We start from the raw sequence: 115343 nt of genomic DNA, 5'->3' as shown, positions 1-115343 counted from the left end.
TGGCGGCAGTTATAATAACACACTTGTTGAAATGATACGGTATGGATTGAAGGATGAAAAATGTACAATATTCATTCAAGAAGATATAGGCTATTCTTCAGAGGCGAAAGAAGCAATCGCCTTTGCCATTTTAGCAAACGAAACGTATCATCGTAATCCGAGTAATGTGCCGAGTGCAACAGGTGCAAAGAAATCTGTAGTTTTAGGGAATGTAACGTACCCTTCAATATGAAGAAAATGAGGAGAACGTATATGAAGTATATGATTGGAATAGATGGCGGGGGAACGAAGACAGAAGCAATTGCATTTGATAAAGACGGAAATGAACTTGTAAGAGCTACTAGTGGATTTGGAAACATATTAATAGATTTTGAAGAAGCTCTTGTGCATATTATGGAAGCGATTGATCATTGCCAGATAAGTGTAGTGAAAGAGCATTGTGTTTGTATTTGTTTAGGATTAGCAGGTATAAGCGGAGCAAATATAAATGAATTAACATTACGTCTAAAAAAGAAGTATGGAATACAAATTGAAGTTTTTAATGACGCAATGATAGCACATGCAGCCGCTTTAGAAGGAAAGGATGGAATTTTAACGATTGGTGGCACAGGTGCGATTTGTCTAGGGAGAAAAGGAGAAGTACATGAGTATAGCGGTGGATGGGGACATATTTTAGGAGATGAAGGAAGCGGATATTGGATTGCATTACAAGCTTTAAAGAGAATGGTAAATCAATTGGATCAAGGAGTTACACTTTGTCCATTAAGCTTAAGAATTCAAGATGAGTTTCAACTTTTGACATCGTCTCATATAAAAAGTCTAGTTTATAGATCTGCAAAAGATAAAGTTGCAGCAATCACACCATTAGTTATTCGGGAAGCTAGAAATGGGAATGATGCTGCACATGAAATTATGATGCAAGCTGGAAAGGAATTAGCAAGGATTACAATAGATGTTTATAACAAGATGCAGTTTGATTTATCAGCTTCCATTGCAGTAAGTGGCAGCATATTGCGTTTCGTTCCTGAAATATATGATGAATTTAAGAAATGCTGTGAGAAAAGCATAGGAAAAGTTACATTTATATCACAATCACAATCAGCAGTGAAAGGAACATATTATTTAATGAAAAATATATATTTTAAAAAATAGCTGTATGAGAATTTTTGTATGATTTGTAAATATATGATGTTAAAATGTATAAAGGGATGCGGATAGAAACGTACAATATACATTGTTCTTGAATATTGTATAAGTACTCCTACGTAGAAAGTGAATGATTATATGATTAATAGTATGCAATTTTTGTATTTGGTGGCTTCTTATTTATTTGGAAACATATTGACTGCTTATATAGTAACGAAATGGAGACATAACGTTGATATTCGGGATGAAGGAAGTGGTAATCCTGGTGCAAGAAACATGGGCCGTGTGTATGGAAAAGGGTATTTCGTCGCTACATTTTTAGGTGATGCGATCAAAGGGGCAATCGTAGTTTCTATTGCAAAATACCTTTTTGAAGATTCTACATTTGTAATGCTAACATTGTTGGCTGTAATAATTGGACATATTTATCCAGTTTTATTTAAAGGTAAGGGCGGTAAAGGTATTTCAACATTTATCGGAGGACTAATCGCATTTGATTATTTGATAGCGCTTACCCTCGTTGCAGTTTTCATTATATTTTATTTAATCTTTAAAGGATTTACGAAGCCAGGACTAATTACAATTGCTTGTTTACCACTTTGCATGATTTTGTATTCTTACTCAATTGTTACGACTATTTTAAGTGCACTCATCATTGTACTTATTTTATATGTAAATCGCGAATGAAATAAACATTTAATAAGTGGGGTTAATCTCCACTTATCATTTTTTATTAAATAGATAAAGGAGATAGGGCATGGGGTTAATTTATAAAGTTGCTGATCAAGTTTGGGAATTTGAAAGTATACATAAATTGAATTATAAAACATTTGTAGAAGAAATTCCGCAACATGAAGAAACGAAAGATCGTGTTCGTATAGATCGTTTTCATGAAGAAAATACATATTTAATTTGTTTAGATGACGATAAGTTAGTAGGTATGGTTGCGTTGCGAGGAAAACGACCATTCTCGTTAGATTATAAAATTTCAAATCTAGATTTTTATTTGCAAGAACATGGAGAAAACGTATATGAAATTCGTTTACTTTCAGTAGAAAGTGAATATCGAAATGGAAGAGCGTTATTAGGTTTAATTCGCTTTTTACATCGTTATTTGCTTCTAAATGGATATGAATTGGCACTCATTTCTGCAACAACACGTGAACTACCTTTATATGAGCAAATGGGATTCAAATCTTTCCATTCGTTAGTTGGTACAGAAGCAGCAGCATTCCAGCCTATGTATGTTACCCCTGCTATGTTTGAAGCGTCGAGTGTTGGGGGAATTATGACGAAAGAGTATACGTTTTTACCCGGCCCAGTAGATATTGAAGAGAATGTTCGAAAGGCATTTTCTACTAAGCCTATTTCACACCGTTCTAAGTCATTTCAAGTGACGATGGATAATGTAAAGAAACGATTACTTCAAATGACAAAAGCAAAACGTGTGCAAATCATGTTAGGAACAGGGACATTAGCGAATGATGCCATTGCTTTACAGTTACGTTCTTTAAAAGGAAAGGGGCTCGTATTAACAAATGGGGAATTTGGTAATAGATTAGTCGGGCATGCAACACGTGCAGAGTTACATTTTGATACGTATAAAAAAGAAATGGGAGAACCGTTTATTTATACAGAATTGGAAAAAATAATGGGAGCTGGACATTATGAATGGCTTTGGTTTGTTCACCACGAAACATCAACTGGAATGTTAAATGATTTAGACGAGCTAAATGTTTTATGTGAAAAGTATAAAGTGAAACTATGTGTAGATTGTATTAGCTCAATTGGAGCGATACCGATAGATTTAAAGGATGTATATTTTGCGAGTGGCGTGAGCGGAAAGGCAATTAAATCGTTTACTGGATTATCTTTCGTTTTTCATAATCATAATGTGAAAGTAAACGAGACATTACCAGCCTATATGGATATTGGTATGTACGAAGAAAATGAAAGTATTCCGTATTCCCATTCATGGAATTTAATTTATGCATTGCAAGAAGCGTTGAAGAGATTTGAAGATGAAAAAGCATTTGTAAAAATTAAAGAGACATATGATTATATGGAAGAAGCTATGACTAGTATAGGCCTAAAACTTGTTTCACCTAAAGAACATGCCGCACCAATTATACTTACGATTCAATTAAATGAAGGTCTTTCTTCTAAAGCGGTCGGTGATGCGTTAGCATTACAAGGATATATTGTCCATTATGAATCAGCGTACTTACAAAAGAATAACTGGATCCAAATCGCATGCCTAAATCATTATAAAGAACGTGATATGAAGAGGATGTTAAATTGTTTGCAGATGTATGTATTACAGAGTGGGGTACATATATAAAGACTTTTTCATTTCGTATAAAGGAGCTGCGACTTACGAAAACTTAGGAATAGAACATTGGAAGAGGTGTTAGTATGATAACTAAAAAACTACCATTGCATATAGACGATATTAAAAAAGCTCAAACTATTTTGGACAGAAATGTTCGTAAAACTCCATTAGTAAAATCATTTTATTTGACTAGTAAAACAGGTGGAGAAATTCACTTGAAATTAGAAAATATGCAATTAACAGGTTCGTTTAAATTCCGTGGTGCGTTTAATAAAATGTCACAGCTGACAGATCAAGAAAAAGAGAGAGGAGTAATTGCTTGTTCTGCTGGTAATCATGCGCAAGGAATTGCTTTATCTGCTCATTTACTCGGTATTAAAAGTAAAATTGTAATGCCGATTTCTGCCCCTCAAGCGAAAGTTGATGCAACGAGAGGATATGGATCTGAAGTGGTTTTACATGGTGAAACCTTTGATGATGCGAAGGCAAAATGTGAGGAGATTATTAGAGAAACAGGTGAAACATACTTACATCCATATGACGATGTAGAAGTAATGGCTGGTCAAGGTACAATAGGATTAGATATTCTTGATGATATGTGGGATGTTGATACGGTCATTGTACCAATTGGTGGAGGAGGAATTATTTCTGGAATTGCTGTTGCATTAAAATCTTTTAATCCGTCGATTCATATAATTGGTGTCCAAGCAGAAAATGTTCATGGGATGAAGGCATCTTATGACAAAGGTACAATTATAGAACATTATGAGGCACCTACGATAGCAGATGGTTGCGCGGTAAAAATACCAGGCAATTTAACTTTTGAAGTTGTAAAAGAATTAGTAGATGATATTGTAACAGTATCAGAAAAAGAGCTGGAATTAGCGATGAAAGACTTATTACAACGCGGGAAAGCTGTTGTAGAAGGTGCAGGCGCATTAGCTACTGCTGCTCTACTTGCAGGGAAAGTGGATACATATATTAAAGAGAAAAAAGTAGTAGCAGTTATATCTGGTGGGAACGTAGACTTACAGCGCATTTCGAGTGTTTGTGAGCAATTTTTTGTGGCGAATGAAGTGAAATGAAATAGTACATTTAAACATTGTGTAATAAAAGAGGAGCTAAGTAACATTATATTAGCTCCTCTTTCATTATGCTTGTGCGGGAGTAAATAATGACTCCATTTTTACTTTGCTCTTTTCTCGAATTTCGGCGTCTGCATGGCGCATCACGTATTTATGAGCTACAGCGATCGCCAAAACATCATCTAATAAGCCAATCCCAATAATAGCAGCTATATCTGGAATAAAGTCGATTGTTAATACGTAATAGGATAGAGCGGCTAATATGATGAATTTCGCTTTAGTAGGTAACCTTTTTTTCTCATTGTGTAATATAAAATAATACTTTCATATACGCTAGATTTACCGAGATCTGCTGAGCTTTTCTTGAATTTTTTCCAAAGTTTCTGTTTCTCCATATAAACACTCCTTTTACAAAAAAATAGATTTTTTAAAAGGATAGACAAAGAAGTGGGAGACTAATCAATTTTATAGTTTTTCTTAATGTATATTTCAATAAAAATAGGGAATTACCTGTTCAAAATAATAGAATGTTGGTTATGTAACAACTCACAGTGTATATGTTCGTTCCAAGTAAAGGTACTACGTAGATAACGTTTTGTGGTAATGCGTATTAAAGTTAATTTTTCACATTAATCTCTGCATTCGTACAATGTTGAATTACTTCTAAATAATCTATTGATGAGAAATTTAGTAATTCTTGAATAGCCCCTTTCCTCGCTGGTGATTCATAGGCTTCTAATGTGATTCTGTTATTAATCGATTAGCTGCTTCATCTAGCATTTCAGGTGTTACTTTGTTTTGAATTATTTTTTCCTCTCTTTTCTCCCATCTTCTTGAAAGTAGTCACTTCGGTGATGTTTTTTTATTTTCTCAGATGAAGCCGATGAGTTTGAGTTTTAGAATTTTATCGTGGTATTATTTATGTAACGAGGGGATGTTGTAAGAAAAAATACAATTTTTTGGGGGAATGAGAATGGGAATTTATAACTATGAAGCGAAAGAGGATTTGCAAGTAGGAGAAGTTTGTTTAGAACGAGATATTTATGAAATTGTAAATTTTTACAAGAAAGGGTCAATAGTTTTATGTGATTCAGTATCTCGGTTCAGTGCGAATTCAGACAGAATGTTTAAAGTGATAAATAGGATAGAAACATATATGCATAAAAATGAAGACTATACATATCAGGTTTCGGATAGGCCAAAGTTGATTTATGTAGTTGAACAGGTAAGATAAGGAAAGCATTCATAACGGATGCTTTTTTCTTTGCTATATAGAAAGTACACATTAAACGTAAATTTGAACGAAATGTATGTAAATGATTTAGTTTTTATTAAACATTTATTAAGTGGTATGGGGGAAGAAAAATGAAGATAATAGAACTACCAATTAATTTCGAATTTAACGAGCAAAAACAATGTATTTATCCAAGTTTAATAATAGTAAACGATGAATTAACTTTAGTAGATACAGGGTATATGAATTTTTTACCTTTAATTGAAGAGGCAATTTTAAAACATGGATACAAGATGAAAAACTTAAAAAATATAATTATTACTCATTATGATGACGATCATATAGGATCTTTATATGATTTTAAAGTGAAATATCCTCAAGTTAATATTATTGCTAGTGAAATTGAATCTAACTACATTAATGGTGATATAGAATCAGAGAGATTAGTTCAAGCAGAAGAAATGTTAGAACGTATGCCAAATGAAGAAAAAGAATTTGGTAAATGGTTTATACAACAGTTAAAAAATATAAGACATATTTTCGTCGATGAAAAAGTACATGATGGACAAATAATTTTGAATGGTGAATGTCAAATAGTAGCGACCCCAGGACATACTTCGGGACATATTTCATTATATTTTCCGGACTTACACAGTGTAATTACAGGAGATGCAGCCGTTCAAGATAATGGTGAATTAGTAATAGCTAATCCGAATTTTTGTTTAGATATAGAAAAAGCGGAAGAGTCTTTAAAGAGGATTAAAGACCTTAAAGCTGTAAAGTATTATTGCTATCATGGAGGGGAATTCAATATATAAAATAATAAAAAACCGATCTTTCTTATATAGAAAAGATCGTTTTTTAATTCATAGATTCTGCAATTTGAATTAAATCCTTGATGTTATATTTTCCTTGTATATAGCGTTTGTTACCAATTGCAATTGTGTATTGAAAACCATTTTTCTGAAAAAGGAGCTCATATGCTGAATCGAAATGAGGATTGTATAATGCTTTTATATTATTTTTTAAGCTATAGAACTTAGCGCCCCTATGTACATAGAAATTTAATTTGTTTTGAACTGGTGAAACAGTGATTTTAAAAATCCCATTAATATCTTCATTGTAGTATTGGAGGTTTAAGTAATCGTTATAGATGTATCCTTGAAATTCGTGAATTTCGAACGGGAATTTTGTAGGAGTAAGTATATGTTTCTTACACTTCATTTCATATTCTTTTACGATAGTAGCTTCTTTCATAAATGGATTCGTTCCATCATAAATTTGATTAATTCGAGATATTTTATTATTCTTTGTTACTATTTCCAAAATGAAACCGATAGTAAATTCATCATTAGTGCCTTTGAAATAAGAAATAAGAATTGTAGTATCTTCTTTTGGAGATAGTACGGTTTTAATTTCATGAATAGGTTTTTCCTTTTGGAAAGTAGGTAGTTTAACTCCTTCTGTTACATATGACTGCATTAATTCTTTATCATTTTTGAGCAAAGCATGTTTGAATTCACTGATTACATCTGTTTGAGATTTTGCCGTTATAATTGTGGTGGATTGAAAATATAGTAAGTAAAATATGCAAAAGATCCTTATGAATGTAGTTGTCAATTTTATCACCCTATAACTATATTTCCGTAACATTGAAATATATATGTACAGGAGGGGAGAAGATGAGTTTATTATTTGATGTAATAGCAGATATCATTTTATTTTTCCCTCAAAATGACATGAAATTAAAACATCATATTGCCAAATTAAGCGAATTTGAGTGGTTTCGAAAGCTACACGAAGATACAAAGTATACAAAATTAATTTGGAGTAATAGAAAAATTAAGAAGTTCATTTTGAATTCTGCAAATATGAAAGCATTAATAAATTCTGAGATAAAACAAAAAGAATTTGTCCAACTAGTACATAATGAATATAAAAAAAGAAGATAAGAATTTTTTTATTTTTCATATTTGGCGAAACAAATGGTACAATGAAAGCTAATGTGAAAAATAAGGAAAAGAAGTGGTCAATTTGAAAAACTTTTTAGAATTAGGAATTAGTGAAACTTTTAATCATACATTACGTGAAAATGGAATAACAGAAGCAACACCAATTCAGGAGGAAGCAATTCCTGTTATACTGTCAGGTAAAGATATTATTGGGCAGGCGAAAACAGGAACGGGTAAAACGTTAGCATTTGTGTTACCAATTTTAGAAAAAATCGATCCAGAATGTAGCGATGTTCAGGCTTTAATTGTTGCACCAACAAGGGAACTAGCACTGCAAATTACAACTGAAATTAAAAAAATGCTTGTGCAAAGAGAAGATATTAATGTATTAGCGATTTATGGCGGTCAAGATGTAGCACAACAATTGAGAAAGTTAAAAGGTAATACACATATTGTTGTTGCGACACCAGGACGATTATTAGATCATATACGACGTGAAACAATTGATTTGAGTAATCTTACAACAATTGTATTAGATGAAGCGGATCAAATGCTTTATTTCGGTTTCTTATATGATATTGAAGATATTTTAGATGAGACACCTGGTAGTAAACAAACGATGTTATTCTCAGCAACGATGCCAAAAGATATTAAAAAATTGGCGAAGCGTTATATGGATGAACCGCAAATGGTTCAAGTACAAAGTGAAGAAGTAACGGTAAATACAATAGAGCAACGTGTCATTGAGACGACAGATCGTGCAAAGCCAGATGCACTTCGTTTTGTTATGGACCGTGATCAGCCATTTTTAGCAGTTATTTTCTGTCGTACAAAGGTTAGAGCGAGTAAGCTTTATGATAATTTAAAAGGACTAGGTTATAATTGTGCTGAACTTCATGGTGATATACCTCAAGCGAAACGTGAAAGAGTTATGAAGAGTTTCCGCGAAGCAAAAATTCAGTACTTAATCGCAACGGATGTAGCAGCTCGTGGACTTGATGTAGATGGTGTAACGCACGTATTTAACTATGATATCCCTGAAGATGTAGAAAGTTATATTCACCGCATTGGCCGGACAGGACGTGCAGGTGGATCAGGTATTGCAATTACGTTCGTTGCAGCGAAAGATGAAAAACATTTAGAAGAAATTGAAAAAACGCTTGGTGCACCAATACAAAGAGAAATAATCGAACAACCGAAGATAAAACGTGTAGATGAAAATGGAAAACCGGTACCAAGGCCGGCTCCGAAGAAATCAGGCGAGTATCGTCAAAGAGATAGCCGTGAAGGTTCAAGAAGTGATTCAAGACGTGGTTCGAGAAATGGCTCAAGAAGTGATTCAAGAAATAGTTCAAGAAATGAAAACAACCGATCATTTAATAAGCCAAGTAATAAAAAAGGTAGTACAAAGCAAGGTCAGCAAAGACGTGGCCGTTAAATAATTATAATTGTAAAGAGTCGCAAAATATTGTGGCTCTTTTTTTTTTTGTATAGAACAAGGATGATAGCAAGAAAAAAACGGAAATTTCATTCACCGTATTTAAAACTTACAAAGGAAAGTTTATAGTCCAAAACCAGTAGAACAAGGGTATTACAACCATGTCGTAATTCAAGAACAAGTGCAACTTACGTATGGACAATATTTAATCGAAAAAAATCGAGAGAAAGCAATTCGTACTAGCTCCTCTGATGATGATACGAATTATGAAAAAATCAATTGGTATAACGATATAAAAACATCTTTTGCAAACAAAGAATTGGCCGATTTGGTGAAAGAAATTTGTAACTTTGTTAGTTTTGTTCGATGGGAACTCGAGATGCACAACTGCCATCCTTATTGGGAAGTTACTTACTACGGCGATGAAGGTAATGTAGTGTGAAGTTAATAGAAGGGATAGTATGCGAAATAAGAAAAAGGACTAGCAGTCGTACCTGCTGTCCTTTAATAGGAGAAAAAGTAATCTTGTTTAGAACTACGCATAAACAGAAAATCTGCTTGTGATTAGTTTTACCCTAAATATAAGTGTCTATACAAAAAAAGGGATAAGTAAAAAATACTTATCCCCGGAAGGGAAATCCCAAGCACCAAAATGGCTCGTATTGGTCTGCAGGTTCAAAAGTAGTATATGTAAAACAAAAAATCTCATACAAAAAGCAGACAACGATTTTGGTTGTCTGCCAGTGAGCTCAATGAGTTAGCTAATTGTGATAATTTGCATCCCCATTGCGAGAAGAGTGAAGCTGCTAGTTCAAACAGCTTGTTCGTATTATTTTCGATTCCCTAAAAAATATACAGAGAAAGCAGATAAGTGAAAAATCTATCTGCTTCTGCTGTAACAAAAGAAAGAAGTATTAGCCGTGGACACGGCGGCTTGAAAATAGTATGTATTTTTATTTGGAAAATATTCAGGGGGTGAAGAAACATGGAATGTTTAATAAATGGTGTTTGCGAAATTAATCAACTAATTAGTAAAACAAAGTAGAAAAAGAATGAGCAAATATAACAATAAAAAGGTAAATGTTCAAAAGAGTGATGAGTATAAAGTAAAACAAAATAGCTATATTAAAGCTTGATTTTCATAAAAAATAAAGCACACATATAAGTGTGCTCTTATGAACGCTTTAGATTTGTGTGACTACATAGTCACCATACAATAAAATATGCTTGTTTGATATAAATGTGTGTCAAATCTATAACATATATTTTGGGGTGTATAAGGAATATTAAATGTTAATTAGCCAAGCATATTGTTTTTATTAACGAATTTGTGCAACTGTTAAAGCGGCAGAACGAATATCTACTGTACCAATTACTTCAACGGGTACAATTTGAATTAAATCACCAGGGTTTAAGTTTATTAGAATGACACCGCTGGATACATCTACTTCACCAGTGCCAATGATATTAGAACGGACTGCGGTTCCTGATCCTGCAATAATATTAGTTGATGAGTTTAGTGTTAAGAAAAAGCGCGCTGCTTCCGGGGCTACTGGAACATTATCGAGGCTGATTGTTAATGTATAACTGATTTGATAAATACCAGCTACTTGAATTCTAATACCAGTTCCTGTACTAATTGTATCATTGATTACAGGGACAGTAATGTTTGGATTTGGGCCCGTACTAGGTAGTAGTAGTGGCGTGAATAGTGTGGCAAATTGAGGTGAAGTAGCATTAAAAGCAAAACCGAGAGCTGGTAGTGTACTGGGGGCTTGTGCTCTACAATTAAAGTTCGTGAGCTTACGACTAGATGATCGCATATTTTCACTCCTTTCTTTCATTTAGATTGCGTGAGTAACAACCTCACGTTTTGGACAAGCACAATACAATATATGAAAATTTATAGTGAATAGTGCAGAAGTGTACTGTTATGGGTAACACTAATTGCCTATTGTACAAAGGAGATACTACGCTTACAGAAATAGTTTGTAACCTAAAGTTGAAAAAATAGTATGAATAGAGTTGAAAATGCTATTTAGAAATGAAAGGAAACATAATAAAAAGGAACATACATATAAGCATGCTCTTTGACAAGAAAGGTAGATTTTTATGAGTGGATTCCTCCATACAATAATATATGCTTGTCCGGTTAATAGTTGAGAAAGGGAGAATGCATATGGAACGAATGGAAGCGTATAACAAAATAAAGATTTCATTTTATAGCAAAGGGGAATAGATATGTGTATTTATTGGGAAAACGTAGTTAAAGAGTTCTTTAAGAGGTAAGAACTGGAACGAAATAAAAGAGCAGCTAGCAAAAGCTAACTGCTCAATACAAGGAGATACAGAGAAGACTACTTTACATGAATGTTGGCATACAGCCTACATTCAGTATTGACCGAATATTTATTTTAAATCCAATTTATTTAAAGTAAACATCCCAACAGATAAAATGGCTGCGCTTGCTACAGAACCTAGCCAGTCTCTCCAGCTTAATGTATTTAAAGATGCATCTGTTAAATCCATAATTAAGAAGATAGCAAACATTAATACACCAAATGCTAAGCATCCCCAAAATGTTTGCAAATATTTAATCATCTTATTTCGGAACTTGCTCATATAAATCACCCTTATTAATAATTTATATTTTTATAAATAAATTATTGCATGTGCAAAAATTAAAAGTATGAAATATGCAAAATTACATATTGGAACTTAACAAAAAATCCATTCATAAGTAAATAGATCGAACAGAGGGAAACCGTTTCGTATGAATCAATTGTCATTTTTTGAAGTCATCGATGAAAAGGAGATGCGTAGATTTGTGGTAAAGGAGCTGAAAAACTACAAAGTATTGTGCGTTTGAATGAAGAATCAACAAAAATAGGATCAAGCGGGGGCATCGTTCTTTTCCTCAAATGAAAGGTGACGGTAAGAAACATGAGATACATTTTAAACAAATTAAACGGAAGTTAAAAAATAAAAATTTATAAAGGAAATAGAAAGTAGGGAGTTGTATATATACGATAATAGGAAACTTTTTACTAACTAAGCATATAATTTAAATAGACCGACAGTCGGTCTGATGGGAAGGGGAACTTGAATGCGAATAGTAAAGGAATATGAGGAGCGTAGAAAAGAAATTTTAGAAACGGCTGAACGTTTATTTATTACGAAAGGTTATACGAAAACAACAGTAAATGACATTTTAAAAGAGATAGGGATAGCAAAGGGGACGTTTTATCACTATTTTAAATCGAAAGAAGAAGTAATGGATGAGATTATTATGAGGATTATTAAAGAAGATGTTGCTAAAGCGAAAGTAATCGTCTCTAATCCAAATATACCAGTATTAGAAAAGTTATTTCGAGTTTTAATGGAGCAATCTCCAAAATCAGGTGATATAAAAGATAAAATGATTGAGCAATTTCATCAACCAAATAATGCAGAAATGCATCAAAAAAGTTTAGTACAATCCATTATTCATTTATCTCCTGTATTAACAGAAATTTTAGAACAAGGAATTGAAGAAGGGATATTTTCGACTTCATATCCACAAGAAACGATTGAACTATTACTATCTTCAGCGCAAGTCATATTTGATGATGGGTTATTCCAATGGAAGCCAGAAGAAATGCTGAGGAGGGTGAAAGCTTATATTAAAATGATGGAAGTATCTGTTGGAGCGAAAGAAGGATCCTTTAATTATATGCTGGAGGTTTTAATGAAACAGAAATAATATTTTTTCTGTTTGTTTATTATAGACCGGCAGTCGGTCTAAATTAAAGGAAGGGTGTGATTATGATATCTATTAGTATAAAACCTTCGATGAAAGATTTTTATTTAATGGTGAGTGGGCAAATTATTACTATTTTAGGTTCGACACTTTTACGTTTTGCTCTGTCATTATATGTGCTAGATTTAACAGGGCGTGCTGATATATTCGCAGGATTATATGCGATAACGAGTATTCCGTTTTTGTTAGCTCCTCTTGGCGGAGCGATAGCAGATCGTTTCAATCGTCGAAATGTAATGGTTATTTTTGATTTTATAAATGCTGCGATTGTATTAAGCTTTATAGTTTTGTTATTTACTGAATCTGTATCTATTCTATTGTTTGGAACAATTATGTTTTTACTAGCAATCGTTAGTGCAATGTACGCACCAGTTGTAATGGCAAGTATTCCGCAATTAGTTCCAGAGAAAAAGTTAGAACAAGCGAACGGTATCGTAAATGGTGTGCAAGCATTATCTAATATAGTTGCTCCTGTATTAGGAGGGATATTGTACGGCATAATTGGCTTGAAAATGCTCGTAATAATAAGTTGCTTTGCTTTCTTTTTATCTGCGATTTTAGAAATGTTTATCACAATACCTTTTATAAAGAGAGTGCAAGAAAGCCATATCATACCGACAATTGTAAAGGATATGAAAAGGGGATTTATCTATGTTTTAAAACAACCATTTATTTTGAAATCTATGTTTTTAGCCGCATTACTAAATTTAATACTGACGCCGCTATTTGTTGTTGGTGCTCCAATTATTATACGAGTAACAATGGAAAGTAGCCACACGTTATATGGAATTGGAATGGGATTAATCGATTTTGCTACTATTATAGGTGCATTATCAATAGGTTTTTTTGCGAAAAAGCTACAGATGCAAACATTGTATTATTGGATGATTTTAATAGCTTTATTAGTAATACCAATGGCACTATCAGTTACACCATTTATTCTTAATTTAGGACACTATCCACCATTTATCCTCTTTATACTTTCTTCTATTTTAATTGCAATGATCATGACAATTGTATCCATCTATGTGATTACTGTAGTTCAAAAGAAAACACCAAATGAGAACTTAGGAAAAGTAATGGCAATTATAACAGCGGTATCCCAATGTATGGCACCGATTGGGCAAGTCATTTACGGTTTTATGTTTGAAGAATTCAGTATGAAAATTTATTTACCTATATTAGTTATTAGTTTCATAATGTTATTAATAGCAGTTGTGACGAAGAAAATACTATCCAATGAAGGGAACTAGCTTAATATGATTAGGAGAATGTTAAAAAGAGATTTCTCTCAAAATAAAATGATAATTACCATTTTATTTATGTTTATCATGTTATCAAGTCTTTTAATGGCTAGTGCTTCAAGTAATGTTATAAATCTATTGAACTCAATGGATCAATTGGTTAAAGTATCAAACGCACCGCACTTCGTACAAATGCATGCCGGAGAAGTAAATCAAAAGTCAATTGATTCCTTTGTAGAAAAAAATCCGTTTGTAAAAAAACAGCAAACGGCTGAGATGGTTCAAATAAATGGATCTAACATTTTTATTAAAAAGAAAAATCAAGCAGAACATAATAGTGTAATGGACATTAGTTTCGTGAAACAAAATAGTAAGTTTGATTTTTTATTAAATTTAAATAATGAAGTGGTCGATGTTAGGAAAGGGGAAATAGGTGTACCCATTTATTATATGCAAAAATATAATTTGCGTATGGGAGATAAAATATGGGTTATTAAAGATAATAATGAACTAGAATTTACGATTTCAGCATTTGTTCGTGATGTTCAAATGAACCCATCAATCGTTAGTTCAAAACGATTTGTAATAAGCAATAAGGATTTTGAAAGAATAAAAAGAAATTTTGGAGAAAGCGAATATCTTATTGAATTCCAGCTAACAGACGAATATAAAATAAATGAATTTGAAAATCTATATAAGTCATCGAACTTACCTCAAAAAGGTCCCTCTATTACGTACTCACTATTTAAAACACTCAATTCATTAACAGACGGAATAATAGCTGCAGTACTTATCATAATAAGTGCATTATTAATGTTAATTGCAATGTTATGTATTAGATTTACGATCATTACTTCGATGGAAGAAGATTATCGAGAAATTGGTGTTATGAAAGCAATTGGGATTCATAACAAAGATATTCAAAAATTATATATAACAAAATATATTGTGATTTCAGCTGGTGGATGTATATGTGGATATATACTCTCACTATTTGTTACAAAAATCTTCACTTCAAATATCACCCTTTATATGGGGGCGGCAAATAAAAGCATTTTACACAATATTGTGCCATTCATAATTACAACATTGTTATTTTTAGTCGTTATCCTGTTCTGTCGTATTATTTTGCGGAATTTTAGGGGAATTACAGCAATAGACGCTTTACAATCAAGAGATAAACTAGGAAAGAGAAAAATTAGAAACTCCTTTTCACTCAATCGATCTAAATTTAAAAATGTAAATGTATTTATTGGTATACAAGATGTTATAAAAAGATTTAAGTTATATCGTATATTAAGCATCGTATTAATAATAGCTGTGTTCATGATTGTTGTACCTGTTAACTTTTTGTATACGATTCAGTCACCGGATTTTGTAAATTATATGGGAACAGGAAAAAGTGATATTCGAATAGATTTACAGCAAACTGAAAATATAGAGAAACGTTTTAAGGGTGTTATTTCATATGTAAAAAATGATAAAGAAGTAGAAAAATATGCAACATTTGTTACGAGTACATTTAAAATGGTAAACGCTGATGGTACACATGAAAACTTACATGTAGAAGTGGGAGACTTCACTACATTTCCATTAGACTATATGCAAGGTAGGGCACCAAAAAATGAAAATGAAATTGCTCTTTCTTATATGAACGCAAATGAATTAAAAAAGAATGTAGGGGATCATATCGTTTTATTTGTTGATGGGAAAGAGAAAACACTAACGATTAGTGGTATGTATCAAGATGTAACAAATGGCGGGAAAACAGCTAAAGCTAGTTTTTCTAATAATAATGAAAATATATTATGGTATGTAGTAAATGTAGATATGAAGCCTAAAGTGGATTTGCAAGAAAAAGTGAAGGAGTATAAACAAAAATTTAGTTCTGCAAAAATAACAGATACAAATGATTATGTAAAGCAAACTTTAGGAGAGACAATTAAACAATTAAGACTCGTGACGCAAGTGGCTATTTTGATTGCGATATTGATATCAGTTTTAATTACTGCGATGTTTTTTAAACTGTTATTAGCAAAAGATTTTTCGCAAATTTTAATTATGAAAAATATCGGTTTTTCTAGTAAAGATATTCGTATACAGTATATAACACGTTCTATCTTCATTGTATTATTAGGCATTGTGATAGGGACATGTATAGCTGCTACGTTTGGTGAAATGTTAGTAAGTTGGTTAGGCTCATTTATGGGAGCAGCTCATATAAAGTTTGTCGTAAACCCTATCGTTTCTTATGTAATATGTCCAGCTATATTATGTATATGTGTGACTGCAACAACACTTTTCAGTAGTTTTACTATGAAGCAAACAAACGATGTAAAGCCAAATGGGGAGTAGGGGTGTATCACTTGAAAAAAATTTTAGAAGTAAAGGAATTAAATAAAACATATTCAATAGATGGAAATGCAAATTATTATGTGCTAAAAAATATAGATTTAGAGGTTTATGAGGGAGAATTTGTATCAGTTATGGGGCCTTCTGGTTCTGGGAAATCGACGTTATTATATAATATTAGTGGAATGGATCAAATGTCGTCAGGAAGTGTGAAATTTGGTAGTAAAGAAATATCTCGTATGAAAGAAGAAGCGTTAGCCAAGTTGCGCCTTACTGAAATAGGATTTATTTTTCAGCAGAGCAACCTTCTTAGAAACTTGAACCTATTTGATAATATCATCTTGTCAGCATATTTAGCGAAATGTGAGAGTAAGAAAATAGTAAATAAACGTGCTCTAGAGCTAATGGAGAATATGGGGATAAGTGATATAGCGTCTCATTATATAACCGAAGCATCTGGGGGGCAATTACAAAGAGTCTCTATTTGTAGAGCACTCATTAATAATCCAAATATTATTTTTGCAGATGAGCCGACTGGTGCTTTAAATTTAAAATCAACAGAAGAAGTAATGCAAATATTATTAAATATTAATCGTGGTGGAACGACCATTATGTTAGTCACTCATGATGTGAAAGTAGCAGCAAAAACAGAAAGAATTCTTTTTATGGCGGACGGAGAAATTGTTAGTGAAATACAGTTAGGTAAGCTTAGGAACGATGATTTAAAAGCGCGAGAAAAGAAGTTGTTAAACTGGTTAGCTGTACTTGGATTTTAAAGAGAAAAACTCCTATTGAATGTAGGAGTTTTTTCTTTGTCTTAAAGTTCTAAAAGATATATAATAATTTTCTGAATATTAAAATTGGAGGGGTGCAAATGAAAAATGAAACGTTGCACACGCAAGAAGATATTATTAAAATGCTGGATTCATTATTAAGACCAGCAGAACCATTTTGGAATGAATTTTATGCGAATAGAGAAAAAGATGTTCCGTTTTTTGAAAATGTTCCAGATGAGAATCTAGTTTCGTATATACAAAAAAAGCGGGTTTCAAAAGGAAAAGTACTGGAACTTGGATGTGGTCCGGGTAGAAACGCAATTTATCTAGCAAATGAAGGGTTTGATGTAACAGCAGTAGATTTATCTATAGAAGGCATTAACTGGGCAAAAGAGAGGGCGTTAGCAAAAGGAGTAGAAATTGAATTTATTTGTGATTCAATTTTCAATTTAGAGGTTCAAAATGAATTTGATTTTGTATACGATTCGGGCTGTTTGCATCATATTCCACCACATAGAAGAGTAAATTATGTGAATTTAATTAAAAACGCATTGAAATCAGGTGGTTATTTCGGATTAACGTGTTTCGCGGCAGGTGATTTAGATGAGCGAAATGGATCAGAAATAACAGATTGGGACGTATATAGAGGATGGAGTTTACAAGGAGGTCTTGCTTATTCGGAAGAAAAACTAAGAGAGATATTTAAAGGATTTGAAGTGATTGAAATTAGAAAGATGGAACAGATTGAACAACCAAATACTATGTTTGGAGAATCCTTTCTTTGGACAGCATTATTTAAGAAGAAATAAGAATGTAGATAATTGACAAACTCATCGTTTTTATAGACAATATAATAATGAGAATGTATGTTCGTTTTTGTTAACCGATGTATATTTTGCATAAATACATAACAAGGGGTTGTCTCTAAATGAGTAACACAAATCAAAAAATTACTACGTTTTTAATGTTTGAAGGAAAAGCTGAGGAAGCAATGAATTTTTACACGTCGCTATTCGATCAATCAGAAATTGTAAATATCTCTCGTTACGATGAAAACGGACCTGGTAAAGAGGGTTCTGTCATTCATGCAACGTTTACGTTAAATGGCCAAGAATTCATGTGCATTGATAGTTATGTAAAGCATGGTTTTACATTTACACCATCTATGTCTCTTTATGTAACTTGTGAAACAGAAGAAGAAATTGAAACTGTCTTTCATAAGCTAGCGGAGGATGGATCGGTACTAATGCCTTTAGGTTCTTATCCATTTAGTAAAAAATTTGGTTGGTTAAATGATAAGTATGGTGTGTCTTGGCAGTTAACACTTGCGGAATAAATTGTAATTGATTTGTTTAATGGGTGTAGTTAAGAGGTTGAAAATTTAAATAACAAATAAAAAGGTGTTCCAACCGTCAACAAGTTTGGAATGCCTTTTTATTTGTTTAAATAAATTTATATTTTTCTATTTTGAATATTTTATTTTTCTAACTACTTTTTATCTGTTAATATAAATATAGAAAAATATGTATTAATTATTGGTTAGATTAATAGAAAAAAGCATAAATAGTAAATGATCTTACACTTAAAATGTAACAAGATAGCTAGGGGGAATAGTTATAATGGATACAACTCAACAAAACAGTAATGCATGGGATAAAAAGGTTGAAGAAGGTTCTAGATATACGCAACCTGTAAGTAGCGAGGTTATTGAAAGAAGTAAATCAGGTGAATGGGAAATCACAGTTACCACAGAAAAATCAGTTCCTAGAGATTGGTTTCCAAAATCATTAGATGGATTAAAGATACTTTGCTTAGCGTCAGGTGGAGGGCAACAAGCACCTGTTCTAGCTGCTGCTGGGGCGGATGTAACAGTTACTGATATATCCAAGAAGCAATTGGAACAAGATGAAAAGGTAGCAAAACGAGATGGTTTAACTTTAAAAACAGTTCAAGGAGATATGTCAGACCTTAGTGATTTTGAGGATGAATATTTTGATATTGTTGTAAATCCTGTTTCTAATTTATTTGTAAAAGATGTACATCTTGTATGGAATGAAGTTTCAAGGGTTTTAAAGAATAAAGGTATTCTCATTTCTGGATTTACAAATCCGTTACTATGGATTTTTGATGATAATCAAGAACAAAAAGGTATTCTTGATGTAAAACATTCAATCCCTTCATCGACATTGGATTATTTACCAGAGGATGAAGTTCAAGATTACATCGATTCAAATCAAACAATAGAATATGCGCATACACTGGAAGATCAAATCCAAGGCCAAATTGAAGCGGGTTTTATTATAACAGGTTTTTATGAGGATGATTTTGGTGGAACAAGGATATTAGATAAGCATATTAAAACATTTATTGCTACAAAAGCTATAAAGTTAAAGGTTGATTAAGAATTTTGACTTGTCACACGAGACGTTAGTCGAAGAAGGTTCTTAAAATAGTATATATAAAAGGAAAAGGGTGGAACTTTCCATCCTTTTCCTTTTATATAATTAGGTTATGCTTTTTATATTAAGAATTTTGTTGGCCGAATCTTTTCCCAAGTTTAGCTAGCAGTTCAGGCTGATCCCCTTGGCTCATTACAACTTCAACAAAGGTAAGTTGATCCTTATCATTACTTATTTTAGTTAAGACTTCTTGTAACTCTATTTCATTTTCCACTTTACATGTTAGGCTTTTTTCTTCTGTTCCGAATACGTTCGCTAGTTTTGTGTAATCCCACATTTGTATGTCATTATACGGTTCGTTTTGACCATGAATTGCACGTTCAACAGTATAACCATTGTTGTTAATTAAAAATATAATTGGATTTAAATTTTGACGTAGTATAGTTGATAATTCTTGGACAGTTAATTGAAAAGAACCATCACCAATAATTAAAATGTTGCGCCGCGATAAATTAGCGAGCTGTGTACCAAGTAGAGCAGGTAACGTATAGCCGATCGATCCCCATAATGGTTGCGCTACATATGTAGTGTCGTTTGGTAAAGGGATAGCGGCACTACCAAAGAAAGGTGTTCCTTGCTCTGCAAGTAAGACGTCGTTTTCTTGTAAGAAATGGTACATTTGCTGCCAAAAGCGTTTTTGTGTAACCATTTGTAGCTTTGGATTAAACTTTTCAGTAATTAATATTGATTCTGAAATAAATGGCTTAATATCAAGCGTTTCTTCATTTCGATGTTCAATTACATCACTTAACTGTTGTAAAACATCTTTCATTACAACTGGCCCGTATTTTTTATCTGTAATTTTCACAGTGTAGGGATGTATTTCTATAACTTGTTCTTTTGTAAAACCTTGTGTGAAGCCACCTGTAATAGTATCAGTTAACTTCACACCAATACTAATAATACAATCAGATTCATCAATTCTTTTTCGCAAGTATGGAGAACTTACATCACCAGTATAAATCCCTATAAATTGAGAGTGTTTTTCTGGGAATATTCCTTTTCCCATACTTAACGTTGCGATGGGAAACCCAGTTTTTTCTACGAATTGATATAAATATTCTTTAGCGTGAAATCGATCTACTTCAAAATCCGCTAAAATTACTGGTTTTTTGGCACTGTTTATTTTTGAAGTGGCATGTAGAAGCATTTTATCCAGCGCATCTTTATTACTTACAACTGGTTTATGTAAAATCGGTTCCGTAGGTTTATTAATTGGTTTATTATACACATCAATCGGTAATTGAATATGAACAGGGCGTTTCGCACTCCAACATGCACGTAACACACGGTCAATTTCTTCAGCGGCATGCTCAGGTGTTAATTTTGATTGTGCCACCGTGATTTCTCTATACATATTGGAAAAATGATCGAACTTTCCATCACCTAACGTATGATGAACGAGTGCTCCATTTTCCATTACTGTTGTTGGTGGTGTCCCCGTAATTTTTATAACAGGTACATTTTCTGCATATGATCCAGCAATACCGTTAATGGCGCTTAATTCTCCAACACCGAAAGTGGTAATAAGAGCAGCGATTCCTTTTATACGAGCATATCCATCTGCAGCATATGCCGCATTTAATTCATTACAATTGCCAATCCACTCTACATTTTCATGTGCTATTACATCATCTAAAAAAGCCAAATTATAATCACCAGGGACACCAAAAATATGTTCAATTCCTAGTTCGCTTAGTCGGTCTAATAAATAAGTACTAACAGTATATTGCGTTTTCAAGTGAATCATCTCCTCATTGTTTTGCTGTCTTGTAATAAACGAAAGTAGCTCTAGAGTATGGATTTAAAAATTCATTACGAGAATGTGGTATAATTTACATACAGGGGGAAAGTAGATGACACAACATAAAGAAGAACAGATGAATGAAGCATTAGCCTTATTTTACTTTGCATATAAAACATTTACTGAAAAGCCAGATGAAATTATAAAAGAGTATGGTATTCAAAGAGTACATCATCGAATTTTATTTTTTATCGCACGCTTTCCAGGGATAAGTGTAAATGAGTTATTATCACTACTAGAAATAAGTAAACAAGCTCTTCACGGACCATTACGACAACTTGTGGAAAAGGGCTTAATTGAGAGTAATGAAGCTACACATGATCGCCGTGTGAAACAGTTATCTTTAACAGAAAAAGGTACCGATTTAGAGAAAAAACTGAGCGATGTACAAAGGCAACAAATGGGTGCTATTTTTTCAAAATTTGGTGAATCGTGTGAAGAAAATTGGCATCAAGTTATGAATGAAATGGCACATAGCCGATCAGGTTTTGATGCTTGGATATCGAAAAGGGAAGTTGCAATCGATCAAAAATAAAAAGAAATATATCTGTTTTTATAGTTTGAAAAAGAACAAATTTTATCCATACATTTGGCAACTATGGAGCTATCATAGAGTGAATGGATAAAAAGATACATTACTAGATACTTTATACGTGTACGCAATGGAACAATAAAATTCACATTTCCGAGAGGGGAATTATAATGATAAAACTTGTACTTATTCGTCACGGACAGAGTTTATGGAATCTTGAAAATCGCTTTACTGGATGGACAGATGTAGATTTATCAGAGAATGGATTAAGTGAAGCGAGAGAAGCAGGAGCGATATTAAAGAAAAATGGATATACTTTTGATGTAGCTTATACATCTGTATTAAAACGAGCAATTCGGACGTTATGGATTGTACTTCATGAGATGGATCTTGCCTGGGTGCCAGTACATAAATGTTGGAAGCTAAATGAAAGACATTATGGTGCATTGCAAGGGTTGAATAAAGATGAAACCGCGCAAAAATATGGTGAGGAACAAGTTCATATTTGGAGAAGAAGTATTGATGTAAGACCACCTGCTCTTACTGAGGATGATCCCAGGTATGAAATGAATGATCCAAGATATAAAGCACTGAAAAAAGGTGAGTTTCCATTGACAGAATGTTTAGTGGATACGGAGAAAAGAGTACTTGATTATTGGCATTCAGAAATTGCGCCGAAATTAAAGAATGGTAACAAAGTAATCATTTCATCACATGGTAACACAATTCGCTCGCTAGTAAAATATTTAGATAATCTTTCAAGCGATGGTGTTGTTTCACTAAATATTCCAACGAGTATACCGCTCGTGTATGAATTAGACGAAAATTTACGTCCAATTCGCCATTATTACTTAAGTATGGATGGAGAAGTACCTGAAGGGGAAATTCCGAAACATATTTCTTTTTAACATGAAAATTTGAAACACATGCTTGTCTACATATACAATGTAGATTCAAGGTAAAAGACGTGGCACCTTCTAATGTATATGCGATGTAGCTAAATTTAGAAGCTTGTCCACGTCTTTTGTCATAAAGAGAGCTGCTTGTGCATGTAATGATATCGTGAGTAGTTTTTGAATGGAGGGTGATGTCATTGGTGATCTCTAACATTCGAATCGGCTTATTTATTTTAGCAATCATTTTTCTAGTACTTGTTTTCTTTTATTGGAAAAACGAAGAGTTGTACGAGGAGAAGAAGCAACGTATTAGAAAGACTTGGTATGGGTTGTTTATAATATCAGTCACCGTGTATTTCATGATAAAAGGAATTGATTTAACCCTCTGGAAAAATCTTTTAATGTTCACTGCAATGGTTATTTTCGTTGATATTGCGTTTATTTTAACACCTAATATTTCAGAAATATGGGGAGCGAAATTTAGCGATATCGGCAAGACGGTTCAATCGATAAAACGGTCATTAATTGCTTCTAAAGCAAGGGGAGAAATATACACAACAATCATTCAAAATGTCAATCCAGCAGTGTTCGGTACGATGGAATGGCATACGGAGGAAGAATATACAAAAAGCTTAAACGTATTTTTAGATTCGTATGGGGAAAAGATTGGAGCAAAAATTGTTGTATTTGAAGCGGCAAAGGAATTAAATACAAACTTTCGTGGTATCCGTTCTCAATTTAGTACTATGATTCCGTTAGAGTACATTGAGCAATTGAATGAGCAGAGAGCAGTACAAGTAGAAAATGTCGGAATTATACCAGCAAAAATAGTGAGTGATGTTTTCATTGTTATTGACGGGAAGAAAAATAACCTGCAAGATCGAGATTTTGAAAATGTATATAATTTAACAATACATCATAGTTATTTTAGTAAATAAGGACAGAAATTTTTTCTGTCCTTTTCACTTATACATAAAGGTAAAGCGAATTTAGACAAACTTGTATAAAATCGGACAATCATTCCTACACTAGCACGTAGAGGTGATTGTAGTGATAAAAAATAATGACAATGATTTTTTTAAAGAAGATAATGAAGATACAACAGATTTCTCGTTAATAAAAGGAGATACATTACAGCAAGTAGAAGATTTAGAAGATGAATTAAAAAGAAAATGATACGTGTACACGCTGTCTACATTTGCTATATAATATAAATAAAAGGTTGTATCTTTTTGAAAAGGGGGAGAAGAGATGGCTGAAATTAGTGTAAAAAAGTCTTCATTTTTTAAAGAGAAAAAAGAAGAACCAAATACAGATTTCTCTCTTGTGAAAGGTGCATTGACGGAAAATATAAATCGGTTAGAGAAATTAATGAATAATGGTACTTCAAAATATATGAGAGCAAAAAAAGAGAAAGAAAATGCATAGTGCATTTTCTTTCTCTTTTTATATGCAATTTAAATGTTTAACAAGCAGATATTAAAGTATGAAATAGAAAGTGAAAATAATGAATCATGGTATAATGATAAAAGACTTACATATTATTTTGTTATTTTGAGAGGAGCTTAAAAATGTATTCTACTTTAGAACAATTAACAAAGCACCCTGTGTTTTATCATTTTGCAGAAATTTCAAAGATTCCTAGAGGATCAGGTAATGAAAAGGAAATTAGTGATTTTTTAGTTGGCTTTGCGAAAGAGCGTAATTTAGAAGTGATTCAAGATGAGGCATTAAATGTCATTATTAAAAAAGAAGCGACTGCTGGTTATGAAAATGTACCAGCTATTATTATTCAAGGGCATATGGATATGGTTTGTGAAAAAAACCAAGCAACCGTACATGATTTTGATAAAGATCCAATTGAATTGCGAATTATTGGGGACATGTTATATGCAAATCAAACGACTTTAGGTGCTGATAATGGTATTGCAGTTGCATATGCATTAGCTTTATTAGATTCAAAAGACATTCCGCATCCAGCACTTGAAGTAGTTATTACTACTGAAGAAGAAACGACAATGGGCGGAGCTTTCGCTGTTGATTCAAATCATTTTGAAGGAAAGATTTTTATTAATATTGATTCTGAAGAAGATCATAAATTGCTTGTAAGTAGCGCAGGTGGTGCAAAAGCTGTTGAAACGATTCCAGTAATTTGGGATGAAGCACCAGCGAATATGGATGCATACCGTCTATATGTCGGTGGTTTAAAAGGCGGACATTCTGGTATGGAAATTGATAAACAACGCGGTAATGCGAACAAAGTATTAGCAAGAGTATTACATGATTTATCAGTAAATATTCAATTTGATATAAGTGAAGTTCACGGTGGATTAAAAACGAATGCAATTCCGCGTGAAAGTGTAGCTACAATCGTATTACGTACAGAAGATGTAGAGAAAGTAGAAGAAAAATTAGAATCATGGACACGAGTATTACAAGAAGAAATGCGTGCTGTTGATCCAGATGTTCATGTTACACTTACAAAATTGGATGAGAAAGTAGAAAAAGTATTTGCTAAAGAAACAAAAAAGCAACTAATTTCATCATTATTCTTAATTCCGAACGGCATTCAAAGTATGAGCATGGATATTAAAGGTCTAGTAGAAAGCTCAACAAATTTAGGTGTTATTGAAACGTTGCAAGATGAAATTAAATTACGTAACGAAGTGAGAAGTTCTGTAAGTAGTTTAAAACAACATATTGCAGATGAGATTAAATGTATTGCGGAATTAGTTGGCGCAACATTTGAAATAGAGTCAGAGTATCCAGAATGGCCATACAATCCGAATTCAAAAATTCGTAATTTATTTGAAAAAGTACATCAAGAAAAATACAATAAAGATGTTGAAATCTTCGCTGTACACGCTGGGATTGAATGTAGTGTATTCGTTCAAAAGATGCCTGAATTAGATGCGATTTCATTCGGTCCAGATATATTCAACGTCCATACTCCAGATGAACATATTAGTATTTCTTCTGTTGTGAATAACTGGGGATTCTTCGTTGATGTAATGAAGGGTACGAAAGAATTAGCTAAGTAATAATGATGAAATGAAAAATAGCCTATAAAATTTTATAGGCTATTTTTTGTATAGAGTTTTATTAGAAATTCGTTTTTATGTAAGTATTTAATTTTTGATTTTATTTCTAAAAGAGATTGTACCAAAGATTGCTCCGGATATCGCTCCGATTAAAGTCGTGAAAATTGCACTCCATGCTGCAAATGACATTATTACACCTCCAAATAATAAATTATTGTTTCTTATTCCTTTTAATAGAAATGATAATTGCAACAACTGCTAAGAAAATAAGAGGAGACCAAGAGAAGGAAGACATATAGCATTATCCCTTCGATATTTATATAAAATAATTATCGCATATTTATAAATTGAACATGTGGAATATGTAATATTGCATATTGAATGGTAGAACTTAAAGAAGTGGAAACAGTTATTGAGTAAAAATGATAATTTATAAAGAAAGTAAGGATTTTTTCTAATTTTAAAAAGGACAAACAACCAAAATCTCCTCTATCTTATATAAGGTAGAGGAGATTTTAAAATGGTTTTTGTTTAAGAAAATAGTATCCAATATTTAGTTGCTGGTGAGATGAACGTAAATTATTTTGAGATTTTAAAGCTGCCTCCATAATAATAATTTTCTCCAAGTTTCATAACGGCTACATATGTTCCCGGATTATAAGCCTTAGTAATAGGCGTTACAAATCTACCATAATTATGTTTTAAACCCGAGTCATAAATGGTTTTATATCTATGCAAGTTTATTTCATCATTTTCATTTCCACTCAATTGATATATTTTTACAATACCGGTATCCTTACCACCAGTATATATAGTAACATCGAATGTATCTCCATGCTTTAAGTCACCAACTGCTAACTCTTCTATAAAGTCTGCATTATGATGTAATAAAAAATAGTTTTGCCACCGCCAAGTATCTAAAAATCGTGATTCTTTTTGTGTAGGTTGCGATTCAGCAGACGCAGGTGGGAGTGTACCAATTGTATTCGAAAATAAAAATCCTCCAACAGTCAATGCACCAATAATTGTTGCTTGCCTTAAAAGTTTCATCCTCTAAACCTCCTATTTACTTAAGGATTCAGAAATCGTTTTTATGAAAAACTAGCTGTGAAATCTAATGGATGATAGTATCTTCTATAATTATATTAACATTTATTGATTTATCAGACAAATTGATAAATAATAAAACTATATCGAGGGAGTTAAGGCTAATATAAGAAATAAGTTAGTTGTATAGCTAAAATATCTTTATTGTATATAATTGGGGTTTTTTATTTAAAAGCTCGATTGTTTTAATGTTGAAATTTCAATTCAAACTTTAAGGTTTAGTACATAATTTTACAATTTGACTTATGTAATTTATAACGTTATGATTTTTTTATTATAAAAGAAAGGCTTGAATATAATGATTCGTCGTTTGAGAAAGCTAAAAAATGTAGCAGTTGTAGTAAGCTTCTAAGTAAATTGCAGAAATCTACACTACTTAGAAGCGAGGAATAAAGTTATGAAGCATCCATTATTTAATCATTGGTCGGAAACAAAGTATATAAAAGATATAGTAACAAATCCACTCATTGAAGTAGGAGAGTACTCCTATTATTCAGGTTATTATGGTCATCAAAATTTTGAAGATGGCTGTGTAAGGTATTTGTGGGGGGATGCTAAGTCCCGAGCACTTTTCAATCCAATTGAACAGATGGGATGGCATCTTGATAAACTCATTATTGGGAATTATGTTTGTATTGCCAGCGGAGTAGTCATTTTAATGGGTGGTAATCACAATCATCACTCAGAATGGATTACAGTATATCCATTCGTTGAGAAAATTGAACATTCATATGAACCGAAGGGCGATACAATTATAAAAAGTGATGCCTGGATTGGAATGAATGCTATTATTATGCCTGGCGTTACAATCGGTGAAGGTGCAATCGTTGCAGCAGGATCTGTTGTAAGTAAAAATGTTCCGCCATATACAATAGTCGGTGGAAATCCTGCTAAGGAAATAAAGAAACGATTCACTGATGCTGAAATAAATATGCTAATGGAAATGCGTTGGTTTGATTGGGATAGAGAATTAGTTGAGAAGGCAATGTCTATATTATCTAGTTCATCTATTAAATTATTATATGATTTTTATAACAAAGAAGTAAAACCTAGATAGATCTGTTAGGAAAACTACGTCCGATATAGGATGTAGTTTTTTGTAGTAAAAAATTAATAGTTTTGATTATGAAAAGTTTATCCCACATTAATGGATATCCTGATAGGTAAGGGCTAATAATCAGTTGGGAAGGAATGCAACCTCGAGTGATTAAAGTTTCACTTTATATTTGGTATGAGTATAGTAAGTAGGTTTTCATGTTTTGTTCATGTGAAATATTTTTATCTATTTATCCTTTTCTATTTTAAAAATCTCCTATGGAATTTAATTGAAATCGAAAACCATTTAGAAATAACAAATACGTTGTGAGCTATTGTATAGTATAGATATGGTTCATAATAAAGGGGGAATACATATGTGGCAGCGATTTGTAGCGATTGGTGATAGTTTTACAGAGGGGATAGGGGATGAAGTTGAGGGAATCGCATTAAAAAGCTGGGTAGATCATTTTGTTCAACTGTGTGTAAACGATATAGAATATGCCAATTTTGCAAAGCGCGGGTTAGTAACGAAAGAAATTCGCTCACAGCAATTGGAAAAAGCATTAGCTTTTAAACCAGATTTGGTTAGTCTAATTGTGGGTGCAAACGATGTATTAAAAGGACGTTGGAATCTTCAAACATATAAGAACGATATGGAATTTATGATAGATAAATTAAGTAAAACAGGTGCCGATATTATGATAGCAAATCTTCCAGATTTTACAGTAAGGCTTCCTCTTGCTTCTGAAAAAAAACGAGTAATAAAAGAACAATTATTAGAGGCAAATGATGTTATACGTTCACTGAGTAGAGAGTATAAGCTTCATCATGTTGACTTTTGGAGTCATCCGTTAGTTAATGACAATACGCTTTGGTCTACAGATTTCATTCATCCAAATTCAAAAGGGTATGTAAAAGTTGCTGAATTGATCTTTAGTAGTTTGCCTGTACATGATGCTTCTAAATAAGCTTTTGAATGAACTAATCCCTTGCGCAGGGGGCTTTTCATATTTTCTGTTGCAGAACCCTTAGTATAAGGGTTCTTTTTTGTATCAAAAATCTAAAAAAGATACAATTGGAGAACTCGAACTAAATGGAACAAATGAAACTTGTATCTTGTCTATATATTGAAACCATAATAAAAGTGAGGGTAGTTTTATGTTTATTCAAATAAGTTTGAGGTGTGGAGATTGGAACAGACGTTTATTGAAAAGTTTAATCATGATGAGCTGGACGATGTTATAAAAGACTATTGGCAAGATGTATGGAATTATTCATTTATTATTACGAAAGATCCACACTTATCAGATGATATTACGCAAGATGTATTTATAAAGGTATTTAAAAATTGGAATTCATTTCGAAAGGAGTCATCTATTAAAACGTGGATATTAAAAATCACAAGAAATACGGCAATAAACTATTTGAAATCATCTTATTTTAAAAGAATATCTTTAGTAGGATTTTTTAGTGACGATAAACAAACTCTGTCGGCAGAACAAGAGTTTTTTAAGCAAGAAGAAATGAATGATGTGTGGAAAGTTGTATTAAAACTACCTAAAAAGCACCGTGAAATAATAATATTGGACGCAAAATATGAACTATCTTATGAAGAAATGGCTGAAACACTAGGAGTATCCATTGGAACTGTAAAATCTAGATTAAGTAGAGCAAGAAGTAAGGTTTCAAAATTAATAGGGGAGGGTAGTAGTGATGAACAATAAACAAAATCCTGACTGGTATAGAAAATTAAAAAAAGGCCCAATGGAACACCGTAAAAACGAAGAAGAATATATTTATAAAATAAAGCAATCTATATATGAAAGTAATGAGGGAGGCTCTCTAAAACAAACAAGAAGATTTCGTAAAAAAGCATTGCCAATTGTTGTGGTTTTAGCTTGTACATTTTTATTTTTTATTGTTCAACAACCTTGGCTTGATAATAATAAATCACCGGTACAAAGTAGTACACAAATTAAGCCTAAAACAAAAGATGAGTCTGCTCAAGATCCAACATTAAAACAATTCATGAATGAGTTATATCAAAGTACAAATGTAAAAAATAAAAATGAATTGTATAAAGCGTTAAAAGATGAAGTTCAATTTAAAGGGAAGAGTTATAAGAAGGATGAATTGAAGTTTGATGAAGATATTTTTCATGAGTTGCAAGTCGCACTTACAATGGGGGGAGAATTTGCAAATGATACAAAACATGTATATAAAGTACCAAGTGGATTGACAGAAAGTAACCAACCAAAGCAACCTCATTTTATATATGCAACTGTTACTGGAAATAAAACGAAAATTTTAGCTGAACCAAAGCGAGAATCACAAGTTTTATATGAAGTATCTAATGAAATGGTAAAAGCTTGGATTCCAGAAAAAGCGCAGAAGGATGAATATATAAAAATATCGACAATTAACGGTAATACTGGATATGTACAAAAAGAGTATGTTTTAACTGACATTAAATACTCATTTATGTTTGAAAAGAATAATGAAGGTGAATGGAAAATAATAAATATAGATTCTATTTGGTAAAAAAGGAAGGTTCACTTTAATGAACCTTCCTTTTTGTTTTTATTCTCTTTTTGAAGAGTATTCCAGGACTCTAAAATTTCTGATGTAACGAGAGCAGCAATGTTTTTTTCTGAATTACTTCCAGGAATAACGACAGAAACGGCAATCTGTGGATCTTCGGTAGGAGCATATGCAATGAATAGAGAATGATTTATCATTCTTGCTTGCTCATTCGGAAAACCTGTAATACCTGTTTTACCAGCGACGTCAAAGGGCAACTTTTTAATCTCCTCTATATTTTGACTCATTCCACCTTGTACGACACTCCAAAAGTTCATTGGGTAACGATTTGAACTTTCTAAAATTGGTTTAAACTTTTTTGTTTCTTTACCATCTTGACCAATAATAGCACTTGCCATTTGTGGTTTATATTTATCACCTTTACTTGCTAAAGTTGCTGCATATTGAGCGAGTTGAAGAGGAGTATGCACTTCATTTCCGCCCCACGAGGCATTTAATAAAGCGGAGATTCCATTTTCAAACTTATTAGAAGGATGGAATTCATACTGACCGTCTTCTTCAAAGGGTAAATCAATCCCGGTTTTAGAACGTAGGCCGAATTGTATTAAATAATCTGTCCATATATGTGCCACTTTTTCTATATTGCCATTATGTTGGTTAAATAATGGAAGAGCTACTTTTGCTGTCATAAATGTGTTAGATGAATTAATGATAGCCTGCCTCGGTGTAATCTCACCTGTTGGTGTTCCGGGTGCATTTGTAATGTTATTTTGATTATCATACTCAAAAGTACCGTTATCTAAATACGTATCTTCAGGTTGAAAAAGTTTTTCGTTTAATCCAATTAAAATAGTAAGTGGCTTTATAGTAGAGGCCATATTTACATAAGATTCACCATACTTTAATTTTTGAATTGCTTTATTTTGCGAAAGTGATTTTAAGTTATCTATTTTAGTTGATACATGAGTATGTAATATATTTGGATCAAAAACTGCTGAGTTGGCCATAGTTAAAATTGCGCCAGTTTTTGCATCACTCACTACAGCATAACCAGCTTTAGCATCAGGTAATTTCTTAATTTGCGATCGTAATGCTTCCTCTGATTTTTGTTGCAATTTAGAATCTAAAGCTAGCCTGATATCCTTACCTTTTTGTACTTTTTGAATGTTCCATAAGAACTCTTTGTTATTCATTTTAAAAATAAGAGTTTTACCCGGTTTTCCTTTTAAATCATCTTCATATTGCAACTCAATCCCACTTTTTCCAACTGGCATATGCTTTGAATTAAGGTTATTTTCTACATACCCAATTACCTGTGAACCAATTTCATGTTTAGGATAATATCGAATCCATTCATCTTTAATTATTACATTATTCGGTTTGTTTTTGTTTATGAATGCAAGTTCATTCTCAGCTATATCAGAGTATAACGGTATATCATGCATAGTCTGTTTTTTACAAGATTGTTGTAATTGAGATTTTATGCTCTCTGAAGAAATATCATGTTGAAACTTACTTGAAAATTGATCGAAAAAAGCTAATGTATTTGATGTATCTTGTTTCGATAACTTTTCATCATTAGAAGTACAATATAGAGACTTAACTTTCTTATTTGTAGCTAGTATTACACCATTTTGATCAAAGATTTTTCCTCTTTCGGCTGAAGAAGTTGCGATAGTAACTGAAATGAAGTTGATTTTAAATAAAATTAGTAAAATCAAACCTACAATAGAAAGAACCGCAAAAAATCCCCATTTTTTTATTTTTGTATGTAACATAAAATCCTCCCTTTTGTAGCCTACTTCATCTTATAGTTAATTATTTTTTTTGTAAATGTGGAACAACTTTATTATTTAGATTGTCTATTAAGTACTACAGCATGAAGAAAGGAATAATCAGTATGAAAAGTTACTAGCCAGCCTATGTGTAAATATATTATGAGTCACATTGCAAGTGACAAAAAACTAGAGAAAAAAAGGAAGGGAGATGTATTAATTACGCGGCTATACAAAAAGGAATTAATACTTACAAAGATTTAGAAAAAAAGATAAGACCCTATTTATAACCGAATAATGGTTTGTAATATATAGGGAACGTTTAAGTATTAGTGAGGAGTTTCGGAAGAATTATATGGAGGATTTATGAAAGAACAAAAAGGAAAGAAACAGAAGACATATATATCTATTCGGTTAAATATCATGTTCCTTTGCATATTTTTACTATTCTCAGCTATTATTATGCAGCTAGGGAAAGTACAAATTGTGGAGGGAGAGGCTTATAGGAACCAAGTGGAAAGTAGTCAAAATGCAACAACTAGCATTCCAGTTCCACGTGGACAAATTTTAGATCGAGAAGGGAAAACAGTCGTTAATAATAAACCTCTTCGCACAATTACGTATACAAGGGTAAAGGGGATTACGAGTGAAGCTATTTTAAAAACAGCAAAAGACTTGGCGGAAGTACTTAAAATGCCCGAACAAGACATAAATAAATTAACCGATATCGATAAAAAAGATTTTTGGATGCAGTTGAATTCGAAACGTGCGGAGACAAAGATTACTAAGAAAGATATAGAAACGTTTAAAGAAAAGGGTATAGAGGGAAAAAAGTTAGATAAAAAAATAGAAGACTTAAGGCGAGGTCGCGTTACAGAAGTAGAATTGGCAGAATTAACAGTACAAGATTTAAAGGTGTTAGCTATTAAAAGTAAAATGAGTTCGGGTTATCAACTAACACCACAAATTATTAAAAAGGATGTAACAGATGAAGAGTATGCGCGGATAAGTGAAAACCTTGCGAAATTTCCAGGAGTAGATGCGACGGTTGATTGGGAACGTAATTATGTAAACGGAAATTTATTTCGTTCCGTATTAGGAAATATTACGAGTAGTGAAGAAGGTTTGCCAAAAGAAAATTTAGATTCTTACTTAGTACGTGGATATAACCGGAATGATCGTGTCGGAAAAAGTTATATTGAACAGCGATATGAAGATATATTACATGGTACAAAAGAAGAAGTGAAAAATGTTACTGATAAAGCAGGAAACATTATAAACACCGAAATAATCTCTAAAGGAAAAAGTGGTAACAGTATAACATTAACGATTGATATGGAATTACAAAAGAAAGTGGAAGAAAGTATAGAGAAAAATTTGAGAGCTTTTAAGAGTTCTGAGCCGCTGCTCGATCGAGCTTTTGTCGTCATGACGAATCCAAATAACGGACAGATTTTATCTATGGCAGGCAAAAAGATTGTAGAAAAAGAAGGAGTACTAGAGATTGAGGATTTGGCATTAGGTAACATGACAACTTCGTATGAGCTAGGTTCTGCTGTAAAAGGTGCTACTTTATTAACGGGATATGAGACAGGAGCAATACATTCAGGAGATCAATTTTATGATGCACCGATGAAATTTAAAGGTACACAAGCCAAGAAATCATGGAATGTATCCGGATTTGGTAATATTAATGATTTACGAGCTTTACAAGTATCTTCGAATGTATACATGTTCCAGACAGCTTTAAAAATTGCGGGAGTTAATTACGTACCAAATGGCTCATTGGACATTAAACAAGAAGCATTTGATACGATGCGCTATTATTTCAAGCAATTTGGTTTAGGCGTCCCAACAGGTATCGATTTACCGAATGAAATAATTGGACAAACGAGAAAAGTAGATAGTCAACCTGGTTTTTTACTAGATTTTTCTATCGGTCAGTATGATACGTATACGCCATTGCAATTAGCTCAATATATTTCAACGATTGCGAATGGTGGTTATAGAATGCAACCTCAAATTGTACAAGAAATACGAGAACAATCAATTAAAGAAGCGGTTGGTAAAGTTATTCGTTCTATAGAGCCTGTAGTATTAAATCGGATTGATATGAAGACAGAATATATTGATCGAATAAAAGAAGGGTTTAGATGGGTATTCCAAGAAGGGGATGGAACTGGCGTAAAGCATTTCAAAAATGCTCCATATAAACCAGCAGGAAAGACAGGGACAGCCCAAACTGTGTATGGTGGAGATGATCCAATTGGTAGAAATGCAAAAGGAGAACGTATGGAATGTTACAACTTAACGTTAGTTGGATATGCTCCATATGATAATCCAGAAGTAGCATTCTCAGTAGTAGTTCCGTGGCTTCATAATGATAAAAGTGGAATTAATTTTATAATTGGAAAGGAAGTTTTAGATGCATATTTTGATTTAAAACAGCAACGTATACATGGTGAGGGTGCTAGTACAGATAGTCCTAATCAAAATTAGTAAAATTTGTGTACTTTTCTCAGGGGAAGAGACCCTATTTTATATAAAGCATTTATAAGTAAAAAGATGAGGTGTGAAATAAGGGGTAGCGTCGATCATAGTTGCTACTCTTTATTTTGTTAATAACACCGATATTAGTTATAAAATTTTTTTAGATTATGGAACAAATTTATTTTGGTGATTGTCTATTATATGTAAGTAAAAAAAGTGTTAAGAATTTGAAAGGAATGATGATTTTGAAAAACAAGAGGCTGCTAAAAATAGGAATATGCGTTGGTATATTAGGTTTAAGTCTTACAAGCCTAGAAGCTTTTACAGGAGGACCATTGCAAGTTGAAGCGAAAGAAAAGACTGGACAAGTGAAACATAAAAATCAGGCGACGCATAAAGAGTTCTCTCAACTTGAGAAAAAATTTGATGCTCGATTAGGTGTATATGCGATTGATACTGGTACAAATCAAACAATCGCTTATCGACCTAACGAAAGGTTTGCCTTTGCATCAACTTACAAGGCTTTAGCGGCAGGGGTATTACTGCAACAGAACTCTACTAAGAAATTAGATGAAGTTATTACTTATACGAAAGAAGACTTAGTGGATTATTCACCTGTTACAGAGAAACATGTAGATACTGGAATGACACTAGGAGAAATTGCGGAGGCTGCTGTTCGTTATAGTGATAATACTGCAGGGAACATTTTATTTCATAAAATAGGCGGACCGAAAGGATATGAAAAAGCGCTTAGAAAGATGGGGGATCGGGTTACTATGTCTGATCGCTTTGAAACAGAGTTAAACGAGGCTATTCCAGGAGACATTCGTGATACTAGTACAGCAAAAGCAATTGCTAGGAATCTTAAAGATTTTACGGTCGGAAATGCGCTTCCGCATCAAAAGCGTAACATTCTTACAGATTGGATGAAAGGGAATGCTACAGGAGACAAACTTATTCGGGCAGGCGTGCCAACTGATTGGGTAGTTGCAGATAAATCAGGAGCTGGAAGTTACGGGACAAGAAATGATATTGCTATCGTTTGGCCACCAAATAGATCACCTATTATCATCGCAATTTTATCTAGTAAAGATGAGAAAGAGGCTACCTATGATAATCAACTAATTAAAGAGGCGGCTGAAGTTGTAATCGATGCTATTAAATAATAATCTCTTAGTTATTTCAGTTCTTTACCATATGTTATTGGATGTATAAAATTAGAAAACGATTCTTTTTCGTATGAAAAGAATCGTTTTTGTGTTTTTATTATTAAGAGGATAAAGGTAAAATAAATATATATGACGTATCCGATGTGAAATTTCATGTACTGTACTATATTCAATAAAAATCAAAAATGTATCATATAATTCTGTTAACATAAAATAAGTGTTTTATAAAAATAAAAGGAGAGAATATGAAGAGAAATATTAATAGAATCATATTGTTTATTGGCATATTAGTAGCTTTTATTACTTTTTTATATTTACAGAACAATTTAATAGGTATAACTGAGGTTAAAATAACCTCTAGTAAAATACCCTCCTCTTTTAAAGGGTATAAAATTCTACAAATTTCAGACTTACACAATAAACAATTTGGCAATAAGCAAGGTGTATTAATTCAAAAAATTGAAAGCATAGACCCAGATATTATTGCGATTACGGGTGATTTAATTGACAGTAAATCATACGATGCAGAAGTTAGTATGCAATTAATACGAGAAATTGTAAAGAAGTATCCTGTATATTTTGTGACAGGAAACCATGAACAATGGTCTGGAAAGTATAACCGTTTAGAAAAAGAGTTGAAGAAATATGATGTCAATGTTTTAAGGAATGAACATGTAGGCATTCGAAAGGGTGAGCAAGAAATAAACTTGCTAGGTATTGATGATCCGGAGTTTGTAACTGGAAACCGTGATGAAGGAAATATTGTAAAAGATGCAATTTTAAAAGCGAAATTTGAAATGCCTCCAAATACATTTGATGTATTATTATCCCATAGGCCTGAATTTTTGACAGAATACGCTGATGAGCAACTAGATTTAGTATTATCGGGTCATGCTCATGGAGGGCAAGTTAGATTGCCATTTATTGGCGGGTTAGTTGCTCCGAATCAAGGGGTATTCCCTACATATACAGCTGGTTTATATGAAGAACAAAATACGTCTATGGTAGTAAGTAGAGGATTAGGTAATAGTATCATTCCGCAAAGGATTTTGAATAGGCCAGAACTTGTAGTCGTGCAGCTAAATTAAGCTGTACGATTTTTTTTATACAAAAATGAGTAAAGGGGCTTTCTGTATTTTGCAGGAGTAAACATTACAATTTTGTTAAAAATTTTCTACGTTACATAAAGTAACAAAATTTGACCCTCAGTGTTTGTTATAGTGTAAATAATCAAAAAACTTAAAATTTGTCGAGTGAAAAGTGTGATAAGTAATTCATGTAAAAAACTTAAAGGGGTGTACACATGCATAAAGAATACGAAATTGAAGAGTATACGGCGATTGAGGAACAAATACATTATTATTGTAAATGTTTATTAGTAACTCATCCTGATCAAATTATAAAGTATTTAGAAAAAAGATTAGAAAAATATGCAGAAACATTACAATATGCACATTTATATCCCGACACAGTTATATTACCGTTACAGCAATTAGTTATCGAATATTCTTTAGATGTTGCTAGAATTAGGAAGTATATGAATTTAAAAACGTAAAGTAAAATTTATAGTTTAAATGAAACAGAGTCGACTTTAGGAAATAAAATTCTAATGTCGACTCTGTTTCATTGTTTAATGTCGTCGAGTGAAAATACATACTAATCAATGAAGTTTGACATATAATTACGCAAGAGTAAAATAAAAGTGAGTACTCACTCATTTTAGAGAAGGGGGAAGAATACGTGAAGCAGCCTGCCATTATTTTACGGACTGTATCAAAAAGTTTTGGGAAAAAAGAAGTTTTACACAATCTTTCATTACAAGTTGAAAAAGCAGAGATATTTGGTTTAGTTGGGCCTTCAGGTTCTGGGAAAACGACTCTTATTAAATTGATTGCAGGTATTAACGAAGCAACGGAAGGTGAAGTGCTTGTTTACAACACGAACATGCCTAATTTAAATGAAATGAAAAGAATTGGTTATATGGCTCAAGCTGATGCATTATACGAAGAACTATCAGCATATGAAAATGCAGATTTTATGGCAACGATGTACGGATTAAAGGGAAAGCATAAAAAAGAAAGAATTGAAGAAGTTTTTGACCTTGTACAATTATCACAACATATGAAAAAGCAAGTGCAGCATTTTTCAGGCGGGATGAAGAAGCGTTTATCATTAGCAATAGCACTCCTTCATGAACCAGAAATATTAATTTTAGATGAGCCAACAGTGGGGATAGATCCGCTTCTTAGAAAAACAATCTGGGCAAAATTTTATGATTTGAAAAAGAAAGGCACAACGATAATTGTAACGACACACATTATGGACGAAGCTGAATTTTGTGAACGTCTAGGGTTAATTAGAGAAGGAAAGCTAGTTGCGACTGGTACAACTGAAGAATTGAAAAAGCGGGTATCATCAGGAAGGATTGAAGATGTCTTTTTGTTGGAAGAGGTGGCTGAATTATGAGAGTTACCGGTGTAATCATTCGTATTATTCGCCAATTTTTTCGAGATAAACGTTCGTTAGCGATGATGTTTGGGGCACCTATGTTATTACTTTGGTTATTGTCGCTAGTGTTTACACAAAAAGACTATGTACCGCATATTGCTGTTGTTGATATGCCCGCTCAGTTAGTAAAAGTGATGAAAAATCAGGAAGCGTCAATTTATGAATATAATATAGAAAAGGCAATGTCTGAGCTGGAAAATCAAAAGGTAGATGCAGTCATTCGTTTAGAAAATGGAAAAATGAATATTGTATTAGAAGGTAGCGATTCGTCAAAAAATCGTGCTGTACTTCAAATATTACAAAAAAGTACAGAGAAGAACGATATATCGATTATGAAACCTGAAGTGAATTATTTACATGGCTCTAAAAACTTTACAATGTTTGATGGACTTGGTCCTGTATTAATCGGTTTCTTTACCTTTTTCTTTGTATTCATTTTATCAGGGGTATCTTTCGTAAGAGAACGTTTAAGTGATACTTTAGAAAGGTTATTATCAACTCCAATTAAAAGATGGGAAATAGTTGTAGGATATATTATTGGTTTTGGGATCTTTGCATTTATACAATCCATTATTATCGTAAGTTTTTCAGTTTACATTTTAGACTTGTATGTAGCTGGCTCCATATGGCTAACGCTACTTATTACATGTATGCTTTCTTTAACGGCATTAACTTTAGGGACGTTTTTATCGGCATACGCAAATAATGAATTTCAAATGATCCAGTTTATACCGCTTGTCATTGTGCCACAAATTTTCTTTTCGGGTTTGTTTCCAATTGAATCGATGAATAAGTGGCTTCAAATGTTAGGGAAATTATTTCCACTCACATATGGCGCTGACGCAATGAGACAGGTGATGATTCGAAATCAAGGATTTACAGAGATTGCATTAGATCTTACCGTATTATTACTTTTTTCAATATTATTTGCAATAGGGAATGTATTTGCATTAAAGAAACATCGAAAAATATAATGATGATACAAAGGGGCATTATAGATGAAGAAAGATTGGCTGGAAGAATTAATTGCCGCAACTAACACGGATAAACGAAATGAACGTCAAATGCGTATATTAGAGGCGGCTGTTGATATGTTTGGAGAAAAAGGATATGCTTCAACTTCAACAAGTGAAATTGCAAAGCGTGCTGGTGTAGCGGAAGGAACAATCTTCCGCTACTATAAAACGAAAAAAGATTTATTATTAGCAGTCGTCATGCCGACATTAACAAAGTTTGCTGCACCATTTTTCGTACAAACATTCGCAAAGGAAATATTTAAATCGGAGTATGAATCATATGAAGGGCTTCTAAGAGTTGTTATTCATAATAGATTTGAATTTGCAAAAAAGCATTTTCCAATGATAAAAATATTAATTCAAGAAGTGCCATTTCAGCCAGAACTGAAAAATGAAATACAACAATTAGTAGAAACAGAGTTGCTTTGCCATTTTAAAAAGTTGATTGCAAAGTTTCAAGAAGAAGGAGCAATTATTGAAATGCCTCCAGCTTCTGTATTACGACTTACTTTATCAGCTGTGTTAGGATTACTCTTAACACGATTTTTATTATTGCCAGAAGAAAAATGGGATGATGAAGTGGAAATTGAAAATACGATTCAGTTTATATTGTACGGATTAACGCCACGAATTTAATCGATGAAGTGTGAATTACATATCTTATATTTAAGTAAAATAATAAATCGCCTTTAAAAAGGCGATTTATTTTCATGATATATTTTTGATAAATAAGTACTTGTTTACTAAAAACATTCTAAATCAGCGTGTTTCTTTGTCTCTTCTTCTAAGACCTAATAATCCTGCTAGTCCTAATAAACCGAGCCAAGCCCAATTATTATTTCTATCACGATTATCATTTAAATCATTTGTTGTATTTACATTTCGAGTTCTTACATCATTATTAACTCTGTCTAAGTTATTGTCATTCACTCGAGTTGAAATGTCAGTGTTATTAACTCTATTCATATTAGTTCCATCGTATTCAGCATGGGCAGATGTACCTAAAAACATAATAGAAAGTGCTAAAACACTTACAATAGATGATAATTTCTTCTTCATAACGATCCCTCCTTTCTTACGTGTTAATTTCTCCAGAGTATGTGTATATTATTCGTTTCACAGTATTTAAACCGTCATTATAGAGGGCGCATTTATAGAAAATAGAGTTGAATGATTGCAAATATATCATTTGCTATATTTGCAATTATAAAATTAAAGGAATCAAACTTTGCTTAAAATGTTAATATTAGTACAATTTATATTATACGGACTAGCATTAAGGAGGTAATGAAATGCGACAATTTGCAAAACCTACAATCGTTGTAAGTAAATGTTTAGAGTTTGATGCTTGTCGTTATAATGGAGAGATGATTCCGGATGTAACTATACGAAATTTGCAGCCATTTGTTACATTTATACCTGTTTGTCCAGAAGTCGAGATTGGATTGGGGACTCCTCGTGAAACGATACGAATTGTAGAAGAAAACGGTTTGAATAGACTTGTGCAACCGTCGACACGAGAAGATGTAACTGAAAAAATGGAGCAGTTTTCAAATGACTTTTTACAAACGTTATCAGATGTGGATGGCTTTATTTTAAAAAATCGTTCGCCAAGTTGTGGTATGCGTGATGTGAAAATTCATTCTAGTTTTGAAAAAGCGCCAGCAAAAGGAAAGGGACCAGGCTTATTTGGCGGAGCAGTAATAAAAAAATTTTCGCATCTTCCTATTGAAGAGGAAGGCAGATTGTCGAATTTTATTATTAGAGAGCATTTCTTTACAAGGCTATTTACAATCGCATATTACAAGATGATTAAACATAATAAAAATATGAAAGATCTTGTATCGTTTCAGTCGGATAATAAATATTTATTTATGGCATATAATCAGGTGAAACAAAAGGAATTAGGGCGTATAATTGCAAATCACAAAAATGAAAAGATTGAAGTTGTATTTGAAAATTATGAGAAGACTTTATATGAATTATTTATGCGCACACCCCGCTATACATCAAATGTAAATGTATGTGAGCATATTTTTGGATACTTTAAAACAAAGCTGAAAAAACAAGAAAAAGATCATTTTTTAAATTTAATACAAAAGTATATAGAAAAGAAAATTCCGCTTAGTAGCTTACTTGCAATTTTAAAATCATGGGCTCTTCGATTTGATGAAAAGTATTTATTAAGACAAACATATTTCGAACCATATCCTGAAGCTTTAGTAGAGATTTCAGATTCAGGTAAAGGTAGAGATTATTAAACATAAAATTACATAATTCGACAAGAAAACTCCTATGTTGTTGTAGAACAATGTAGGAATTTTTTTGTGCATTAGTACAGAATCTGTTTTAAAATTAAATTATGACAGAATTATAACAATTATCTAACTAATGTTCTTGTCTTTTCATTCGTAATGTTTGTAGTAGAAACTCGCACGCTGTCGAAACTCAATATTCGATAAGGGGTGTGTAGCGGAATGGAATTTACTCTAACTCGCGAAAAACAAATGATTAAAGAAATGGTACGTGACTTTGCTGAAAAGGAAATCGCACCGAAAGCTGTGTATTATGACAAAACTGCAGAGTTTCCATATGAAACATTTCAAAAAATGGGCGAACTAGGATTATTAGGCATCCCATTCCCAGAAGAGTATGGAGGTTCAGGTGGCGATACAGTATCGTACGCGTTAGCAGTTGAAGAAATTGGTCGTGCTTGTGGTGGGACAGGATTAAGTTACGCTGCAACAATTTCATTAGGTGCTTCTCCAATTTATTATTTCGGTACAGAAGAACAAAAACAGAAATATTTAGTTCCAATGGCATCAGGCAAAACTTTAGGTGCTTTCGGATTAACTGAGCCGAATGCTGGATCTGATGCAGGTGGCACACAAACGAAAGCTATATTAGACGGAGACGAGTATGTTATTAGTGGTGAGAAGTGTTGGATTACAAATGCAGAGTATGCAAATACAATTATTGTAACCGCTGTCAACGGTGTTGAAGAGAATGGTAGAAAACGTATTTCTGCATTTATCGTACCGACTACTAGTGAAGGGTTAACGATTTCAAGCCCTTACGATAAGATGGGCGTACGTGCTTCTAATACTTGTGAAATCGTACTTGATGGTGTACGTGTACCGAAAGAAAATATTCTTGGTGATGTAAATAAAGGATTTAAACAATTCTTATATACACTTGATGGAGGACGTATTTCAATTGCAGCATTAGCTGTTGGTATTGCGCAATCTGCATTTGAACGTGCATTGCAATATGCGAAAGAACGTCAACAATTTGGAAAGTCAATTTCTAATTTCCAAGCGATTCAATTTAAATTAGCTGATATGGCGACTGAAGTAGAGCTAGCGCGTAATTTAGTACATAAAGCAGCTTGGTTAAAAGATAACGATAAACCGTTCGGTAAAGAAGCGGCTATGGCAAAACTTTTCGCATCTGAGGCTGCTAGTCGTATTGCAAATCAAGCGGTACAAATTCACGGTGGATACGGCTATATGCGTGAATATGAAGTAGAACGACATATTCGTGATGCAAAACTATTAGAAATTGGTGAAGGAACTTCTGAAATTCAACGTCTCGTAATTGCTAGACATTTAGGATGTAGATAAAAAGGAGGAATCACTATGTTTCAAAAAATATTAATTGCTAATCGCGGGGAAATTGCAGTTCGTATTATGAAAACTTGTCAAAAACTTGGCATTCGCACTGTTGCTATTTATTCTGAGGCAGATGAAAATGCCTTGCATGTAAAAATGGCAAATGAAGCTTACTTAGTAGGTGGGCCGCGTGTCCAAGAAAGCTATTTAAACCTTGAAAAAATTATTGAAATAGCTAAGAAGACAAATGCTGAAGCAATCCATCCGGGGTATGGATTATTATCTGAGAATCCATCTTTTCCGGTTCGTTGTAAAGAAGAAGGAATCGTATTTATCGGTCCATCAGAAGAAATCATTACGAAGATGGGAAGTAAAATCGAATCACGTATTGCGATGCAAGCTGCAGATGTGCCAGTAGTTCCGGGTATTACTACAAATATTGAAACTGCTGAAGAAGCAATTGAAATTGCTAAACAAATTGGTTACCCATTAATGTTGAAGGCATCCGCAGGCGGCGGAGGCATTGGAATGCAGTTGATGGAAACTGAGCAAACGCTCACCAAAGCATTTGAAAGCAACAAAACGAGAGCACAAAACTTCTTCGGTAACGGAGAAATGTATTTAGAGCGCTATATTGCAGATGCACATCATATTGAAATTCAGCTTTTAGCAGATACACATGGTAACACAGTGTATTTATGGGAGCGTGAATGTTCAGTACAGCGCCGAAATCAAAAAGTAATTGAAGAAGCACCTTCACCATTTTTAGATGAAGGTACACGAAAAGCGATGGGTGAAGTTGCTGTACAAGCTGCCAAAGCTCTAGGATACACAAATGCTGGTACAGTTGAATTTCTAGTAGATGATCAGAAGAACTTCTATTTCTTAGAGATGAATACGAGATTACAAGTAGAGCATCCAGTTACAGAAGAAATTACTGGTTTAGATCTTGTAGAACAACAACTTCTAATTGCATGTGGTGAAAAATTATCGTTTACACAAGATGATGTAAAACGTAGTGGTCATGCCATCGAGGCACGTATTTATGCAGAAGATCCGAAAACTTTCTTCCCATCACCTGGGAAAATTACAAATTTAACGCTTCCAACAAATGTACGTATTGATCACTTTTTGGAGAATCAAGTAACGATTACACCTTTCTATGATCCAATGATTGCGAAAGTCATTGCTCATGGTGAAACGCGTGAAGAAGCAATTTCGAAATTACATGATGCTCTAGAAGAATTAAAAGTAGAAGGTATTAAAACGAACACGCCAATGCTGCTTCAAGTATTGGAAGATGATGTGTTCAAAAGTGGTATTTATACAACGGGTTTTGTAACGAAACAACTTGTTAAAAAATAAGATTTAACAATACTAAGGGGGAAAAAATGATGACGAAAGTATATGCATCGATGGCAGGAAATGTATGGAAGATTGTTGTAGGAGTAGGAGATACAGTAGAGGAAGAGCAAGATGTCGTCATTTTGGAATCTATGAAAATGGAAATTCCAATCGTTTCAGAAGAAGCTGGCACAGTTATGAAAATTAATGTGCAAGAAGGCGATTTTGTAAATGAAGGAGATGTATTACTAGAAATTGAATAGGGAGATATAGGGGGAAGCGAATTGAAACTACCTAATTTTGCTGTCATTAAAGAAGTCGGGCCACGTGATGGCTTACAAAATGAAAAAAAGATTGTTGGCACAAAAGATAAAGTAAAATGGATCCAACTACTTACAGAGGCGGGATTATCGTACGTTGAAGTTTCCTCATTCGTTCACCCTAAATGGGTCCCTGCATTAGCAGATGCAAATGATGTGTTTTCAGAGCTGAAAAGGGACCCAAATGTTACATATGCAGCGCTTGTTCCAAATCAAAATGGTTTGGAACGAGCTTTTTTGCAAAATGTAGATGAGGTGAATGTTTTTTTATCAGCAAGTGAATCTCATAATAAAAGTAATATTAATAAATCAATTAAAGAAGCATTAGTTGTAATTGAAGATATAACAAAACAGGCATTATTCGAAGGGAAAAAAGTAAGAGGCTATGTTTCTACTGTATTTGGATGTCCTTATGAAGGGGATATAAGCGTCATAGCAGTTGACGAATTATGTGATCAACTATTTTCATACGGCATTTATGAAGTGTCTCTTGGTGACACAATCGGAGTAGCAAATCCACTACAAGTAGAGCGAGTATTAGAGCATTTATTAAAGAAATATGATGCTTCGCAGTTTGCAATGCACTTCCATAATACGTACGGAATGGCTCTTGCGAATGTAGTAAAGTCTTTAGAATATGGTATTACAACATTTGATAGTTCTTGTGGTGGCCTTGGGGGATGTCCATATGCACCAGGAGCATCAGGTAATGTTGCAACTGATGACTTAGTTCATATGCTCCATAAGTTAGGGGTCCAAACGAATATTGATGAAGAGAAGTTATTGAGAGCGAGTCAATTTATTCAGAGTAAATTAAATATCCAATTACCGAGTCATGTGTATAGAGCGCTTCAACATAAAACGATAAGTAGGTGAGAAGATGCTACAATTACAAAACATTTCAGTTGATTATGTAACACCGCACGTTGTAAAGATTTCCTTAGATCGTGAAAGACAAGCAAACTCATTATCTTTAGCTTTATTAGAAGAGTTACAAAACATTTTAACTCAAATAAATGAAGAGTCAAATACTCGTGTAGTTATTCTAACAGGTGCTGGTGAAAAAGCGTTTTGTGCTGGTGCTGATTTAAAAGAACGTGCTGGCATGAATGAAGAACAAGTTCGCCATGCTGTTAGTATGATTCGCACTACTATGGAAATGGTTGAACAATTACCACAGCCAGTTATTGCTGCTATAAATGGAATCGCACTTGGTGGTGGTACGGAATTAAGTTTAGCTTGTGATTTTAGACTTGCGGCTGAATCTGCAAGTCTTGGTCTTACTGAAACTACACTTGCAATTATACCAGGAGCAGGTGGCACGCAGCGTTTGCCAAGATTAATTGGTGTTGGTAGAGCGAAAGAATTAATTTATACAGGTAGACGTATTTCAGCACAAGAAGCAAAAGAATATGGTCTAGTAGAATTTGTTGTACCACCTCATTTACTTGAAGAGAAAGCGATTGAAATAGCAGAGAAAATTGCTAGTAATGGTCCTATTGCTGTTCGATTAGCGAAAGAAGCAATTTCAAACGGTATTCAAGTTGATTTACATACCGGATTACAAATGGAAAAACAAGCGTATGAAGGTGTAATCCATACGAAAGATAGATTAGAAGGATTACAGGCATTCAAGGAAAAACGCACACCAATGTATAAGGGGGAGTAAATATGATAGATCAAAAAGAACAATCGAATACATTTGAAGAACGAGTTGAAACGATTAAACAAGGCGGCGCACCAAAATATCATGAACAAAACAAAGCGAAAGGTAAACTATTCGTTCGAGATCGCTTAGCTCTTTTATTTGATAATGGTGAATATGTAGAAGATGCATTATTTGCAAATTGTGAACAAACAGGATTACCTGCTGATGGTGTTATAACTGCAACGGGTAAAATACATGGTCGTACTGCATGCGTAATGGCAAATGATTCTACGGTAAAGGCTGGTTCATGGGGCGCACGTACAGTTGAAAAGATTTTACGTATTCAAGAAACGGCAGAAAAATTACGTGTTCCGTTATTTTATTTAGTTGACTCTGCTGGGGCGCGTATTACTGATCAAGTTGAAATGTTCCCAGGGCGCCGCGGGGCAGGAAGAATCTTCTATAATCAAGTGAAATTATCAGGTAAAGTCCCGCAAGTATGCTTATTATTTGGACCTTCTGCAGCTGGTGGTGCTTATATTCCAGCCTTTTGTGACGTTGTAATGATGGTAGAAGGAAATGCATCTATGTATTTAGGATCTCCTCGTATGGCTGAGATGGTTATCGGTGAGAAGGTAACTTTAGAAGAGATGGGCGGAGCTCGTATGCATTGCTCTGTATCAGGATGCGGAGATGTTTTATGTAAGACAGAAGAAGATGCGATTACACAAGCAAGACAATACATTTCATATTTTCCAAATAACTACTTAGAAAAGACTCCATTGGTTACACCTCAAGAACCGAAACAATTCGATAAAACGTTAGAAGAAATCATTCCAGAAAATCAAAATGCTCCTTTCAATATGAAAGATCTTATTAATAGAGTTATTGATGAAGGTTCTTTCTATGAAGTGAAAAAATTATTTGCTCAAGAACTCATTACAGGTTTAGCACGTATTGATGGTAAGCCAGTAGGTATTATTGCAAATCAACCGCGAATGAAAGGCGGCGTATTATTCCACGATTCAGCTGATAAAGCAGCGAAGTTTATTAATTTATGCGATGCATATCATATTCCGTTATTGTTCCTTGCAGATGTACCTGGATTTATGATTGGTACAAAAGTAGAACGTGCTGGTATTATTCGTCACGGTGCAAAAATGATTTCCGCAATGAGTGAAGCAACTGTACCGAAAATTTCTATCGTTGTTCGTAAAGCATATGGTGCTGGTTTATATGCGATGGCAGGTCCAGCCTTTGAGCCAGATTGCTGCCTAGCATTACCGACAGCTTCTATTGCGGTAATGGGTCCAGAAGCCGCGGTCAATGCTGTATATGCAAATAAGATTGCAGCTTTACCAGAAGAAGAGCGTGATAGCTTCATTGCTGAAAAACGCGAAGAGTATAAGAAGGATATTGATATTTACCATTTAGCATCAGAGATGGTCATTGATGGTATTGTTCATCCAAACAATTTAAGAGAAGAGTTAAAAGGACGATTCGAAATGTATATGAGTAAATATCAAGTATTTACGGATCGTAAACATCCGGTTTATCCAGTTTAAAAGCCCTATTTAGGGCTTTCTTGCTCAAAAAGTCAAGGAGGGGAAAACATTGAAACAAGCAGTTTGGTTTCCAACAGAAGAGTATAAAGAAAAAACGCGTTTATATGGTTGGATGAAATCATTGGGCTATGAAGATTATGAAACGTTTTATAAAAAGTCAATCGAAGAAACAGCTTGGTTTTGGGGAGAAGCTGAGAAAGCAGTTGGCTATCAATGGATGAAACCTTATACAGAAGTGCTAGATTTAGAAAATGGTACGCCGTTTGCACAGTGGTATAATGGCGGAACATGTAATGTTGTAGAATCGGTTTTATCACGCTGGCTTGCAGACGATGAAACAAGAACACAACCAGCACTTCAGTATGAAGGGGAAAATGGAACTTCAAAATCATTTACATATGAAGAGCTTGATAGCTGGGTAAGTCGCGTTGCAAACGGTTTGAAACATGCGGGTATTGAAAAAGGTGACCGTGTCACAATTTATATGCCGATGATTCCAGAAACAGTTGTTGCGATGCTAGCTGTAATGAAAATCGGAGCAATTATTTCACCAATATTCTCAGGATTTGCGTCTGATGCAGTCATGACACGCGTGCAAGCGGCAGGATCTAAAATGATTATTACTGCAGATGGTTTTTCACGCCGAGGTAAAGTTGTTTCATTAAAAGACGAAGTAGATAAGGCTTGTGAGCATTGTCCAACTGTTGAAAAAGTTGTTATCGTGCGTCATGCAGGAAATGATTTTACACCGCATAATTATGATTTCTCATGGAGTACGTTAGAAAAAGAAAAGCCATTTGTACATGCTGAAGAAATGCATAGTGATGATCCATTAATGCTCATTTATACATCAGGTACAACTGGAAAACCGAAAGGGACAGTACATACTCATGCTGGATTTCCCTTAAAGGCAGCTTTTGATGCGGGGTTCGGAATGAATATTAAACAAGGTGACCGCGTATTATGGGTAACAGATATGGGATGGATGATGGGACCATTTTTACTATTCGGTTCTCTTATTAATGGAGCAACGATGGTTATGTATGAAGGTGTTCCGGACTTCCCAGAGGCAGATCGTTTATGGGAGACAGTTGATAAATATAAAATTACACATCTCGGTATATCACCAACATTAATTCGTGCGTTAATGGCAAAAGGTGATGAGTATGTAAATAAACATTCGCTTAAGAGTTTAGAAGTATTCGCCTCAACAGGTGAGCCTTGGAATCCAGATCCTTGGATGTGGCTATTTGAAACGGTTGGAAAAAGTAATGTACCAATTTGTAACTATTCAGGCGGGACTGAAATTTCTGGTGGGATTTTCGGAAACGTCCTTATTAAACCAATTGCACCGATTAGCTTTAACGCTTCTTTACCAGGAATGGCAGCGGTTGTGCTCGATGATCAGGGCAATCCGATTCGTGATGAAGTTGGAGAATTATGTTTAGAGAAACCTTGGGTTGGTATGACGAAAAGTTTCTGGGAAGATGATGAGCGTTATGTGAACACATATTGGTCACGTTTTGAAAATAAGTGGGTTCATGGTGACTGGGTTGTTTATGATGGTGAACAATATATTATTACAGGACGCTCAGATGATACGCTAAACATTGCTGGAAAACGCATTGGACCTGCTGAATATGAATCTATTCTTGTGAAGCATAATGATGTCATAGAAGCTGCTGCGATTGGTGTACCAGATGATGTAAAAGGTGAAGTTTGTCATTGTTTTGTAGTATTAAGAGACAATGTAACATTCTCAGGTGAATTAAAGAAAGAATTAATGAGTTTAGTAAACTCTCATATTGGAAAAGCATTATGTCCAAAAGATATTCACATTGTAGAAGATTTACCGAAAACGCGTAATTCTAAAGTAATGCGACGTGTCATTAAAGCTGCTTATTTAGGGAAAGAATTAGGTGATTTATCGTCACTTGTGAATCCTGAGGTAGTTCCGTTTATTCAGGGGTTGCAGTCTAGTAAATTATAAAACTCGGAATGAGCTCTATTTAATTAGAGCTCATTTTTGTATTTACTAATATAAGTGAAGAGTAGAAGATAAAAAGAAGAGTGGAAATATTAAGGTAGAAAAGTGAGGAAACGGAAGATGGAAGTTAAACAATGAGGCGGTTTATATATCTAACTTTTTAAGTATTTTGTATGTCTAAAATGACTAATATAAAGGGAATTCCACTTCTCTTAAAAATTTATAAATCTAATTAAGGTTGAGTTATGTTCGTTGTAATGCAACTAGCTAAAAACTTATCATTAAATGTAATTGAGCCTTCAACGGTGAATGGCATTTTAATTGTTAGGTTCTTACTCATATAATCAAATCCAATTTCCTGTTCACATTCGCCGCAATTGATCGAAGAAGATATTAGTGTGCCAGATAAAATATTGTAAACAATGGTTAAGCAAACTGGCTGAGTTAATCCTGGTAAAACACAAGGCATTGTATTTTAACCTCCTTTTCTATTAATAGGAAATGAAATGTAGGGGGGTTCGATTTTGGGGAAGAGTTAATAAATTAGGTTAAAGTGTAGAAATAAAAAATATTGTACAACATGTTTTAAATTGTAAATTTAATATGGAAAAAAAGTTTAGGTTTTGTTTATTAATTTAGGAGGGTGAGAGAGGAAGTAGAAGTTATACTTCTATTTCCTCTGAAAAATTACTTGGACTAAGGTTGAGTTAAATTCGTTGTAACGCAACTTGCCTGGAATTTGTCATTGAATATAAGAGTACCTTCACCAGTAAATGGCACTCTAATAACTAGATTCTTACTAGTATAATCGAATTCCGTTTCTAGAGTACAACTTCCACAATCAACAGTAGAAGATATTAGTATACCCGATGAAACATTATAAACAAGCGTTAAACAAAGAGGCTGTGTTAAACCTGTAACAATACAAGACATTCTATTTACACCTCCTATGCTACTTATTAATAATAGTAAATGTAAATAGGATAACTTTTGAAACGGTAAATGCGGAAAAATTACAACAAATAGATAGAATATTTTTTGGTAATAGAAAGAAAGTTTTGAAGTAGATTTAAATAGTAATTTGATAGATCTTTCTAAAAAAATAGCTTTAACTCATATTTTCTATAGATACATACTGGCGTCAAATTATTGGAGGCCAGTTTAAAATTTTTAAATACAATTACTAAAGAGATTTTTTTGGGAATTGTACATAAATGAAGGGTTTAAATTAAAGGTAGAAACGGTAATGGATTAGTTTTTAATTAAAATAAAAAGATTTAGTACAAAAGTTTGTTTTTTCTTTTCTATGTTTTTGCCTCATACACTTTGAAGCTAGTGGACATACTATATTAATAGAAATGACTAGGGGGTGAGATTTTGGGATCTCGTTATAGTAATTCTAGAAAAAAGTGTTCATGTAAACAGTGTTCAGGCAAACAGGATGATTGTTGGGATGTTTTTGAAGAGTGTAAAAAAGAACATGAAGAGCAAAATAAGGCATGTGACTGTTGCTGTGTACAAGGAATTAGAGATGAGCTGAGAAAGTTAGTAAACAGATCAGTGCGTATTACAACAGGAACTAATAATTATGCAGGAACTGTTTCTTCAGTTACTTGTGATGTTGTAAAGCTTGCTAATAGTGCTGGCGTAGTTACAGTAATTATTTCAGTTTGTAAAATTGAAGCGATTGAACCATTGTTAACATAGGAAACATAGCATAATTAGGTTATGTTTTTTGTAAAGCCATTCTTATGAATGGCTTTATTTTCATTTCGTATAAAAGGAGAATATATTCTATATATAGAAATAAGTTTGAGGATATATAGAATGGTGTATGAAAGGAGAATGGAGTTGATTAAATTAGAATCCTTAAAAAGATCCGATTTCAAACAATTAATAAATTGGATTGATTCCGAAGAATTTTTAATACAATGGTCAGGAAATGCATTTACATATCCTTTAAATGATCAGCAATTAGAACAATATATAGAAAGTACAAATACACTTGCATTCAAAGTAATAGATGAAGAGAGCAAAGAAGTAATTGGTCATATTTCACTTGGACAAATAGACAATATAAATAAATCTGCAAGAATTGGAAAAGTACTAGTTGGTGATACGAAAATGCGAGGACGTTCTATAGGGAAACATATGATGAAAGCAGTACTTCATATTGCATTTGAAGAATTAAAACTACATAGAGTAACACTTGGTGTTTATGATTTTAATACGTCCGCCATTTCTTGTTATGAAAAAATAGGATTTGTAAAAGAAGGTTTATTAAGGGATTCAAAAAAAGTAGGGGAAACGTATTGGAATTTATGGGAAATGAGTATGTTAGAATATGAATGGAGAGCTAAAATATAATTGTTTTCTATAATTATGTTAATTAAAAGGGGATTGGGGGAAAATGATGAATAAAAAGACGAAAATCATTACAATTGCAGCTGTTTCAGGAGGAGGTAAAACTACTGTTACAGAAGGGTTAACTCATAAGTTAATGAATTCAAAAGCGCTATATTTTGATAGCTACACCTTTGATAATTGTCCTGCAGATATTTGTAAATGGATTGATGATGGAGCAAATTATAATGAATGGGTACTCACACCATTAATTAAGGATATTCAGCATCTTATACGAGATAGTAATGTAGATTATATTATTTTAGATTATCCTTTTGCATACTTAAATAGTGAAATGCGACAATTCATTGATGTAACCATATTTATCGATACACCTTTAGATATTGCGATGGCTAGAAGAATTTTGCGAGATTTTAAAGAAGATGCAATGAGTGAAATACATAATGATTTAAAGCATTATATAACATATGCTAGAAAAGCCTATTTGGAGGCGCTTCATACTGTAAAGCCAAATTCAGATATTGTTTTGGATGGAGCTTTATCTATAGATGAAATAATTAATCAAATTGAAGAAGAACTTTATCGGAGAGAAGTGATCGTTCATGGTTAAATGTATAGAGGAATATGTACAAGTTGATGATTTTAAAATGTATTCAAAAGTATTTCAAGGAAAGAAGTTGCAGCCAGTTATTATAATGGAATCAGGTTATGGTGATTATTCAAAGGCATGGGATCATATTGTTGAAGGGATGACTGAATTTGGGACTGTACTTACATATGATCGAGCTGGATTGGGGAAAAGTGGGGTTAGTTCCAAACGACGTATTAGTTCTGAAATGATAAAAGACTTAAGAAGTTGCTTAGAGCAATTGCAACTGAAACCACCTTATATTTTTGTAGGACATTCTTTTGGTGGTATAAATGCACGTTTATTTGCGAATTTTTATCCCGAAGATATGTCTGGAATCGTTTTGGTTGATTCGACACCGGAAAATTATAAAGAAGATTTTTTGCCAATCATGTCACTGGAATTTCAGGAAGCTTACTATAAACAGTTTGTATATGAAAGTTCTTATGAAGAGTTTATGTTTAGTCTAAGTGAAGCAAATAAACATTGTCAGTCAATGAGAAATATTCCACTTGCCGTATTAGTTGCTGGTAAAAAAGCCTATTATTCGCAAGAAGCACAAATGAAGTGGTTACAATTGCAAGAAGAATTATTACGCTTATCAAACAATCATACATTTGTAATCGCAGAACAAAGTGGTCACTATATTCAAAAAGATGAGCCTCATTATATTATAGATGCTGTTAAATGGATAATTGAGGTAGAGGAGAGATAAATGTGTATAATTTATTTCAATACAATTGGCAAGTAAGAGATGATTGGTTTAAGTGGTGTGAGCAACTTTCAAAGGAAGAATTACTCCGTAAGCGTATTGGTGGTGTTGGAAGTATTTTAGAAACATTATTTCATATTGTAGATGTTGAGTATAGTTGGATTAATGCCCTTCAAGAAAAAGAAGATGGTGCACCGCAGTTTAAAGAGTATCAATCTATCCAAAAAGTGAAAGCGTTATCTGATTTATATAAAAGAGAATTAGAAGATTTTTTACAAGTATGGTCAGCTAACTTAGAATGTAAAATATTAAAAGCTTCGTGGACAGATAAAACATATACATATGGTGAGATCTTAAGGCACGTAATTGTACATGAAATTCACCATATCGGTCAGCTATCTATATGGGCAAGGGAGTTAAATCTTCGGCCTGTTTCAGCAAATTTAATTGGGAGAGGACTATAAATTTAAAAAACGGCTTGCACTGTAAATGCAAGCCGTTTTATATATATAAGAAGATTTCTTAATTAAAATCCTCGGATTTTTTCTGACGTATATGTAAAAACATTAAAATTGTAATAATAAAGAAAATCAACAATGTTTGTATGATCAAATTTTTAAACTGAAGCAAAACTGTCCAAGATGTAACAGCATCTTTAAATGCTTGGAGTGCAGAGTACGAGGAGGGATCAAAGCCGTACTGTAGTAATTTTTTAGTTTCAATAAAAGTGCTGTTTTCATTATCGGCGCCTAATATTACTGAAATAAGTCTAGTATCTCCTCGTTTTGCTGTACTGACAAAACTATAATTACCATTAGTTGAAAAACTAGTTTGTAAGCCATCAACACCTTGGTGTTTAATGTTTTTATTAAGGGAATATATCATTTTATTGGTGTTGAAAACTTTCGTATCTTTGAAGGTGAACTGGTAAGAGGTTAGTTTTGTAACGTTCAGTACATCTGGAAAGTCTGTTACTAATTGTGTTGCTAGTTTAGCAACTTCAATTGCTGTTGTAGTTGAAAGTTTATTTGTATCGTTATTCATTCCAGTAGCGTTTAGAAACGGAGATGATTGTGATAACTTTAGGTGTTTTGCTTTTTCATTCATTAACTGTGTGAATTTATCTTCGTTTCCAGCGATATGTTCTGCAAGGGCAAGTGCGGAACGATTATTGCCTGTTAGTAACAATGCATGTAGTAAATCACGAACCGTCGTTTTATCTTTCGAAGTTACTTGTATAGGACTCGTTTCTGCTCGGAAAACTTCGTTACTTATTTTTACTACTTCATCTAACTGTATAGTTCCTTCATTTAGTTGTTCCAGTGTGATATATTCAGTCATTAATTTAGATAAAGTAGCCGATTGTATAGGAGTTTCTTCATTTTTTGTATAAACAACTTCACCTGAATGAGCATCTATTAAAATAGCTGATTTAGCTTGAATAATTGGGCCATTTACATAAAGATAAAAATATAAAACGATAAGTGCAGTAATAACAAAAGATAATAATAAAATTGTGAATTTTTTTAAGAATTGCATAAGCGATCCTCCTATTATGACATCGATAATAATATTGTAAAAAGGAATGCTTAATTAGGAAGAAAGAAAAGGTAAAGAATTTCTAAAGAATTATAAAGGATTATTAAATTTTGGATGTTACTGGAAAATAAAAGGTCCAATTTCTTATATCGTAAGAAATTGGACCTAAAATTAAGCTGTATTAACATTTATATGGTTGTAGTTTTACAGTGAATGTTGTTTTTTTGTCATCACTATACACTTCAATTGTTCCTTTATGCAATTCGACAATACTCTTTGCAATTGCCAATCCGAGTCCAGATCCACCAGTGTTTGTAGAGCGCGATTTCTCAACGCGATAAAAACGTTCGAAAATATGAGGTAAATCGGTACTTGGAATAGGTTGGCCGTAATTGGTTATATCGATTGCGATCATATTATTACTTTCATAAGCAGTAATATCAATATAATCACCATCGTTACCGTAAGCGATAGCATTAATAATTAGATTTTCAAATACGCGTACTAATTTGTCTCCATCAGCTAATACCATTAACTTCTTTGATGGGAAAAAGGGGCGACAATCAATATTAGCCTCTTGAAGCTGTATTCGAAATTGAACGGTTAATTGTCCGAGAAGTTCTACAATATCAATAGGGACAGAATATAAACTTAATTCTTTATTTTGAACACGTGTATATTCAAACAAATCATTCATTAATGCATTAAGACGAGTTACTTTATCGTAAATGACTTGTATATAATGCCGTAATTCTACTTCATCTCTATAATTATCATGGTGGATTAAATTCACGTATCCAACTATAGAGGTAAGAGGAGTGCGTAAATCGTGCGATACATTTGTAATAAGCTCACTTTTTGCTTGTTCTGCCTGTCTTTCTTCATCAATCGAGACTTTCAATTGTTCAACAATTTGATTAACCCCGCTTGCTAACTCTTCTAGATAATTATGGTTTACGATAGAAACTTTATGATTGAAGTTTCCATTTGCAATATAGCGAATCTCTTCTATCATTTTTTTTATACAAGTTTCATAGTAAAGCTTTCTTTCATGACGATAAAAAATGTATAGGTAGGATGAGAAAATAGAAAATAAAAATAAATAAGAGACAATCATCATCCATAGAGATTCTTTTATTCCTTTATATTTTTCATAACCAAAAATTCTAATGAATTCTTTACCAAGTTCGCTTAACGTAAGCGAACTCTCAATTACACTCGTAACGAGGCGATATATAATTAATTCAGTAATAGGAGTGAGTGTGATAGCTAATAAGAGCCAAAAAATAAGTTTCCATTTCGGGATATCTTTTAATATATCAAATGCTTCATTTCTCAATTTTGTAGCCTACTCCCCAAACAGTATGAATAAATTTTTCTCCATTCATTCCTGTTTCAAGCTTATCTCGTAAATTACTAATGTGGACCATTACAGTTTTATTTGAACCATAACCATCTTCATTCCAAACACGTTCAAATATTTCTTCAGAACTAAATACTCTTCCTGTATTACTCGCAAGTAAATATAAAATATCAAATTCAATAGATGTAAGCTTAATATATTCGCCATTTACTTTAACAGTATGATTATGTTTGTGTATTTCAGCAGAACGAATGCGAATCATACCATCTTCATTCTTTTGGGAAGTGGCATTTTGGAAAGATGATCGTCGAAGCAAAGCTTTCACTCTAGCTACTAATTCTAATGGATTAAATGGTTTAATCATATAATCATCGGCGCCTGTCATAAGTCCTAATATTTTATCCATATCTTCTGCTTTTGCACTCAGCATAAGAATAGGTACAGTATTATTTTCACGAACTTCTTGGCAAACTTCCAATCCATTTCGTTTTGGCATCATAATATCCAAAATCATAAGGTCAACTTCATATGTAGAAATCATTTGTAATGCTTCATCGCCATCATATGCTTTATAAATGTTATAGCCTTCATTTCGCAAATAAACAGCAAGTAATTCAACAATTTCTTTATCGTCATCAATAATTAATATATTTTTATTCATTATGTAGTTCCTTTCCTTACAAATCATTAATATTACTATAATATCAAACATTTATGTACTTGTAGCGATGATTCTGTATAAAATTTCATGTAACGTATTAAAAAAGGGATTACAACATTTATAACGAATACAAAACACAAGGATATTAAGATTATATATTATATTGAAAGTTAGTTTTAAGGAGGATTTACTATGTTATATAAGGAGATATATTCATTTTCTCCAACTAGAAAAATAGAAAATGATATTAAAGATTTTTTATTAAAATATAATCAGAAGCCTACATATAAACATTCAATTCGTGTAGCAAATGAGGCGAGGAAAATTGCAAAAATGTTTTATGAAGATGAAGAAAAAGCAGCGATTGCGGGATATTTACATGATATTAGTGCAATTTTTCCAAATGAAGTACGGATTGTAGTTGCTGAAGAATTTGGAATAGAGATATTAGAAGAAGAACGAAAATTCCCAATGATTATTCATCAAAAACTTTCGAGAGTAATCGCAAAAGAGATATTTAAAGTGCATGATGAAGAGACTTTAGATGCAATTTGTTGCCATACCACACTGCGTAAACATGCAACGAAGATGGATTTAGTGTTATTTGTTGCTGATAAAATAGAATGGGATCAAAATGGGACACCACCATACTTAGTAGAAGTAAAAAAGGGGTTAGAAAAATCTTTAGAACATGCAGCTTTTGCATATATTTCATATTTGTGGGATAGAAAAGATACGTTGAAAGTATTACACCCTTGGCTAGAAGATGCATATTGGCAGTTAAAAGAAATTGTAGAGTAGAAAGAATATAAAATACAGTTAAAAGAATATATGAATGAAATATTTACTGGGGTTACATTAGTACCATACATATAATAAACACTTATTTGAAGATATATTTTCAAAAGAAGATAAAGTGTTTTTAATAGCAAATGTTTATTGACTTAAAAAGGGAAATATAAAAAATCCACAGAAAATAAATATATAGTCTATTTATTCAAAAAGAGATTTAAAATATCATACAAGACAAGAAACAATACTTTTTTATTTGAAAATGAAGAAACTGACTTGTATTGTACATATCAATTTTCATTAAAATATTTCGCTGGTGATATAAAGTATAAACGACTTATTAAAGCGGCGAATCATGAAGATTTACCAGGTCTTTATCCTCGTTTAGGACGCAAAAAAAGAAATTTCTTATCCAGATGTATTTCTCATAAATGCAACAAAAGATATTATCATGTTTATGTATGATGATAGAGGAAGTGAAGTAATTTCGAAGAATAAAGAAACAATACGAAATTTATATGAGAAATATAAAGAGTGGATTCCAGATTATAAAAGAGAAAGCGTAGATAAATTATTTAAATGACAGTGAGGGAAGTGAAGTTTGTAATGAAACGTATTGCAATCGTAGCCGCTTGGGAACCTGAACTTACGTATTTGCATCAATCTTATCCAAGTGAACGCATTGAAAAAAGAGCAGCTTGGGAATTTCATTTTCATACTATAAATGATCTGGAAATTATTTCAGTTATAACTGGTGTTGGCAAGGTTAGTTGTGCTAGTTGTGTACAATTACTAATTAGTGAGTTTCAGCCTGATGAGTTATTTATGACAGGAATATGCGGAAGTCTATCAAACAAAGTAAAAAATGGTCATATTGTAGTTGCACTAAGCACAATACAACACGATGTTACTGCTGCTGGTTCAGGCGAAGATGTTTTTAACTTATATAATGGTAGAACGGCACCTATCGAAACAACAAAATCACTTGTAAGAAGAATAAAAAAGATACGATCTTATGATCCGATTCATTTTGGTACATTTTTATCTGGAGATCAACGTATCCGTAGTTCGGAAATGAGATATTTACTGCATACTGTATACGGAGCATTGGCAGTTGATCAAGAGGTCGCAGCATTTGCTTATGTATGTCAAATCAATAAGAAGCCTTTTTTATGTTTAAAAGCTGCTTCAGATCAAGCAAATGATAAAACGAAAGAGGAACAAAAAATATTTAAAATGTTAGCATGTGAACGAGCTTGCGAGCATTTAATTGCTTTTTTACATGTGTATGAGATCAATGTAGTAAATCATAGATAGTAAGAGGGGCTTAATATTGGAAGTACAAATAAAATAGCTATTTTAGGTGCGAACGGAAAAGCCGAAAAAATTCTTGTAAATGAAGCGTTAGAAAAGGGATATCAAGTAAAAATATTAACGAGAAACTCTACAAATACAGAGAAAATAAATAAAAATATAGAGACTATTATTGGGGATGCACGTAACTTTTTAACGATACAAGACTTACTTCAAGGTTGTAGTGCTGTAATTAATGCGGTAGGTCAACCGAAAAATGAATCTTACATTTTTAGTACAGTAACGAAGCATATTTTAGAAGCGATGAAGGAGTTTAAAATAAAAAGATATATTGTAATTTCCGGAGGTTCTTTAAATGTTACGGGAGATCAGAAGAGAATTGTAAATAAAATAGGAGCTACTTTGTTTAAATTGTTTTTACCAAAAATGATGCAAGATAAATATAAAGAATTACAAATTATCCAAAGTAGTAAAGTAGATTGGACAATTGTTAGATTACCATTTGTTATAGAGGGAAATGGTATTGGACGTATAAACGAGAGTTTAGTAGATATGCCAGGAATCAAAATTCAAAATAGTGATATTGCACCATTTGTTATAAAATAAATTAATAGTGACAGATATGTAGGGAAGTGCCCGTTTATTTCAAATTAAATGGTAGGATTAAAAATTAAAGAATGATGGGTAGAGTGGAGCTAGTACATTTTATGTATTTGTATGTTAAGTTTAACACGAGTAAGTGGGGGATAATTTTATATGATTCAATACAAAAGATGCAGTGAAGTAAATATAGATTTAGTGTATGAAGCTTTTAGGGATGGGTTTTCAGATTATATTATTAAGATGGAAGTTTCAAAAGAAGATTTTATAAAAAGATTTTTTGGAGCAGAAGGGAATTCGTTAGAACACTCGTTTCTTTCTTTAGACGGTGACAAGCCAGTTGGTGTAATACTTGGTGGGATAAAGGATTATGAAAATATAAAAACAATGCGCTGCGGTACATTAGCGGTTCATCCGAATTATCGTGGTGTTGGTGTGAGTCAAATGTTATTTGAACTGCATAAAGAAGAGGCGCTTCAAAATGAGTGTAAGCAACTTTTTCTTGAAGTCATTGTAGGTAATGACCGAGCGATTCGTTTTTATAATAAATTAGGCTATGAAAAAGTGTACGATCTATCTTATTATAATTTAAAAGATATGACTAAAATAATACATAAAGAATGTAAAGGAATTGAAGTAAAACAATTAGAATTCCCTGCTTTTAAAGTTGAAATTCAGAAATGGTTACACTTCCATATAAATTGGCAAAATGATATGGACTATATTGAAAAAACAAATAATTCATTTTACGGCGCATATGTCAATAATGAGTTAAAAGGTGCTATATGTATAAATGAACAAGGTAAAATTAGTTTTATTTTCATAGACAAAGAGTATAGAAATCGTAGTATTGGATCAAAATTATTACAAGTAGCAAGAGGTGAGTTGAATTTAGAAAGTTTATCAATTGGATTTCCAAATAACAATTTACTAGAAGGGTTTTTAAAGAAAACTGGATTTGAAAAGAATTCTTTAGCACAATATGAAATGTATTTATTGATATAATAAGCGGGAGAATTTATTCTTTCGCTTTTTATTTTTGTACTATATTGATATTTTACTTTGTATAATATTCTTTTTTTATGTAGAATAGATAGGATGGAGGGGATGAAATGAATAATGGATTAAAGTTTAAGATTTTTGAATTGCATTCTTTCGTTCAAAGAACTTATTCTGATATGAAAATAGCATGCGATATTGCTATTTATCAAGAAAACACTTCTAAATATTTAATTTCATTAGGTTTTTTAAATAAATCATACATGACTTATATAGAAACAAAAAGATTTTATCGTGAAAATGAAGAGCTTGTAAGTGTAGAATTTGATAATTTCTTTGATACATATGATATATTAGAACAGGAGTTAAAAAAAGTTATTTCAACTGAAGATAAGAATCCTTCATTGTTACATAGTAGATTTGATCAGTTTCAGCAGAAAGTTGAAAATATAAATGATCTAATAAAAGTAATGCAAAATGCTCGTTAATGAATGCTTTTTCTGTTTTATATAGAAATTATGCATTAAAAATATATTAGGGGTATTACATATTGAAGAGGTGACTTTTGTTGATTACAGAAGTCATCTTTTTACATTAGAAATAGATTGTATAAATTTTAGTAATTTCATATTTTAGGAAATCATAAGAGGGAAATAACATGAAAAATAAAAAAGAAATAGCTATAGTTGCATTAACAACAGGATTAGCTTTGACAAGCATAGTACCATACGAGCAAGGTTATGCGGAGGAAACGGATCAAATGCAAGTTGATATTCAAGAGGATTCGTTCCGTACAGGTGAACTTACAAAACCATCACAAAAAACGCCAGAGAACGTAGTGAAAGATGCACTTAAGGAAAAGACGGAACATGCTTTGTCTCCAAAACAAGTTAGTGGAGACAAAGGGGTAGATTACAAGGTTCTTCAAAAACGTGGTTCATATGATGGGACTACACTTGTTCGTATGCAACAAATATATGAAGGTAAAGAAGTATACGGACACCAATTGACTGCTCATGTAGATAAAAAGGGTATTATTAAAAGTGTTTCAGGGGAAAGTGCACAAAACTTAGAAAAAGAAGATTTAAAGAATCCTATTAATTTATCAAAAGAAGAAGCAAAACAATATATTTATACGAAGTACGGAAATGATATTCAATTTATTTCTGAGGCAGAAGTTAAGGAAGTTATTTTTGTTGATGAAAATCGTGGGCAAGCTACAAATGCATATCAAGTTACATTTGCAGCTGCCACACCAAACTATGTATCTGGAACTTATTTAGTGGATGCTCATAGTGGTGATATGTTGAAAAATATGGTGCAAGAGTCAGATTTAAAAGTAAATGAAGAGCGTGTTGAAGCTATTCAGGAGAGTAAAAAAAGTAATTTTAAATCATTAACCGGGACTGGAAAAGATGATTTAGGAATAACTCGTACATTCGGTATTTCTGAACAAAGTAACGGGAAATATGCGCTTGCTGATTATACAAGAGGGCAAGGAATTGAGACGTATGATGTAAATTATAGAGATATTACTTTTGAAGAAAAATATTATCCTGGTATATTAACAACTAGCACATCAACAACATTTAATGACCCAAAAGCGGTAAGTGCTCATTTCTTAGCGACAAACGTATATGATTTTTATAAAGACAAATATAAGCGTAATAGTTTTGATAATAAAGGGAAAAAAGTAGTTTCAGTTGTACATGCATGGGATTCTGGAGAAACAAGTGATCCTAAAAATTGGGGGAATGCATTTAGCGCTAATATTAACAATGTTAGTATGCTTATATATGGTGATCCAATGGTTAGATCGTTTGACATAGCGGGTCACGAATTTACACATGCGGTTACATCTAGTGAATCTAATCTTGAATTTTTTGGAGAATCTGGAGCAATTAATGAGGCGTTATCTGATATTATGGGAACGGCTATTGAGAAATATATAAATAATGGGGAATTTAATTGGACAATAGGAGAACAAAGTGGATCAGTTCTCCGTAATATGAAAAATCCATCTTCAGTCAAATTTTTTAATGGAGTACCGTATCCAGATGATTATAGCAAATACAGTGATTTAAACGGAGAGGATAATGAGGGCGTTCATTTCAACTCAAGTATTATTAATAAAGTCGCGTATTTAATTGCACAAGGTGGCACTCATAACGGTGTAACTGTAAATGGTATTGGTGAAGATAAAATGTTTGATATTTTCTATTATGCAAATACTGATGAATTGAACATGACTTCTAATTTCTCTGAATTAAGATTAGCGTGTCTTAAAGTTGCAACAAATAAATATGGGGCAAATTCCATTGAGGTTGAAACGGTCCAAAAAGCTTTTGATGCAGCAAAAATTAAAGGAACAGTGAAAGAAAACGAAAAAACTGAGGCAAACCAAGTCCCAGAGCTAACAGTACCGCCAACAATTACACTACGTGTCGGTGATAAGTTTGACCCAATGAGCAATATAAAAGCTATTGATAAAGAAGATGGTGATTTAACAAATCGAGTAGAACATAAAGGTGATGTAGACACTTCTAAACCAGGCAAATACATTGTGGATTACTCTGTCGTTGATTCTCAAGGTGGGAAAGCAACGGTAACACAGACCGTAATTGTAGAGAGGGATGGAGAAACATCAGATCTAAAACCTACATTAACAGTTCCTATTGCAACGACAATTACTGTAGGAGAATCATTCGATCCGATGGCAAAAGTAAAAGCTATTGATAAAGAAGACGGCGATCTTACTTCTAAAGTAAAAGTTGAGGGGGAAGTAGATACCTCTAAAGTCGGTACTTACATAGTAACGTATACAGTTACAAATTCTAAAGGCCATGAAGAAATTGCGAAACAAACTGTAACAGTCACAGGTAGAGAAGAAGTTAAGAATGACATACCAATACTAAAAGTACCTTCTACAACTACAATTACTAAGGGAGATGAATTCAATCCAATGGTAGGTGTATCAGCTACGGATAAAGAAGATGGTGATCTTACTTCTAAAGTAGTATATAAAGATATTGGAGATACCACTAAAGTTGGTACTTTTGAAATAATATATAGTGTCACAGATTCTGTAGGTAATAAGGTACATGCCATACAAAAAGTATTAGTGAAGGATACAGACGCTAGCAAAGCTAAAGGTAGTACTAATAACAGTAATAACGGTAATATCCAAAACAACAGTAATTCTGATAAAAAAGAATCTACATATAAAGAGCTTCCAAACACGGGGGGCAGTACAACTAATAGTACAACAATGGGCTTATGGATGGTTTTTGCAGGTATAGTGTTCACTTTAGTTCGCAAATTTAGAAAAATATAAAAGTAGATAGTACAGCTTATTCGTTTGAAGAAGGTGTAAGAGCTGCTGAAATTTGCTATGAATTTTTAAAGCAAGAGGGCCATATTCGGTGCGGTGTTCCTGATGCATTTTTCCGAGATGAGGCGTACCAAAAGATAGTTCAAATAGGTGGACCTGGCCCAAAAGATCACCCAGCAGCAAGTCATAAAATTGTCCATACCTATAAAACACTAACGAAAATGTTTGAAACTGCTGGATTTGAGGTAGTTTTACTTGAATATTGTGATGAAAATGGTCAGTTTTATTATAATGAATGGGATGCAAACGACGGTGTTATTTTCCGTTCGAAAAGGTATGATTCTAGAAATAAAGGTGATAAACTTGGTTTTCCATCGTTAATTGTTGATGCGATTAAGCGGTAAATCATTCAACAAAAACAGGAGTAATTCTATAAATTTATGAGTCGCAAATGCGGCTCTTTTTATTTGAGCGTAAGTCTATATTTTGGGAAGAAACGTGCATAAATGATATTTATTTTTCAAGATTATTTAAATTGATTTAGAAAAGATTAAAGTTTTTCTCATCACGTTTAACTTTTAATTACTACTTCGTTTATATAAAGATTTATTTTATATTTATATTCGTGTAAAATAAATTAAGAACATACATTCTATATAGGGGCAATCAATATGATAGCTGAAATCGGGAAACTAACTAATGGATATATTGTAAAATTTGAACGTCATTTTTCATATTCGATAGAAGAAGTTTGGTCAGTTTTAACAGAAAATAGTAAGTTAAAAAAATGGATGTCCAATTTGCAGATTGAAAGCCTTAAAACAAATGGTGTAATAAAGTTCGACATGATGGATGGTTCATTTATAAATATTGATATTATAGAGTGTCAACAAAACTCAGTGCTTGAATTTACTTGGGATAAAGATCGGGTCCGATTTGAAATACATAAAGAGGATAATGGAACCCTTTTACTTCTCCAAGAATATATTCACGAATTAACTGATCATACACCGAAAGATATAGCTGGTTGGCATATTTGTTTAGATCTTTTTTCTGCCGTTCTAGAAGGAGAAGAAAAAGAATTTTCTAAAGATAAATGGCAACAATGGTTTGAAATATATAAAGATAAGGTAAGGTTCTTGAAGTAAGAGGGTAATAACGTTAAAAGTTATATTAATTATGTAATTATTATATTGTAAAAATAATTGTTAAGATTAAAAATGGTTGATGAGTGGTATTGTTGTTTGTTAATCTTTTTGTTTTATTGTCTGTTTTTTTGCATTTAACAGAAATATATACTTGAATGAAGTATATATTTCTGTTAAATTTATCCTATGGATAGAACGAGTTTAATTAAAGGGCATTTAGAAATGTGTGTATTATCTATTTTGTCAAAAAAGAAAAGTTATGGTTATGAGATTATGAAAGAGCTAGAAGTACACAATTTAAAATTGAAAGGAGTAGGAAGTATTTATCCAATTTTAACTAAGTTAAAAAATCAAGATTGGGTTAATACTTATCAAGAAGTAACAGACAGTGGTAAAGTTAGAATTTATTATGAAATTAATGAAAACGGTAAAATACGTCTTGAGAAGAAAATTAATGAGTGGTTAGAATTGCAATCGGATATTCAAACATTATTAAAAAGCGGTTTGAAAGGAGACCTTCTGAAATGAGGAATAGATTGATAGGTAAAGAAAAGCAATTTTTAACAGACGTACTAAAGGAATTAAAGCAATACGATATTAGTTTAGAAGAAAGGGAAAATATAAAGCGACAAATATTAGAACATATTCAAGAATGTCGTGAACATGGTGAAGATAGTATAGATGATTTAGGTACCCCCCAATTATTTGTTCAAGATTTTTTAGAAATAAATGAAATTGATTTACAAGTTAAAATGAAACAACTTCAAAATGAAAAAGGAAAATACAACACATTTGTCTTACGTGGCATATTCATCGCATTTATTACTTACCTCATCTCGCAAACTACATTTTCAATATTTTTAACTGAATCATTTAACCAAACTAATAGTAAAGCTATATTTGATTATAATATTTTATATCGTATATCAGAGAATCAATGGTGGAACTCATTATTAATAATGAGTAGTTTTACAATCTCTGTAGTAGTATTTATTAGTTTAGTAAATTATAAAAAAAGAAAGCTATCTAAAGTATAATGAAGAAAACTATCTATAAATTATTCCAAATATGTATTCTTTGTAATGTATTAGTATTATGTATCGTTCATCCAAAAGTGTATGCTCAGCAAAATATTAAAGCTACTTTAGATAAGTATATTGAAGAATTTATAAATGAACAGAATATTCCAGGAGCTTCTGTTGCAATTGTACATAATAAAGAAGTATTCTTCACAAAAACGATGGGGGTTACTGGAGAATCTGAAAAAAAGGTAACTAGTAAAACTCCATTTGCAATCGGCTCAATAAGTAAATCTTTAACAGCTTTAGCTATAGTGAAATTAATAGAAGATAAAAAAATAAAATTAGAAGATCCAGTTCAACGATATCTCCCTTGGTTTAAACTAAAAGATTCTCAAATATCCTCAACTATAACAATCCAACATCTACTAACTCATACAAGCGGAATCAACACATATGAAGGCTTAGCATTATCAGATAAGCAATCCAAAAGTTCTACAGCATTAAAAGAAAATGTAATGGAGCTTTTAAATGTAAAAGTAACTGCTCCACCAGGTGAAAAATATCAATATAGTAATGCAAATTATATTGTGTTAGGCGCACTTATTGAAGAAGTCACAAATGAAATATATTCATCATATATGGAAAAGTATATTTTTCAGCCGTTAAATATGAATGGCGCGGCAGCAAGTAAAGAAATTGCATATGAAAAAGGCTATTTAACAGGTTATCAGTCGTGGTTTGGCATACCAAGAAAAAGTGTAGTGTCCTATGATAATGCCGGGGCACCATATGGTTATATTACCGCGAATTTGGAAGATATGATTCAATTCATTATGTTTTTGAATCGCCAAGAAAATCCTCAATTTTTAAAGCAAGAAAACATGAATCTTTATCTTTCACCACTTTATCAAACAAATTCAGAAAAAAGTTATGGTTTTGGATTAAGAACAACAAATATAAATGAAAGCGAAACGATGATTTGGCATTCAGGATCAACGCCCGATGCTCGTGCAGAAATATTTACTTTAAATAAAAGTGGCTGGAGTGGTGTGATTTTAACAAATAAAAATCATGTATTAGAAGAAACCGCACTATCAGAATTGAAAAAGGGGATTATTAGTATTTTGAATGGAGAAGAACCGGTTGATATCCCTAAAAATATACCATTAACACAAATTATTATGTTGATAGTTACACTCATACTTTTCGTAATATCAATTATGTTAATTAAAAAGTATAAACATATGAAAACTGTAAAAAAGGTAATTTGGTTATCTATAGGGGGTCTATCGCTACTATTATCTATTACATTCATCCCACTACTTACTTATAGTACAAGTTCACCATGGCGGACGATTAAAATATTTGCGCCAGACGTAGCTTTAGTTACAAGTATTATTGTAACTTTATTAGCTGTGAACGGACTAATATCAATTCGTATAGCCTTAAGAAGGAAAAAAGTATAAGGGGAAATAATTAAAGAAATATAATTCAAGTGTTATAAACGGTTGACTCTCACACAATGTCATTGTTTAAGATAAAATTGAGCTTCGAAGTAGATGTAATTTATAGGAGGAAATCATGTTTAAAATAGGAGACTTTTCAAAACTATCTTCCATTAGTATACGTATGTTGAGACACTACGATAAAGTGGAATTATTACAACCAGTAAAAGTCGATGAACAAAGTGGTTATCGATACTATGCAGCAGCACAGCTAAAGAAAGTAAATCAAATTCAAACATTAAAAGATATGGGATTTAATATTGCAACTATTAAAGAAATAATAGAATGCGATAATATAGATAGCATAAAAGAGCAATTTTTAAATCGTAGTGTTCAAATTAAAGAAGACATGTATAACCTCCAAAAACAATTACGTCTCCTCGAAGACTCAATGAAAACGATGAGAGAGGATGTTGTTGAGATGAATTATCATGTTTCAATAAAAGAAATTCCAGAAAGAACTGTAGCTAGTGTTAGAAAGATTATTCCATCGTATAATTGCGAAGGTGATTTATGGAGTATATTAATGCAAGAAATTCAAATGGAGAATATTAGTATTGACCATCCGAGTTATAGTATTGCGGTTTTCCATGATCGTGAATACAAAGAAAATGATGTAGATATAGAAATACAGCTAAGTATTCTAGGGAAGCACGAAAATACAAAAGACGTTACATTTAAAAATGTGGAATCAGCTAATGTAGCTTCTATAACAGTTAATGGAAGTTATGAACAGATGACAGCTGTAAATGAAGCTGCGGCAAAATGGATTGAGACAGAGGGTTACGAATTAGCAGGTCCAATGTTTAATATTTATCATGTGAGCCCAGCGATGGAATCGGATGCTAATAAATGGGTTACAGAAGTTTGTTATCCAGTTAAATGATTGTAAAGAAAAAAGGCATTATAATATGCCTTTTTTCTTTATAAACTTATCCGTAATTGCAATTAACCAATCATAGTTATCTTTCCTTCTATTATAGTTTTCGTATCGGACTATATAAAGCAATAAAGACTTCAATTAATTTAGTAAAAGCAGCTAAAGCAAATACAAAGACAGGATTATAAGCTGAAATAATACCTCCTACTAACGCTCCAAGTGGCATAGCTAATCGTGTAAGTACACGTGAAAACCCTAAAACTCTCCCTTGCATATTTGATGGAACTGTTTCCTGGCGAACGGTGGCTACAATTGTATTCCATGCAATATTGCAAGTCATTGCAATACCGAAAGCAATTCCGGGAGCAAGCCAATATCTACTCCAAAGCGCAAAAGTTAAACCAATTACTCCAACAAATAGGAGTAATGGAATTAGAAGACCGCGTTGCAATCTCTTTTCTAAAGGAACTGCAATCAAGCTTCCTAAGAGCCCGCCTATTCCAATTAGTGAATAATTAAAGCCACTTTGTTCCGGCGTAAGTTGCAATGTGGATAGTAAATAATACATGAACACACCTAAAACCGCACTTGCTCCAAAGTTTCCAATCATAGCTTGAAAAGATAAAGCTAAATTTAAACGGTCATTTTTGAGCCATTTACATCCATTAACCAAATCAGCTAGTACATTTTGAAGTGTATTTTTATCTTGGCATTTCTTGTTTACGGTTTTCATAGACGGTAATAATATCACAGCAATTAATGTTGCAATAAATGAAAGAACATTAATCCAAAGCATCTGAAAGCCGCCAATAAAAGAAATGAAAACCCCAGCTATCATTGGACCAAATAAACTAGCCAATTGATTAACCATTTGATAGAAAGAATTGGCCTTCGTTAAGGATGCTCCAGCAATTTGCGGAATGACTGTAACAGTTGTTACATCAAAAAGCATGGACATAACTGCTAACATAAAAGTAATTATGTATAAATGCCAGATTTGTAATAGATGTAATGAATGTAGTATTGGAACAAGACTTACTAAAATAATATTAGTAATATCCGCTACCAAAAGTAACTTTTTTCGATCATAACGATCAATTATTACACCAACTAAAGGGCCAAATAAAACGATTGGCAATACGTTAATAGCAAATAAAGAACTCATAATTACAGCTGAACCGGTTAATTGATAGGCAATCCAAGGTAACGCAAAAGTATATAGTGAATCCCCAATTCGTGAAATGAGTAAACCCAAAATAAAAATCTTGTATTCTTTAGTAAAAGTTGTCTTTACGGTAAGGCTACGTTCTTGCGTAAGTTTCACACTGTTTATACCACCTTTATTATAGAGAAATTTGAAAATAATTCGTCCAATACTTGTCATATATAGAATTCTTTAATTTTTTGGTTAATCCTACTTTTTACATGTATTTTAAGGAGGAAATAAAAATGAAGAATGTAAAAGCAGTCTGTACTGTTTTAAATAGTATGTGTGGTTGGGGAGAGATGTAGATTACACACATAAATAAACCATAAAAATGTTATGTAAACTATTTGTGCATATGGAATATATTTTCCTTATAATTTGTATTTTATAATATATAATAGAAAGTAATTAAGGGCGGTTATTTGAAAGGAGTGATGTTTTATGAACAAACAGAAGAAAATCAAGCATGAGGTAAAAATAAATTGAGTATGCGTATCATACCTCTATCAACTACGTTCGCTCAAAGCTAGGAGCAGCACATGATAAATATTAAAATTGGAAAAAATCAATACCCATTAACATTGGCTGAGGAGCATAATTTTGATTGGTTAAAGGATGTAGAAGTGTTTACTGTGTTTGATCAGCAAGATTCAGGAAATATTAGCTTTGGTATTATTGAAAATGGAAAACGTTATTTTTTGAAGTATGCAGGTGCACGCAATTTAGAATACAAAGGCAAGATAGAGGACGCGATCCAACGATTAATGAAGGCAAAAGAAGTGTATGAACAAATTCAACATCCTTTACTAGTTCCATATATTAATCCTATTCAAATGCAAAACGGATTTTGTTTAAGGTTTCATTGGATTGATGGGGAATGCATGCACAATCATTGGGACTTTACACCGTTTGAAAAGCACCATGCACCAAATTCGCCTTTTGTTAAGCTAAGACAATTATCAGTGACGGAGAGACTTAACATATTGACACAAATTTTTGAGTTTGCAGCCTATGTGGAGTCATTAGGATATGTCATGGTTGATTTTTATGACGGTAGTATTTTATATAATTTTGAGCAATCAAAACTTACGATCTGTGATATTGATTTCTTTCAAAAAAAACCTGTATTCAATAAAGTTGGGGAGGATTTTTGGGGAGCAGGTCGTTTCAAAGCACCTGAAGAATATGAACTGCATGCACAAATTACAAGCGAAACGAATGTGTATGTGTTAGCCGGAATTGCTTTTGCTTTTATTGGCGGGAAAAATGATAAAAGCTATGAGAAATGGGAGAGCACACTAGAATTATATAATATGTGTAAAAAAGCTCTACATAAAGAAAAAAATAAAAGATATCGCACTGTTCAAGCGTTTTATGAAGATTGGCTGGCATATATAGGGGAAATTGGTGGATCTTTTTCACAAAGAATCAATAGCATAAGCGTTAATAGAGGGGAAAATACAAAATGAACGAATTAGAGTACAAAAACTTTTATGATAAAGTAGGAAGAGTAAATGGATGGGATTTTAGTAAAATAAAATGTGAAACTGTAGGAGATTCATGGGACTTTTACGGGGAAGTGAAAGAAAGATGTAAACTTTCAGACACCCTACTTGATGTTGGTACAGGTGGAGGAGAAAATGTACTTAATATAGCATCTTCAGCTAAACTGTTAATTGGAATTGATAATTCTAACGGCATGATTGAAACGGCACATTCCAATTTTAAAAAATCAGGTGTACAAAATGTTGAGTTTTTTCAAATGAATTCTGAAGCGTTAACGTTTCCGCCTGCCCATTTTGATATCGCTTCTAGTTGTCACGCACCGTTTATAGCATCTGAGTTAGCAAAAGTAATGAAACAAGGTGCTTTTTTCTTAACACAACAAGTAAGCGAACATGATAAATTAAATCTTAAGGAAGCATTTGGGCGAGGACAATGCTTAGGTGAAAGAGATGGCATATTAAAAGAAAAGTATATGAGTGAACTTATTAGTGCAGGATTTGAACTCGTGCAAGTACGTGAATATGATGTGACTGATTATTACAGAACGCCTGAAGATCTTATTTTCTTATTAAAACATACGCCTATTATTCCTAATTTTGGAGAAGAGGCAGAAGATTTTACTATTTTACAAAGTTTCATTGATGTTAATAGTTCTGAAAAAGGGATTCGTACGAATTCAAAAAGATTTATGATTATTGCTGTAAAATCTTAATGTATTTTATTGTAAAAGCAGCTTTTCGTTTAAGGAAAGGCAGCTTTTTTATATAGGAACAATGCAGGGGAAACTTGAAAAAATAAAAATAAGTAAAGTGTTAATCAAAAAAATGAAATATGGAGGATAATGGTGTTGAAATGTTACTGTACTAGCAATGAAAGAAGCTAACATATTCATACTAAAGTTGTAGTTTTTATATGAAAAATCCATCCTTCCGTTTGATTTTATCTATTTATAATTGTAATACAATACGAATAGATAGTATGAAATAGGGGGACGTAAAATGATTACACATATTTCTGATATAAAACTACAAACTGTTTCCATAGAAGGGGTAAAACAAGTTTATAGGGACGTATTATCTTTTCCAATAAAAAAAGAAACAGCATCCTACATTCAATTTGAAGTAACACCATATACAACAATTAGTTTTCAAGAAGTGTATGAGCCAATTGCACCTGCGCACTTCGCCTTTGAAATTTCATATTCAAAATTTCATGAAACAGCAAAATGGCTTGAAAAGTCTGGGTTACTCATTGTGAAATGGAAAGATGGAAATATAATTGGTGAGGAGAATAATCTATTCAATTTATACTTTAAAGACGGAGATGGAAATCTTCTCGAAATTATTGCACATAGTTATGTTAAAGAAGATGTATTAATACCGCATTCACCATTAAACGTTTTATATGTAAGGGAAATCGGTCTTCCCGTTAAAAGTGTACCTGTATTTACGAAATGGTTAAAATCAAATCTAGATATGAAAACGATGGAAGATGGGGATATTTTTAACTTTGTTATAGGTGGCACTGCATACATTGTCGCAACTTGGTGGCAGCGACCATGGATTCCGATTGCGATGAAAGCTTTACCACCGAAAGTACATGTTTCTTTTGGAACACCAGATCAAGCATTTTTACAACGCATACAAAATAACTTGAAGAAAAATAGTGTTCCATATGAATGTAAACATAATGAAGTATCATTTATTCAGCAAGGATATTCATTTACGATCTTGCATACACCAAATCTCCATGCTGATATTCCAAGTAAATTAAACTTACCGCTTTCTATTTAAGGATGGAAAGTGGTAAGTTTTTTTGTATAGTCGTGAAGAAGGTTTTAGCTAGGGTTATAGTGAATGTAAAGAGAAGTATAAGATGTTATTCTAATTTATGTTAAGGGGAGAAATGAAGTGGTTTTAGGTAATCCAATTGCAAAAGGGAATACAGCGGAAATTTATCTATATGATAATAAGATTGTGAAATTATTTAAAGAATATCTTCCAGATACAGAGTCTATGAATGAAGCAAAAAAACAAAAATATGCTTATTCATGCGGGCTGCCAGTTCCAAACGTATTTGAAGTGATAAAGATACAAAATAGACAGGCAATTATTATGGAATACATAAAAGGGGATAGTATTGGTAATCTCCTGCTTAATAATTTAAATAAAGCAGAGCATTACATATGTTAAACTCAATATAAATAAGGAAGGAGAGTTTAATATGAATATTTCTAGAAAAATAGAGGTTGAGCAATTACGAAATGCGAAGAGCGAGCTGTTTGATAAAGATGTATTAAACATATTGAATGGTCAAATGATGTATGAAGAATTTAAAAATGAAAAGCTAATGGGTGATTCTGATTACGCACCATTTAATGAAGCGATGTGTGTAAACCAAGTTACTACACTAGTTTTTGATAAAGAATTTATTAAGACAAGGGCAGCAGGACATAACAGTTCAGTAGAAAGTTACACAAAAAAGGTTATAGATCCATTAAAGAAACTTTTTACGAAAGAGTATAAATGTATTGTTTTATGGTTTGGTGAAGATATGTTTTGTCAAATGAACTTACTTACAATACTTTCATACCTTGAACAGTCTCGTTATGAGGGGAAGGTATACTTAAATAGCTTCAGAGAAGATGAATTTAAAGTAAATCAAATTGAACTTGAATTAGGAAATTATTCTTCGGTATACAATGAAGTATTAGTAAATCATAAAAAGACTTTCTATAAGGTACCACCTGTAATGTATCAGGCTATAGATCTATATTTAAAAATGCTAAAAGAAGATAATGCTGTAATGAAATTTATCTCTAAAAATAAAGATTTATCAACTCAAAAATTATTAACAAAGTTGTTTCAACTATTTCCAACAATCGGATATGGTGATTCTCAGTATATAGAGGTGATTAATAAAATAAAGAAGAAAGCTACACCAAAAATATAGGTGCAGCTTTCTTCTTATAATTGCTCAAGTAATTCTAATTCTTTTTCTACAAATGCCATTAGTTCCTTAATTGTTTCGCTAGAAAAATCAAAACGAATTCCAGCAGCTTCATATACTTCTGTTAAAGATTTAGAGCTACCTAATGATAAGGCCTTTTTATAATTTTCAAGTGCTTGCTTGGGATCCTCTTTATATTGTTTATACATTTGTAATGCACCAAGTTGGGCGATCGCATATTCAATATAATAAAATGGTACTTCAAAGATATGGAGTACAGGTAACCAACTCGTTGCTATCCAGTTTTCGTAGCCATCAATATGTATGACGCTAGACTGATAATGTTTTTGAAGTTGTAAGTATTTTTCATTTCTTTCTTCAGAAGTATGACTTGGATTTTCATACAGCCAGTGTTGAAATTGATCGACAATAAGCATAATAGGTAAATATGAAATAACATCTTTAAAGAAGTTAATTTTTGCTTGTTTTAAATCTTTTTTGTCTGTATAGAAGGTATCCCAATAATTAAGCGAGAATAACTCCATTGTCATACTAGCTAGTTCAGCTGTTTCAGCTGGAATTTCTATATACTGTCGTAATTTTAATGGTTTTATAAGTTCGTTATGAATACTATGACCCATTTCATGTATAAAAGTGATAATATCATCTTGTGTATAATTTAAGTTCATAAAAATAAATGATAATTGTGAAGCTGGTAAGTACTCACAAAAGCCTCCAGATGCTTTTCCTTTGCGGCTTGTTAAATCAAGACAATCGTGTTTATACATTCGGTTTAATAGTGTTGAAAATTCAAGATCTAGTTTGTTAAAGATATGAGTGCTCTTTTCAATTAAATCATTTTCATTTGCAATTGGTTTAAGTACTTTTTGATCTGGAGTTACAGCTGATACATCCCACGGGCGAAGCGTATCCACTTGCAGTTTCTCTTTTTTCTCTAGTAATATTTTATCTTTAAGAGGCACAACATACTTACGTATGGATTCAGCTAGTTCATAGCAATCTTTCGCTGAATAATCAAAACGCTCGTATTTTTTGAACATATAATCGCGATAATTCTCTAGTTGAATATTTTTTGCTTTTTGATGGCGAATTTCAATTAATTGATTTAATATGTTTTGGAGTTCTTTTTCAACAGATAAAAATTGTTCAGAAATAATGGTTTTGGCCTTTTTACGGATGTCACGATTCGAATCTTGTAAATAGGATTGTAATTCTGTTATCGTTTTTTCTTCTCCGTCCCAAATTCCAATTAATCCTCCAGTGATTTCAAAGTACTCTGTGACTAATTTGTCTTCCTTTACTTCTAATTCAATATTTTCCTCACAAAATAACTTTTGAGCATTTTTTATTTTTGCATCCAACAAACCATATACGTTAGAATCTAATTCCATTCGAAAAGGTGACTCTAAATATTTATTATCCAATAAATTTTGGTACCGTTTTAAAAGTGGCTTTACAAATTGTTGATCATGTTCAAAAGTATCCTTTATTTTTTCATCATCCGTATTACATTGAAAGGCGATATAATGTGCTCTTAATTGTTCTTCGATTTCCCAAATCACTTTTGACTGCTCTTTTAACCAGTTTTCTAGGTCTAGCTTTGAAGAAATCATTTCATTCAATAAAGTAGAAAGAGTATTTTCTAATTCTAGAACGTTACTAATATCAATCGTATTTAAACGCTGCATGACATATCCCTCACTTTTTATTTGTTCATGAAGATATTCTATTTATTAATTGTAATTTCCTTGTTAAGAGGAGGAAATGTGAAATAATGTTAAAATTAAAAATGATAGAAAGGATGTATTTCTTTTTACTTTATAATGACTGTGAGAATGAGGGACCTTTTAAATACTTCTATAAGGGAGTGAAAGAATGTATAAGTATTTACATATTTTAAATGATATAGAAAAAATGATTCAACATGGAGAGATAAAAGAAGGACAGAAATTACCATCAATACGGTCACTCGTTGCGCAATATGAATGTAATAAGGCAACAGTTATACGTGCGCTTCATGAATTAGAAAAGCGTCACATTATATATTCTGTCCCTCAAAGTGGATACTACGTTGTTAAGAAATCTGGGAGTACTATAGAAAATAAAGAGATAATTGATTTCGCTTCTTCAGCACCAGATCCAGATGTTTTCCCATATTTAGATTTTCAGCATTGCATTAATAAGGCTATTGATACTTATAAAAATGATTTGTTCGTATACGGAACACCGAAAGGCTTACCATCTTTAATTCCAGTCATTCAAAAACAGTTGGCAAATTATCAAGTGTTCACGAAAGAAGACAATATTTTTATAACGTCAGGCGTGCAACAGGCACTTGCAATATTAACTTCTATCTCATTTCCAAATGAAAATGAAACAATATTAGTTGAACAGCCAACGTATCATTTATATATAGAATATCTAGAAATAAATAAAGTTCCAGTAATTGGTATTAAGCGTACGAATGAAGGTATTGACTTAAATGAATTGGAACGTATTTTTCGAACAGGTAAAATAAAATTCTTTTATACAATACCAAGATATCATCATCCGCTTGGAACTTCTTATTCTAAAGACGAGAAAGAAAAGATCGTGTTATTGGCTAAGAAATATAATGTATTTATAGTGGAAGATGATTATTTAGCAGATTTAGAAACAGATTCAAAAGCCGATCCATTATATAGCCTGGATCATGGTAATCATGTCATATATTTAAAGAGTTATTCGAAAATTATTTTTCCAGGTTTACGAGTTGGTGTAGCAGTTATTCCACCGATTATTTCGAGTGCTTTCCATACATATAAAAAGATTTTAGATATCGATAGCCCAATGATATCCCAAGCTGCTTTAGAAATTTATATAAAGAGTGGCATGTTCGAACGCCATAAAAATAAAATTCAATCTTCCTATAATAATAGATCTAAAAAACTAGCAGAAGCATTAGAAAGGATGCATAGTGAAAACCCGCTTCTATTCACATATAAAAAGCAAAATACAATTGGAATCCATACTTGTTTAGAAGTACATAAAACAAGTATTTCGGACATGTTGATACAAAGACTAAGTGAAATACAAATCAGTATTGATTCGATTGATAAAAATTATGTGAGAGGTTTTCCGAAACAAAGACTATTAAAGTTAAACGTATCGAATGTAAAGGAAGATAGGATTGAGGAAGGAATTCGTAAAGTAGTGGAGGAAATCAAACAAGTGGAACGTCTAAATTTTCAATTTAAAAAAAGAATAAAATGAATAAGGAGGTTTGTTGTGAGGCGTAAAATAATTCTCTTGTTTGTGTGTACCGTTGTAATAATTTGAGCTATAGTTGTGACTAATTATTATAAAAAAGAAATGCATTGTCGTTGGTAAGTATTCAAGAGGTATTATCATAGGTCAAAATAACGAACCTATATTTAATGTGAAAATTTATGAAGATTCTATTAAAGGTAAGGAACGCAGTATTTCAAATGCAGAAGGTGAATTTGAAATACTAGATGGGGTATGTGGTGAGATTGTTTTACAATTCGTTACTCCAGATGGAGAAATCTATACGAGGAAATATGATAGGAAGCATATACCAAAAGTTATAAAGCTTAATTAGAAACATAAAGGTGAATAAGATGAAACCATTACGGAAAAAGTAGCAGTTGTGGTCGGAGCAACTATATATGTAACTGGATAATTATATATTTTTTAAGAGCACTCTTAGCAAAGGGTGCTCTTTTTCATCATAAATATTTACTTAGCATCTTTTTAAAGTGATTTTTATCATAATTTACATATTGTGTAGCTGTATTTCGTATTGGATCTCCCGCGTAAAATCTTTCGTATAATTCGTGTCTTGATCCTAATGGGCTTCCAATAATATCCCAGGCTAACTTAAATAATTTTGTGCGTTGTTCGGCATCTATATTTGTTCCTTTAAAGTGCTTTTTTAATAAATCAGCTATTGGACTCTGGAAATCAATCGAGCTTGAAGGAAGTTGAATGAAGCCACCTGCTCCAATTAATTGTAAAATTTCTATTGCGCGGGGATAATATTTAGAACCAAGATTCCTTGCAGTTTCGATATATTTAAAGTTTGGTAAATAAGTTTTTGTTTCATTTGTAGTACCTTCAACTTCCGCAGCAATTAAAAGTGCGCGAATTGTTTCGATTTGCATAATTAATTCTCCAAGTTTTTCTTGAACATGCAAATAAGTGTGAGCTCCAATTGCTTCAGCAATTTCAAAAGCAATCGCAGTTATAAATTCTAGCTTTATTAGTAATCGTACTATAGCTTGATGATAAGCTAAACTACTAGAAGCTGTATCTGATTTTATAGCCCAAATTGCTTCTGGATTGTTATAAAGTAAAACACGTTCCCAAGGGACAAATACATTATCGAAGATTAATAGTGCATCCATTTCATCATACTGTGAGCTAATAGGGGAATCAACTATGCTTGAAGTTGTATTTGCATATGGTTCTCTACAAACCATATGTAATCCTGGAGAATTGGCTGCCACGATAAGAAAGTGAGCTAAATCTTTTTGAGCGTCAGTCAGTTTTGTTAATGGGTAAATTAATAAATCATTTGAATAAGGAGAAGCAGTTCCTATCATTTTCGCACCACTTAAATAAATTCCATCAGAAGTTTCCTTTGTAACTCTTAGCAACCCTAAGTCATTTGCATTTAACATTGATTCTGTTGAGCGATTTATTTGCGGATCACGTTGGACTACACTTAAAAACAAGTGATTATCCCTAGCTTTTTCGTAATAAGATGCGATTTTATCTGGAAACTGTGCATCGAACTTTTTATAAAAATCTCTTGATACGTACCAGCCAGTAAGTCTCGATCTTGCGTAATCAGATAGTCTACTCATTACACCGTCTGTAGCATAACCCCATGTTTCAAATGCAGTTCTTCTCATTAATAATTCATTATAGGAATTCGGAACTAAAAATGATTTATGAACAAAGTCTTTCGTTTTTGGGCTCACATATCCAATAGAATCTCTCTGTTTGGGATCATCAAATAACGAAAATAAATTAGAAATGGTACATAGTGTCCCCGAAAAATTGTTGTCTGTAGTTACATCTACTTTTTTTCCATAGAGCCAAACATTTCGACCATCTTGTAAGCTCTTTATATAGTGATCCTTTAAATTTTGCATATTTCCTCCTTTTAAAGACTACTCATATATTTGTACATCTTTTAATGGTGGTGAATATACATGGAATGTTATTGCTGTTGAATCTGTAGCATTATACATTTTATGCACAGTATCTTTTTTTACGGTGAAAATATTTCCCTCTGTAAACTCTTCAATCCATTCTCTATTTTTTTCGTACGTAATATTTTGTAGCGTACCATTGACTATTAATATACATCCTATAGATATTCCGTGATCATGAATAAGAGTCTTTGCTTTTCTAGGGAAATTTAATACTAAAATCTCCACAAATTCAGACTTATAGATAACATTTCTTCCGTATTCAAGGTTAAGTGGTGAAGTAATAAAAGGAGATATTTTATGAAGTGTAATATTTAATGATTGAATAGCGGATATTAGATTTGCCGTATCATAGTCACATAAGTTATGAAACGCTTTTTTTATGTTATGAATCAATTGCATGTAAAACTTCCTCCTAAGCATGTACATTAAAAGAAAAAGTAATCTAATATTATATAGAGCGTAGTGAATTACATAATATTGTATTGAAACATTAAAAAAAAGTGACTTCTTTTACTTAGGAAGATTATTTAATTTAAAAATTAAGGTAATTACTTCCATTAACATGATATGCTTGAACTATATACTTTTTTATTGGAAAGGTGATGAAATAAATGGCAGTTCTTTTAGTGGAAAATCTATTTCAAATGTCTATTGTTTTATTACTTCTATGTTCATTTTGTTTTTATAGATATTTAAAGAAAATCAAAAGGGAAAGAAAGCTTACAGGTTTTGAAATTACGATGTATATCATGACGCAACTTGCGTATTTCATTTGGGCGGCAACAACTTTTCTTAAAATGTTGTCAGAATAGTTAATGTAGGGCTAATTGTTTATTAGGTGCTGGGCAGAAATGTACGGTAAACAAAGGCAAAGGACAAAGATAGGCTTATAGAATTAGGTAAATAAATATAGTCGGTATCTAGATTGATTACAATCTCACTTATAAAGTCTTTACAAAAAGAGCAGGGAATACGGTCATAATTATGTCGAACACAAAACAAATCGATGACACCACCGTTAGAAATCCCCTCATGTTTTACATTCAAATACATCCTTTTTAATTTCGTAATTGAAACGCATTGTCCAGCTACATACTCATTTATACCATATCCATCAAATTCAATTATCATGTTATCACTGTTGGGTGCTAGCCAACGTTATAGCTTAAATTTTTGATGAATCTATTATACATTGTTTGAAATTTAGTGAGAATAAATTTTATAAAATGAGAGGGTTATAAATGGAACAAAATAAAATAGTTTTAGAAGGACCAAAATACCTTAAGTGGAAAACGTGTAAAATAAAGTCTATACAGGATGATGAAATTATCGTTAAAACAATTGCAGGTGCAATAAGCATTGGAGCAGAGTTACCTCAGTATAATGGATCCGATGTTACAGATACACATCCTATTTATCCAAGAAAAACTGGATATGAAAGTTACGGTGAAGTGATTCAAGTTGGTAATAAAGTAAAGAATTTAAACATAGGCGATAAAGTAGTTTCTTTTTATGGACATGAAACGATAGGAGTAGTTAAGGGGTATAAAGTAATTCGAGTACCTAGTTATATAAAACCTAAAGTCGCTTTATTATCTATTCTTTCGTGTGATGCTGCTAAAGGTATATTGAAATTAAATCCGCGACAAGATGAAAAGGTACTTATAACTGGAATGGGAGTTATCGGTTTACTTGCTTTTTATTTCTTAAAATACTATGTAGGTGTTAAGCATGTAGATGTTGTTGAACCTAATAAAAATAGAAGAGATTTTGCAAAGAAGTTTGGTGCGAAAAACATATATGCTTCAGAAGAACAAATAATAGAAACATATAATTACGGTTTCGAATGTTCTGCTACAAATAGCGGATTTCATACATTACAAAAAGCACTTAAAACTAATAGACAAATATGTATACTTTCTGATGGTAATATTGAAGAACTAACATTAACCGCTGATTTTTATGAGAAAGAACTGCGGATCATTGGTTCAAGTGACGGATATAATTATCAACAACATGCAGATTGGTTTTTTAGTCAAATAGAAAAAACACCATGGATAGAAGAGATTTTTCAACATGAAATACAACATACAGGACTCATTCAATGTTTTGAGGAATTAAGTCAAGGAATAATTACCCCTTTAAAAGTATTTGTCTCATATGAATAATGAACAAAATGACCAGGTACTTGTCACATAGCCCACATATGTTTAGACACTAATATGATAGCAGAGCGCGGAGTAACATGTACGGGGATTCTTTAATAGGTACAACGGGTTGTGAAAACAGAGAATGGTTTTTGCTCTTTCATTATGTACAAATAGTATATTATCTTTCTCAGTGTACATATTAAGTAAAGAGTTTAATATCAAACATAAAAGGGGGGATAATATGAATGAAAATAAGAAAAATGAAGAATTGGTTAAATTTAAGAAACAATGGTTTAATGAAGATAATCAACCAATAGCTGGAATAGAGTTAACTTTACCGCCTGATATAGGCAGCATGTTAGACTCCAAATCAGTTGATGATGAAAGTGAAGAAATTAATAATGAATAAGTTTAATCTATATGCATCCATTCGGGTGCTTTTTATTTTTTTGATAATGGAAGATGGATTATCAAATCCTTATTGAAAAAAGGTTGGTTAAAATAGATTCTTTTTCAGTATATGTAAGTTTAATTTTTACAAAAAAGTTTAATTAAAATACATTTAGAATGCTATATGAAATGGGAATGCTAGTAACATTCACCATTAAAGGATTGGGCTATTATGAATATGATTTTTGAAAGCATTATTTTAATTTTAACTGGAATTATTGCATTAAAAATGACAGGTAGTAAATCTGTTAGCCAAATGACAAGAGCTGAAATTATTATAGTAGTATCAATTGCACGTATTATTGTGGAGCCTGTATTAAGTAGGAAAGTAGGCCCATCTATATTTGCAGCTGTAATATTTGCAGGCGTCCTTCTTATCATTCATTTCTTTGAATTGAAATCAAAGAAGATGGAACAATTCCTAAATGGCAGTAGCATTATAGTAGTAGAAAATGGAGAGATTGTAAAAGAGAATTTGATGAAGGCGAAAATGTCGGAACAACAACTATATATGCAATTAAGAGAAAAAGGGATTCATGATTTAAAGAGTTTACAGCAAGTTACAGCTGAACCGAATGGGCGGATTGGTTACCAATTAATAGAGAAAGCTCAACCGATAACTTTAGAAATGTTAGAAAAAGTAATAGATCAGTACAATATAAAAAGATAATTTATCTTAAGAAAAATCAATACTACAACGGAAGTATTGGTTTTTCTATTTTTTTACACACTAATATAGGGGAAATAATAACCCAATCTTAAAATTAGATATAGGCTTATTATTATGCTATATTCAATGAACCTATAGTGAATGTGGTAAAAAATTAATTTGGCATAGGTAACCGCAGCACTAAAATTTATAAGTTTTTAATGTGATATTAAAAATAGGATTAGAACAAGGAGATAGAATCATAATGGAATTTTGGGAATCAAGTTTTATCGAGAAACAAACGATGTGGGGATTTGAACCTACAGAATCCGCAATTTTGACAAAAGATTTTTTTCTAGAAAAGAATGTTAAGGATATATTAGTTCCGGGTATTGGATATGGAAGAAACGCAAAGGTGTTTATCGATAATGGTATAAATGTAATAGGGATTGAAATTTCAAAAACAGCTATTGATTTAGCAACACAAAACGGATTGGGGGATATTCGTATATATCACGGCTCGGTAAACGAAATGCCTTTCGATACTAATCTTTACGATGGGATATTTAGTCATGCACTTCTTCATTTGTTGAATGAACAGGAAAGAGAGAAATTTATTAAAGATTGTTATAATCAGTTAAAACCTGGTGGATATATGGTTTTTACAACTGTTTCTAAAAAGGCTCCAATGTATGGCAAAGGAAAACAGTTGGATAAAGATTATTATGAGATAATGGAAGATGTAAAAATGTTCTTCTATGATTCTGAATCTATAAAACAGGATTTTAAAAAATATGGACTAGTACAAGTTTCGGAAATTGATGAACCAAATAAAAACATGGCAAATAAACCTCCAATCAACTTTTTAACGATAAAATGTAAGAAAGAACTATAACTAAAAGTTATTAAGAATGATTAAATATGTTTATATATTAATTATGCACAAATAAAGAGGACAAGCATATAATAGAAATACCTTTTAACTTTAAGTAACCTTAACTTTCGTTAATAGGGTATCTCAAAATCCCCAAAAGAGCACTTGCGGAAACAAGTGCTCTTTTATTTTTTGTTTATTTAAGATGAATAAATTTCGTTAAATCAATATGGTATTTTAAGCCATTATTTTATATAAAGTGGTAAAATAAATAGGGAAAATGTTTAGGGGGGCGGGACATTTGAAACTAAAAGAGCTGGCGAATTTGTTATTGATTAAAGAAACTATTGGCGATATGGATGTAGAAATTACGGGGTTAGAAATGGATTCTAGAAAGATAACTGATGGAGATCTATTTATATGTGTATCAGGTATCGATGGTTTTCTTGAAGATCGACATCAATTTGTTGAAGGTGCAGTGAAGAATGGTGCTGTAGCGTTAATTGTAGAAAGGGATGTAAATATTGAGATACCTAAAATAATTGTTAAAGATGCTAGATATGCTATGGCAGTTATTGCGTCACACTTCTATGGTTATCCATCTAATAAAATGAAGCTAATTGGAATTACAGGTACAAATGGAAAAACAACTACTTCCTATTTACTTGAAAAAATTTTAAGTGATTATGGATATCACACGGGGCTCATGGGGAATAACGGAGTGAAAGTTGATTCAAAATGGTATCCTACTGATATTAATACGCAAGAACCTCCAACACTTCAACGGAATTTGCAAATGATGAAAAATCAAAATGCAGATTATTGTGTTATGGAAGTAACGTCACAAGGTTTACATATGGAAAGAGTGAAAGGATGTAACTTTAAAATAGCTGTTTTCACAAATTTAACGCAAGATCATTTGGATTATCATGGAACATTTCATGAATATAAGCATGTAAAAGGTCTTCTTTTTGCAAGATTAGGAAATGATTTATCTACTACAGAGAAAAAAATTGCTGTTTTGAATGCAGACGATCCATCGGTAGAATACTTTAAAAAAATTACTTCAGCTGAGGTTATCACATATGGAATACATAATAGAGCAGATGTTCAAGCGAAGAACATAAATTTAAGCCCAAAAGGAATTCGTTTTTTAGTTTCGTCCTTTAATGGAGAAATAGAGGTTAGCCTTAATCTTGTAGGTCGTTTTAATGTTTATAATGCATTAGCAGCAATAACAGTTGCAATAGTTGAAGGTATTCCGCTTACAAACATTTGTGATAGCTTATCAAACTTAAAGTGTATTGAAGGTAGAATGGAAATCATAGATGAAAATCAAGATTTTCTTGTAATAGTGGACTATGCTCATACACCGGATGCATTAGAAAATGTTCTCTCTACAATTAGCGAGTTTTCAAAAGGTAAAGTTATTACTGTTTTCGGTTGTGGTGGAGATAGAGACGCAAAAAAACGATCTATAATGGGCGGAATTGCTGGAAGTTATAGCGATTTTGTTTTTATTACTTCTGATAATCCACGTTCGGAAGATCCGCAGGCAATAATGAAAGATATTGAAAAAGGATTTTTGCAAAATAATAATTTGAATTATAAAGTAGAAGTAGATCGTGAACTTGCAATAAATCACGCAATAAACATGGCATCTTCTAATGATATTGTTTTGATTGCAGGGAAAGGGCATGAAACGTATCAAATTTTAAAAGATTCAACTATTCATTTTGATGATAAAGAAAAAGCTCGACAAGCAATTATTAATAAATGAATGAATTCAATTACTAGCTGAATAGTATTTCTAATAAAAATAATGTTTTAGATGGTAATAACGAAGCAATTTTTTGAAGAATTTATAATTGAAAGGTAAGGGTGTTTCTCTGAATATATGAGGGAAAAACCCTACCTTTTATAGTTTTATTTCTGAACAACAAACGTAATAGCATTTGTTTTTAATTGAATATGCCTTTCATCGCGAACAATATCATAGACTAATTCTTTTATTTCAACTTTAATTTCTTTCCATTCCTTATAAATGCTTTTTAATAGATATATCATATCTTCAGTAGGAAGGTTAATTTCAATTAAAGCATCTAACTCTTCATTTGTATGTAAGTCAATTTCTTGTATGTTCGAATTAATAATTAAACAATTCATACCGCCGCTTTTTGTACCTTCTTTCATAGAATGGAGCACGTTTTTTAAATCTTCTTCTGATTGAACATGCTCTAAACTGGATACTGCAACGATATAATCATAAGTATTAGGTTGAATGTAGTAGTTTTCAATTGCTACTTGTTCTATTTTAATATTATTAATTACACCATATTCTTTACTATAAGTTTGTAATTTTGTTAAAGCAGAATCAAGTAAATCCACACATGTAACAGTACCACTCGCATTTTGAATCTTTTGGGCAATGGGAATACTATTTCTTCCAACGCCAGAGCCGAGATCAAGTACTTGCAAGTTGTTTTTTCCTTCAAAATAATCCATCAAATCCATAACCGTTTTAACCGGTTTGTACAGCCAAGAACCAGTTTCAAATAGTTTGTATTGTTCATAACAAAGGTCGTGATATTTCTTTTCTTCTTGTCTTATAAAATTAATGCGATTCATAGTGTTTCAGCTCCAATAGTATTATTGTAAAATGAATGGGTAGGACAACCTTTTACATTTGTTTGAATTCGAAAAATACCACCAGCATGTGGATATTGCTTTAATTCGTTATCCGTCATTCTTGTTCTGGCTGTTGTAACATATAGGTCGGTTAAATTAGGCCCTCCAAATGTACAAGATGTTACATATGGCGCTGGAATCGGGATGCTTAATATTTGTTCACCAGTTGAAGGGTTCCATCTAGTAATCTTTGAACCTCCCCAATGAGCAATCCATAAGCAACCTTCCTCGTCAATTGTCATACCATCAGGTAGACCGTCATTTTCGGGGAAAATAATTACATCACTTGGATTACGAATTACTCCAGAGCATATATCATAATGAAAACGAACTACTTTTTTAGTAGGTGTATCGATATAGTAAAGGTATGTATGGTCAGGTGACCAAGCTATGCCATTTGATGTATTTACATGTGAAACTTTTTTCTCTACCTTTAAATTATTATTTAAACAATACAAGGAGCCAGCAGCATTAATACCGTATGTATCTGTAGTACCTGCCCAAAAACGTCCTGCCGGATCGCATTTTCCATCATTAAAACGATTTTTAAATAAATGTGGTTCAGGGTCAAAAATATGTGTCAGTTTTTCTGTTTCTACATTAATAGAATAAAAGCCATTTTCCATAGCTAGGAGTAGTATGTCATCTAAATATGGAACAACACAGCCAATTTGTTGATTGAGAGCAATTACTCGGTTTGTATTATCGGTAGGACTAAATATGCATAATTGTTTCTCCACAATATCAACCCAGTATAAAAGTTGCTTTTTTTCATTTCAAGATGGTCCTTCAGCTAAACTTGCTTTCGCATCTAAAACTAATTCTATATTACTGTCCAAGATGTTCACCTCGCTTTATAAGATATTTATATAATTCGATAAGAATAGGGACAAACCTTTTAATCAGAAAATATTAAGATTTGTACCATGGAAAAACTGATTTTCTCGAGTGATTAAAACAATGTATAAATATTGAGAGGAAAATGCATATGATGTTTTATGAAATTGTTTGTTTTTCTTGTAAAAATATATTTCGTGTTTATGAAGGCAGTGAAAAATATAAGCGATTTAAAGAGAAACCAAAAGGGGTATATTGTTGTGATGAGTGTAGCCACAAAATTCAATTAGAAGCGATAAAGAATTTTTTTAGATAATTATACTGTTTTATTTCGGAAAAGTTTGACAATGAAACTATTTTAAATTATCATATGAAAAAACTAATATGTAAAATGGCATGGAAGAGAAGAGTAGTTAAGAAAGAATACGTACAGAGAGCTCTGGTAGCTGAGAAAGAGCAGTATACATCTTAATGAAAAAAGACTTGGAGCTGCGCAAGGAACTAATTTATTTAGGGATGGTGCGACGGGATCTCCCGTTATAGAGATAGGGTATAAGCATATTTTGCCGTACCTGAAGAGGTTAATATGGCGACATATTGACAAACTGAGGTGGTACCGCGAAGCTAATAACTCTCGTCCTCAAGATGAATAATCTTGGGGGTGGGAGTTTTTTTATTGTATAAAACTGAAAATCTGAAAACAAAAAACAATTGAGGTGAGTAACATATGCATTGGGCGTATGAAGTAGCACACGAATTAATTAGAAAACATCCAAACAAAGAAACTTTTGTTTGCGCATCTGGAATTAGTCCATCTGGTTCTGTTCATATTGGGAACTTTCGTGAAATCGTAACGACTTATTTTGTTGTAAGGGCGCTTCAAGATTTAGGGAAAAAGACTCGTTTTATATTTTCATGGGATGATTACGACAGATTTAGAAAAGTCCCTAAAAATGTTGAGTCATCTTTTGTAAAGTATATCGGAATGCCATACTGTGATATACCAGATCCGTATGGATGTCATAATTCATATGCCGAGCATTTTGAAAAAGAGTTTGAGGAATCGCTTCAAGTATTTGGGATTGAAGTGGAATTCATATATCAACATGCTGAATATAGAAGTGGAAGATATAACAAAAACATATTGGAGGCTTTATATAAAAGAAAAGAAATATATGATATTTTAATGAGTTTTAAAACGGGAGAGTGTAGTGAAGAAGAGCGAGAGGGCTTTTATCCGGTTACATTATATTGTGAGAAATGCGGGAAAGATGCGACAACGATTACACATTTTGATGAAGTATTAAAAACAGTTCGGTATGAATGTGAATGCGGAAATCAAACTGAATTATCGGTATTAAATACAAATGAAATGAAACTGAATTGGAAAATCGATTGGCCGATGAGATGGATGATAGAGGATATTGTTTTTGAGCCGGGCGGAAGAGATCATTCATCAGAAACGGGTAGTTATAATGTATCAAAAGAAATTGCGAGAAAAATATTCAATCGTGAAGCGCCTCATTACATTGCTTACGATTTTATTGGAATTAAAGGGCATCATGAAAAAATGTCTAGTTCCTCAGGGAATAGTATTACACCTAGCGAGTTGTTAAAAGTGTATTTACCAGAAGTGATTCTATTTATGTTTGTAAAATATAGACCAAGCGCATCTTTTCATATCGGTCTTGATGAAGATGTGATTCGCAATTATACAGAGTATGAACGATTAAAAGATAGTTATAAAAATAAAACGCTCAAAAATGAAGATTTATTTGATGCAATTAAACTTTCTAGAGTTGATAGCGGATTTAAAGAATATCCGAAATTTAATCAAGTAGCAGGAACGTTGCCGTTATTAAATTTTGACTCATTTATTTTACAGGAGATATTAGAGAAAATAGATAGGAGCTATGCGTTAGATGAAATGAGAGCGATAAGTAATCGTGCAGAGCATTGGATAAGAAACTTTCAATCTGAAAAATTAATGGCGGTAAATCAGGAGAAAAATACAGAGTTTTATAACACATTAGAGGAAAGGCAAAAAAAATGGCTGGTAGAAGTTTGTAAAATACTGCGTTCAAATAAAGATTATTCGAACATAATGGAGCAATTTTATTCGATTTGTCATCATGAAAATAAAAAAATAATGAAAGAAAATCAAAAACAATTATTCAATATTATATATAAACTCATTATGAATCAATCAAATGGTCCTCGTATACCATTATTAATACATGTGGTAGGTATAGAAAAAACCATTGCATTATTAGATTTCTAAAACAAAGTTAAAAGTAACGCAAGTACCCAAAATTCTAAGTACTTGCGTTCCAAATTTTACTACCGTGAATACAATTTCGGACATTCATCACCACTAGGTTCATAAAAACAATGACTTTTAAACTGTCCTACAAATGGCTGATTATACCATTCGGGCGGACAAGCTCCAACTGGACGGAAATACCAAAGAGCCCATCGTGCAGGCCAGCGCCACTCACCTTGTAAAACTTTTCGTGCGATTTCTTTTTCTGATTCACGAGCGCGTTGATAAAAATATCCGTATTGCACTGCTTCGAATCCACCAGGGCTTTGATATACAGCATCACGTACGGTACGGAGTTGTTTAAAATCTAAGCAATCACAAAATACACGATTTACTACTACGCAGCCAACAAGTTGTTCACCTTGTCGACCTTCGCCTTCAGCTTCAGCACGCATTAAACGAGCTAGTAAATCAACATCGCTTTCGTTATATGGAATAAGGGGCATAGTGATACCACCTTTCTTTACCTGTTATAGTAAAGAGTGTATGTATGAAAATAAGCTAAGTGCTTTTCTATATGTAAATTTATTAATTATTAAAAGGAGCTTTTATGAAAAAAGCTAATTAGTAATTGTAGACAAATATAAAGAGGAGAGATAATATGTATCGAATTCAGAAAGAACATATCATTTACGCAATGTCACCAGAAAATAAACCATGTATGGAAGTGGAAATTGGGAGTCGCCTTATATTCGAAACATATGATTGCTTTGAAAATCAAATTGATTCTGAAGATGTTGTGTTTCAAGAGTTAGATTGGAACCGGATTAATCCAGCGACTGGTCCGGTATATATTAATGGTGCAGAACCTGGTGATATATTAGTTGTTACCATTGAAAAGATAAAAATTGCAGAGAAAGGCGTTTTAACTACAGGTGCAAATCTTGGTGTAATGGGTGAAGAGCTACATGAAAATACAGTGAAAATTGTCTCAGTACATAATGAATATGTTTTGTTTTCAAATGAACTACAAATCCCGATTAATCCAATGATCGGTGTAATTGGAACAGCGCCGAAAGAAGCGAGCATTTCATGTGGCACACCACATGATCACGGCGGGAATATGGACTGTAAAGAGATAAAAGAAGGGACAACATTATTATTACCTGTAAATGTTCCTGGTGCTCTATTAGCATTAGGTGATTTACACGCAGCGATGGGCGATGGTGAAATTGGGGTTAGTGGAGTAGAGGTTGCTGGTGAGGTGACGGTAACAGTTCAGATTATAAAAGGAAAGAAATGGCCATTGCCAATGGCTATTCAAAAAGAAAAAGTAATGACGATAGCTTCAGAAAAATTGCTAGATGATGCAGCGAATCGAGCTGTACGTAATATGGTGACATTTTTACATGAAGAATTAGAAATGTCTAAAGCTGATGCCACGCTTTTATTATCAGCAGCCGGCGATTTAAAAGTTTGTCAAGTTGTGGACCCGCTGAAGACTGCTCGAATGGAATTAGGGATGAATTATGTGGAGAAATTGGGGTTTACTATGAGTGAATTCCATATTAAATAAGAAATGATAGAAGAAGGATGATTTTGTATAAAAGTATCTTTTTTGATTTACGGATTATATAAAAAAAGGTAGTATTTATTTTATATAATTGAATATAAGATTGTGGATCGAAAAAGGAGTAAACACATGGTTAAAATTATGATTGTAGAAGACGATATGAAAATTGCAGAACTATTATCAACACATGTTGCGAAATATGGGTATGAAGGGATTATTGTATCGGATTTTCATAATGTATTAAATATTTTTTTAGAAGAACAACCAGAGTTAGTTTTATTAGATATTAATTTACCGAGTTTTGATGGTTACTATTGGTGTCGTCAAATTCGCGGAGTTTCTACATGTCCGATATTATTTATTTCAGCTCGTGAAGGTACGATGGATCAAGTTATGGCGCTAGAAAACGGTGGCGATGATTTCATTTCAAAGCCATTCCATTACGAAGTTGTAATGGCTAAAATTCGAAGTCATTTAAGGCGTGCTTACGGAGATTATGCACCGAAAGTAGAAGAACGGATGGTTGAGCAACATGGTCTTTGTTTATATCCTGAAAGGCTTGTATTGAAGCTTAAGAATCAAGAAATTGATGTAACGAGAAATGAAGCTATTTTATTAGAAATGTTAATGAAAAATTATCCGCGTGTTGTGAGTAGAGAAGTACTATTAAATAAATTATGGGATAGCGAATCCTATGTTGATGATAATACATTGAGTGTAAATACAACACGTGTGCGAAAAAAGTTGAAAACGTTACAGATTGAGGATGCGATTGAAACGATTCGTAGTGTTGGATATAGACTACATATTACTTGGAATACTGGTATGGAAAAATGATAAGGCTGTTTATACGTGATCATATACCTCTTATTTGTTTTACAGTCATCCAACTATTATCCATATTTCTCGTATATTGGTTTGATGGGCATAAGCATATCGCGACGGCATTGTATGCAATGTTTTTAGGTGCCTTTTTTATGGTAGGCTATTTAGTATTTCGTTACTTTACTCATCGTACTTTCTATGAACGATTAGCAAACCCGATGCAATCTTTAGATGAATCTGTTCAAAAATCTGATTTTGCAGCTATATCTGCTGCGCTTCAAGACTTGCTTGAGGTACAATATCGCCATTATCAAAATCAGCTCCACATACAAGAAAGAAAAAATAATGATCATTTAACTTTTATGAATCAGTGGATTCATCAAATGAAAACACCTTTATCTGTAATAGAATTAATTACACAGGATGAAGTCGATTCGCGTTTTGAAAGTATAAATGAGGAAACAGATAGGCTGAAAAAGGGGTTAGAGATGGCACTGTATGTCGCACGTTTAGAAGCATTTACACAAGATTTTTATGTGGAAAGAGTACAATTACATAAAATAGTGAATGATTCTGTGCATGAACATAAACGCTTCTTTATCCGGAATTTTGTATATCCAGAGCTTAAAATTGATAAGGACATTACAGTAGAAAGTGATGCGAAATGGTTACAATTTTTAATTGGACAAATACTATCAAATGCGATTAAATATTCATCTGGTAGTCGAGAGAAGATTAAAGTGAAAGCTTGTAAGGAAGGTAATAATGTTATACTTGAAATTGCTGATAATGGTGTAGGCATACCGAAGCAAGATTTGCCAAGAGTGTTTAAACCTTTCTTTACAGGAGAAAATGGTAGAGATTTTAAAGAATCAACTGGAATGGGGCTATATCTCGTATATGAAATTACGAAGCAATTAGGACATAGTGTAGAAATCCATTCAGAAGTTGGTAAAGGTACGGTTGTACGAATTAAATTTTATAATGTATAAATAAGTGATCTAGGCTAAAGAGCTTTGGAAATAAGTTTTTTAGCCTTTTTTTATAGCGGTTATATGAAATGGTAAAACGTTATATTAGTATGTATAATGACACACTAATAAATACGATTGTTAAATTTGAAGGATTTAATAAAAAGCTGATAAATATTTTTGTAAGAAAAAAGCCACCCCTTTGAAAGAGATAGCTTCATGGATCTATCCTATGTATAAGTATAATGTTCGAATACGTGATATGTTTTGTGGACTATAATACAATTAGTCTTTTGTTTTTTCATGATACAGTATTGTAATTAAGTAAACAAACTTAATAATTTATACCCAATTAATCCTAAAATAGTGATAGGAATCATCATTAAGAAAGAAGACACACGATAAGCATTAGAGCGTTCTAATACAAGAATCAAGATAATTCCGACTATCACTTCCGTATATCCAACAGGTAACATGTGACTGTAATCTTCAAAGTTTAATAGAATGTGAAGTCCGTCCGTTACAAAAACTCCACTTAAAAGTGCGCTTCCGAATTTATGAAGTGGATTTGTAGTATCTTTCCATAGAAAACCTGCAATTCCAAAGATCGTTCCTCCTATACATGCACATACAATCCATACAGATATAAAATAAATAGAGTGAGCTACATTTTTAATAACTATTGCATAACCATAATAGCCTAATACCATACCGAGTAGTGCAAGGATACCAGAAAGCATAGCTGTACGCTTAGAATAACTAAGGCTAGCCACGAAAAAGGATGGAACTAACCAAACGCTTCCTAAGTTAGCTAATGAATGCCAATTTCCTGGAAGTATACCTTGCCCCAATTTCGTTAGTATACCAACAAGTATCCCTACTATAATCGGGAGGATAAAAATCCTTACAAACATATTTAACTTTGTGATTTCTAATGTCCTGTCCATAAATTCAATCCTTACATTAATATTTTCTGTAAAGATATAATAGCTTATTACAAGGGGATAATCAATAAAAATTTATCGAAAAACAATAAGTGGTTATTGGATAACGAATAAGATTTTGTTTTTATATAAAATTTATTACTGGGGAAACCTAAAGGACGTATTACAATCAATGTAATTTGTGCTTATTCAACATGAAGTTAAGGAATGATAAATAAATCTAAAAGAAAGCAATCTTTTTAACAGCACATATAATTGCATTTACTCATACAGTACTAGTATGGTACAATATGGTTATTAACGACGGAAAGGAATGATGGGTGGACGATGATTAACTAATCTTATTTTTAAATGTTGAAATTCAATACATTTCAATTTCTAAAAAATAGGATTAGTCTGCCCAATTTCCATACAACGGTATTGCTATTTATGTTGCGCAATAGCTTATTTGGGTATAAATATTTTAACGACTAATCCTGCCAAATTTATTTGGGAGGATTTTTTTATTCTCCCTTAATGAAAGGGATCGGTATTATGAAAGAACTATTAAAATTAAATGATGTTTATGTTGAAATAAAGGAAAATATGTTGTTAGAGAAAATGAATGTGACAGTAAAACAAGGGGATGTTATCGGATTAATTGGTAAAAATGGTGCCGGTAAATCAACGTTACTTCAATTAATAAATGGGAAGATTGAGCCTTCAAAAGGTACTGTTGAATGGATGCAAATGAACATGACAACAGCATATGTTGAACAAGAAAAAGAATCTTTTGTTAGTAAGGATATAATTGCAAAAGAAGCAGAACTTCTTGCGAAATGGGGCGTGCCAACGAATGATTTTCTTACTTTAAGTGGTGGTGAAAAGCTAAAAGTTCGATTAGCAAAAGGATTTGCTGAAAATCCTAATGTCTTAATATTAGACGAACCGACAAATCATCTAGATGAGATGAGTACGGAATTTCTTATTAAACAAATAAAAAATATGAAAGGTACAGTTATCGTCGTATCGCATGATCGATATTTTTTAGATGTTGTCGCGACTAGAATATGGTCAATTGAGGATAAGAAATTAATTGATCATAGCGGGAATTATACGAGTTATATGAAAGCGCGTGAACATAAAAGAATGGCGCAGCAGCGTGAATATGAAAAACAACAAAAAAAGATAGAACAAGTAGAAACTCATATAAAAGAATTAAGCTCATGGTCACAAAAGGCACATGCGCAGTCCACAAAACAAGAAGGTGTGAAAGAGTTTTATCGTGTAAAGGCGAAGCGAATGGATGCGCAAGTAAAATCGAAACGAAAACGTCTTGAAAAAGAGCTTGAGAAAACGAAAGTTGAACGTGTGAAAGAAGATTATTCGGTTGAATTTTCTATTCAAGCGAGTAAAAAAGTAGGGAAACGTTTCTTAGAAGTAAAACAATTGCGGAAAGAATTTAATAATCGAATATTATTTGAAAACGTTAATTTTACAATTCAACACGGTGAGAAGATTGCGATTGTTGGACCAAACGGTAGCGGGAAAACAACTTTACTGAAGATGATTATGGGAAACGAAACTGCTGAAGGAGAAGTATGGATTTCACCTTCAGCAAACATCGGTTATTTAACACAAGAAGTATTTGATTTACCGCTGGAAAAAACACCAGAAGATTTATTTTTCAAAGAGACGTTTGAAGAAAGAGGAAAAGTCCAAAATTTAATGAAACATTTAGGGTTTGAATCTTCCCAATGGAAAGAGCCGATTCGATATATGAGTATGGGTGAACGAGTAAAATGTAAGCTAATGGCTTATATTTTAGATGAAAAAGATGTACTTATTTTAGATGAACCTACGAATCACCTTGATCTTCCTTCACGTGAACAGCTTGAAAATACATTAGCTGAGTATAACGGAACGCTCGTTATCGTTTCTCACGATCGATATTTTCTGGAGAAAACAACTAATACAAAGCTTGTGTTTGTAAACAATACAATACAAAAGCAGCTCGAAGAACCTACGAAAACAAGAGACGAAATCGAAGAGCTACGTTTAACATTAGAAACAGAAAGACAAGAAGTATTAGGGAAATTAAGCTTTTTAACTTCTAAAGATAAAGAATATAAAGCTCTGGATGAACGATTTATGGAACTTACGAAGCAGATTAAGGAGCTTTAATATAAGTAAGGGGGATTAACATGGAAGAAGATAGATTCACTAAGTTATTTAAAATAGATTGTGGAGATCTATACCTACAAGAGTTTACGATCAGTGATGCAGAGAGTATTTATCAAATACATTTCAATTAAAGGCGTAAGTTAAAAATATAACTTCGGGAAGGAAAAGACCATTATCGGTCTTTTCTTTTTCGTATAATAAAGATAGGAGATTGTATTTCCTACCACTATACAATTATTATAAGATAGTTATGCGTTAATTTTAATTTGTAAATAATGTTATTATCAGTTTTTTTAGAAATCTTACAAGCGTGTAAGATAAATGAAAGAAGAATCAATATGAACTGTAAGACAATTCATTTACACTCTGTTATGAGAAGTGCAAATGAAGGGAGAATAGAAATGGGAATTTTACATGCGAAAAATATTAGTAAAGTATATAAAGGGAAAATACCTTTTAAAGCATTAGTAGATATTGATTTATCAATTCAAGAAGGTGAATTTATAGGGATCATGGGGCCATCTGGTAGCGGGAAAACAACGTTATTAAATATGGTATCTACTATTGACTCTCCAACATCGGGAGAAATAGTAATAAATGGTACGAATCCTTTCCAGTTATCATCTGAAGATTTGGCTTTATTCCGTAGAAAACAATTAGGATTTGTATTCCAATCATTTAATTTACTTAGTACGCTTACAGTGAAGGAAAATATCGTATTGCCGATGACATTAGATGGTGTTTCTGTGCAAGAAATGAATAAACGAGTAGAAGAAATTGCAGAGAAATTAAATATTACAGATATCTTGAATAAAAGAACGTTTGAAATTTCAGGGGGACAAGCTCAAAGAACAGCAATTGCTCGTGCAATTGTTCATAAGCCGCAATTATTACTTGCTGATGAACCGACCGGGAATTTAGATTCTAAATCTTCAAATGATGTAATGGAGATGCTGGATACGCTTAATAAGGAAGAAAAGGCAACGATGATGTTAGTTACACATGATCCGTATGCAGCTAGTTTTTGCAGCCGAGTAATCTTCATAAAAGATGGTCAACTGTATAACGAAATTTATCGTGGTGAAAGTCGGCAAACTTTTTATCAAAAGATTATGGATGTCCTTTCTTTGTTAGGAGGGAAAAGGCATGACTTTTCGTCAGTTCGCATTTAATAATATTTTTCGGAATAAGCGTACATATGCTGCTCATTTTTTAAGTAGTGCATTTTCTATTATGATTTTCTTTACATATGCCCTTTTATTATTTCATCCTGATTTACAAGGGGAATTAAAATCAACAAGTGCAACAATAAGTGCATATGGTACGATGGGATTTACAATTTCGCAAGGTTTGATTTTTGTATTTTCATTTTTCTTTATCCTATATTCAGTTAGTTCATTTTTAAAAACTCGTAAGAAAGAATTTGGCATATTAATGATGCAAGGTATGTCAATGAGACAATTTAAGAAATTATTATTAATTGAAAATATGTTGATTGGATTTGGTTCAATTTGTATAGGGATTTTCATTGGACTCATATTTTCTAAACTAGTCTTATTGATAAGCGCAAGTGTATTAATGATTAATAATGGTTTGCCTTTTTATACACCAGTGAAGGCTGTATTATTAACGATTATCACTTTTCTTTTCTTATTTTTCATTGTTTCACTATTTACATTTAAAATGGTAAAAATAACGGAACTTGTGGAACTTATTCGAGCAGAGGAAAAACCAAAACCTGAACCGAAATCTTCAATTTTATTATCACTACTTTCTTTAATTAGTATAGGATATGGATATTTCTTAGTATTTCGTTTCATTTCAAGTTCCAGTTTTACTACGCTCGGAATGGGTGTCCTACTAGTAATTATAGGAACGTACTTTTTATATACACAGTGTAGCGTGTATATATTACATCTTGCTAAAAGGAGAGAATCTTTCTTTTTAAAGAGAACAAATATATTAACGATTTCTGAATTAATTTACCGTATGAAAGATAATGCAACAATGTTTTTTATAGTTTCTATTGTTTCAGCAGTTGCATTTACAGCGATTGGTACAACAGCTGCAATTGGAAGTAAAGATTTAGTAAGGATGACAAATCCGTATACATTTTTATATGAGGATTTTGAAAACAATAAAGCATTAAATAAAAATCTTTCTATTATAAAAAAACATCTTGCTGATGCTAATATTCCATATCGAATGGCTTCAGCTTCATATATATACACAGAAAGTAATGTAATTGTAATGAAGTTAAGCGAATATAACGATCTTGCTAAAGCACTTGGATATCAACAAGAAACAATTGAAAATGAAGGTGAAACTTTATTAATTCCTGGAGTCGTATCACAAAAACACGAATTTAAAAATGGCGACTATAAAAAAAGTATAGAAGTCATTCAAGGTGAATGGACAAAGACATTTCAAGTGGAAAAAGCTGTAGAAAATTTAGTTTTACCACATGATACTAGAAAAATATATATCGCTGTTCAAGATCAAGTATATGATGAAATACCTATTACTAGTGATCCAAATAATATTCATATTCCATATCGTACTTACGGATTTGTTGTAGACGATTGGATAAAAACGAAGAGAATTTCAAACGAATTAATTAGTACATTCGCGAAAGAAGAAGGTAGTTTTCAATTTCGAGCTTTAACTCTAGATTTGTTAAGTGCGAAGCAAACGAATGGACTATTACTTATGGCAAGTGTTTTAGTCGGAATCGTCTTCTTTACATTCGCTGCTAGTTTTATCTATTTCCGATTATATACGGATTTGGATCGTGATCAACAGCAATATAAAATGATTTCGAAAATGGGATTAGGTAAACGCGAGCTAAAGAAAGTTGTAACGAGACAGTTATTATTAATGTTCTTCTTACCGATTATCATTGCAGTGATACATACCGTAGTCGCTTATATGGCATTACAACAATTACTCGATTTTTCTATTATGAATAGTTCTATCGTAATTTTAATTTCATTTATTTGTATACAAGTTTTATATTTCTTTATAACCCGTTGGCGTTACCTGCAAAAGCTTTATAAGGTTATGGAACAATAGAGTTTATTAGCTTGTAAGACTATATGAAAGTATGTGAAAAATCAACTGTATGATGAAAGGAAACGCGATGAAAAGAACTCTAACTATGTTTATGTTAACGATACTACTATTAATAAGTTTTAGTGCATGTTCTAAAAAGGAGAATCTATTTCCTGCAAACGGTATATTAATCATTGGAGATGAAAATAAAATTTCACCAATTATTAATCGTTATCAGGAAATTACGAAAGAAAATGAAGTATTTTCTGTAAAAAAAGGTAAAGTTGGAAACGGACAGGTATTAATTTTAAATGAGTCTACAGCACAAGCATTGATTAAAGCTAAAGTTTTTCGTGAACGAGACAATGGCTCTAATTATATACCTGTAAATACGTTACCGAAATTCCCAAAAGAGGGTTCGCTACTGTTTGCGCAAGACGACGAAAAGACTTTGAAAAGTATTAAACTAGAAGGGAAAGAGATTCCTGTCATATACAATAGTGACGCTTGGATAGGTAACAAGCGTATTTATCCAACACAATGGTATGTGATTGTAGCAAAAAATAGCGTATATAAGGAAATAAAAGCAAATGAAACAAAAATGCATCTTCTTCAATTTAAAAAATCTATAGGTGACGAAAAACCTAAAATGTCGACAGATAATACAATGATTAATGAAAATGTCAAAGTAAAAAAGCTAATTAAAGGTTTGGAAGGAGAAGTATCTTTTCAGTTTGTAACGATTGGAGAAAAATCTTAAAAAAGAGTTCGAGCTTGATAGAAACTTTATCAAGCTTGAACTCTTTTTAGTTTATAGACTATTTATATAAAAAAGATTACATTACTTCATTTAATCGAGTCTCGTTTGTTTCCTCAATCGCATTAGTATTTTGAGTCGAATTATTTTGAGCTTCTTTTTCTTTACGAACTTTTTGTAGCATTTCAAGGATGATCCATAAAGGAACACCTTTATCTTTTAGCATCTTCCATAAATCTAATTCATTAAATTTATGCTCTGGCTGTTTCATTTCTTTTTCGGATGAACGAATATCGAACTTGATGGGATCATTTACTTTCTTACTTTCAAGTTTAGTAGAAGAGATAGTATTATGCTCAAGATTAGATGGAGTTATTTTAGTAGGTTGAGACAATGTATGAATATTTGATCCGATTTGCATGATTTTTCCTCCTTTTGAAGCAATGAGATTAGTTTTCTTATGGTTTTTAAATCTTTTTAACATGAGGAAACTATATCTAATTATAAATTCAAATAAACAGATTTACAAGATGTATTGTAAAAAGTAAATATTTATCAACATTTGTATATGTTTTCTATATATACAACGTATATAAAATACTTTACATTATGTTTAAGTTATTAAAGCATGCTGTAAATTTAAAAATGTAAACGTTTTATTAGGGGGAGGAAGTATGGGGAAGTTATTTTTAAAAATATGTTTTTTTGCATTGATGACTGTATGTTCATTCGCCACGAAAGTAATATACGCTGAAGAGAGTCAACAAAATAATTATCCGATCATTTTAGTAAACGGGTTTGCCGGATGGGGTAGAGAGGAAATGCTAGGGGTTAAATATTGGGGTGGTGTTCATGATATACAGGAAGATTTGAAACGCAATGGTTATACAGTTCATACTGCAGCCGTTGGGCCAGTTTCTAGTAACTGGGATCGTGCATGTGAATTATATGCCCAAATTAACGGTGGAACAGTAGACTACGGTGCCGCACATGCTGAGAAACATGGACATAATCGTTTTGGAAGAACTTATAGTGGTTTCACGCAGAGTTGGAGTGAAACAAATAAAGTACATTTAGTTGGACATAGCATGGGTGGACAAACAATTAGAACATTGGTACAGATATTAAAAGAAGGCAGTTATGAAGAAAAAAATTATGTAAAAAATCACCCAAACACCAAAATATCACCACTATTTGAGGGCGAGAAATCATATGTTCATAGTGTTACAACATTAGCAACTCCTCACAACGGTACAACACTTGCGGATGGTAGTCTTCTACTACCGTTCGTTAAAGATTTACTCATTACAGCTGCAAGTTTTGGAGGAAACGATAATTTATCACTATATGATTTTAAATTGGATCAATGGGGGTTAAAGAAGAATGCTGGAGAGTCCTCTTTACAATATACTGATCGTATTCTAAATAGTTCAATTTGGAAAAATACAAAAGATATAAGTCAATGGGATTTAAGTACAGATGGTGCAAAGGAGTTAAATAATTGGGTAAAGACGCAACCAAATGTGTATTACTTATCCTATAGTGGACATGCATCACAAGCAGCACCTATAACAGGTTTACATTTGCCTCATATAACAATGAATAAGGTGTTAATGGGGAATGCATTTTTCTTAGGTTCCTATGCAAGGTATGAAGAAAATCGTCCATTAATTAATACTTCTTGGTGGCAAAATGACGGTGTAGTAAATACAAATTCTATGATTGCACCATCATCTCATGCTACTGTAAATAATAACGAGTCATTACAGATTGGGAAATGGAATCATATCGAAACGAAAGCAAATTGGGACCATTTCGACATGGTAGGATTAAGTGTTTCGGACACGTTAGGTTTTTCTAGCATTCAAGAGTTTTATAGAGCAATTGCTGAAAAGTTATCACGTTTACCGAAATAGATAGTAATAAAGCGCTCTCGATGGAATTCGAGGGCGCTTTATATTATATTGAAAGAGGGCTTTGGTAGAAAAATATGGGGGGATATTATGAAAATTAAAGTTGTACTATCAGGATATGGAACAGTAGGAAAAGAGTTTATAAAATTATTAAACGAAAAATATTTATATATAAATGAAACGTATGGAATAGATTTAGTGGTAAGCGGTGTATTAGGCAGAAATGTTGCAATACATAATGAAGATGGATTATCTATTCATCATTTATTAAGATATGGTGGCGGTAGCTGTGCAATTGAGAAGTATATAGAATATCATCCGGAGGAACGTGCAACAGATAACATAAGTGGTACAGTGCTGGTAGAATCAACAGTTACAAACCTTAAAGATGGAAATCCAGGAAAACAATATATAAAACAAGCGATTGAAAAACAAATGGACATAGTAGCAATTTCAAAAGGTGCGCTTGTTACAAACTGGAGAGAAATAAATGAAGCAGCAAAAATTGCGAATGTACGAATTCGATATAGTGGTGCAACTGCGGCCGCATTACCTACACTTGATATTGGTCAATTTAGTTTAGCTGGTTGCCATATTGAAAAAATAGAAGGAATATTAAACGGGACAACAAATTATATTCTGACGAAAATGAATGAGGAAAATATTACGTTTGAAGAAGCACTGAAAGAAGCGCAACGTAAAGGAATTGCTGAAACGAACCCAATATTAGATGTAAGTGGTTCTGATAGTGCGTGTAAATTGTTACTTTTGACAAACAGTTTAATGGGAACAGAGCATATGCTTACAGATATACATATAAAAGGAATTGAACATGTTACAAAACAACAAATTCGAAATGCTAAGGAACAAAATAAATTTATTAAATTAATTGCATCAGCATATAAAGATGAGGATGGCAATGTGAATTTAAATGTTGAACCGTGCGAAATAGATAAAGATCATCCGCTAGCAAATATAAATGGGACAGAAAAAGGGATTACGTTCTTTACAGATACGATGGGCCAAGTTACTACAATTGGTGGTGCATCAAATCCACGCGGAGCCGCAGCAGCAGCTTTAAAAGATATAATTAATTTATATCGTAAAGATTTGTCACGTATTAACGGGGAGTAAAGTTACTAATTGATTAAAGTTGTATTTTATAAAACCGTACCGCCCTTTATAAAAAATACATATGTAGTGGACCTTTTGAGAATGAAATAAATATGCAAAAATGATTGCAGGGGGTAAGGAATTGTTTAAAGATTTTAAAGTTGTGAAAGATCGTCCCGTTTATATTCAATTAAAAGATTATTTAAAGAAGATGATTATGAAAGGGCATTTGCTCGGGGATCAAAAAATTCCTTCAACAAGGGAACTAAGTGAATTACTTAGTGTAAGCAGAAACACTGTACTCGCTGCTTATGCAGATTTAGAGCAAGAAGGGCTCATTTATGCAGTTAAAGGAAAAGGGAATTTTGTTGCGAAGGTTGATATATCAAACACTTCGTCTGTTGAAATAGATTGGAAAAATAAACTTAATACAGTTACTTTATTAGCGGATGAATTAGATTTAATGAAACATGGTGTTCGTTGGGAAAAAGGAATGATTGTTTTTAACAGTATTGCTCCGGACGAAAAGCTATTTGATGTGGAAAATTTCAAAAGAGCTTTTCTTACTCGTATGTCCATTGAAGGTGATGTCGTATTAAATTACGGATACGCAAAAGGCTATAGACCGTTAATGAAATATCTACTTCATTATATGGAAATGAAAGGTGTAGATATTTCGAACAAAGATATTTTAATTACAAATGGATTTACTGAAGGGTTAGATATTGTTCTATCCTCGTTATCAAAGAAATCAGGTCGAGTTATTTGTGAGAATCCAACTCACCATGCTGCGCTGAAGCTATTCCGCTTACATGGCCTTGAAGTTCATGGTATTGATATGAATGAAGATGGTATTGATACGAATCAAGTTGAAAAAAGCTTGCGTGAAAAAGAGTTTGATTTTGCGTATTTAATTCCTTCCTATCATAATCCAACCGGCATTGTGACGAGTTCAGAGAAAAGAACGGAACTGATGAGATTATTTTCAAAATATAAGATTCCTATTATAGAAGATGGATTTAATGAAGAGTTACGTTATTCAGGTTCACATTTAGCACCATTATTAACTTTTGCTGGTGCTGGTAATAATGTGATTTATATTAGTAGCTTTTCAAAGGTACTTTTCCCTGGCTTACGTGTAGGCTGGATCATTGCAGATAAAGAACTAATTCATTATTTAGAAAGTGTGAAAAGAGCAAGAACTATTCACACATCTACTTTAGATCAAGCTGTTCTTTTTCAATATTTACATGAAGGATATTTTGAAAAATATTTAAAAAAGGCAAGATCTGTTTATAAGAAAAAATATGAGTTAGCTGTTGGGGCGTGTAACGAGTACATTCCGTTTCAAAGAATGACCGGTGATGGTGGACTTCATTTATTTATAGAGTTAGAAGAAAAAATTCATGCCCGCACACTTTTGCAAAAGTGTTATGAGCAAGGGGTTACTTTTTCTCCTGGAGATGTGTTTTATTCTGATGGAGGAGGAGCGAACACGTTTCGATTAGGATTTTCACGTTTGAAAGAAGAAGAAATAGTTCGGGGAATCAAAATAATCGGTGATACAATAAAGTGAAACTTTAATCAGGGGGGGTTCATCCCCCACTGATTATTAGCCCTCACCAATCGGGCTTTTACGGGCAGTTGATCCCCCACTTAACTGCATTGCTTTCGCTGAATTTTGAGGTGGGGGTCTTACTGTCCGTTAATGCGGGATAAAAAACGAAATTTGGAGTTGAGGAAATGAGAATTGGCGTTATTATGGGAGGGGTATCCTCTGAAAAACAAGTATCCATTATGACTGGAAATGAAATGATTGCAAATTTAGATAAAAATAAATATGAAATTGTCCCAATTACATTAAATGAAAAAATGGATTTAATCGAAAAAGCGAAAGACATTGATTTTGCGCTGCTCGCATTACACGGAAAATACGGAGAAGATGGAACTGTTCAAGGAACGCTTGAAAGTTTAGGTATTCCTTATAGCGGAAGTAATATGTTATCTAGCGGTATATGTATGGACAAAAACATGTCAAAAAAGATTTTACGTTATGAAGGAATAGAAACACCAGATTGGATTGAACTTACAAAAATGGAGGATTTGGATTTTGATGAGTTAGATAAGTTAGGATTTCCATTAGTGGTAAAACCAAACTCTGGTGGTTCAAGTGTTGGGGTAAAGATTGTCTATGATAAAGACGAATTAATTTCAATGCTGGAAACTGTGTTCGAATGGGATTCTGAAGTAGTAATAGAAAAGTATATTAAAGGTGATGAGATTACATGTTCCATTTTTGATGGAAAACAGTTACCTATCATTTCAATTCGACATGCGGCTGAGTTCTTTGATTACAATGCGAAATATGATGATACTAGTACAATTGAAGAAGTTATTGAACTTCCAGCTGAACTTAAGGAACGTGTAAACAAAGCGTCACTGGCTTGCTATAAAGCATTAAAATGCAGCGTTTATGCAAGGGTGGATATGATGGTGAAGGATGGTATTCCATATGTAATGGAGATTAATACATTACCAGGGATGACGCAAGCGAGTTTACTACCAAAAAGTGCAGCTGCAGCGGGAATTGAATATAGTAAACTATTAGATATGATTATTGAAACTTCATTAAGAGTAAGAAAAGACGAAGGATTTTAAGTAGTGGTATCATGAATAACTTTTGACAGTTACATGAAGTATGTTATGATGAATACAATACGAAAATTAAATATTTTATCCACTAGGGGGGCCTATTATAGGCTGAGATCAAATTGGAATTTGAGACTCTTAGTACCTGATCTGGTTAATGCCAGCGTAGGGAAGTGGGAAAGACATTGCTGTTTCATGTATAAATACTGTCAATTTCACTTTCTTTACGTCTGTAAAGAAAGTTTTTTTGTTTTACAGATTTAATAATGGTGGGTAAATACTTAAATTTCATACATAATTGGAGGGATTTACATGACTTTTTCACAATCATTACGTAAAGAAGTAGACTCAATTTGGGAAGCTAGTTTTCATCATCCTTTTGTAAAAAAACTTGGTGAAGGAACGTTAAATTTAGCTAGTTTTCGCTATTATGTGCTTCAAGATTCGTATTATTTAAGTCACTTTGCTAGAGTACAAACTTTAGGAGCTGCAAAAGCACTAGAATTAGAAACGACAGCTCGTATGGCACACCATGCTCAAAATACATATGAAGCGGAATTATCTTTACATGAGAATTTTGCGAAGAAATTAGGGATAACACAAGAAGAAAAAGATAATTTTATCCCTGCTCCAACTGCATATGCGTACACTTCACATATGTATCGTGCTGCGTATGAAGGACATTTAGGCGATATTATTGCAGCAATTTTACCTTGCTATTGGTTGTATTATGAAATTGGTGAGCGTTTAAAAGAGTGTAAGCCAGAAGAGCCAATTTATAAGGAATGGATTTCTGCTTATGGATCCGATTGGTTCCGAACATTGGTTGAAGAACAAATTACACGATTAGATGCAATAGCTGAAAAAGTAACAGAGGCAGACCGAAATCGAATGAAACAACATTTTATTATTAGCAGTCAATATGAATATTCATTTTGGGAAATGGCTTATACATTAGAAAAGTGGCCGGTAAGTACAAAAGAGCAAAACGTAATAGGATAAAGAGAAGAGGTATTGCTATTCACAGGTATGAATAATACTTAACAAAAGAAGTATCGCAAAAAGGCGCATCAATCTAAATGCGTCTTTTTTTAATTTATAAAAATGAGCCCGTGGAAAAATAGGTACATGAACAAGGTGCATCATCTAGTGATAGGTCATATTTTGTAGGTGTATGTATTGAACTTAGTTTATCCCGCGTTAACGGACAGTAAAACTCCCACCTCAAAATTCAGTTGGAGCAAAGAAGTTAGGTGGGAGTCGGGCTGTCCGTAAACGTCCGATTGGTTCAACTAATAATCAGTGGGTGATGAACAAAACCCCCACTGATTAACGTTTCACTTTATAGCGCTATTTCTACTTAGGAAATATAGGAAAGCGTCAAAAGGTTAAAAGTTAATAAACGGAGGTCATGAAAATGAATCAGTTTCAACAAGAACTACAAGCGTTAAGCCTTAATGATTACCAGTCTGGAAATGTTGTGTATTGGGACCAGCAAAACCAATATCCATATTACTATATTGAAGATGCTGCTCGTCGTTGTGGTGGCTGTGGTCGTTGTGGAGGTCGTTGCGGTGGATTTCGTTGTGGTGGATTCCGTTGTTTTGGTTGCTTCGGTTGTTTTGGTTGTTTTAGTTGTGGCGGTTGTGGTAGCTGTGGTAGTTGCTCTAATTGTTTTAATGGTACTTCTGACGATATTGTAATATATGAATATTGATTACGAATATTCATATAAAATATTAGCTTTATATATGTACATGCCGGCAAAGAATATAGCGCCATCGCTAGTGGATATATTCAATCATTCAATCGTACCTTACTCTTTGTTCATATAGTATAGGATTGTTAGCGGAAATCTAAGACTCTTTATATTGAGAAATCAAGAAAAATCATTTTAAAGAGTCTTATCTTTTTTTCTTAAATTAAAGAGAAAATTTACTTATAGGTAATAAATCAATGTCTTGTTTTACTGAATCAGCAACACAAGAAGTTGTACAAGCACCTAAACAAAACATCATCCAATCAGGTGCTTTTTTACCTTATGAAACTCCTGATGTTACAGGGGGTAATGCCCTTAAAAATGATTGCTAAAATCATTTTAAAACCTGATGGATTAACATATTTCATTTCTGATTCAACGTCGGACGTTCAATTAAAACAATGAAAGAATACCTTGATCGTAAAGGTTGGTGGTATGAAGTTAAATAAAACAAAAGAATAGTTTGATAAAAAAATAAAATCCGCCCTTTAATTAAGGGCGGTCGATTTTTATTAATGATTTTTTAATGCTTGTTTTAACGTTTCAACTGTTTGTTCAAGCTATTCTATAGGATTAAGTTTTAAAGAAGGAAAATAAATTTCAGTATAATATTCAATGAATTCTTCTTTTTCTTGCGTGGATAAATCACTTTTTGAAAATTCAGTTATGTGCTTTACAGTGTTTTCTATACACACTTTGTGAGCTTCTTCTATAAATTCATTTAAGGCTTTTTCTACTGTTCCTATATCTTGATGAAATATTGCGTCTGAAAATTCGCTTAATTATCTGTGCATATAATCTTTATCATTCATAAGTATCCTCCTAAATTTCTATCTTACGGGATATCCTGTTCGAATATAACTTCCTTGTCCGTCTTTTTTTAGATAATTTTAGCATTAGTTACCTCTAATACATTTTCAGATCCTCTTACAATAGATCCACCAATAACTTCATCACCTCTATACCTAAAGTTAGAGTTGGCGAGCTGTAGGGATCATCTAACCATCTTTCTATTTTACGTATATTTCGAGGATTGGTTAACACTTTTTACATAAATTTTACATGGTATTGAAGATTTTGATAAAGACTAAATTTGAATTTTATTAAAAAAAGACACGGCTTCCAGTGTCCCAACTTACGACGAGAGTTTTATGAGAAAGCTTAAATAGGTCAATTTAAGTTTCCTCATAATATATGAAACTGCAATTAGAAAATCAGTTATTTTTTAAAGGAGTTAATGGGTATTTGTATGTGCTGAAATCCTTATTAAAAACATCTTGTACTAATTGGATAGTTTCATAGTCATAAAAGCTATCGTATGTTGGGAGGCGTGGGAATAAAGGATCGGTAATATCAGCATCTGCAAAATTACCTTTAAAAATCGCCCTGTCCTTTTGATGATGCCATGATTTGGTTAGTATATGTAAAGGGGAAGTTTTTAGTTGATATATTTGTTCGAGGCGAATAATTTCAGTAGAGAAATTTTCAAGGTAGATATACTTTGTAACAAACTCATCCTCACCTGGTTCATACTGCTGCATTAAATGTGGATCTACTTGTTCTAAATCCATCATTTGTGCTTTTAAGTAGTAGAGAAAGATTTTAAATGAAATAGGTTTATTACAAAATTGATTACCATAATAAAAATTCCGAATAGGATTCCATGCTGGGTTTTCTATGTAAGGGGGAGCGATTAATGAGAAGAATGAACTTACAGCTCTTGTATACGGGTTTCTTACTAATTTATAGGTATCTTTTTCTTTTGAATATAAAGCTGCAGCTAATTCAATAAAGTAGTCCGAGGAGTTTTTATATATTTCATTTTCATAATTATGGATGAAAGAATCGTATTTTATGGCTTGTTTAAATAAATTTATTTGATAAAAAAACCAATGTGCAAGAGAGGTACAGCCACTTTTTTGACTCCAAAATAAAATTAAAGGGAAGTTAGAATTAAAGAGGGGAACGCGTCCGTATTTAATAATATTTGCAAAAGACATAGTTATCCTCCATTCAGTTATGTCAATTATGTTTAGTGTATGAATAGAGAACTTGGCATATGAACAAGAGAAGTAGAATAGATAGTTTAAAACAATATAATTTTGAAATAAAAGCGTTAGTTTTTACAATAATCTTTACACCTATAAACAAACATAGCAGGCAACTGACTGGATTACCCGCTATGTTTATACACTGCACGGAGGAGTGCCTTCCGTTTTGAAAGAGCGAAGCCCAGGGAGAGAGCGCTCAGATGTAGTATGTGTAATGAAAAAAAGATTATTCGTAAATGAGAATGAAAATTATTTTATAAGGACTGGCATTCTTTTAGTTTCAAATCTTTCAAAGTCTATAGGACAATATGCAAACGTTGCTATAGGCTCTGAAGTCTCGTTTGTAAAAAAAGTGTTGTTAATTACTTCACCAGAAGAAGAATAAAAAGTAATTTTGGTTTTTGATATAGGAGGAAGCGTTATTACCATTGGTTTACTTGTCATACTAATCAGCTCCTAAATTATTTAGTTCTATATGAACGTATATGTATTCAATAAATGTATATGAATTCATTTTATAAAGTTAGCACTTAGTGAATTGAGAAATTTAACAAAATAGTTATTTTAAATAAAAATTTATACTAAAAAAGAGCACTATATAAGTGCCCTTTAGGTGGTGGTCCAATAGAGAAGTGAATGAATTACACAATAGTATATGTCTGTTTTATTAGGGTGTGACGAATTCTATAAAGGGATCATTTTTATATATTTTAAATGAAAAAATAGAACAAAATTCTTATTTGAATAGAGAAGCCCTAGAGTTAGGGGGTCTAGGGCTTCAAGTCTGAGTATATCTCACACGGCATTAATAAAAGAGAAAAGAACATACTGAAGATAATATATGAATGTTTCATAAATGTATCAAAAAATTGAACAAAATCGTAATTTGAATAAAAAAATGGTTCTTACGTAATAGTAAGAACCCATGAACAGAGAAAAAGTCGCTTGTGAAACCATATGGGAATCACAATAACATTTTAACATCTTGATATATAGTTGTCTATATGTCTTTGGTGTAATAAAACTAGACAAAAACGCTATTTTATAAAAAAGAGAAGCACTTGACCAGAGTGCTTCTCTTAATGCCAATACACAATACCGTATTCAATTATAATGTATAAACGTAAAATATTTAACAATTAGCTATGTGGTAAAAATTTCATTATGTTTTAGTTTAAAATCAAGAAAGAGCACTTAATAAAGTGCTCTCATGACGAGATTCATTTTGTAATGACTATTTTATAAAGAAAGGAACGCAGAATATTATATGCGCGTTCAGTTAATTGAGTGTTTTTACAAACAAAGAGTAGCCAGCAAAAGCTAACTGCTCCGATCAAAATGAAAATCTAGATGCATAAATAGTATATGACAAGTTATCACTTATATTCAAGGAGGAATGGATATGAGTAAGACTCTGGACGTTTTGCAAATTCTAATCGACTTATCAATATTAATTAGTCTTAGAGATTGATCATATGTGGTGCCAAAAACTGAATCAAGAGGATTTAGTACTGGTAAAGAATATTGTTTTAATGACGAAGACTTCAAGTTGTTTAGAACACCAGAAGAAGTTGGTATAGCTGTTAAAAATGATACAGGTAACTTCGAACACATTAATTATAGTGAATTCTTATCATTCTTTGATTGCAAATAAAAGAGCAGTTAGCAAAAGCTAACTGCTCTTCTGAAACGCATTAAGAAGGAAGTTCAGAACTCAAGTGCATTTATAGTATGAACGGAATAATAAGAGTTAGAAATACTCTCCTTTCAAGTTTCTTGTTTTCAATTCCAAAGTCAAATCTGTTGTGTAAGCAAGGAAGGGCTTTTGCTCTTCTTCCAGCTACTTAATATTGTTGGAGCGGGTGAGTGTAGCGAAATAGGTAATTGGAAGCAGGATAAAATTTCATTTACCGTAATTGAATCACAGAATAGTGTACTGAAAAAGAGGACATTTCCAAACATGGATGTCCTCTTTTTATTAGAAAGTATGTACTTTTACAAGAACAATAAAGAAAGTATTAGTATGCCACCTAGAATGGAACTGATACACAGTGAAGAGTATCTAAGAAAAAGCATTGCGAACAATCCTTTTAGGTAAAGTATGAGTCAGTAATAAATGTTTTTATTTTATTATATAGAAATTATACATTAAACATATTTAATGAGTCATCTAGGTATAAAGATAATTGATAATCATACAATGATATGGAAAGGTCTTTTCTAACGTGTTAGTTACCTCAAAGTATATGATCTATCTTTTGGCGCCTGGGCGAGGGTGCTTTTTTTATTGCACCTTTTGATGAGGACAAGCATATATTGAAGTATAGTACAAGTTCACTCGCTTGTATCTATCTCGTTTCAATACTCATAAGAAACTTCCTTATCACATTAAGAGTGCACCTACTGGCGCAGGTGCACTCTTTTTATTGAATAAAATGGACATTTGGATAGAAAACACATCCTTAAAATAACCTTAATTTAACTATGGATTTAATAATACCTGAAAATAAATGTTATAATTTTCTAAAGAAACTCAAATAAAGTTTATTTTAGAAAAGGGGTAGAGGGAAAATGTTTCAAAAGCTTAAATTTTATTTAATGAGCATATTAATTAGTGCATTTTTAGGTGGGATTATCATAGGTGCTAATTTCTTGGTTCATAACATATATAATTTAGCTGCAGGTAAAGAATATCATTTTAATATGTGGTCTTCTATTATTATATTTAGTGTCGTATTCATTTCGGGTTTCTCGTACATGTTAAAGAAGGGACCAGATATACTTGTTAATGATTAAACCAACAGCAATTATTGTACGTGATCTGGGTGGCGTCTTGTTTGTTGTTAAAGAAAGATAAGCGCAAACGTGTTGCATTTCGCAAAACAAACGAAAAAAGAAAAGCAAGAATCAAATGATTCCTGCTAAGGTAAAAAATTTAATAATTGAACGATAGAGATAATAAACTCTGGTGAAATATTAATCTCGAATTTAGTGTTCATATAAAAACTCCTCTCTTTATTCAGTGCTTACATGGGTATATACAAGCAAAACGCAATTTCGTAACAAAAAAGAACAAAAATATAAGAAGAGGAATAAAAAAGAACCCGCTGGAGTTCGGGTCCTTTCACAAGTGATGGTGTATTCTCGGCTCGGGAACTGAGAAAAACACAAAAATATAATACATCTAGTTTTAGAGAATTTCAATACTAAATTAGAGTTATTTCGGAGGAGGATGAAGAATGGTTAATAACAAGTTAGAGATTAATATTAATGTTGATACATTTGAAACATTAAAACAAATAAAGGGAGTAACAGAAGCTACTAATGGATTTGGTGCTATATTAGAGAAGCAGACGGTATCGCCTATATTGAAGGTTACAACGTTAACTTACGTAAAGGATCAGGTACAAGCTATTCTATGATTCGCCAGTTAAACAATCCAGAAGCTTATATTGTATGGACTGAAAAAGATGGCTGGTTAAATCTTGGTGGAGAACAATGGATTAAAAATGATCCATCTTATGTGAAATTCAGTAAGAAAAGCACAGTGGATTCTTCTATTGTAGGGAAGCGTGTTGTTTCAAAGGTTAACAATCTACGTTTCTATGATGCTCTATCTTGGCGGGATAAGGATGTTGCTGGTTTTGTAGAAGAAATATACATAAATTATCGCTGAAAAAGTGACAGAGTCTGACCGCAAAGGAATGAAACAGCATTTTATTATTAGCAGTCAATATGAATATTCATTTTGGGAAATGACTTATACATTAGAGCAGTGGTCAGTGAATAAAGAAGCGAAAAAGGTAATAGGATAGTGAAAAGAAGATTTGATATACATATGTATGGTCAATACCTCTTTTATAATCTTTTGTAAAATTATTGTAAATCCCAAATACAATACGTGACTAATATTATATAATCTAAATATATTATATTAATCATATGAAAGGAGGGATATGTATGGAAATTTCTTTTAACTTTTATCAGAGTCATGTCATTAATATATAAGTCGGATAAGCGGTATTTGCTATTCTTTTAAATAATTAAATTATGTGATAATACTTTAGTTTTTTTGTGATCAAGAAAAATGAAGAAAGGAAGTAATCATTTTATGGAAAAATTAAAGTTGTTAACATTTGAAAATATAGTAGAACCTCTTTTAAACGAAAGCGTATCATTTATATATTTTCCTATTGAATGGCTCGATATTGTAGAGATACATTATAAGACATTTTTATTAACGAGTAAGTTGAAACGATTGAATGAAAGGTTATATGATATGTTTTCTGATATATTATTTATTCAGCATAATCCATATGTACTAAATGAAAATACACCATGGATTGTAAGTAAAGAACCTATTAGAAAAGAACAACTTGATTATATTTTTCAAAGTTGGTATGAGATTATTCATGATTGGAAACCTAATAAATTAATAGAATCGCCAAAATATGAATGGCATTATGATTTAATTTCTAATTTAACAGTACTACATGATAAGGAAGTATATTCTAAATGGGTGCCCGCTTTAATTTCACATATTTTTTGTGAACTTCCTGTACAAATAGAAAACATAAATGAAGAAGATATATATTTTTCTCCTCTTAGATCACAAAATATTTGTGAGGCGATGTCAGAGCCTATTAAAGATGAACAAACACAAGATTATTTTGCCTATGTATTTCGGTTCGAATATATAACACGCGGAGGAGAGAACATTCCATTATTAAATGTTTCAATAGGAATTCGGAGATTTTATCAAGAATATAACCATCCAGACATTCCTTTGCTATTAAGACGAAAACGGGGCATGATATTAATTTCTACTCCAGAATTTGCATTGAATAATAAGAAATTACGATTTGTAAAACTAAAAGTTCAGCAGGCTACAAACGGCATCAAATGGATTAAGATATTTAGAAATTTAAAAGATGATTTTCGTATAGGTGGAGAAGTTGAATTAGATCATATTCTTCAATATCCAAAAGATTATATGCTAGGAGCAAATCTTAGGGTACTTCTTCCATACAATGAGAGAATATATAAAGTTCAAGGTACTAAAATAAGATCTGGTATAAAAGCAAAAGAAAGAGAGTATCTATTTAAAGGGTTTCAGCAAAAATTTTCTTATTTCACATTACTACCAGAATGTAAAAAGATTGAAACAGGCAATAGGAAAGAAGTATTCCCTTTAATTGCACCAAAAGGATTAGAGACTATAACGCTAGAAATATGGTCTGAAAAAATATCGCTGGAAGTAGAACAAGCATTATTTGAAAGTGAAATGGTGTTAGCTCAAATCAGTGAGTCATCATATATATTAAATGCAGATTCTCCAGTGTTGTTAAAAATAGTAAGATGTAATATTGAAAAAGTATTGCAAAATCCATATAAGATGCAATATTGCCAGAAGTATAAAACGAATTTAGTAGAGGATGTTATGAAAGCGGTTTATGCTACTGCAGGTAAGCGTAATGATGCGACATTGGCGTTAATTGCAATGAAAAATTGTGATGGACGTGAAAAAATTGATCCAAAGCAAATTGTTAGAGAAGGATTTGCACGAACAAACCGTATTTCAGCATTTATTAATTTATTTATAGGCCAAAGTGTGTCTCGTAAAACGATTATAAATGGTATTTTGAGTTTATTAGAACAAAAAGGATTTTTAAAACGTAGTTGGAATAAGAT

109 protein-coding genes, 14 pseudogenes, 1 riboswitch and 1 other annotated feature (2 of these 125 running past the window's edge) are annotated in these 115343 nt (G+C 32.4%); of the genes and pseudogenes, 96 read left to right on the top strand and 27 right to left on the bottom strand.

The window, feature by feature from the left end:
* From anmK to tdcB, 5 genes are all read left to right on the top strand, one after another.
* A protein-coding gene (anmK, locus tag BAQ46_RS05080; protein ID WP_000275001.1) for an anhydro-N-acetylmuramic acid kinase AnmK crosses the window boundary here: on the top strand, positions 1-232 show its end. It extends 917 nt beyond the left edge of the window; 232 of the gene's 1149 nt are visible here — the last part of the coding sequence; the start codon falls outside the window, past its left edge; the stop codon is at positions 230-232.
* A gap of 20 nt (positions 233-252) precedes the next feature.
* A complete protein-coding gene (locus BAQ46_RS05075) occupies positions 253-1152 on the top strand; it encodes a BadF/BadG/BcrA/BcrD ATPase family protein (protein WP_071741720.1) in 900 nt (299 codons plus the stop codon).
* Between the two features lie 132 nt (positions 1153-1284).
* Positions 1285-1833: a glycerol-3-phosphate 1-O-acyltransferase PlsY gene (gene plsY, locus BAQ46_RS05070; RefSeq protein ID WP_000610858.1), complete on the top strand. Its 549-nt coding sequence runs from the start codon at positions 1285-1287 to the stop codon at positions 1831-1833.
* Positions 1834-1903: 70 nt separating this feature from the next.
* Complete coding sequence (locus BAQ46_RS05065; RefSeq protein ID WP_071741719.1) at positions 1904-3487, top strand: aminotransferase class V-fold PLP-dependent enzyme; 1584 nt, start codon at positions 1904-1906, stop codon at positions 3485-3487.
* A 74-nt stretch (positions 3488-3561) separates the two neighbouring features.
* Complete coding sequence (tdcB, locus tag BAQ46_RS05060; protein WP_046197412.1) at positions 3562-4563, top strand: bifunctional threonine ammonia-lyase/L-serine ammonia-lyase TdcB; 1002 nt, start codon at positions 3562-3564, stop codon at positions 4561-4563.
* Between the two features lie 66 nt (positions 4564-4629).
* On the opposite strand, the pseudogene BAQ46_RS05055 reads toward tdcB, so the two are convergent.
* Positions 4630-4958 (bottom strand): annotated as a pseudogene (locus BAQ46_RS05055) (YkvA family protein).
* A gap of 224 nt (positions 4959-5182) precedes the next feature.
* Positions 5183-5320 (bottom strand): annotated as a pseudogene (locus BAQ46_RS31520) (SMI1/KNR4 family protein); the annotation flags it as partial.
* Positions 5321-5536: 216 nt separating this feature from the next.
* On the opposite strand from BAQ46_RS31520, the gene BAQ46_RS05050 reads away from it, so the two are divergent.
* Positions 5537-5797 (top strand): hypothetical protein, encoded by a 261-nt coding sequence (locus BAQ46_RS05050; protein ID WP_000513520.1) that lies wholly within the window; start codon positions 5537-5539, stop codon positions 5795-5797.
* 131 nt (positions 5798-5928) lie between these two features.
* Positions 5929-6615, top strand: coding sequence for an MBL fold metallo-hydrolase (locus tag BAQ46_RS05045; protein WP_071741718.1), 687 nt, complete (start codon positions 5929-5931; stop codon positions 6613-6615).
* A 43-nt stretch (positions 6616-6658) separates the two neighbouring features.
* Here the strand turns inward: BAQ46_RS05045 and BAQ46_RS05040 are convergent, their stop codons facing one another.
* Positions 6659-7450 (bottom strand): hypothetical protein, encoded by a 792-nt coding sequence (locus BAQ46_RS05040; protein WP_025991664.1) that lies wholly within the window; start codon positions 7448-7450, stop codon positions 6659-6661.
* 29 nt (positions 7451-7479) lie between these two features.
* Here BAQ46_RS05040 and BAQ46_RS05035 point away from each other — a divergent pair, with 29 nt between their 5' ends.
* The 3 genes from BAQ46_RS05035 to BAQ46_RS05025 all read left to right on the top strand — a co-directional run bounded on the left by BAQ46_RS05035 (position 7480) and on the right by BAQ46_RS05025 (position 9629).
* Positions 7480-7749, top strand: coding sequence for a hypothetical protein (locus BAQ46_RS05035; RefSeq protein ID WP_061536410.1), 270 nt, complete (start codon positions 7480-7482; stop codon positions 7747-7749).
* A gap of 73 nt (positions 7750-7822) precedes the next feature.
* Positions 7823-9187, top strand: coding sequence for a DEAD/DEAH box helicase (locus BAQ46_RS05030; protein WP_071741717.1), 1365 nt, complete (start codon positions 7823-7825; stop codon positions 9185-9187).
* Positions 9188-9368: 181 nt separating this feature from the next.
* Positions 9369-9629 (top strand): hypothetical protein, encoded by a 261-nt coding sequence (locus tag BAQ46_RS05025; protein WP_001177682.1) that lies wholly within the window; start codon positions 9369-9371, stop codon positions 9627-9629.
* Positions 9630-10506: 877 nt separating this feature from the next.
* Here the strand turns inward: BAQ46_RS05025 and exsF are convergent.
* Complete coding sequence (gene exsF / locus BAQ46_RS05020; protein ID WP_001257912.1) at positions 10507-11010, bottom strand: exosporium protein ExsF; 504 nt, start codon at positions 11008-11010, stop codon at positions 10507-10509.
* Positions 11011-11596: 586 nt separating this feature from the next.
* Positions 11597-11809 carry a hypothetical protein gene (locus BAQ46_RS05015; protein WP_000033168.1) on the bottom strand — a complete coding sequence of 71 codons (213 nt, stop codon included), beginning with the start codon at positions 11807-11809 and terminating at the stop codon, positions 11597-11599.
* 484 nt (positions 11810-12293) lie between these two features.
* On the opposite strand from BAQ46_RS05015, the gene BAQ46_RS05010 reads away from it, so the two are divergent.
* The 7 genes from BAQ46_RS05010 (at position 12294) to BAQ46_RS04980 (ending at position 19760) form a co-directional block, all read left to right on the top strand.
* Positions 12294-12929 (top strand): TetR/AcrR family transcriptional regulator, encoded by a 636-nt coding sequence (locus BAQ46_RS05010; RefSeq protein ID WP_071741716.1) that lies wholly within the window; start codon positions 12294-12296, stop codon positions 12927-12929.
* Between the two features lie 62 nt (positions 12930-12991).
* Positions 12992-14239, top strand: a complete 1248-nt coding sequence (locus BAQ46_RS05005; protein ID WP_084638300.1) for an MFS transporter — start codon at positions 12992-12994, stop codon at positions 14237-14239.
* A 6-nt stretch (positions 14240-14245) separates the two neighbouring features.
* Positions 14246-16585: an ABC transporter permease gene (locus tag BAQ46_RS05000; protein WP_071741715.1), complete on the top strand. Its 2340-nt coding sequence runs from the start codon at positions 14246-14248 to the stop codon at positions 16583-16585.
* An 11-nt stretch (positions 16586-16596) separates the two neighbouring features.
* A complete protein-coding gene (locus BAQ46_RS04995) occupies positions 16597-17358 on the top strand; it encodes an ABC transporter ATP-binding protein (protein ID WP_071741714.1) in 762 nt (253 codons plus the stop codon).
* 98 nt (positions 17359-17456) lie between these two features.
* Positions 17457-18167, top strand: a complete 711-nt coding sequence (locus BAQ46_RS04990) for a class I SAM-dependent methyltransferase (protein ID WP_071741713.1) — start codon at positions 17457-17459, stop codon at positions 18165-18167.
* A 119-nt stretch (positions 18168-18286) separates the two neighbouring features.
* Positions 18287-18694 carry a VOC family protein gene (locus tag BAQ46_RS04985; protein ID WP_000072475.1) on the top strand — a complete coding sequence of 136 codons (408 nt, stop codon included), beginning with the start codon at positions 18287-18289 and terminating at the stop codon, positions 18692-18694.
* Positions 18695-18977: 283 nt separating this feature from the next.
* The gene (locus tag BAQ46_RS04980) at positions 18978-19760 is read left to right on the top strand and encodes a class I SAM-dependent methyltransferase (protein WP_000381793.1); all 783 of its coding nucleotides are present in this window, start codon (positions 18978-18980) and stop codon (positions 19758-19760) included.
* A 121-nt stretch (positions 19761-19881) separates the two neighbouring features.
* On the opposite strand, the gene BAQ46_RS04975 is transcribed toward BAQ46_RS04980, so the two are convergent.
* Positions 19882-21567: an alpha-keto acid decarboxylase family protein gene (locus BAQ46_RS04975; protein ID WP_071741712.1), complete on the bottom strand. Its 1686-nt coding sequence runs from the start codon at positions 21565-21567 to the stop codon at positions 19882-19884.
* Positions 21568-21673: 106 nt separating this feature from the next.
* Between BAQ46_RS04975 and BAQ46_RS04970 the strand changes: the two genes are divergently transcribed.
* The 6 genes from BAQ46_RS04970 (at position 21674) to pepD (ending at position 26090) form a co-directional block, all read left to right on the top strand.
* Positions 21674-22156, top strand: coding sequence for a MarR family winged helix-turn-helix transcriptional regulator (locus BAQ46_RS04970; protein WP_071741711.1), 483 nt, complete (start codon positions 21674-21676; stop codon positions 22154-22156).
* Between the two features lie 167 nt (positions 22157-22323).
* Complete coding sequence (gene gpmA, locus BAQ46_RS04965) at positions 22324-23061, top strand: 2,3-diphosphoglycerate-dependent phosphoglycerate mutase (protein WP_000594142.1); 738 nt, start codon at positions 22324-22326, stop codon at positions 23059-23061.
* Between the two features lie 188 nt (positions 23062-23249).
* The gene (locus BAQ46_RS04960) at positions 23250-23987 is read left to right on the top strand and encodes a type II toxin-antitoxin system SpoIISA family toxin (RefSeq protein WP_071741730.1); all 738 of its coding nucleotides are present in this window, start codon (positions 23250-23252) and stop codon (positions 23985-23987) included.
* Between the two features lie 112 nt (positions 23988-24099).
* Positions 24100-24225, top strand: coding sequence for a hypothetical protein (locus tag BAQ46_RS04955; RefSeq protein ID WP_000594606.1), 126 nt, complete (start codon positions 24100-24102; stop codon positions 24223-24225).
* A 75-nt stretch (positions 24226-24300) separates the two neighbouring features.
* On the top strand, positions 24301-24477 hold the full coding sequence (gene spoIISB / locus BAQ46_RS30585) for a stage II sporulation protein SB (protein ID WP_000808045.1): 177 nt from the start codon (positions 24301-24303) through the stop codon (positions 24475-24477).
* Between the two features lie 143 nt (positions 24478-24620).
* Positions 24621-26090, top strand: coding sequence for a beta-Ala-His dipeptidase (gene pepD, locus BAQ46_RS04945; protein WP_071741710.1), 1470 nt, complete (start codon positions 24621-24623; stop codon positions 26088-26090).
* A gap of 579 nt (positions 26091-26669) precedes the next feature.
* On the opposite strand, the gene BAQ46_RS04935 is transcribed toward pepD, so the two are convergent.
* Positions 26670-27140, bottom strand: coding sequence for a DUF5065 family protein (locus tag BAQ46_RS04935; RefSeq protein WP_029438359.1), 471 nt, complete (start codon positions 27138-27140; stop codon positions 26670-26672).
* Between the two features lie 454 nt (positions 27141-27594).
* Between BAQ46_RS04935 and BAQ46_RS04930 the strand changes: the two genes are divergently transcribed.
* From BAQ46_RS04930 to BAQ46_RS04915, 4 genes are all read left to right on the top strand, one after another.
* A complete protein-coding gene (locus BAQ46_RS04930; RefSeq protein WP_071741709.1) occupies positions 27595-28254 on the top strand; it encodes a CatB-related O-acetyltransferase in 660 nt (219 codons plus the stop codon).
* Between the two features lie 328 nt (positions 28255-28582).
* Positions 28583-29203 (top strand): SGNH/GDSL hydrolase family protein, encoded by a 621-nt coding sequence (locus tag BAQ46_RS04925; protein WP_116777223.1) that lies wholly within the window; start codon positions 28583-28585, stop codon positions 29201-29203.
* A gap of 222 nt (positions 29204-29425) precedes the next feature.
* Positions 29426-29959 (top strand): RNA polymerase sigma factor, encoded by a 534-nt coding sequence (locus BAQ46_RS04920; protein ID WP_061184417.1) that lies wholly within the window; start codon positions 29426-29428, stop codon positions 29957-29959.
* Positions 29949-30776 (top strand): hypothetical protein, encoded by an 828-nt coding sequence (locus tag BAQ46_RS04915; RefSeq protein WP_001060776.1) that lies wholly within the window; start codon positions 29949-29951, stop codon positions 30774-30776. The genes BAQ46_RS04920 and BAQ46_RS04915 overlap by 11 nt, the downstream gene beginning before the upstream one ends.
* 11 nt (positions 30777-30787) lie before the next feature.
* Here BAQ46_RS04915 and BAQ46_RS04910 read toward each other — a convergent pair whose 3' ends face one another.
* On the bottom strand, positions 30788-32554 hold the full coding sequence (locus BAQ46_RS04910; RefSeq protein WP_000903322.1) for a peptidoglycan D,D-transpeptidase FtsI family protein: 1767 nt from the start codon (positions 32552-32554) through the stop codon (positions 30788-30790).
* Positions 32555-32917: 363 nt separating this feature from the next.
* On the opposite strand from BAQ46_RS04910, the gene BAQ46_RS04905 reads away from it, so the two are divergent.
* The 7 genes from BAQ46_RS04905 to BAQ46_RS04875 all read left to right on the top strand — a co-directional run bounded on the left by BAQ46_RS04905 (position 32918) and on the right by BAQ46_RS04875 (position 40370).
* Positions 32918-35050, top strand: coding sequence for a peptidoglycan D,D-transpeptidase FtsI family protein (locus BAQ46_RS04905; protein ID WP_071741707.1), 2133 nt, complete (start codon positions 32918-32920; stop codon positions 35048-35050).
* 230 nt (positions 35051-35280) lie between these two features.
* Complete coding sequence (bla, locus tag BAQ46_RS04900; RefSeq protein WP_071741729.1) at positions 35281-36207, top strand: class A beta-lactamase Bla1; 927 nt, start codon at positions 35281-35283, stop codon at positions 36205-36207.
* 248 nt (positions 36208-36455) lie between these two features.
* On the top strand, positions 36456-37298 hold the full coding sequence (locus BAQ46_RS04895) for a metallophosphoesterase (protein ID WP_000827833.1): 843 nt from the start codon (positions 36456-36458) through the stop codon (positions 37296-37298).
* A 215-nt stretch (positions 37299-37513) separates the two neighbouring features.
* A complete protein-coding gene (locus BAQ46_RS04890) occupies positions 37514-37765 on the top strand; it encodes a hypothetical protein (RefSeq protein WP_000548624.1) in 252 nt (83 codons plus the stop codon).
* 185 nt (positions 37766-37950) lie between these two features.
* The gene (locus BAQ46_RS04885) at positions 37951-38676 is read left to right on the top strand and encodes an ABC transporter ATP-binding protein (protein WP_000812699.1); all 726 of its coding nucleotides are present in this window, start codon (positions 37951-37953) and stop codon (positions 38674-38676) included.
* The gene (locus tag BAQ46_RS04880; protein WP_071741706.1) at positions 38673-39692 is read left to right on the top strand and encodes an ABC transporter permease; all 1020 of its coding nucleotides are present in this window, start codon (positions 38673-38675) and stop codon (positions 39690-39692) included. Before BAQ46_RS04885 ends, BAQ46_RS04880 begins: the two co-directional genes overlap by 4 nt.
* Positions 39693-39716: 24 nt before the next feature.
* Positions 39717-40370, top strand: a complete 654-nt coding sequence (locus BAQ46_RS04875; RefSeq protein ID WP_071741705.1) for a TetR/AcrR family transcriptional regulator — start codon at positions 39717-39719, stop codon at positions 40368-40370.
* 123 nt (positions 40371-40493) lie between these two features.
* Here the strand turns inward: BAQ46_RS04875 and BAQ46_RS04870 are convergent, their stop codons facing one another.
* A complete protein-coding gene (locus tag BAQ46_RS04870; RefSeq protein ID WP_071741704.1) occupies positions 40494-40793 on the bottom strand; it encodes a WGxxGxxG family protein in 300 nt (99 codons plus the stop codon).
* 233 nt (positions 40794-41026) lie between these two features.
* On the opposite strand from BAQ46_RS04870, the gene BAQ46_RS04865 reads away from it, so the two are divergent.
* The 8 genes from BAQ46_RS04865 (at position 41027) to BAQ46_RS04830 (ending at position 50212) form a co-directional block, all read left to right on the top strand.
* Positions 41027-41995, top strand: coding sequence for a YbgA family protein (locus BAQ46_RS04865; protein ID WP_071741703.1), 969 nt, complete (start codon positions 41027-41029; stop codon positions 41993-41995).
* Positions 41996-42211: 216 nt separating this feature from the next.
* The gene (locus BAQ46_RS04860) at positions 42212-43357 is read left to right on the top strand and encodes an acyl-CoA dehydrogenase (protein ID WP_000397274.1); all 1146 of its coding nucleotides are present in this window, start codon (positions 42212-42214) and stop codon (positions 43355-43357) included.
* Between the two features lie 15 nt (positions 43358-43372).
* Complete coding sequence (locus BAQ46_RS04855; RefSeq protein ID WP_000486740.1) at positions 43373-44710, top strand: acetyl-CoA carboxylase biotin carboxylase subunit; 1338 nt, start codon at positions 43373-43375, stop codon at positions 44708-44710.
* Between the two features lie 26 nt (positions 44711-44736).
* Positions 44737-44952: an acetyl-CoA carboxylase biotin carboxyl carrier protein subunit gene (locus BAQ46_RS04850; RefSeq protein WP_001985297.1), complete on the top strand. Its 216-nt coding sequence runs from the start codon at positions 44737-44739 to the stop codon at positions 44950-44952.
* Between the two features lie 21 nt (positions 44953-44973).
* Entirely contained in the window at positions 44974-45885 is a 912-nt protein-coding gene (gene mvaB, locus BAQ46_RS04845) for a hydroxymethylglutaryl-CoA lyase (protein WP_000775434.1), read from the top strand.
* Positions 45886-45889: 4 nt separating this feature from the next.
* The gene (locus tag BAQ46_RS04840) at positions 45890-46678 is read left to right on the top strand and encodes an enoyl-CoA hydratase (RefSeq protein WP_048557840.1); all 789 of its coding nucleotides are present in this window, start codon (positions 45890-45892) and stop codon (positions 46676-46678) included.
* A gap of 2 nt (positions 46679-46680) precedes the next feature.
* Positions 46681-48222: an acyl-CoA carboxylase subunit beta gene (locus BAQ46_RS04835; protein ID WP_000566937.1), complete on the top strand. Its 1542-nt coding sequence runs from the start codon at positions 46681-46683 to the stop codon at positions 48220-48222.
* Between the two features lie 49 nt (positions 48223-48271).
* Complete coding sequence (locus tag BAQ46_RS04830; protein ID WP_000806465.1) at positions 48272-50212, top strand: AMP-binding protein; 1941 nt, start codon at positions 48272-48274, stop codon at positions 50210-50212.
* A gap of 229 nt (positions 50213-50441) precedes the next feature.
* Here BAQ46_RS04830 and BAQ46_RS04825 read toward each other — a convergent pair whose 3' ends face one another.
* The gene (locus BAQ46_RS04825) at positions 50442-50678 is read right to left on the bottom strand and encodes a hypothetical protein (protein WP_001112247.1); all 237 of its coding nucleotides are present in this window, start codon (positions 50676-50678) and stop codon (positions 50442-50444) included.
* A 908-nt stretch (positions 50679-51586) separates the two neighbouring features.
* Between BAQ46_RS04825 and exsK the strand changes: the two genes are divergently transcribed.
* From exsK to BAQ46_RS04795, 5 genes are all read left to right on the top strand, one after another.
* On the top strand, positions 51587-51916 hold the full coding sequence (exsK, locus tag BAQ46_RS04815; RefSeq protein WP_000535712.1) for an exosporium protein ExsK: 330 nt from the start codon (positions 51587-51589) through the stop codon (positions 51914-51916).
* A gap of 120 nt (positions 51917-52036) precedes the next feature.
* The gene (locus BAQ46_RS04810) at positions 52037-52576 is read left to right on the top strand and encodes a GNAT family N-acetyltransferase (RefSeq protein ID WP_002163646.1); all 540 of its coding nucleotides are present in this window, start codon (positions 52037-52039) and stop codon (positions 52574-52576) included.
* Positions 52577-52622: 46 nt separating this feature from the next.
* On the top strand, positions 52623-53183 hold the full coding sequence (locus BAQ46_RS04805; RefSeq protein WP_002163645.1) for a nucleoside/nucleotide kinase family protein: 561 nt from the start codon (positions 52623-52625) through the stop codon (positions 53181-53183).
* Positions 53176-53916: an alpha/beta hydrolase gene (locus BAQ46_RS04800; protein WP_071741702.1), complete on the top strand. Its 741-nt coding sequence runs from the start codon at positions 53176-53178 to the stop codon at positions 53914-53916. The genes BAQ46_RS04805 and BAQ46_RS04800 overlap by 8 nt, the downstream gene beginning before the upstream one ends.
* A 2-nt stretch (positions 53917-53918) precedes the next feature.
* Positions 53919-54377, top strand: coding sequence for a DinB family protein (locus tag BAQ46_RS04795; protein ID WP_000282499.1), 459 nt, complete (start codon positions 53919-53921; stop codon positions 54375-54377).
* A gap of 58 nt (positions 54378-54435) precedes the next feature.
* Here BAQ46_RS04795 and BAQ46_RS04790 read toward each other — a convergent pair whose 3' ends face one another.
* From BAQ46_RS04790 to BAQ46_RS04780, 3 genes are all read right to left on the bottom strand, one after another.
* Positions 54436-55452: a D-alanyl-D-alanine carboxypeptidase family protein gene (locus tag BAQ46_RS04790; protein ID WP_071741701.1), complete on the bottom strand. Its 1017-nt coding sequence runs from the start codon at positions 55450-55452 to the stop codon at positions 54436-54438.
* A 181-nt stretch (positions 55453-55633) separates the two neighbouring features.
* A complete protein-coding gene (locus BAQ46_RS04785; RefSeq protein WP_001243301.1) occupies positions 55634-56791 on the bottom strand; it encodes a sensor histidine kinase in 1158 nt (385 codons plus the stop codon).
* The gene (locus tag BAQ46_RS04780; protein ID WP_001038815.1) at positions 56781-57476 is read right to left on the bottom strand and encodes a response regulator transcription factor; all 696 of its coding nucleotides are present in this window, start codon (positions 57474-57476) and stop codon (positions 56781-56783) included. Before BAQ46_RS04780 ends, BAQ46_RS04785 begins: the two co-directional genes overlap by 11 nt.
* A gap of 192 nt (positions 57477-57668) precedes the next feature.
* Here BAQ46_RS04780 and yqeK point away from each other — a divergent pair, with 192 nt between their 5' ends.
* The 13 genes and pseudogenes from yqeK to BAQ46_RS04715 all read left to right on the top strand — a co-directional run bounded on the left by yqeK (position 57669) and on the right by BAQ46_RS04715 (position 69073).
* On the top strand, positions 57669-58277 hold the full coding sequence (yqeK, locus tag BAQ46_RS04775; RefSeq protein ID WP_071741700.1) for a bis(5'-nucleosyl)-tetraphosphatase (symmetrical) YqeK: 609 nt from the start codon (positions 57669-57671) through the stop codon (positions 58275-58277).
* Between the two features lie 12 nt (positions 58278-58289).
* Positions 58290-58851: pseudogene (locus BAQ46_RS31015) on the top strand (DUF3885 domain-containing protein).
* Positions 58848-59585 carry a phosphorylase family protein gene (locus BAQ46_RS04765; protein ID WP_071741698.1) on the top strand — a complete coding sequence of 246 codons (738 nt, stop codon included), beginning with the start codon at positions 58848-58850 and terminating at the stop codon, positions 59583-59585. Before BAQ46_RS31015 ends, BAQ46_RS04765 begins: the two are co-directional and overlap by 4 nt.
* Before the next feature lie 15 nt (positions 59586-59600).
* The gene (locus BAQ46_RS04760; RefSeq protein ID WP_071741697.1) at positions 59601-60188 is read left to right on the top strand and encodes an SDR family oxidoreductase; all 588 of its coding nucleotides are present in this window, start codon (positions 59601-59603) and stop codon (positions 60186-60188) included.
* Between the two features lie 150 nt (positions 60189-60338).
* Positions 60339-61187 carry a GNAT family N-acetyltransferase gene (locus BAQ46_RS04755; RefSeq protein WP_071741696.1) on the top strand — a complete coding sequence of 283 codons (849 nt, stop codon included), beginning with the start codon at positions 60339-60341 and terminating at the stop codon, positions 61185-61187.
* A 107-nt stretch (positions 61188-61294) separates the two neighbouring features.
* A complete protein-coding gene (locus BAQ46_RS04750) occupies positions 61295-61669 on the top strand; it encodes a hypothetical protein (RefSeq protein WP_001059029.1) in 375 nt (124 codons plus the stop codon).
* Between the two features lie 170 nt (positions 61670-61839).
* Positions 61840-64515: a M4 family metallopeptidase gene (locus tag BAQ46_RS04745; RefSeq protein ID WP_071741695.1), complete on the top strand. Its 2676-nt coding sequence runs from the start codon at positions 61840-61842 to the stop codon at positions 64513-64515.
* A 20-nt stretch (positions 64516-64535) separates the two neighbouring features.
* Positions 64536-64916, top strand: a pseudogene (locus tag BAQ46_RS04740) (class I SAM-dependent methyltransferase); the annotation flags it as partial.
* Positions 64917-65183: 267 nt separating this feature from the next.
* Positions 65184-65660 carry an SRPBCC family protein gene (locus BAQ46_RS04735; protein WP_071741694.1) on the top strand — a complete coding sequence of 159 codons (477 nt, stop codon included), beginning with the start codon at positions 65184-65186 and terminating at the stop codon, positions 65658-65660.
* Between the two features lie 186 nt (positions 65661-65846).
* Positions 65847-66188, top strand: coding sequence for a PadR family transcriptional regulator (locus BAQ46_RS04730; RefSeq protein WP_001997521.1), 342 nt, complete (start codon positions 65847-65849; stop codon positions 66186-66188).
* Complete coding sequence (locus tag BAQ46_RS04725) at positions 66185-66697, top strand: hypothetical protein (protein ID WP_002080533.1); 513 nt, start codon at positions 66185-66187, stop codon at positions 66695-66697. The genes BAQ46_RS04730 and BAQ46_RS04725 overlap by 4 nt, the downstream gene beginning before the upstream one ends.
* Entirely contained in the window at positions 66697-68148 is a 1452-nt protein-coding gene (locus BAQ46_RS04720; protein WP_000751423.1) for a serine hydrolase domain-containing protein, read from the top strand. Before BAQ46_RS04725 ends, BAQ46_RS04720 begins: the two co-directional genes overlap by 1 nt.
* Before the next feature lie 115 nt (positions 68149-68263).
* Positions 68264-69073, top strand: a complete 810-nt coding sequence (locus BAQ46_RS04715; protein ID WP_000472643.1) for a MerR family transcriptional regulator — start codon at positions 68264-68266, stop codon at positions 69071-69073.
* A gap of 91 nt (positions 69074-69164) precedes the next feature.
* On the opposite strand, the gene BAQ46_RS04710 is transcribed toward BAQ46_RS04715, so the two are convergent.
* Positions 69165-70391 (bottom strand): MFS transporter, encoded by a 1227-nt coding sequence (locus BAQ46_RS04710; RefSeq protein ID WP_071741693.1) that lies wholly within the window; start codon positions 70389-70391, stop codon positions 69165-69167.
* A gap of 422 nt (positions 70392-70813) precedes the next feature.
* Between BAQ46_RS04710 and BAQ46_RS04705 the strand changes: the two genes are divergently transcribed.
* The 5 genes and pseudogenes from BAQ46_RS04705 to BAQ46_RS04690 form a co-directional block, all read left to right on the top strand.
* Entirely contained in the window at positions 70814-71743 is a 930-nt protein-coding gene (locus BAQ46_RS04705) for a serine/threonine protein kinase (protein ID WP_048557845.1), read from the top strand.
* A complete protein-coding gene (locus tag BAQ46_RS04700) occupies positions 71740-72492 on the top strand; it encodes a class I SAM-dependent methyltransferase (RefSeq protein ID WP_071741692.1) in 753 nt (250 codons plus the stop codon). Before BAQ46_RS04705 ends, BAQ46_RS04700 begins: the two co-directional genes overlap by 4 nt.
* Positions 72493-72778: 286 nt before the next feature.
* Positions 72779-73573: a VOC family protein gene (locus BAQ46_RS04695; RefSeq protein ID WP_000627958.1), complete on the top strand. Its 795-nt coding sequence runs from the start codon at positions 72779-72781 to the stop codon at positions 73571-73573.
* Positions 73574-73690: 117 nt separating this feature from the next.
* Positions 73691-73966: pseudogene (locus BAQ46_RS29345) on the top strand (aminoglycoside phosphotransferase); the annotation flags it as partial.
* Positions 73962-74732, top strand: a pseudogene (locus BAQ46_RS04690) (AraC family transcriptional regulator); the annotation flags it as partial. The pseudogenes BAQ46_RS29345 and BAQ46_RS04690, both read left to right, overlap by 5 nt.
* A gap of 14 nt (positions 74733-74746) precedes the next feature.
* On the opposite strand, the gene BAQ46_RS04685 reads toward BAQ46_RS04690, so the two are convergent.
* The gene (locus BAQ46_RS04685; RefSeq protein WP_071741691.1) at positions 74747-76438 is read right to left on the bottom strand and encodes a M3 family oligoendopeptidase; all 1692 of its coding nucleotides are present in this window, start codon (positions 76436-76438) and stop codon (positions 74747-74749) included.
* A 187-nt stretch (positions 76439-76625) separates the two neighbouring features.
* On the opposite strand from BAQ46_RS04685, the gene BAQ46_RS04680 reads away from it, so the two are divergent.
* Positions 76626-78002: an aminotransferase-like domain-containing protein gene (locus tag BAQ46_RS04680; protein WP_061130296.1), complete on the top strand. Its 1377-nt coding sequence runs from the start codon at positions 76626-76628 to the stop codon at positions 78000-78002.
* A gap of 69 nt (positions 78003-78071) precedes the next feature.
* Positions 78072-78351 (top strand): annotated as a pseudogene (locus BAQ46_RS04675) (carboxypeptidase regulatory-like domain-containing protein).
* Between the two features lie 127 nt (positions 78352-78478).
* Here BAQ46_RS04675 and BAQ46_RS04670 read toward each other — a convergent pair.
* Together BAQ46_RS04670 and BAQ46_RS04665 are read right to left on the bottom strand one after the other, a co-directional pair.
* Positions 78479-79909 (bottom strand): 4-hydroxyphenylacetate 3-hydroxylase family protein, encoded by a 1431-nt coding sequence (locus BAQ46_RS04670; protein WP_071741690.1) that lies wholly within the window; start codon positions 79907-79909, stop codon positions 78479-78481.
* 18 nt (positions 79910-79927) lie between these two features.
* Entirely contained in the window at positions 79928-80371 is a 444-nt protein-coding gene (locus tag BAQ46_RS04665) for a cysteine dioxygenase (protein ID WP_001175997.1), read from the bottom strand.
* Positions 80372-80583: 212 nt separating this feature from the next.
* On the opposite strand from BAQ46_RS04665, the gene BAQ46_RS04660 reads away from it, so the two are divergent.
* Positions 80584-80784, top strand: a complete 201-nt coding sequence (locus tag BAQ46_RS04660) for a hypothetical protein (protein WP_000279690.1) — start codon at positions 80584-80586, stop codon at positions 80782-80784.
* Positions 80785-80806: 22 nt separating this feature from the next.
* Here the strand turns inward: BAQ46_RS04660 and BAQ46_RS31010 are convergent, their stop codons facing one another.
* Positions 80807-81103, bottom strand: coding sequence for a hypothetical protein (locus tag BAQ46_RS31010; RefSeq protein ID WP_050552160.1), 297 nt, complete (start codon positions 81101-81103; stop codon positions 80807-80809).
* Between the two features lie 110 nt (positions 81104-81213).
* On the opposite strand from BAQ46_RS31010, the gene BAQ46_RS04650 reads away from it, so the two are divergent.
* From BAQ46_RS04650 to BAQ46_RS04630, 5 genes are all read left to right on the top strand, one after another.
* Positions 81214-82140, top strand: a complete 927-nt coding sequence (locus tag BAQ46_RS04650; RefSeq protein ID WP_071741689.1) for an alcohol dehydrogenase catalytic domain-containing protein — start codon at positions 81214-81216, stop codon at positions 82138-82140.
* Positions 82141-82363: 223 nt separating this feature from the next.
* Entirely contained in the window at positions 82364-82531 is a 168-nt protein-coding gene (locus tag BAQ46_RS30580; RefSeq protein ID WP_071741688.1) for a hypothetical protein, read from the top strand.
* Between the two features lie 213 nt (positions 82532-82744).
* Positions 82745-83242: a DUF421 domain-containing protein gene (locus tag BAQ46_RS04640; protein WP_001055958.1), complete on the top strand. Its 498-nt coding sequence runs from the start codon at positions 82745-82747 to the stop codon at positions 83240-83242.
* A gap of 244 nt (positions 83243-83486) precedes the next feature.
* Positions 83487-84116 (top strand): class I SAM-dependent methyltransferase, encoded by a 630-nt coding sequence (locus tag BAQ46_RS04635; RefSeq protein ID WP_071741687.1) that lies wholly within the window; start codon positions 83487-83489, stop codon positions 84114-84116.
* 280 nt (positions 84117-84396) lie between these two features.
* Entirely contained in the window at positions 84397-85875 is a 1479-nt protein-coding gene (locus BAQ46_RS04630; RefSeq protein ID WP_048557853.1) for a UDP-N-acetylmuramoyl-L-alanyl-D-glutamate--2,6-diaminopimelate ligase, read from the top strand.
* 146 nt (positions 85876-86021) lie between these two features.
* Here the strand turns inward: BAQ46_RS04630 and BAQ46_RS04625 are convergent, their stop codons facing one another.
* Together BAQ46_RS04625 and BAQ46_RS04620 are read right to left on the bottom strand one after the other, a co-directional pair.
* The gene (locus tag BAQ46_RS04625; RefSeq protein ID WP_001079922.1) at positions 86022-86723 is read right to left on the bottom strand and encodes a class I SAM-dependent methyltransferase; all 702 of its coding nucleotides are present in this window, start codon (positions 86721-86723) and stop codon (positions 86022-86024) included.
* A pseudogene (locus BAQ46_RS04620) lies at positions 86720-87622 on the bottom strand (SMP-30/gluconolactonase/LRE family protein). Before BAQ46_RS04620 ends, BAQ46_RS04625 begins: the two are co-directional and overlap by 4 nt.
* A 143-nt stretch (positions 87623-87765) precedes the next feature.
* Between BAQ46_RS04620 and BAQ46_RS04615 the strand changes: the two are divergent.
* Together BAQ46_RS04615 and lysS are read left to right on the top strand one after the other, a co-directional pair.
* Positions 87766-87936: a DUF2197 domain-containing protein gene (locus BAQ46_RS04615; protein ID WP_000551046.1), complete on the top strand. Its 171-nt coding sequence runs from the start codon at positions 87766-87768 to the stop codon at positions 87934-87936.
* A gap of 72 nt (positions 87937-88008) precedes the next feature.
* Positions 88009-88265 (top strand) — a binding site (T-box leader).
* An 82-nt stretch (positions 88266-88347) separates the two neighbouring features.
* Positions 88348-89901 carry a lysine--tRNA ligase gene (lysS, locus tag BAQ46_RS04610; RefSeq protein WP_071741685.1) on the top strand — a complete coding sequence of 518 codons (1554 nt, stop codon included), beginning with the start codon at positions 88348-88350 and terminating at the stop codon, positions 89899-89901.
* 59 nt (positions 89902-89960) lie between these two features.
* Here the strand turns inward: lysS and BAQ46_RS04605 are convergent, their stop codons facing one another.
* Positions 89961-90389: a cell wall hydrolase gene (locus BAQ46_RS04605; RefSeq protein WP_001128419.1), complete on the bottom strand. Its 429-nt coding sequence runs from the start codon at positions 90387-90389 to the stop codon at positions 89961-89963.
* Positions 90390-90544: 155 nt separating this feature from the next.
* Between BAQ46_RS04605 and BAQ46_RS04600 the strand changes: the two genes are divergently transcribed.
* The 3 genes from BAQ46_RS04600 (at position 90545) to BAQ46_RS04590 (ending at position 93273) form a co-directional block, all read left to right on the top strand.
* Positions 90545-91459, top strand: a complete 915-nt coding sequence (locus BAQ46_RS04600; protein ID WP_061130404.1) for an acetamidase/formamidase family protein — start codon at positions 90545-90547, stop codon at positions 91457-91459.
* Between the two features lie 126 nt (positions 91460-91585).
* The gene (locus tag BAQ46_RS04595; RefSeq protein WP_071741684.1) at positions 91586-92293 is read left to right on the top strand and encodes a response regulator transcription factor; all 708 of its coding nucleotides are present in this window, start codon (positions 91586-91588) and stop codon (positions 92291-92293) included.
* Positions 92290-93273 (top strand): sensor histidine kinase, encoded by a 984-nt coding sequence (locus BAQ46_RS04590; protein ID WP_002163637.1) that lies wholly within the window; start codon positions 92290-92292, stop codon positions 93271-93273. Before BAQ46_RS04595 ends, BAQ46_RS04590 begins: the two co-directional genes overlap by 4 nt.
* A gap of 299 nt (positions 93274-93572) precedes the next feature.
* On the opposite strand, the gene BAQ46_RS04585 is transcribed toward BAQ46_RS04590, so the two are convergent.
* Complete coding sequence (locus tag BAQ46_RS04585; protein ID WP_000376251.1) at positions 93573-94199, bottom strand: DUF6518 family protein; 627 nt, start codon at positions 94197-94199, stop codon at positions 93573-93575.
* 531 nt (positions 94200-94730) lie between these two features.
* Between BAQ46_RS04585 and abc-f the strand changes: the two genes are divergently transcribed.
* From abc-f to BAQ46_RS04560, 5 genes and pseudogenes are all read left to right on the top strand, one after another.
* Positions 94731-96359, top strand: coding sequence for a ribosomal protection-like ABC-F family protein (gene abc-f / locus BAQ46_RS04580; protein ID WP_002170234.1), 1629 nt, complete (start codon positions 94731-94733; stop codon positions 96357-96359).
* A gap of 20 nt (positions 96360-96379) precedes the next feature.
* A pseudogene (locus tag BAQ46_RS04575) lies at positions 96380-96478 on the top strand (acetyltransferase); the annotation flags it as partial.
* A gap of 282 nt (positions 96479-96760) precedes the next feature.
* Positions 96761-97531, top strand: coding sequence for an ABC transporter ATP-binding protein (locus BAQ46_RS04570; RefSeq protein ID WP_000511813.1), 771 nt, complete (start codon positions 96761-96763; stop codon positions 97529-97531).
* Positions 97506-99431, top strand: a complete 1926-nt coding sequence (locus BAQ46_RS04565; protein ID WP_000144167.1) for an ABC transporter permease — start codon at positions 97506-97508, stop codon at positions 99429-99431. Before BAQ46_RS04570 ends, BAQ46_RS04565 begins: the two co-directional genes overlap by 26 nt.
* A gap of 67 nt (positions 99432-99498) precedes the next feature.
* Complete coding sequence (locus tag BAQ46_RS04560; protein WP_071741727.1) at positions 99499-100170, top strand: lipoprotein BA_5634 family protein; 672 nt, start codon at positions 99499-99501, stop codon at positions 100168-100170.
* A gap of 76 nt (positions 100171-100246) precedes the next feature.
* On the opposite strand, the gene BAQ46_RS04555 is transcribed toward BAQ46_RS04560, so the two are convergent.
* A complete protein-coding gene (locus BAQ46_RS04555) occupies positions 100247-100588 on the bottom strand; it encodes a DUF3914 domain-containing protein (RefSeq protein ID WP_001165503.1) in 342 nt (113 codons plus the stop codon).
* 253 nt (positions 100589-100841) lie between these two features.
* On the opposite strand from BAQ46_RS04555, the gene BAQ46_RS04550 reads away from it, so the two are divergent.
* The 7 genes and pseudogenes from BAQ46_RS04550 to BAQ46_RS04520 all read left to right on the top strand — a co-directional run.
* Complete coding sequence (locus BAQ46_RS04550) at positions 100842-102083, top strand: esterase/lipase family protein (protein ID WP_071741683.1); 1242 nt, start codon at positions 100842-100844, stop codon at positions 102081-102083.
* Between the two features lie 87 nt (positions 102084-102170).
* Complete coding sequence (locus BAQ46_RS04545) at positions 102171-103214, top strand: homoserine dehydrogenase (RefSeq protein WP_071741682.1); 1044 nt, start codon at positions 102171-102173, stop codon at positions 103212-103214.
* A gap of 121 nt (positions 103215-103335) precedes the next feature.
* Positions 103336-104769, top strand: a complete 1434-nt coding sequence (gene pdxR / locus BAQ46_RS04540) for a MocR-like pyridoxine biosynthesis transcription factor PdxR (protein ID WP_000471621.1) — start codon at positions 103336-103338, stop codon at positions 104767-104769.
* 167 nt (positions 104770-104936) lie between these two features.
* Positions 104937-105851 carry a D-alanine--D-alanine ligase gene (gene ddlB / locus BAQ46_RS04535; RefSeq protein WP_071741681.1) on the top strand — a complete coding sequence of 305 codons (915 nt, stop codon included), beginning with the start codon at positions 104937-104939 and terminating at the stop codon, positions 105849-105851.
* A gap of 74 nt (positions 105852-105925) precedes the next feature.
* A riboswitch (TPP riboswitch) is annotated at positions 105926-106031 on the top strand.
* Positions 106032-106154: 123 nt separating this feature from the next.
* Positions 106155-106844 (top strand): thiaminase II, encoded by a 690-nt coding sequence (tenA, locus tag BAQ46_RS04530; RefSeq protein WP_061130408.1) that lies wholly within the window; start codon positions 106155-106157, stop codon positions 106842-106844.
* Between the two features lie 409 nt (positions 106845-107253).
* The gene (locus BAQ46_RS04525; protein ID WP_071741680.1) at positions 107254-107559 is read left to right on the top strand and encodes a heterocycloanthracin/sonorensin family bacteriocin; all 306 of its coding nucleotides are present in this window, start codon (positions 107254-107256) and stop codon (positions 107557-107559) included.
* Positions 107560-107774: 215 nt separating this feature from the next.
* Positions 107775-108050 (top strand): annotated as a pseudogene (locus BAQ46_RS04520) (N-acetylmuramoyl-L-alanine amidase C-terminal domain-containing protein); the annotation flags it as partial.
* A gap of 111 nt (positions 108051-108161) precedes the next feature.
* Here BAQ46_RS04520 and BAQ46_RS04515 read toward each other — a convergent pair.
* The 4 genes and pseudogenes from BAQ46_RS04515 to BAQ46_RS31650 all read right to left on the bottom strand — a co-directional run bounded on the left by BAQ46_RS04515 (position 108162) and on the right by BAQ46_RS31650 (position 110081).
* Positions 108162-108413 (bottom strand): annotated as a pseudogene (locus BAQ46_RS04515) (contact-dependent growth inhibition system immunity protein).
* 18 nt (positions 108414-108431) lie between these two features.
* Positions 108432-108645: pseudogene (locus BAQ46_RS31515) on the bottom strand (RNase A-like domain-containing protein); the annotation flags it as partial.
* Between the two features lie 170 nt (positions 108646-108815).
* Positions 108816-109601 (bottom strand): sulfotransferase family 2 domain-containing protein, encoded by a 786-nt coding sequence (locus tag BAQ46_RS04505; protein WP_061130410.1) that lies wholly within the window; start codon positions 109599-109601, stop codon positions 108816-108818.
* A 300-nt stretch (positions 109602-109901) separates the two neighbouring features.
* A complete protein-coding gene (locus BAQ46_RS31650) occupies positions 109902-110081 on the bottom strand; it encodes a hypothetical protein (RefSeq protein ID WP_373418644.1) in 180 nt (59 codons plus the stop codon).
* A gap of 1051 nt (positions 110082-111132) precedes the next feature.
* Between BAQ46_RS31650 and BAQ46_RS04495 the strand changes: the two genes are divergently transcribed.
* From BAQ46_RS04495 to BAQ46_RS04465, 6 genes and pseudogenes are all read left to right on the top strand, one after another.
* A complete protein-coding gene (locus BAQ46_RS04495; RefSeq protein WP_249024545.1) occupies positions 111133-111306 on the top strand; it encodes a hypothetical protein in 174 nt (57 codons plus the stop codon).
* A 917-nt stretch (positions 111307-112223) separates the two neighbouring features.
* Positions 112224-112448, top strand: coding sequence for a hypothetical protein (locus BAQ46_RS04485; RefSeq protein ID WP_061130413.1), 225 nt, complete (start codon positions 112224-112226; stop codon positions 112446-112448).
* Positions 112449-112891: 443 nt separating this feature from the next.
* Entirely contained in the window at positions 112892-113074 is a 183-nt protein-coding gene (locus BAQ46_RS04480; RefSeq protein WP_061130414.1) for a hypothetical protein, read from the top strand.
* A pseudogene (locus BAQ46_RS04475) lies at positions 113005-113301 on the top strand (SH3 domain-containing protein); the annotation flags it as partial. The gene BAQ46_RS04480 and the pseudogene BAQ46_RS04475, both read left to right, overlap by 70 nt.
* A 19-nt stretch (positions 113302-113320) precedes the next feature.
* Positions 113321-113467 (top strand): annotated as a pseudogene (locus BAQ46_RS04470) (TenA family transcriptional regulator); the annotation flags it as partial.
* A 296-nt stretch (positions 113468-113763) separates the two neighbouring features.
* Positions 113764-115343 carry the 5' portion of an RNaseH domain-containing protein gene (locus BAQ46_RS04465; protein WP_071741678.1) on the top strand. Its footprint extends 808 nt past the window's final position, so only the first 1580 of its 2388 coding nucleotides appear in the window; its start codon is at positions 113764-113766; the stop codon falls past the right edge of the window.

Origin of the sequence: Bacillus paranthracis (assembly GCF_001883995.1) — a bacterium.
GTDB classification, from domain to species: Bacteria; Bacillota; Bacilli; order Bacillales; family Bacillaceae_G; genus Bacillus_A; species Bacillus_A paranthracis.
Note: the sequence above shows the minus strand (reverse complement) of the source record. Positions and strands in the feature narration are given on the sequence as shown.

What these genes read in the sequence shown, in the direction of transcription:
- BAQ46_RS05075 (WP_071741720.1), top strand. Translation starts at nt 253, where the DNA reads ATGAAGTATATGATTGGAATAGATGGCGGGGGAACGAAGACAGAAGCA.
- plsY (WP_000610858.1), top strand. Translation starts at nt 1,285, where the DNA reads ATGATTAATAGTATGCAATTTTTGTATTTGGTGGCTTCTTATTTATTT.
- BAQ46_RS05065 (WP_071741719.1), top strand. Translation starts at nt 1,904, where the DNA reads ATGGGGTTAATTTATAAAGTTGCTGATCAAGTTTGGGAATTTGAAAGT.
- tdcB (WP_046197412.1), top strand. Translation starts at nt 3,562, where the DNA reads ATGATAACTAAAAAACTACCATTGCATATAGACGATATTAAAAAAGCT.
- BAQ46_RS05050 (WP_000513520.1), top strand. Translation starts at nt 5,537, where the DNA reads ATGGGAATTTATAACTATGAAGCGAAAGAGGATTTGCAAGTAGGAGAA.
- BAQ46_RS05045 (WP_071741718.1), top strand. Translation starts at nt 5,929, where the DNA reads ATGAAGATAATAGAACTACCAATTAATTTCGAATTTAACGAGCAAAAA.
- BAQ46_RS05040 (WP_025991664.1), bottom strand. Translation starts at nt 7,450, where the DNA reads ATGTTACGGAAATATAGTTATAGGGTGATAAAATTGACAACTACATTC.
- BAQ46_RS05035 (WP_061536410.1), top strand. Translation starts at nt 7,480, where the DNA reads ATGAGTTTATTATTTGATGTAATAGCAGATATCATTTTATTTTTCCCT.
- exsF (WP_001257912.1), bottom strand. Translation starts at nt 11,010, where the DNA reads ATGCGATCATCTAGTCGTAAGCTCACGAACTTTAATTGTAGAGCACAA.
- BAQ46_RS05015 (WP_000033168.1), bottom strand. Translation starts at nt 11,809, where the DNA reads ATGAGCAAGTTCCGAAATAAGATGATTAAATATTTGCAAACATTTTGG.
- BAQ46_RS05010 (WP_071741716.1), top strand. Translation starts at nt 12,294, where the DNA reads ATGCGAATAGTAAAGGAATATGAGGAGCGTAGAAAAGAAATTTTAGAA.
- BAQ46_RS05005 (WP_084638300.1), top strand. Translation starts at nt 12,992, where the DNA reads ATGATATCTATTAGTATAAAACCTTCGATGAAAGATTTTTATTTAATG.
- BAQ46_RS05000 (WP_071741715.1), top strand. Translation starts at nt 14,246, where the DNA reads ATGATTAGGAGAATGTTAAAAAGAGATTTCTCTCAAAATAAAATGATA.
- BAQ46_RS04990 (WP_071741713.1), top strand. Translation starts at nt 17,457, where the DNA reads ATGAAAAATGAAACGTTGCACACGCAAGAAGATATTATTAAAATGCTG.
- BAQ46_RS04985 (WP_000072475.1), top strand. Translation starts at nt 18,287, where the DNA reads ATGAGTAACACAAATCAAAAAATTACTACGTTTTTAATGTTTGAAGGA.
- BAQ46_RS04980 (WP_000381793.1), top strand. Translation starts at nt 18,978, where the DNA reads ATGGATACAACTCAACAAAACAGTAATGCATGGGATAAAAAGGTTGAA.
- BAQ46_RS04975 (WP_071741712.1), bottom strand. Translation starts at nt 21,567, where the DNA reads ATGATTCACTTGAAAACGCAATATACTGTTAGTACTTATTTATTAGAC.
- BAQ46_RS04970 (WP_071741711.1), top strand. Translation starts at nt 21,674, where the DNA reads ATGACACAACATAAAGAAGAACAGATGAATGAAGCATTAGCCTTATTT.
- gpmA (WP_000594142.1), top strand. Translation starts at nt 22,324, where the DNA reads ATGATAAAACTTGTACTTATTCGTCACGGACAGAGTTTATGGAATCTT.
- spoIISB (WP_000808045.1), top strand. Translation starts at nt 24,301, where the DNA reads ATGGCTGAAATTAGTGTAAAAAAGTCTTCATTTTTTAAAGAGAAAAAA.
- pepD (WP_071741710.1), top strand. Translation starts at nt 24,621, where the DNA reads ATGTATTCTACTTTAGAACAATTAACAAAGCACCCTGTGTTTTATCAT.
- BAQ46_RS04935 (WP_029438359.1), bottom strand. Translation starts at nt 27,140, where the DNA reads ATGAAACTTTTAAGGCAAGCAACAATTATTGGTGCATTGACTGTTGGA.
- BAQ46_RS04930 (WP_071741709.1), top strand. Translation starts at nt 27,595, where the DNA reads ATGAAGCATCCATTATTTAATCATTGGTCGGAAACAAAGTATATAAAA.
- BAQ46_RS04925 (WP_116777223.1), top strand. Translation starts at nt 28,583, where the DNA reads ATGGTTCATAATAAAGGGGGAATACATATGTGGCAGCGATTTGTAGCG.
- BAQ46_RS04915 (WP_001060776.1), top strand. Translation starts at nt 29,949, where the DNA reads ATGAACAATAAACAAAATCCTGACTGGTATAGAAAATTAAAAAAAGGC.
- BAQ46_RS04910 (WP_000903322.1), bottom strand. Translation starts at nt 32,554, where the DNA reads ATGTTACATACAAAAATAAAAAAATGGGGATTTTTTGCGGTTCTTTCT.
- BAQ46_RS04905 (WP_071741707.1), top strand. Translation starts at nt 32,918, where the DNA reads ATGAAAGAACAAAAAGGAAAGAAACAGAAGACATATATATCTATTCGG.
- bla (WP_071741729.1), top strand. Translation starts at nt 35,281, where the DNA reads ATGATTTTGAAAAACAAGAGGCTGCTAAAAATAGGAATATGCGTTGGT.
- BAQ46_RS04895 (WP_000827833.1), top strand. Translation starts at nt 36,456, where the DNA reads ATGAAGAGAAATATTAATAGAATCATATTGTTTATTGGCATATTAGTA.
- BAQ46_RS04890 (WP_000548624.1), top strand. Translation starts at nt 37,514, where the DNA reads ATGCATAAAGAATACGAAATTGAAGAGTATACGGCGATTGAGGAACAA.
- BAQ46_RS04880 (WP_071741706.1), top strand. Translation starts at nt 38,673, where the DNA reads ATGAGAGTTACCGGTGTAATCATTCGTATTATTCGCCAATTTTTTCGA.
- BAQ46_RS04875 (WP_071741705.1), top strand. Translation starts at nt 39,717, where the DNA reads ATGAAGAAAGATTGGCTGGAAGAATTAATTGCCGCAACTAACACGGAT.
- BAQ46_RS04870 (WP_071741704.1), bottom strand. Translation starts at nt 40,793, where the DNA reads ATGAAGAAGAAATTATCATCTATTGTAAGTGTTTTAGCACTTTCTATT.
- BAQ46_RS04865 (WP_071741703.1), top strand. Translation starts at nt 41,027, where the DNA reads ATGCGACAATTTGCAAAACCTACAATCGTTGTAAGTAAATGTTTAGAG.
- BAQ46_RS04860 (WP_000397274.1), top strand. Translation starts at nt 42,212, where the DNA reads ATGGAATTTACTCTAACTCGCGAAAAACAAATGATTAAAGAAATGGTA.
- BAQ46_RS04855 (WP_000486740.1), top strand. Translation starts at nt 43,373, where the DNA reads ATGTTTCAAAAAATATTAATTGCTAATCGCGGGGAAATTGCAGTTCGT.
- BAQ46_RS04850 (WP_001985297.1), top strand. Translation starts at nt 44,737, where the DNA reads ATGATGACGAAAGTATATGCATCGATGGCAGGAAATGTATGGAAGATT.
- BAQ46_RS04840 (WP_048557840.1), top strand. Translation starts at nt 45,890, where the DNA reads ATGCTACAATTACAAAACATTTCAGTTGATTATGTAACACCGCACGTT.
- BAQ46_RS04835 (WP_000566937.1), top strand. Translation starts at nt 46,681, where the DNA reads ATGATAGATCAAAAAGAACAATCGAATACATTTGAAGAACGAGTTGAA.
- BAQ46_RS04825 (WP_001112247.1), bottom strand. Translation starts at nt 50,678, where the DNA reads ATGCCTTGTGTTTTACCAGGATTAACTCAGCCAGTTTGCTTAACCATT.
- BAQ46_RS04810 (WP_002163646.1), top strand. Translation starts at nt 52,037, where the DNA reads ATGGTGTATGAAAGGAGAATGGAGTTGATTAAATTAGAATCCTTAAAA.
- BAQ46_RS04805 (WP_002163645.1), top strand. Translation starts at nt 52,623, where the DNA reads ATGAATAAAAAGACGAAAATCATTACAATTGCAGCTGTTTCAGGAGGA.
- BAQ46_RS04800 (WP_071741702.1), top strand. Translation starts at nt 53,176, where the DNA reads ATGGTTAAATGTATAGAGGAATATGTACAAGTTGATGATTTTAAAATG.
- BAQ46_RS04790 (WP_071741701.1), bottom strand. Translation starts at nt 55,452, where the DNA reads ATGCAATTCTTAAAAAAATTCACAATTTTATTATTATCTTTTGTTATT.
- BAQ46_RS04780 (WP_001038815.1), bottom strand. Translation starts at nt 57,476, where the DNA reads ATGAATAAAAATATATTAATTATTGATGACGATAAAGAAATTGTTGAA.
- yqeK (WP_071741700.1), top strand. Translation starts at nt 57,669, where the DNA reads ATGTTATATAAGGAGATATATTCATTTTCTCCAACTAGAAAAATAGAA.
- BAQ46_RS04765 (WP_071741698.1), top strand. Translation starts at nt 58,848, where the DNA reads ATGACAGTGAGGGAAGTGAAGTTTGTAATGAAACGTATTGCAATCGTA.
- BAQ46_RS04755 (WP_071741696.1), top strand. Translation starts at nt 60,339, where the DNA reads ATGATTCAATACAAAAGATGCAGTGAAGTAAATATAGATTTAGTGTAT.
- BAQ46_RS04750 (WP_001059029.1), top strand. Translation starts at nt 61,295, where the DNA reads ATGAATAATGGATTAAAGTTTAAGATTTTTGAATTGCATTCTTTCGTT.
- BAQ46_RS04745 (WP_071741695.1), top strand. Translation starts at nt 61,840, where the DNA reads ATGAAAAATAAAAAAGAAATAGCTATAGTTGCATTAACAACAGGATTA.
- BAQ46_RS04735 (WP_071741694.1), top strand. Translation starts at nt 65,184, where the DNA reads ATGATAGCTGAAATCGGGAAACTAACTAATGGATATATTGTAAAATTT.
- BAQ46_RS04730 (WP_001997521.1), top strand. Translation starts at nt 65,847, where the DNA reads ATGGATAGAACGAGTTTAATTAAAGGGCATTTAGAAATGTGTGTATTA.
- BAQ46_RS04725 (WP_002080533.1), top strand. Translation starts at nt 66,185, where the DNA reads ATGAGGAATAGATTGATAGGTAAAGAAAAGCAATTTTTAACAGACGTA.
- BAQ46_RS04720 (WP_000751423.1), top strand. Translation starts at nt 66,697, where the DNA reads ATGAAGAAAACTATCTATAAATTATTCCAAATATGTATTCTTTGTAAT.
- BAQ46_RS04715 (WP_000472643.1), top strand. Translation starts at nt 68,264, where the DNA reads ATGTTTAAAATAGGAGACTTTTCAAAACTATCTTCCATTAGTATACGT.
- BAQ46_RS04705 (WP_048557845.1), top strand. Translation starts at nt 70,814, where the DNA reads ATGATAAATATTAAAATTGGAAAAAATCAATACCCATTAACATTGGCT.
- BAQ46_RS04700 (WP_071741692.1), top strand. Translation starts at nt 71,740, where the DNA reads ATGAACGAATTAGAGTACAAAAACTTTTATGATAAAGTAGGAAGAGTA.
- BAQ46_RS04695 (WP_000627958.1), top strand. Translation starts at nt 72,779, where the DNA reads ATGATTACACATATTTCTGATATAAAACTACAAACTGTTTCCATAGAA.
- BAQ46_RS04685 (WP_071741691.1), bottom strand. Translation starts at nt 76,438, where the DNA reads ATGCAGCGTTTAAATACGATTGATATTAGTAACGTTCTAGAATTAGAA.
- BAQ46_RS04680 (WP_061130296.1), top strand. Translation starts at nt 76,626, where the DNA reads ATGTATAAGTATTTACATATTTTAAATGATATAGAAAAAATGATTCAA.
- BAQ46_RS04670 (WP_071741690.1), bottom strand. Translation starts at nt 79,909, where the DNA reads ATGCAAAATTTAAAGGATCACTATATAAAGAGCTTACAAGATGGTCGA.
- BAQ46_RS04665 (WP_001175997.1), bottom strand. Translation starts at nt 80,371, where the DNA reads ATGCAATTGATTCATAACATAAAAAAAGCGTTTCATAACTTATGTGAC.
- BAQ46_RS04660 (WP_000279690.1), top strand. Translation starts at nt 80,584, where the DNA reads ATGGCAGTTCTTTTAGTGGAAAATCTATTTCAAATGTCTATTGTTTTA.
- BAQ46_RS31010 (WP_050552160.1), bottom strand. Translation starts at nt 81,103, where the DNA reads ATGATAATTGAATTTGATGGATATGGTATAAATGAGTATGTAGCTGGA.
- BAQ46_RS04650 (WP_071741689.1), top strand. Translation starts at nt 81,214, where the DNA reads ATGGAACAAAATAAAATAGTTTTAGAAGGACCAAAATACCTTAAGTGG.
- BAQ46_RS30580 (WP_071741688.1), top strand. Translation starts at nt 82,364, where the DNA reads ATGAATGAAAATAAGAAAAATGAAGAATTGGTTAAATTTAAGAAACAA.
- BAQ46_RS04640 (WP_001055958.1), top strand. Translation starts at nt 82,745, where the DNA reads ATGAATATGATTTTTGAAAGCATTATTTTAATTTTAACTGGAATTATT.
- BAQ46_RS04635 (WP_071741687.1), top strand. Translation starts at nt 83,487, where the DNA reads ATGGAATTTTGGGAATCAAGTTTTATCGAGAAACAAACGATGTGGGGA.
- BAQ46_RS04625 (WP_001079922.1), bottom strand. Translation starts at nt 86,723, where the DNA reads ATGAATCGCATTAATTTTATAAGACAAGAAGAAAAGAAATATCACGAC.
- BAQ46_RS04615 (WP_000551046.1), top strand. Translation starts at nt 87,766, where the DNA reads ATGCATATGATGTTTTATGAAATTGTTTGTTTTTCTTGTAAAAATATA.
- lysS (WP_071741685.1), top strand. Translation starts at nt 88,348, where the DNA reads ATGCATTGGGCGTATGAAGTAGCACACGAATTAATTAGAAAACATCCA.
- BAQ46_RS04605 (WP_001128419.1), bottom strand. Translation starts at nt 90,389, where the DNA reads ATGCCCCTTATTCCATATAACGAAAGCGATGTTGATTTACTAGCTCGT.
- BAQ46_RS04600 (WP_061130404.1), top strand. Translation starts at nt 90,545, where the DNA reads ATGTATCGAATTCAGAAAGAACATATCATTTACGCAATGTCACCAGAA.
- BAQ46_RS04595 (WP_071741684.1), top strand. Translation starts at nt 91,586, where the DNA reads ATGGTTAAAATTATGATTGTAGAAGACGATATGAAAATTGCAGAACTA.
- BAQ46_RS04590 (WP_002163637.1), top strand. Translation starts at nt 92,290, where the DNA reads ATGATAAGGCTGTTTATACGTGATCATATACCTCTTATTTGTTTTACA.
- BAQ46_RS04585 (WP_000376251.1), bottom strand. Translation starts at nt 94,199, where the DNA reads ATGGACAGGACATTAGAAATCACAAAGTTAAATATGTTTGTAAGGATT.
- abc-f (WP_002170234.1), top strand. Translation starts at nt 94,731, where the DNA reads ATGAAAGAACTATTAAAATTAAATGATGTTTATGTTGAAATAAAGGAA.
- BAQ46_RS04570 (WP_000511813.1), top strand. Translation starts at nt 96,761, where the DNA reads ATGGGAATTTTACATGCGAAAAATATTAGTAAAGTATATAAAGGGAAA.
- BAQ46_RS04565 (WP_000144167.1), top strand. Translation starts at nt 97,506, where the DNA reads ATGACTTTTCGTCAGTTCGCATTTAATAATATTTTTCGGAATAAGCGT.
- BAQ46_RS04560 (WP_071741727.1), top strand. Translation starts at nt 99,499, where the DNA reads ATGAAAAGAACTCTAACTATGTTTATGTTAACGATACTACTATTAATA.
- BAQ46_RS04555 (WP_001165503.1), bottom strand. Translation starts at nt 100,588, where the DNA reads ATGCAAATCGGATCAAATATTCATACATTGTCTCAACCTACTAAAATA.
- BAQ46_RS04550 (WP_071741683.1), top strand. Translation starts at nt 100,842, where the DNA reads ATGGGGAAGTTATTTTTAAAAATATGTTTTTTTGCATTGATGACTGTA.
- BAQ46_RS04545 (WP_071741682.1), top strand. Translation starts at nt 102,171, where the DNA reads ATGAAAATTAAAGTTGTACTATCAGGATATGGAACAGTAGGAAAAGAG.
- ddlB (WP_071741681.1), top strand. Translation starts at nt 104,937, where the DNA reads ATGAGAATTGGCGTTATTATGGGAGGGGTATCCTCTGAAAAACAAGTA.
- tenA (WP_061130408.1), top strand. Translation starts at nt 106,155, where the DNA reads ATGACTTTTTCACAATCATTACGTAAAGAAGTAGACTCAATTTGGGAA.
- BAQ46_RS04525 (WP_071741680.1), top strand. Translation starts at nt 107,254, where the DNA reads ATGAAAATGAATCAGTTTCAACAAGAACTACAAGCGTTAAGCCTTAAT.
- BAQ46_RS04505 (WP_061130410.1), bottom strand. Translation starts at nt 109,601, where the DNA reads ATGTCTTTTGCAAATATTATTAAATACGGACGCGTTCCCCTCTTTAAT.
- BAQ46_RS31650 (WP_373418644.1), bottom strand. Translation starts at nt 110,081, where the DNA reads ATGGTAATAACGCTTCCTCCTATATCAAAAACCAAAATTACTTTTTAT.
- BAQ46_RS04485 (WP_061130413.1), top strand. Translation starts at nt 112,224, where the DNA reads ATGTTTCAAAAGCTTAAATTTTATTTAATGAGCATATTAATTAGTGCA.
- BAQ46_RS04480 (WP_061130414.1), top strand. Translation starts at nt 112,892, where the DNA reads ATGGTTAATAACAAGTTAGAGATTAATATTAATGTTGATACATTTGAA.